Source organism: Rhodosalinus sp. K401, from assembly GCF_041365735.1.
In the GTDB taxonomy this organism is placed as follows: domain Bacteria; phylum Pseudomonadota; class Alphaproteobacteria; order Rhodobacterales; family Rhodobacteraceae; genus Rhodosalinus.
Map to the genome: position 1 here is coordinate 1 of NZ_JBGFSI010000010.1, position 108308 is coordinate 108308.

Below are 108308 nucleotides of genomic sequence, written 5' to 3' on the forward strand. Positions count from 1 at the left end.
GAGACTCGAACTCGCACGGCCTTTCAGCCTGGGGATTTTAAGTCCCCTGTGTCTACCATTCCACCACGCGGGCATGCCCGCGTGACCCTAACGGGCCGGTCCGGGGAACGGAAGGCGGCGTCAGAGTTCCTCGCCTTTCAGAAGCGACCGTTCCGGCAGCCACGGGTTGATCGCGAGCGCCGCGCGCAGCACGGCCTGCGCCTCGGCCTCGCGTCCCAGCGCGGTGAGGGTCAGCGCCTTGCCCGAAAGCGCGCCGAGATGGGTCGGCGCCCGTTCGAGGGCGGCGTCGAGGTCGGCAAGCGCCGCGGCGAAATCCTGGTCGAGATAATGGACGAAGGCGCGCTGGTTCCAGCCCTCGGCGTAATGCGGGCAGTACTCGATCAGCCGGTCGAACTCCGCCCGCGCGCCGAGAAGGTTCCACGACGCGCGCATCCCCATGCCGCGGTCCAGCACCGCCTGTGCCGCCTCGTCTGGCGCGTCGGTGTAAAGCTCCCAGGCCCGGTCGTTGAGCGGCTGCGCGGTCGCCGGGTCGGGCGCCTCCTGCATCCGCTCGTAGAGCGCGGCGAGTTCCCTCTCGTGGTCCGGGACCGGCGGGCACGCGGCGCGCGCGGGCGCCGCGGCGACGACCGCGGCCAGAAGAAGAGACAGGGTCAGAATACGCATCCCCGAAAGCATCGCCCGGACCGGCGGCCGCGATCAAGTCACATCCGCGACATATCCCTCCTTCACCGCCTGCATCGCCATGTAGGTCGAGGTGCTCGCGACATGCGGCAGGGTCGAGATGCGCTCTGCCAGGACTTCGCGATAGGCGCGCATGTCGGGCGTGCGCACCTTCAGCAGGTAGTCGAAATTTCCCGCGATCAGGTGCGCCTGCTCGATTTCGGGCGTGGCCGCCACCGCAGCGTTGAAGGCGGCGAGCGCGGCCTCGCGCGTGTCGTCGAGGCGGACCTCCACGAAGGCGACATGCTCGAGCCCCAGCCGGATCGGATCGAGGATCGCGCGGTAGCCGCGTATCACGCCGCTGTCCTCCAGCCTGCGCAGCCGGGCCTGGGTGGGCGATTTCGACAGCCCGATTCGGCGGGCGAGCTCGGTGACGCTCACACGGCCGTCGCGCGCGAGCTCGTCGAGAATCGCGCGATCGAAACGATCGAGGCCCAGTTGATCGGGTGACTTCATTCAGACCTCGAGTTTGGTCGCTCCGCCTGCCAAATCCCAACTTATCAGGAAATCCGCCCGCCGCCACGCTGATATGCTGCACGGCGACAAGGAGGATCTCAAGCCATGCCCCGTGACGCCGCAGACCTGCGCGCCGCCATCGACGCGGCGACCTATGCCGACGAAGGCGAGACGATCGCCCGCCTCGCCGAAGAGGCGCGACTGACCAAGGACGACCGCGCGCGGATCAGCGACCGCGCCGCGGGTCTGGTGCGCGAGATCCGGTCCTCCACGCATCCGGGCCTGATGGAGGTGTTCCTCGCCGAATACGGGCTTTCGACGGAAGAGGGCATCGCGCTCATGTGCCTTGCCGAGGCGCTTCTGCGTGTGCCCGACGCCGAAACCATCGACGCGCTGATCGAGGACAAGATCGCGCCCTCGGACTGGGGCCGGCACATGGGCCGCTCCACCTCCACGCTGGTCAACGCCTCGACCTGGGCGCTGCTGCTCACGGGGCGTGTGCTCCGGGAAGACGCGCAGCCTGGGCCCGTCGCGGCGCTGCGCGGCGCGGTGCGGCGACTGGGCGAGCCGGTGATCCGCACCGCCGTCGGCCGCGCCATGCGAGAGATGGGCCGGCAATTCGTCCTGGGCGAGACGATCGAGAGCGCGATGCGCCGTGCCGCAGAGCAGGAAGCGAAGGGATATACCTACTCCTACGACATGCTTGGCGAGGCCGCGCGCACGGACGCCGACGCGCTGCGCTATCACCGCGCCTACTCGGATGCCATCGCCGCGATCGGCGGCGCGGCGAAGGGTGACGTCCGGGACAACCCGGGCATCTCGGTCAAGCTCTCCGCGCTTTCGCCGCGCTACGAGGTGGCGCAGCAGGCGCGCGTCATGGAGGAGCTCGCCCCGCGCTTTCTCGACCTCGCGCAGCAGGCGAAGGCCGCGGGCATCGGGCTCAACATCGACGCCGAGGAGGCGGATCGCCTCTCGCTTTCGCTCGACGTGATCGAGGCGGTGCTGGCCGAGCCCTCGCTCGCCGGCTGGGACGGCTTCGGCGTGGTGGTGCAGGCCTACGGGCAGCGTGCGGCGCCCCTGCTCGACTGGCTGCACGATCTCGCGGAACGGCACGACCGCCGCCTGATGGTCCGGCTGGTGAAGGGCGCCTACTGGGACACCGAGATCAAGGCGGCACAGGTGGACGGCATCGACGCCTTCCCCGTCTTCACGTCGAAGGCCGCGACCGACATTTCCTATCTCGCGAACGCGCGGAAGCTGCTCGGGATGACCGACCGGATCTACCCGCAATTCGCCACCCACAACGCCCACACGGTCGAGGCGATCCTCGACATGGGCAACGACCGCGACGCCTTCGAGTTCCAGCGCCTGCACGGCATGGGCGAGACGCTCCACGGGATCGTCAAGGCGAAGTCGGGTGCGCGCTGCCGCATCTATGCGCCGGTGGGCGCGCATCGCGACCTGCTGGCCTACCTCGTCCGCCGCCTGCTCGAGAACGGGGCGAATTCGAGTTTCGTGAACCAGATCGTGGACGAGAGCGTGCCGCCGGAAGACGTCGCGCGCGATCCCTTCGACGTGCTGGCCGAAGGCGGTCGCCGCATCCCGACGGGCGCGGAGATCTTCCTGCCGGAGCGGCGGAACTCCCGGGGCTTCGACCTCGCCCACCGGCCGACGCTCGACGCGATCGAGGCCGCGCGCGGCCCCTTCGCGGACCATGTCTGGGACGCCGCGCCGCTCTTGGCGGGCGCGGCCGCGCCGCAGGCGCCGGAAGAGACGCGCAACCCGGCCCGGCCCGCGGATGTCGTGGGCCGCGTCAGCTGGGCGAGCCCGGCGGACGCGGACACCGCGCTTGCCGCCGCGCGCGCCTGGGACGCGCCCGCCGCCGAGCGCCGTTTGGTGCTGGAACGTGCGGCGGACCTGTACGAGGCGCATTACGGAGAGCTTTTCGCGCTCTGCGCGCGGGAGGCCGGCAAGTCCCTCAAGGACAGCGTGGCGGAGCTGCGCGAAGCGGTGGACTTCCTGCGCTACTATGCGGCGAACGCGCCCGAGGCCGATCCCGTGGGCCGCTTCGTCTGCATCTCGCCCTGGAACTTTCCGCTCGCGATCTTCACCGGCCAGGTCTCGGCCGCGCTCGCCGCTGGCAACGCCGTGCTGGCAAAGCCGGCCGAACAGTCGCCCCTCATCGCCCATCGCGCGGTTCAGCTGCTGCACGAGGCGGGCGTCCCCCGCGCCGCGCTTCAGCTTCTGCCGGGGGCGGGCGACATCGGCGCGGCGCTGACCTCGGACGCGCGCACCGACGGCGTGGCCTTCACCGGGGGGACCGACACGGCGCGGCTGATCCGCAGCGCCATGGCGGAACACCTCGCGCCGGGCGCGCCGCTCGTCGCCGAGACGGGCGGGCTCAACGCGATGATCGTGGACTCCACCGCGCTGCCGGAACAGGCGGTGGCCGACATCGTGGAAAGCGCGTTCCAGTCCGCGGGCCAGCGCTGTTCGGCGCTTCGGTGCCTCTACGTGCAGGAGGACATCGCCGAGGAGTTCACCACGATGCTCACCGGCGCGATGGACGCGCTCGCCATGGGGGATCCCTGGGCGCTGTCCACCGACGTGGGGCCGGTGATCGACGAGGATGCCCACAAGAGCATCTCGGACTATGTGGCCGCCGCGAAAGGGGAAGGGCGACTTGTCCACAGCATCGCGGCGCCGTCGGGCGGCCATTTCGTGGCCCCGGCGCTTATCCGGGTGACGGGCATCGCGGATCTCGAGCGCGAGGTCTTCGGGCCGGTGCTGCACATCGCCACCTTCCGCGCCGAGGAGATCGACGCCGTGATCGCGGCGATCAACGCCACGGGCTACGGGCTCACCTTCGGCCTCCAGACCCGGATCGACGACCGCGTGCAGCATGTCTGCGACCGGGTCCATGCCGGCAACATCTACGTGAACCGCAACCAGATCGGCGCCATCGTCGGCAGCCAGCCCTTCGGCGGCGAGGGGCTTTCGGGCACCGGGCCGAAAGCGGGCGGGCCGCACTACCTCGCGCGCTTCTGCCGGCATCCCGCGCCCGACACGGCCGGCGACTGGGAGGCCGCGATGGAGGTCGCGGACATCGAGGCGGCGGTCGCCTCCGCGACGCCGGGTGCCGCGGAACGGAGGCTCTCCCTCCCCGGCCCCACCGGCGAGTCGAACCGGCTTTCGATCCTGCCCGGGGCGCCCGCGCTTTGCGCCGGCCCCGGAGCCGAGGCCGTCCGGGCACAGGCCGAGGCCGTGCAAGCGCTTGGTGGCCTTCCGGTCGAGGCCGCGGGCCATCTCGATCCCGCCGCGCTGACGACGCTGCACGAGGTCTCCTGCGTTCTGTGGTGGGGCGACGCCGAGACGGCCCGGGCCATGGACCGCGCGTTGGCCGCGCGGGAGGGGCCGCTCGTGCCGCTGGTGAAAGGGCTGCCTGACACCGGCCATGTCTGCGACGAGCGCCATGTCTGCGTCGACACGACCGCGGCGGGCGGAAACGCCGCGTTGCTCTCGGGCGCGGCTTGACGCGACCGGGGGCAGCGCTCAGCTTAGCGCCATGTTTCCGATCCGCGATCACAACCCGTCGGGGCGCGTGCCCTATGTGACCTTCGCCCTGATGGCGTTGAACATCGTGGTGTTCCTGAGCTACGTCCAACTTTTCGCGGACGGGCGCGCGATCAACCTGTTCTTCTTCGACTGGGCGCTGACACCCGCGCGCCTGGCCCAGGGCGAAGCGTTGCACACGCTCGTGACGTCGATGTTCCTTCACGGCGGGTTCATGCACCTGGCCGGGAACATGCTCTTTCTCTTCATCTTCGGCGACAACCTGGAGGACGAGATGGGCCATGGCGGCTTTCTCGCCTTCTATCTCGCCTCTGGCATCGGCGCGGCGCTCGCGCAGGCGTTCTCGGCACCGTTGTCCGAGGTGCCGATGGTCGGCGCCTCGGGCGCGATCGCCGGCGTGATGGGCGGCTACCTTCTGTTGTTCCCGAAGGCGCGGGTCGATGTCCTCGTGATCCTCGTGGTGATCTTCAAGGTGCTGCCGGTGCCCGCCTGGCTCATGCTGGGCGTATGGTTCGCGCTTCAGCTCTTCAGCGGGATCGGCGCGGACGCGGCGGCGGGCGGGGTGGCCTACTGGGCGCATGCCGGCGGTTTCGTCGCGGGCCTCGCGCTTGCCCTGCCGCTCTGGCTCAAGCTGGGCGGACCGGCCTACTGGACCCGCACCCATGGCGAGCCGCCGCATCCCGCAGCGACCTACCGCACGCGCCGCACCCATATCCCGCGTGCCGGGCGGCGGCGCATGAAGCCATGGATCAATCGCCGCGAATGATCCTGGAGAAACCTTCGAAAAGGTCACCGTTGGCGGCGATGATCTCACCCGTCTCCAGCGGGTCGGCGCCTTCGCGCAGCGGCCCGACGAGCCCCCCCGCCTCGGTCACGATAAGGCTTCCCGCGGCGACATCCCAGATCTGCAACTCGCGTTCCCAGAACCCCTCGTACCGGCCCGAGGCGACGTAGGCCAGATCGAGCGCGGCCGCGCCCCAGCGCCGAACGCCCGCGCATTCCGGCATCAGCCGGGCGAGATCCTGCAAGGTGGCCGGCAAGGTGCGCTTCGCGCCGAACGGCACCCCCGTGGCGAAAAGCGCCTCCGACATCCGCGCCCGCCCCGACACGCGGAGGCGGCGGCTGTCGTTCATCCAGGCGCCCTGCCCCTTCTCGGCATAGTAAAGCTCGTCCTTGGCGGCGTCGAAGACGACCGCCGCCACGATCTGCTTCTTGTGCTCGAGCGCGATGGAGATCGCCCAGTGCGGCAGGCCGTGCAGGAAGTTCGTCGTGCCGTCGAGCGGATCGACGATCCAGCGCCGGGTCGGATCTGCACCCGGCGTCTCGCCACCCTCCTCGGCAAGCCAGCCGTAGTTCGGCCGCGCGCCCAGCAGTTCCTCCTTCAGGATAGCCTCGGCCGCGAGGTCGGCGCGCGTGACGAAATCGCCCGCGCCCTTGCGCGACACCTGAAGGTTCTCGACCTCGCGGAAATCCTTGACCAGGGACCGGCCCGCCTTGCGCGCCGCCTTGATCATGATGTTGAGGTTGGCGCTGCCCTGCATGCTCCCGGCTCCTCTGGATCAGGCCGGGCGTATACGCGCAGGCGCGGGGAATGCCAAGGCCGGCCGGCGCCTCAGGAAGGGCGTTTTACGCGACCGTCAGGCCGGGTCACCCGCGCGGTCGAGACGCGCCACCCGCACCGACCTTCCGGCCGGGTGGCACCTGATCTTCCCGTGGCGCGCGAGGTGCGGCCCCGCGATGCGGGGCACGGGCACCGCGTCGTCAGCCGAAGGCGCGCAGAACCGCCACCCCGGCCCAGGCGGAGACCGCCGTGAGCGCCGTGCCCCATGTCAGGTCCACCGCGACGAGGGTCCAGTGCCAGTCGCGCAGCACGGCGTAGTTGGTGAATTCGTAAGTGCCATAGGCCACGAAGCCCAGCACCGCCCCGCCCACGAGCGCCTGCATCGGGTCGCCCGCGCGCAGGGCCGGCACCGAGACCAGGTAAAGAAGCCCCGCGACATAGGCGAGGTAGAACACCGCGGCCGGCCCCATCCGCAGCGGCTCGGCCATGATCGCACCGATCCGTCCCTCGAAGAGCGGGCGCAGCACCATGTTGAGCATGAGCGCGTCGAGAACGAGGAAGACCCCCGCCGTGGCAAGGTAGAGAAGTGCGATCTGCATGGGCGCCGGTCCTTCAATCATTTCAGGAGAATACGGGAGCCGGCGCCCGCCGGATCGTTATCGCTTGTCCGCCAGTTTCCCGAACTCGTGATCGAGGCGCGCGCGCATCTTCTTGGCGGCGCCGCGCACCGCGGATTCGATGTCGGTATCGTCGTGATTGGCGCCGAAGGGGCGCAGGCCCTCGGGCCGCGCCTCCAGCGTGGCGCGGATGTCCACGCCGCCCTTGTCGGCGTTGAGATCCTTGATGTGCACCTCGACGCGGCTCAGGCGCGACGCCACCGGGCCCAGGGCCTGCGTCACCAGACGCTCCACGACTTCCTTGACGCGGTCGTCGCCCTGAAGATGGTTGTCGGTGTTGAGCTGGATCTGCATCGGGTTCTCCTGGCTTGCGGGCGGCTCAGCCGCGGTTGATCTGCATTTGCCGGTTTCGGCCATCCGTGTCGATCCCTCCGAAAATGATCGCGCTCGGCATCTCGGAAAAGACCGCGCGCGCGGGGACGTCGCCGTCGATCCCGCCCTCGATCGTCAGGAAGCTCCAGCCCCCGTCGGACGACAGCGCCGCGGGCGCTTCAGGCAGGCCGGGCGTGCCGTCCGCACCGGGACCGAAACCCGCCACCCGGTCGGCTTCGTCCACCGGCACGCCGATGGCCGCGCGGTCGAGACGCCCTTCCTTCGGCCAGAAGGTGAGGGACAGATCGCCGTCGCGCGGCGGTGTGAATTCGAAGGGCTGGTCGTCGCTCATGGGGAAGCCTCCTGTTGTCAGGGCAAAGGCTAGCAGGGCGATGCGGCGGGGTTAAGCCGGTTTCGGCGCGGGCGGGTCGCTAGCCCGTCACCTCCCGGAACTCCCGCCACTCCCCTTTCGACATGCCGGAGGTCTCCTGCGTGACCTCCTCCCCCTTCAGCATCCGCCGGATGCAATCAAGGGCCGTGGCCGAGAGGGTGGCGCCCCCCACACGGTAGTCCTGGAACGCCTTCCAGGAGAGAGGCACCCACTCGGCGACGAGATCCCCGATGGTCTCGGCATAGACGCGGATCTCGTATTGCGCGTGGGCATCGGCGCGCAGGCGCAGGAAATGCAGAAGGTTGTGCAGATCGGTCTTCCAGTACCACTGGGTGTAGACGTTGGCGGGCAGGTTCATCCGCGCGAGTTCGCGGGCGAGGCCCTGCTGACCCTCGTCCGAGATCATCTCCTCGTAGTGGTCGTAGCAGCGCGCGGCGTCGGCCTTCAGGATTTCGAGCACGCGCGCGGCCTCCTGCCCTTCCAGCGTGGCGCCGCGGCCCTGGTTGTTCACGGTCGACTGGGCCGCCAGCATTTCAGGCGCGGGGATGTAGAACTCCCGGTCGAGGATCGAGTAGCGCGCCGAGTACTCGTTGACGTTGGCGGTGCGGTGCCGGATCCACTGCCGGGCGACGAAGACCGGCAGTTTCACGTGCAGCTTGAGTTCGCACATCTCGAACGGTGTCGAGTGCCAGTGGCGCATGAGGTAGCGGATGAGGCCCTCGTCGTTCGAGACGTGCTTCGTGCCCGCGCCGTAGCTCACGCGCGCGGCCTGCACCACGGCGGCGTCGTCGCCCATGTAGTCGATCACCCGGACGAAGCCGTGATCGAGCACCGGCTGCGCGGTGTAGAGATGGGCCTCCATCCCGGGGCTTACCGCGCGCAGGGTGGGTTGAGGGCTGGCGCGCTGCGCCTCGATTTCCGCCTGCTGCTCTCGGGTCAGGGTCATCCCGGAATCCTCCACCGCTACATGAGTCGCGCTTCCACCATATATTGAGGCGACCACCGGTGAAAACGCCAGATGCTGCGTAGGCAAATCCGCCTCAGTTCAAAAGATTTCCACAGGCCGCGCGGAACAGGCCGTTGACTTCCTGGGGATGACTCCGAAAATGTTACGAAAAACAAGACGAAAACGCACGAAATTGAGGCGGCAGTCCAATGGCACGACTTCTGATGCTTTTTCTCGTCCTGACGCTGGCCGCGGGCTGCGACAGCGACGGCACGAACCCCTTCGACAGGGACGACCCGGCCGATCCCGGCGATCCGGACGGCGAAACGCCCTCGGGCGACATCCCGGAAACCCTCGCGGGCGACGTGACGCGGGTGCGCTACGACCCTGCGGACAACACGATCGTCGTCGAAGGGCTTACCCTTGACGCCACGCCGTTCGAGGCCGTCTACAGCCGTGCGCCCGCGCTCGAGGCCAACGTACCGGGCTATCAGGTCTACACCGCGCAGGACGATGCGCTCGACCGCCACTCCACCGCCTTCGCGGCCCAGTCCAACAACAGCGGCGCGGTTCGCGCCGGGGTCACGGTGACGGGAGGGCCGCGCAACCGGTTCTTCGGCGGGACCTACTATGAACGCGACGGTGGCTTCAGGCCGCCGGCGGGCGGTCTCGTGACCTATACGGGGCGTTACGCGGGGCTCACCAATGTCGGCGGCAGTGGCGAGGATCTCATTCCCGTGCCGGGGAGCACGAACCCGGAACTCATCCCCGACCAGGCCGCCGAGGTGACGGGCGACGTGTTCATGAACGCCGACTTCTCGGACAACTCCATCGAGGGCAGCATCGTCAACCGCAGCCTCGAGGGCACCACCCTTCCGAGCCTCGTTCTGATCAGTACCGACATCGCATCGAACGGCACCTTCTTCGGCGATGTCGAGTTCGAAGCGTCAGATCCGCTCTCCGGGGACAACCCCGTCGGCAACGATATCGGCGATTACGGCGGCATCATCGGCGGGCCGGACGGCGACGGGCTGGCCGGCAGCATCACCCTCAGCGAGTTCGACGGGCTTGGCGATCAGCTTAATATCGAGAACGAAGAGGAGTACGGCATCTTCGTGCTCGACCGCTGCGGAACGCCCGGCGCGGCCGACCCGCTGGGCATCTGCGGAAGCGTGAACTAGACCGTGATCCGGCGCGCCGCGACGCGCTGGCGGGGGACCGGGCGGGCGCTTCTGGCCGGAGCGCTCGCCGCCCTGCTGTGGTCCCCCGGCCCGGCGCGGGCGGAGGCGGCGGAGCTGTCCATCCCCCTCGCGCGGGGCCTTGCGGAGGCGGCGGTGCGCGCCGGCGACGCCGCGTTTGCCACGCAGATGGCCCGCGCGCTTCTGGACGCCGATCCCGAGGACGATTTCGCGCATTACGTGCTCGCGCACGCCGCGCGGGCGGAGGACCGGCCGCGCGCCGCGCGGCGCGCCGCCGTGCGCGCCTTCCGGTACGCCCAAAGCGACGGGCGCCGCTTCGAGGCCGCGCAGATGGCCGCGCGAGGGGCGCTGGACGCCCGGCAGTTCACCGTGGCGCAGTACTGGCTGCGGCGCGCGACCGACGTGGCGCCGACCGACCAGGCCCGCGATGTCGCCACGCGCGACTTCCGGGCCGTGCGCCGGATGAACCCCTTCAACTTCCAGCTCCGCTTTTCGGTCTCTCCGTCCTCGAACGTCAACAACGGGGCCGAGGACGCGCTCAACGTGATCGACGGCGTGCCGGTGGTGGGACTTCTCAGCCCCGACGCGCTGGCGCTCTCGGGCGTGGAAACCACGGTGGATCTGCGCACGCGCTTCCGCCTGCATGAAACGGCCCGGCAGCGCACGGAACTGACGGGCCGCGCCTATCTCCGCCGCGTCGCGCTTTCGGACGAGGCAAAGCGGAAGGCGCCCATGGCCAGCAACGGCGACTATGCCCTGAACGTGCTGGAGGCGGGCCTGCGGCACGACATGGCGCTCGGTCCCGCGGCGGGGATGCTTCGTCTTTCGGGCGCGCTGGGCGACATGGCCTATGCGGGCGATCCCTACCTCGATTTCGCGCGACTGACCCTGGCGCATGTGAAGCCCGTGGCGGACAGGGGGCGGCTGCACTACGGGCTCGGACTGGAAGCGCGGCGCTACGACCGGGCGGCCGACCGGCCGGAGCGGATCGCGGACCTCTTCATGGGGTATCGCCACGCCCTGCCTTCGGGCGACAGCCTCGATTTCGGCGTGTCGCTGCGCGCCAACGACGTTGACAGCACCACGCTGCTGTCGCGCGGGATCACCGCGCGGCTCGGCTACGATTTCGGGCACGCCTTCGGGCCGGTGACGCTCTCGGCGGCGATCGCGGCCAGCTACACCGACTATCCCGACTATCGCGTGGCCACGATCCGCGTGCCCGGAGGGCGGCAGGACGAGAGCCTCGCGGCCACCTTCGACATCGCGTTCCAGGACATCCAGCATGCGGGCTTCCTGCCGGTCGTGAGCCTCAAGGCCGAACGCACGCTATCCAACGTGAGCCGCTTCGAGACCGATTCCGTCTCGGTGAGCTTCGGGATCCGCTCGGCCTTCTGATCTCGACATCGCGGCGCGCGGGCCTAGAGTGCCGATGGAATCAGGCGACAGGAGGCACCCCATGACCATCCGCTATCTTCACACCATGGTCCGTGTGAAGGACCTCGAGAAATCCATGGCGTTCTACGCGCTTCTGGGCCTGAAGGAGACGCGGCGCTGGGACAACGACCAGGGGCGCTTCACCCTCGTCTTCATGGCGCCGCCCGGGCAGGAGGAGTGCCCGGTGGAGCTGACCTACAACTGGGACGGGGACGAGGGGCTGCCCTCGGACAGCCGGCATTTCGGCCATCTCGCCTACCAGGTGGACGACATCTACGAGATGTGCCGGCACCTGATGGACAACGGCGTGACCATAAACCGCCCGCCGCGGGACGGGCGCATGGCCTTTGTCCGCTCGCCCGACAACATCTCGGTCGAGCTTCTGCAGAAGGGCGACGCGAAGGAGCCGGCGGAGCCCTGGGCCAGCATGGAGAACACGGGGCATTGGTGAGGGCCCTCGCCCTCGCCCTCGCCATTGGGGTCTGGACCGGCGCGGCGGCGGCAGAGTGCCGCCTCGCGCTGGCGCTCGCGCTCGACACCTCCTCGTCGGTGGACGCTCGGGAACACCGCCTTCAGCGCGAGGGCCTGGCCGCCGCACTACGTCATCCCGATATCCGCTCGGCCATCCTGTCGGGCGCGCCGGGGCATGTCGCCCTCGCCGTGTACGAGTGGTCGGGGCGCTACCAGCAGGCGCTCATCCAGGGCTGGATACCGCTCGACAGCGACGCAGCCATCGATGCGGCCGCGGACCGGCTTCTCGGCGCGCCGCGCAGTTACAGCGAGTTTCCCACCGCCATCGGTTACGCCCTGGGCTACGCCGCCGGGCTTTTCGAAAACGGGCCGGACTGCGCGCGCCGGGTGCTGGACGTGTCCGGCGACGGGATCGGCAATGACGGGTTCGGGCCGCGTCACGCCTACCGGCATTTTCCCTTCGCGGGCATCACCGTGAACGGCCTCGCGGTCGGGGGGCACGACCCGCATGTGCTGGACTACTACCTCGACGAGCTGCGCCTCGGCCCCGAGGCCTTCGTGGAACACGCCGAGGATTACAGCGACTTCCAGGTGACGATGACACGGAAGCTGCTGCGGGAAATCGGCACTCTGGCCGTCGGCGCGGCGCGTTGAGACGTGCCGCCTGCGCGATGTTGCTGCTGGCCGGGCTTGCCGTTGCCGCGCGGGCGGAGGCCGCGTGCCGGCAGGCGCTGGCCCTGGGCCTCGACGTCTCGGGATCTGTGGACGCGCGGGAATACCGGCTGCAACTCGACGGTCTGGCCGACGCGCTCGAGGCGCCCGAGATACGCGAAGCGCTTTTCGCGATCCCGGCCGCGCCGGTGGCCGTTGCCGTCTACGAATGGAGCGGCCCCGCCCCGGCGCGGGACATTCTGGGCTGGACCGAGATCGCCGACGAAGCCGCGCTTCTAGCGGTGACGGCCCGGCTGCGCGCCGCCCGGCGCGCCCCGGGCGACGACAGCACCGCACTCGGCCATGCGATGCGCCACGGGGCCGCGCTTCTTGCCGCGCGGCCGGACTGCTGGCGCCATGTGCTCGACATCTCGGGCGACGGAAAGGCCAACGCGGGGCCCGCGCCACGCTCCGTCCGCAGCAGTCTTCGGGGGATCACGGTCAACGCGCTGGTCGTGGGGGCGGACGCCCGCGACTCCCTCGACCGCAGACAGGTCCAGATCGGGGAATTGTCGAGCTACTTCAACGCGCATGTGATCCACGGGCCCGACGCCTTCGTCGAGACAGCGCTCGGCTACGAGGATTTCGCCCGCGCCATGCGCCGAAAGCTTCTGCGCGAACTGTCGGCCCCGTCGCTGGCCACGCTCGATCCGGCAGGGCCCGGGCACCCCGCGCATCGGTCTCAGTAGATGTAGCGGATCTGGTCCGTCCAGAAACGTTCCAACCGACGCAGCGCGGCGGTGCTTTCCACGAGGCGCGCAGGGTCGACGCCCGTCTCGACCTCCAGCCCCTCGGCATGGCGCGCGAAGAGCGTGGCGACGATCTCGCGGATCTCGCGCCCTTTCGCGGTAAGACGCACACGCACGGCGCGGCGATCGATCTCGCAGCGCTGATGGTGCATGTAACCGCCATCGACGAGCTTCTTCAGGTTGTAGCTGACATTCGACCCCTGGTAATAGCCCCGGGTCTTCAGCTCGCCCGCCGTGACCTCGTTGTCGCCGATGTTGAAGATCAAAAGCGCCTGCACGGCGTTGACCTCCAGCACGCCCAGGCGCTCGAATTCGTCCTTTATGACGTCGAGCAGCAGGCGGTGCAGCCGTTCCACCAGCGACAGCGTTTCGAGATACGGGGTGATGAGGCTCTGCCCGCTGGCGGGCAGCATCGCGGTCTGCATGCTCATGTCGCGCCGGTCTCCGCTTGACTTGCGGGCCGGAGATTGGCGCGGAATACCGAAGAAGAGGTTAAATCCTTGGAATAAATTCTAAAATTCTAGCTAACTCGCCATCCCGAGGCGCGCGCGGATCTCGCCGATCAGGGGCGCGTGCCGCGCCGGAGGCTCCGACTGCCCGGCCACCCAGGCATAGAGGTCCTGGTCGTTCTCCTCGAGCAGCGCCTCGTAGGCATCGAGCGCCGCGTCGTCCATGCCCGCGAGCCGCGCCTCGGCGAAGCCCTGCAGGATCAGGTCCATCTCCTTCGTGCCGCGGCGCATCGAGCGCATCGAAAGCCGGCGCCGCCGGGTCTCGGCGGTTTCGGTCATGCGGAGGCCTCTTCCTTGAGGCGCTGGCGAAGCCGCTTCTCAAGCTTGCCGAGGCGCTCGGAGGTGGTGCGCAAGGAGGTCTTGAGCGTGCGAAGCTCGGTAAGAATCTCGGTGATGTCGGGCGAAAGCGCCTCTTCCTCCGCCGGGCTTTCGACGCCCTCCCCCTCACCGGTGAGAAGCCACATGATCGAGACGTTCAGGATGCCCGCCATCATCGACAGCCGGTTGGCGCGGGGTTCTGACAGGTCCTCTTCCCAGCCGCGCAGCGTTCCGAGCTTCACGCCGAGCCGCTTGGCAAGCTGCGCCTGCGTCATGCCGGCGTTTTCGCGCGCCGCCGCCACGCGGTCGCCGAAGGTGGCCTGATCGGGGCCGTACCAGTCGCCGGAGGCGTCGCTCAAATCGTCCATCGCTCTCTCCCATCCGCTGTGCGATCGCCGCTTGATCGCTTTCGAACCCCAGCCTAAGACATGGGGCACCCCAGTTCAAACCGGTGTGACCATGATCCCGATTTCCGCGACCCTCGAGCGCGTGCAGCCTTCGCCCACCATCGCGGTGACGCAGCGGGCGCGGGATCTCAGGGCCGAGGGGCGCGACGTGATCGGGCTTGGCGCCGGCGAGCCGGACTTTGACACGCCACGGCACATAAAGGATGCCGCAATCGCGGCACTCGAGGCGGGAAAAACGAAATACACCGCGCCGGACGGTATCCCCGAGCTCAAGGAGGCGATCGCGGCCAAGTTCCTGAGCGACAACGGCCTTCGCTACACGCCGGCCGAGATCGGCGTCTCCTCCGGCGGCAAGCAGGTGCTCTTCAACGCGCTGATGGCCACGCTCAATCCCGGCGACGAGGTCATCGTGCCCGCGCCCTACTGGGTGAGCTACCCCGACATGGTCCGCATGGCGGGCGCGGAGCCGGTGATCGTGCCCTGCGGTCTCGATACGGGCTTCAAGCTCTCGCCCGAGGCGCTCGAGGCCGCGATCACGCCCCGGACGCGCTGGGTCATCCTCAATTCGCCCTCGAACCCGACGGGTGCGGGCTACGGCCGCGACGAGCTGCGCGCGCTGAGCGAGGTTCTGATGCGCCACCCCCATGTCTGGGTGATGTCGGACGACATCTACGAACACATCGCCCATGACGGGTTCACCTTCTGCACGCCGGCCGAGGTCGAGCCCGGTCTTCGCGACCGGACGCTCACGGTGAACGGCGTCTCGAAAGCCTACGCCATGACCGGCTGGCGCATCGGCTACGCTGGCGGGCCAGAGCCGCTGATCACCGCGATGCGCAAGGTGCAGTCGCAGTCCACATCCTGCCCCTGCTCGATCAGCCAGTGGGCGGCGGTGGCCGCGCTGACCGGACCGCAGGACTACATCGCCGAAAGCTGCGCGGCCTTCCGCCGCCGCCGCGACCTCGTGGTGGAGCGGCTGAACGCGATCCCCGGTATCGACTGCCCCGTGCCCCAAGGCGCCTTCTACGTCTTCCCCTCGATCGCCGGGCTCATCGGGCGGACCTCGGCGGGCGGGCAGCGGATCGACGACGACGAGACCTTCGCCGCCGCTCTGCTCGAGGAGGAGGGCGTGGCGGTCGTGTTCGGCGCGGCCTTCGGCCTCTCGCCCCATTTCCGTGTGAGCTACGCCACATCGGACGACGTGCTGGAGGATGCCTGCGACCGCATCGCGCGCTTCTGCGGCGGCCTGGGCTGAGGCGGCCGTGGCGGACCTGCCCGACTACTACTTCCGGGTGCGCGACAACGGCGCGCTGGTCTTCCGCGTGGACACCGAGAACCGCCACCGCCGCATAGAGATGGACCCGATCGCCGCCGTGAACATCCGCAACGGCGAGATCAGGCCCCAAGGCGACCGCGTCCTTTCGGAGACCGATGTCGAGGTCATCCGCGACTGGATGGCCGAACGCCGCGAGGTCGTCGCCGCGCGCGAGATGGACGACATTTTCCGCGCGGTGGATCACCTCAACCTCACCGCGCACTGGGCGCAGACCAGGGCGACCGACGCCGAACTGGACGAGGTGACGGAGTCGCTTCTCCTGGCGATGCACGACCTGCGCAGCGTGCTGGTGCGGCGCAAGTCCGAGCAGCTGGCACGCGACGACGATTAGGCCGCGCGCCGGCCCGCCCTTCCCTGCCCCGCGCGAAGCCGCGGCACGGAGCCCCACCAGAAGCGCGTCATCAGCAGCACCCCCGCGCAGGCAAGGCCGAGGGTCAGCCCGAGCCAGACTCCCGGGCCGCCCCAGCCCAGCACGAAGCCCATCACCCAGGCGCCGGGAATGCCCACGCCCCAATAGCTGACCGCCGCCATGACCATCGGCACGGCGGTGTCCCGCACCCCGCGCAAAAGCCCGAGCGCCATCACCTGCGCGGCGTCCACGAGCTGAAAGAGCGCCGCGATGGCGAGCAGCGTCGCGCCCAGCGCCATGATCTCGCCGCGGGCGGATTCCGCGGGATCGAGGAAAAGCGCGTAGAGCGGCCCCGGCACCGCCAGGAACAGCACGATCGTCAGGAGCGCCGCCACGAGGCTGAGGCCGAGCACGGCGCGCGCGCCCCGGGCCAGATGCTCCGCGTCGCCGCGCCCGAAGGCGTTGCCGGCACGGATCGTCGCCGCGTTGGACAGCCCCATGTGGATCATGAAGGTGGCGGAGGCGATCTGCAGCGCGATGCCGTGCGCCGCGAGCGGCACCGTCCCGAGCCAGCCCATCATCACCGAGGACACCGAGAAAAGACCGATCTCGGCGAGGTTGGTCACCCCGATCGCTGCACCCATGCGCGCCACCTGCCGGAACACGTCCCAGTCGGGGCGCCAGAGCCGGACGAAAAGACTGTGCTGGGGTAGCGCCGCCGCGGCGTAGGCGGCCGAGAACAGCAGCGCCACCGCGTTCGTCGCCACCGAGGCGATGGCCGCCCCGCGCAGACCCAGCTCCGGCGCGCCCCAGTTGCCGAAGATGAGCGCATAGTTGAACAGGGCGTTCGCCACGGCGGCCGCGACGGTGATCCAGAGCACCACCTGCGTGCGCCCGAGCGCGGCGAGATAGGATTTCAGCACCATCACCAGAAGCGCGGGCAGGATGCCGGGCCCGGCGATGCGCAGGTAGTCCTGCGCCGCCGCCGACAGCTCGGGCGTCTGCCCGAGCAGGCGCAGCAGCGGGGCGGAGAACCAGAATATCGGCAGGCAGGCCAGCGCGAAGAGGACGGACAGCCACAGCCCCATGCGCGTGACCCGCCGCACGGCCGTCTCGTCCGCCTCGGCCTCGGCCGAGGCCACGAGCGGCATGACCGCCCAGGCGATCCCCGCCCCCATGATCCAGAGCGTGAACCAGAGCGCGGTGGCGAGCACCAGCGCCGCCAGCCCCTCGACCGAGTGCCAGCCCATCATGACCGTGTCGGTCAGGTGGATCGCGAACTGCGCGAGATGCCCGCCGATCAGCGGGAACCCGAGCAGCAGGATGGCGCGGAGGTGCCGGGGATATGACATGGCGGCAGCGGGCATGGCCGCGCTCTAGCGCCGGTCCGCGCCTCCGGCAAGACGGGATCAGATCGCGGCGATAAGAAGCTGCCACGAGATCAGCGCCACCACGGCGCCGGCCCCGATCTCGATGAGCGGAAGCGCGCGCGCCGCGCCGCTGCCGCCGGCGAACTGGGCGAGCGTCCCCTCGCGCATCGTCACCGCCGCGACGGCGACCGCCACCGTCACGCTCGCCGTGCCGAGCGCCATCGCCACCGCCCCGGCGATGCCCTGCCAGACGAGATCCATGCGCCAGGTGAGGATCAGCAGGAAAAGCGCGCCGGTGCAGGGCCGGATCGCCACCGCGGCCACAAGAAGCGCGGCATCGCGGAGGTTCGACACCTCGCCCGCCTCTTCCATGCTGGGGCCGTGGCGGTGCCCGCAGGAGCTGCAGGCGCCCTCCGGCCCGTGGCCCTGGCGATGGTGGCCGTGATCGTCGCCCGGTTGGGCCTGCGGCCGGCGCCAGAGCTTGCGCGCCCCGCGCGCCACCAGCCAGAGGCCGATCAGCCCGATCGCGGCGTAGGACAGCGGCGCCATCCACGCCTCGGCCGCGCCCACCATCTGCTGGCGCGTCCAGCCGAGCGCCCAGACACCCGCATAGACCAGCGCGATCGCCGTGCCCGCCTGCGCTAGGCTCGAGGCCAGCGCGAGGCCCGAAAGGCGCAGGACCGGCACCCGCCGCGCGACCCCGTAGCCGCCGATCAGCAGCTTGCCGTGGCCCGGCCCGGCGGCGTGGAAGAACCCGTAGGCGAAGCAGAGCCCCCAGAGCGTGGCGAGCGCCCCGGGCTCGCCCGCGCGGAGCGCCCGAAGCGCCCCCGCCATGGCGCGCTGCGCCTCCTGCTGGCCCGCGGCGGCCCAACGCGCGACGTCGTCCGCCCCGCCCCAGAGCCAGAGCCACGCGGCCAGCGCGGCGATGGCGGCCATGGCCGTCAGGAGGACGAGGCGCATGTGATCCGGGCCTTGTCGGCGTAGAGATGCCCGATCTCGAGCGTCTCGAAGGTAAGCTCGTCGACCTCTCCGACGATCTCGGCGACCCGCGCATCGGCCTCTTCCGGGTCGGCCTCCGTGATGGGCGCCGCGCAGCGTTCCGGCAGGCGCACGCCGACGAGTTCGTAGGCGACGTAGAAGGTCGGGTCGTAGGCTTCGATCACGGTGCCCTCCGCCGGGAAGGGCGTCACGTCACGCCGGTGGGAGGCCACGATCCGGCCTTCCTCCACCGCGATCCCGGTGGCGGTGGGCAAGCCGATCTCCGCCGTCTTGTCACCGTTGACGAGGTAGAGGTCGCCCTCGAACCAGTCGGGCCATTCCACGAGGTCGAAGCCGCGAAGCTCGGCAAGCTCGGCCTCGGTGAGCACACCGTCGGCCTCGGGGTCGAGCCCCATGTCCTCGAGGATGAGAAGGGTGAAGAAATCGTCGTAGACCCAGGTGACCTCCACCCCGGTGATCATGCCGGCATCGCCCAGCTCGACCTTCACGGTCGCGTCGACGAAGATGTGGGGATGAGCCCCGAGCGCCCCGGGCAGGCTGGTCACGAGGGCAAGGATGGCTGTGCGGAACATGGGCGAAACCTACGCTGCACGGGCGAGACCGGCAACCGGCGACCAGCCTGCGCCGCGCGGAATTCCGCCAGCGTGCCGGTCCCGGCCGCGCTGCGGTCCGAAGGTCTGCATCGCCCGGCCCCTGCCCCGTGCCGCCGCAGAGCGCCGCGCGACCGGCACGGCGCGCGCGGGCACACCCGGGCCGGAAACCCTTGGACCTGTCCGAAAAGGATCGAGTCTCCGGAAAGCGGGGACATTCCCGGCCGTCACCGCCGGCGAGGTAGACGATACCTGCCGGCACCGCGATGCGCGCGTAGCCCCGACAGGACGGCCCCGCCCCCGACGGCGCCCGGAAAGCCGCTTTTCCCGATGCGCCCGGACTGACATACTGTGCGCCAGGCAAGACAAGAGAGCAGCGAGCATGGCAGACGATCTCCTCGACAGCGTGGAGCCCGGCGACTACGACGCTTCCTCTATCGAGGTGCTCGAGGGGTTGGAGCCGGTGCGCAAGCGCCCCGGCATGTATATCGGCGGCACCGACGAGCGGGCGCTGCACCACATGGTGGCCGAGGTCCTCGACAACGCCATGGACGAGGCGGTGGCGGGCCACGCCAACCGCATCGAGATGGAGCTGGCCGAGGACTACACGCTTACCGTGCGCGACAACGGCCGCGGCATCCCGGTTGACCCGCATCCGAAGTTTCCGGGCAAGTCCGCGCTCGAGGTGATCCTGTGCACGCTGCACTCGGGCGGCAAGTTCTCGGGCAAGGCGTATCAGACCTCGGGCGGGCTGCACGGCGTGGGCGCCTCGGTGGTCAATGCGCTGTCGGAGTCCATGGTGGTGCAGGTGGCGCGCAACCGCACGCTGCACGAGCAGCGGTTTTCCCGTGGCGTGCCCCTCGGCCCGGTGGAAGAGGTGGGCGCCGCGCCCAACCGCCGCGGCACCACCGTGAGCTTCCGTGCCGACCCCGAGATCTTCGGCGCGCATCGGTTCAGGCCGGCGCGGCTTTTCGCCATGGCGCGCTCCAAGGCGTATCTCTTCTCGGGCGTCGAGATCCGTTGGAAATCCGCGGTGGACGACGGCGAGACCCCCGCCGAGGCGACGTTCCACTTTCCCGGCGGGCTTTCCGACTATCTGAAGGAGCGCCTGGCCGGCGCGACCACCTACGCCGAGCGACCTTTCGCGGGGGCTGTCGATTTCGAGGGTCGCTTCGGCACCCCCGGCAAGGTGGAATGGGCGATCAACTGGACGCCCGCGAAGGACGGCTTCGTGCAGAGCTACTGCAACACGGTGCCCACGCCCGAGGGCGGCACGCACGAGCAGGGCTTCTGGGCGGCGATCCTGAAGGGCATCCGCGCCTATGGCGAGCTGGCCAACAACCGCAAGGCCGCGCAGATCACCCGTGAGGATCTGATGGCGGGCGGCTGCGCGCTCGTCTCCTGTTTCATCCGCGAGCCCGAATTCGTGGGCCAGACGAAGGACCGCCTCGCCACGGCCGAGGCCGCGAAGCTGGTGGAAGGCGCGGTCCGCGACCATTTCGACAACTGGCTCGCCGCCGACACCAAAAGCGCGGGCGCGATCCTCGACTTCCTCGTCCTGCGGGCCGAGGAACGGCTGAGGCGCAAGCAGGAGAAGGAGACCGCGCGCAAGACCGCCACGCGCAAGCTGCGCCTGCCCGGCAAGCTGGTGGACTGCACCGCGACGGCGCGCGACGGCACGGAGATCTTCATCGTGGAGGGCGACAGCGCGGGCGGCTCGGCCAAGGCCGCGCGCAACCGCGAGACGCAGGCACTCCTTCCGCTCCGGGGCAAGATCCTGAACGTGCTGGGCGCGGCGTCCTCGAAGCTCGGCTCGAACGCCGAGATCTCGGACCTCTCGCAGGCGCTCGGCGTGGGACTCGGCACGAAATTCCGGCTCGACGATTTGCGCTACGACAGGGTCATCATCATGACCGACGCCGACGTGGACGGGGCGCATATCGCCGCGCTTCTGATGACCTTTTTCTTCACCCAGATGCGGCCGATGATCGACGCGGGCCACCTCTATCTCGCCTGCCCGCCGCTCTATCGCCTGACCCAGGGCGCCAAGCGCGTCTACGCCCTCGACGAGGCGGAGCGCGAGGCGTGGTTGCGGCGCGGGCTCGGCGGCAAGGGAAAGATAGAGGTCGCGCGCTTCAAGGGTCTGGGCGAGATGGACGCCAAGGACCTGAAGGAAACGACGATGGACCCGGCCTCGCGCCGGCTCATCCGCGTGACCATCGACGAGGACGAGCCCGGCGAGACGGGCGACCTCGTGGAGCGGCTGATGGGCAAGAAACCGGAACTGCGCTTCCAGTATATCAGCGAGAACGCGAGGTTCGTGGAGGAGTTGGACGTGTGATCGGCGCTTGGCGCGGACCGGAGAAGAAACCCGCAGCCCGGCAGTGGGGAAAGGGTTCACGCCATCATCGGTAGCGCTGCAGCGTCGATGGCGCCGCTGACCTCGAATGACGCGCGTCGGCCCGGCGACGGGGTATCCGGCGCGATCCATGGGTCACGGCCCGGCGGCAGCGCGATGCAGCCTCATGGGCAATTCGAGCATCCCGAATGGCCCGGGCGAGACCGCCACGAGGAGCAAAAAGCGGTCGGCTCGGCAGGTCGCCGCAACCCTCACGGAGTTTTCCGGCCGGCGGACCCTACTTGGTCCTTGAGCCGGAGCGCAAAAGCTCCCACCAGCGGTATTTGAGAAGGCGCCTCCAGAAAACCCATCTTGGCATCAAATCCCTGTATTTCAGGATAAATGCTCGCTTGCTTCTGATATTCTTGCTGAGGCGAAATCCGTCGTGCTGCCTGGCGAAAACCACAGCTTCCGGCGCAATCGCAATTTTCTCACCCGCACGCAGCATCTCTATCGCCAGCGCGCGATCTTCCGAGATCGCCAGCTCCTCGTCAAAGCCTCCGACAGCAAGAAACAGGTCCTTTTCAATAAGCAGATTGATGCCGCCCGTCCCGGGATTTCGCCAAAGTAGCGCATCGACGGATATCTCGCCTTCCGTCAAATTATGATGTTCGTATACCTGCCCATTTCTGGAGCGCAGAATTCTCCCGTAAACGCAACGCGCCGAGTCCCGCCTGCAGGCATTGAAGGCTTCGAACAGGAAGTTCTCGTCCCACCAGTCATCGTCATCTAGGAAGGCCAGATGCGTACCGGTGGAGAGAGACGCGCCGAGGTTTCGCGCCCTCGAGGGCCCTATACGGGGCTGTTCTCGAAAGAGCTTGATGCCGGACGGAAGGTCGGACCGCGCGACTTCGCGGGTTCCGTTGTCGATGACAAGCACCTCGAGGGGCGGCAAGCTCTGCTTCAGAACCGACGCAATGGCCTCCCGCAGCCAGTCAATCCTCCGGTCGCAGGTCGGTATGACGACCGAAACGCAAGGGTCCGGCGTGGCGCTTTCTTCCGGCTTCGACATCATGTTGCGGCATCACTCTCCATAGCGCCGAGACGGGGCCGTGCTAGCTGCGCATGGAGTCGAAGCTTACCGGAAGCGGCGGCTTGGTTCGACACCGTGGGCACGCCCCCGCGAAACTCCTCCTCGGGCCCTGCGTCCTGCCACACCTTGAGTGATGCTGTCCGCGTCCCTTCGACGATCGCCGGCGCAACGCCCGAACCGTGGGCGCTGCCCCCCAGGGACGCATGTCGGCGCAAGACCACGTCTCCCGATCCCCGTGGCTTCTCGGAACGGTCGACTGAAACCTAGCGATACGGCATTTGTCGGACGTAGGACTCGCGAAGCTTCTCGATACGTTGTTGAAGCTGCTGGCGACGGTCGTCTTTCAACCCCGGCGTTGTCGCCCAGTCCATGTAGGTCACGATCGCCATCCTCACATCATAGTCCCTCGGAATACCATCGTCGAGGCCCGGTATTTCCTGCGAGTCGCATTCGAAAAGGCCGATATCGGGAATGCCCGCGCAGTGAAGCATGTCCCGCGTGCGAACACATTTGAAACACTTTCCGCAATTCCCGCCGGTCGAGGTGTCCCTCCAGCAGACGGAGAGCTGGCGCACCAGCTCGGGATCCGCGTCATGGATCGCCCGCACCCGCTCGCCCCGGCGGAGCGTGTGTCCGAAAGCCACCAAGGGCAGATCGCCCCGACCGAAGATATCCATCAGGATACTACCGTTGCCCCACGGGTGTTGAAAAACGTCATGGATTGGAGGAGCGTCCAGCGCATATGAAGCCTCGCAAAACTCTTTCCCAATATAATTCAGGCACATCGCCAGCATGAAGGAGTGCTGAAGCTCCCAATGCATCGGCATGTTGCGAAAGTCCGTTTCTGCAACGATCAGATCAAGTCCGATAATGTCCGAAATTCGCTCGACACGCAACCGAAGGTCGATGAAACCCGGATGATCGGCCGTCGGGTAATCCGCGCCCGCGACAAGAAGACTATGGCTATATTCTGCCTGTGCCTTCGCGGCGATCGCAGAGGATGTACTATCGACGCCACCGGAGAGGCAAATAACCTTATGATCTTTCCGTCTTGATACCGACCCGGCATCAACGATATTCTCCAAAATCAGTCGCGGCGGCGAAAGCGAAGGAATGCTCCACAGTGTGTAGGCATAGTTCAACGTCTCGACCATTCGCGCGGCTGCCGCGCTCACCGGGGCAGTGACCCGAATGGTGCGATTGGTCCGGGAGGAAATCGCGGCAAGCCCGAAGAGAGCGAAATCCCAGATCTCCGGTGCCTTGCACACCGCCTCCGATCTGATGAAGAAGGACCGGTTGCCAACCTTTACCACGACGCGATCCTTATCCCACGCACAGGTGGCATCGTCTGTTCCATCGGAGGTCTGTCGGGTACGGAACTCCGCCATCTTCGCCCAGCCGGGTGCGGCAGACCGCAGCTTGCGAATCTGTGTCAAACGCCTGCTGAAACCCTTCGTCGACACCGGCAACTCCCATCGGTTTCCGCAAGATGCCTGACGCAGTAGAACAGGGTTTGGAAGAAGGCAACGCCTCCATGGTCTGGCCGATAGTCGTGCTTTCGCTTCCTGGCGAAGAGGTGCGGCGACGCGGGCTGTTGACCGCGCTGGCGCGGTTCGCCCTCGATTATGAGGTCTTTATCGGGGTCGATGGCCGAAATGGTCTGCCGGCATGCTGGGAACGCGACATCGATCGATCCGCCGCAAGGTTTAATATCGGACGCGACCTGACCGATGGTGAATTCGCCTGTGCCCTGTCCCACCGCGAAATCTATCGCAAAATCGAGCGCAAAGGCTGGCAGGGCGCCGTGGTTCTCGAAGACGATGCCATTATCGACCGTCGTTTCGCGGATTTCGTGCGCGGGGAACTGTTCCGGCGAGCGGACTTGATAATGCTCGACCATTCGAGAGCATATGTGCGCGGTAAGGGATTGGACATCATGAAGGGCGTGACGATGCGCCGGCTGGCGCTCCCCTCCTACCTGACGACGGGGTATTCGATTTCCGCAGCCGGCGCACGATCTCTGCTGGCGTCCTCCCGACCGGTGTCTGCCACGGCCGATTGGCCTGGCGATATCGTGTCGCTGGGCGCAATGGCGCTGGAGCCCAGAATTGTCGATCATCCCGACAAGTTTACCGGCACTTCGCACCTGCGCGACGCGCGCGTCAAAATCGTTTCGGACCACGGCGGCAAGCGCGGGTCAGCGAAGAGGCGGCGCGCCACGACCTATTGGAAGCGCTGGCTGATCAAAAGACTTTCATCCAAGATCAGTTGAACTCTTGAACTGCCCTCAATGCCTCGGTGAAGCTCTTTGCCATGAAGGGTGGATGATCGCCGGCCCAGGTGTTGATGTAATTGAAGACCTTCCCGTAATGGTTGTCCAGAACGACGTGTGTTTTTCCCATCAAGCTACACAGGATATGACCATGCAAGCGGTCAGTGACGACGCGATGGCCTTGGGCGAGAAGATCGATCCCACGCCGCAGTTCTTTTTCGGCCTTCAATCGATAGGCTCTCTCCAGCCAGGCCATAAGCGTCCTGCTTGGAAGGGGCGCAGATCGCGCTAACCGCTCGGCAATTTTCCCGGCCCATGGAAGATTGTAGGGTTCTATCCAATCCGTCACGCGAACGCTGTCCCGCGCTGTGGTCTCCTGGCTGCGGCTCGCGTGTCTTTCCTGATCGTCGCGCATCAGGGCCAGAACGGGGACTTCCGGCCTGGTGTCCGTGTGCAATGGCCCGAGGGCAAATGCCATGTCCGGACAAAGATAAACCGGACAGTCGAAATTCTCGCGCGCAAAGTCCAGGCTCGCGGTGTCGCGCACCATCATGGTGAAATCGGAATGCCGTGCGATCGCGCGCCTCGTTTCCTTCAAGGGGAGCGACTCAGAACACGAAAAGTGTATGGACTGAGGCAATTGCACGATCTTGCGATGCGGAAATCTGTCCAGTATGGCAACGCGGTTCTCCCAGAAGCCTGGCCACAGATCGCCGAAGTTGCCCCCGCCGAGCAGCAGGAGAGGGCCCTCAGGCATCACCTGGTCGAGGTGAGTGGGAAAAGCCTTGTTTCGCGAAACATATGCCGGGAACGATCCGAGTCGTTTCCGAAGCTTCGCGAGCGTTCCAAGCCATATGGCACTGTCACCGATATTCGAGTGCGCAGGAAAATCCAGCAGGGCGTAGGGGTGCGGCGCGCACCGACCGAGCGCCTCGTCCAGGGTATCGTCGATTCTTGCAGTAATGGAATGAGTATCCATGTTCACCCCGCTCCAGACGCGCCAGGAAACGGCCGGCGGCGCCGGGCGTGCGGTCGTCTCGTAGCTCGGGGCCTTCGATGCACCCTTATCCCGACCCTTTGGTTGAGAGGCGGCCACATGCGACGACGCTCGTGCAGGTGACCGAACATCCCGGAAAGCGACCCTCACGACGTATCACGGATGCATCGCGGCAGAAGTCGGATCGTCATGGAGTCATTCCGAGACTGCGCGCCGTTGCACGGGCACCACGCGCCCGCGAAAGCCAACCTTGCCCCGCACCGCCGATCGGTGAAGCCGCGCCGCGTCGCCGTGCCAGACCCGGTCGCGCCTTGAGCGAATCCTTGCCGCCCCCTCCCTCTCGGCTAACCTCGCGGCCATGCGCGCCGCCTTCCTTCTCACCCTCCTGCTTCTGACCGCCTGCGGGCGGCCGCTGACGGAGGGCGAGCGGGCGCTGGCGCGGGTCACCCATGGCGACGCGGTCGATCTCGAGCGCATCCGCTTCCATGACGGAGCGCTCGTGGGCTCCTATGTCTGGGAGCGGCCGGCGCGGCCGCGCACCTCCTGCCGGGAGCGGATCTGGCCGCCGGGCCGACCGGGAGAGCGCGTCGAGGTCTCTCCCGGCGCCATCGCGCTTTTCAACCGCGTCTTCTACCGGACGGATCTTTACCGGCCCGACTACGCGCCCGGCTTCCCAGACCGCATCTTCCTTGCCGAGGCGATGCTCTTCGCCCACGAGCTCACCCATGTCTGGCAGTGGCAGAACCGCGCGCGGACGGGCTATCACCCGTTCCTCGCCGCGCGGGAGCACACGCGCTCTCCCGATCCCTACCTCTTCGAGCTGGAGACGGCCGACTTCCTCTCCTACGGCTACGAGCAGCAGGGCGCGATCATGGAGGAATACGTCTGCTGCACGGTGCTCGACCCGGCCGCGCCACGCACCGGGCGGCTGCGCAGGATGCTCGCGCGCGAGATCCCGATCGGCGATCTGGACGCGGCACTCGGCGAGGCGCAGGTGATCGTCCCGTGGGACGGCGTGACGGCTCGCGGGATCTGCTCGGACTAGCCGTCCGCCTGAACGCTCCGAAGCCAGGCCACGAGATCGGCCACCGCCTCGGAGGTCATGATCGGCTGGCCGGAGGGCGCCTTGAGTCCGACCGACGCACCGCCCTCGAAGAAGTTGCCGTAAACCGGCATCGGGCTGCCATGTGCCACCAGCGGGTCGCGCCCGTCGATGCGCTTGACCACACGCTCCAGCGGGAAAACGCCGCCATTGCCGGCCGAAAGCGCGGTGAGGTCCGTCGGCTTGATCGTGAGAACCCCGCGCATCGGCCCTTCGCCCATCGCGTCGATGCCGTGGCAGCTTGCGCAATGCGTCCGATAGAGGGCCTGCCCCGCCTCGGGGTCCTCGGCCGCGAGGGGCGCGGCCGCGAGGCCAAGCGCGGTGCAAAGGGCGATGCGGGCTTTGCGGTGCATGAATGTCTCCTTGGGACGTGGGATCATTTCTGGATGCTTTCGAGATGGAACAGGATCGCGGCCAGCGGTCGCGGTACCGGCGACATGATCCCGTCCCCCGTGTCCACCGGCACGGTTTCGCCGCGCAACAGCAACCCGAACTCGGGCATGTCGGGTCCCTGCGCCTTGTTCCCTCGCGTGTAGCCGTCGATGGTGGACAGCACTTCGGCGCGCGGGAAGGTTCCGCCGGACCGCGCCGAGATCGTGGTCAGGTCCGGCGGCGGCGGGGTCAGATCGCCGGCGAGCGGGCCGTCGCCGCGCCCGCCGCTTCCGTGGCAGACCGCGCAATTCTCCACGAAGAGCGCGGCGCCTTCGGAGGGTTCCGGCATGGCGGTCATCGCCGCGCAGGCGACGAGCCCGGCCGGGGCGAGGACAAGGGCGGCGAGGCGAAGATCACGGAGTGCGGGCATCTGCTTTCCTGGAGGATTTCGAGAGGGACGGTGGACGGGCGTGGCGCGCCGGGGCCTGCGGCGCGGGAGGCGAGATGGCGGGCGCCGCCGGCAGGACGCCGGCCGGATGCGCGCGGCGCGGTCCGGCAAAACGCGGGCCGGGCTGGATCATGCCTGCTCCTCCTCTTGGTCTTTGGCCGCGCGCGTCGGACGCGACGCCCGGCCCATCATTGAGCCACAGCATAGCGCCGTGACAAGCCCCGTGCGAGAGGCGATGCTCGCACCGTCAGTGAAATGGAGACGGTGGGCAATGCTGAGCGTGACCGAGGCAGAGGAAATCCTTGCGGAGAATTTCGCGCCGTGGGTGCGGGCGCTCGCGCCCGTGGTGGAAGAGACCGCGCCCGATGGAATTCGGATGCGGATGCCCGTCACGCCCGAGATCGCCCGCGTGGGCGGCATCGTGTCGGGTCAGGCGCTGGCCGCCCTCGCCGACACGGCCATGGTGCTCGCGGCCTGCGCGCAGGCGGGCCGCTTCGTGCCGGTGGCCACGACGAACCTCGACCTGCAGTTCCTGCGGCCGGGCGGAGGCGAGGCGATCCTGTGCGACGCCGAGATCGTGCGCGCGGGCCGGGCGCTCGTCTTCGCGCGCGCCACGCTCACCGCGATGCCCGCCGGCAAGGCGGTGGCGGTCGCCACGGCCACGTTCTACGCGCCGTGACGGCCCGCCGCCCGGTCGCCGCGAGATGGGGGCGGGCGCTCAGCTTATCCGGCCGGCGTCCAGATGAAGCTGGCGGTCCATGCGGGCGGCAAGGGCCAGGTTGTGGGTGGCGATGAGCGCGGCAAGGCCGGTCTCGCGCACAAGGTCCATGAGCGCCGCGAACACCCGGTCCGAGGTTTCGGGGTCGAGGTTGCCGGTGGGCTCGTCCGCGAGCAGAAGCCGCGGCGCGTTCGCGAGCGCCCGGCAGAAGGCCACGCGCTGCTGTTCGCCGCCCGAAAGCGCGGCGGGACGGTGATCGGCGCGGGGCGCGACACCCACGCTGTCGAGAAGCCTGTGCGCCCGCGCCTCCGCCGCGCCGCGCGCGATCCCGTCGGCCAGCTGGGGCAGGACCACGTTCTCGAGCGCGGTGAACTCGGGCAGCAGGTGGTGGAACTGGTAGACGAAGCCGACCTCGCGGCGGCGCACGCGCGTGCGGGCCCGGTCGCCCTGCCCGCCCATGTCCTTGCCCCCGATCTCCACCCGGCCGGCGTCGGCCACGTCGAGAAGCCCCGCGATGTGCAGCAGCGTGGACTTTCCCGCCCCCGAGGGCGCGACGAGCGCCACCACCTCGCCGGGCGCGAGCGTGAGCGACGCGCCGCGCAGCACCGCCACCTCGCTTTCGAGGCCCTTGTTGTAGGTCTTCTCGACGCCCTCGAGGCGCAGCGCCGCCTCACTCATAGCGCAGCGCCTCGACCGGGTTCATCCGCGCCGCCCGGCGGGCGGGGAAGATCGTCACGACGAAGCTGAGGCCAAGCGAGAGGGCCACCGCGGACAGCACGTCCGCCGCCTCGAGCCTCGCGGGAAGCTGGTAGATGCCGCGCACCGCCGGGTCCCAGACACCGCCGCCCATCGCGTAGTTCACGAAGGAGAAGATCGGGTCGATGTAGATGGCGAAGAGACAGCCCAGGATCACCCCCGCCACGGTGCCGATGAGCCCGGTGAAGGCGCCGCAGATGAAGAAGACGCGCAGCACCGAGCCTTCGGTCAGGCCCATGGTGCGCAGGATGCCGATGTCGCGACCCTTGTTCTTCACCAGCATGATCAGCCCCGAGACGATATTCATGGCCGCGATCAGCACGAGGATCGACAGGATCACGAACATCACGTTGTCCTCGACCTCGAGCGCGCGGAGGAAGGAGCCAGAGGCATCCTGCCACGTCCAGACCTGCCCGCTCTCTCCGGCCGCGCGGAGGATGGGCAGCGCGTAGTCGTCCACGCGCTCCGGGTCCGTGACCATCACCTCGATCTCGTCGGCCGCGCCCTCGCGGTTGAAGAAGCTCTGCGCCTCGGCGAAGGGCATGTAGAGGCGCGTGCGGTCGATGTCGTAGCGCCCGGCGGTGAAGATGTAGGTGACCTCGTAGGCCTTGACGCGGGGGCTCGTGCCGAAGGCCGTCTTCACCCCGTCGGGCGAGATGAGCGTGATCCGGTTGCCCGGGCCGAGGCCGAGCTCGCGCGCCACGCCCGAGCCGATGGCCACCCCCTCCCCGAAGCGGCCGATATCGCCGAACGCGGCTTCGGGATCGGCGATCCGCGGCAGCGTGGCGAGGTCCCTCGCGGCGATGCCGTAGACCTCGACGCCGGTGTTGCGCCCCGCTGCGCTGGCCATCACCTGCCCCTTCACCAGCGGCGCGGCACGCGTGACGCCGGCAACCTCGGCGATACGCGCCGCCATCGCCTCGTAGTCCGCGATCTCTCTGGTGACGCGACCCGAGGCGTCCACCTGCCCGGCCGAATAGACGGTCACATGCGCGTTGGCGCCGAGGATCGTGTCCACGAACTCCGCCCGGAAGCCCGAGCGCACGGCAAGCGTGGCAATGAGCGCGAAGACGGCGAGCGTGATCCCGACGAGGCTGATCCAGGTCATCACGCTCACGCCGCCTTCGGCGCGCCTCGCGCGCAGGTAGCGCCAGGCGATCATCCATTCGAACGGCGCGAAGGGGGCTGGGGTACGGGCCATGAACTCTCCGGGGGAACGGCTCGCGCGGACACTGGTCCGGGCGGCCGGCAGGGTCAAGCCGGCGCTAGCGCAGCCCGGTCTCTTCCAGCAGCCCGAGGCGCTTGGCCTCGTAGTAGTAGCCCCGCGCGTACCACATCACCGCGCGGTCGATGTCCCCGCCCGAGACGAGCCAGGCGCCGCGCAGGTAGCGGCCGGCATATTCGAGATTGGTCTCGGCGTCGAAGAGCCGCTCCGCGGGGCCGGAAAAGCCCATGCTCCGCGCGGTGGCGGGCAGGATCTGCATCAGCCCGTAATAGGGACCTGCCCCGTTGAAGGCGCGCGGGTTGTAGTCGCTTTCGCGCTGGATCACCCGGTGAAGAAGCGCCGGCGGGATGTCGTGGACCTCGGCATAGGTTTCGACCAGCCGGCGCATCTGCGGCGTCTCGCCGGGATAGAGCGACGGCATGGACTGCGCGCTTCGTGTGGCGAGTTCGGCCGTCCTGTCGTCGCCGCCCGCGCCGCAGGCCGCAAGCGGCACGGCAAGCATCAGGGCGAGCGCGGCGCGGCGCGAATGGATGGTCATGGGGTCGTGCCTCCGATCCTGTCCCGACACCGCCCATACCCCGGTTCGCGGCCTGGGCAAAGCCGGGTGCGGACGCATGGGCGGGCCTCCGCCCATCCTGCGGCCCGTGCGAGCCGCGCGGCGCGCCGCGGACCGGCGGGCACCGGGGCCGAACGCCGACGGCCGGCGCGCACGGCTCCGGGGCACCTTCGCGGGGCGCTTCCCGCAAGATTGCGCCCGCACCGGCCCGTTCGCCATGAGCCCGTGGCGTGCCGGCTTGCCCGGCGGCGCGCGGCGCGTCTATGGTCGCGGCCATGACCACGCCCCGCCTGACCCCGCTCGCCGCGTCGCTGCCCTCCACCGTGCCCTTCGTGGGCCCCGAAACCCAGGAGCGCGAGCGCGGCGCCCCGTTCCGCGCCCGGCTCGGCGCGAACGAAAGCGTCTTCGGCCCCTCGCCCGAGGCGGTGGCGGCCATGCGCGCCGCGGCGGCCGAGATCTGGAAATACGGCGACAGCGCAAGCCACGATCTGCGCCACGCGCTTGCTGACCACCACGGCGTGGCCACGGACAACGTGATCGTGGGCGAGGGGATCGACGGGCTTCTGGGCTATCTCGTCCGGCTGACAGTCGCGCAGGGCGACGCTGTGGTCACCTCGGACGGCGCCTACCCCACCTTCAACTACCACGTCGCGGGGCATGGCGGGACGCTTCACAAGGTGCCCTTCCGCGACGACCGGGAAGACCCCGGGGCGCTTCTGGCCCGCGCGGCGGAGGTGGACGCCAAGCTCGTCTACCTGTCCAACCCCGACAATCCGATGGGCAGCTGGCATGGCGCCGACGCGGTGGAGGCGATGATCGAGGCGCTGCCCGAGGGCACGCTCATGGTGCTCGACGAGGCCTATATCGACTACGCGCCCCAGGGCACCGCGGCGCGGGTGGCCGCGGACGATCCGCGGGTGATCCGGATGCGCACCTTTTCCAAGGCCTACGGCATGGCCGGCGCGCGCGTGGGCTACGCGCTGGCCGCCGCCCCGCTCATCTCGGCCTTCGACAAGATCCGGAACCATTTCGGCATGAACCGTGCCGCGCAGGCCGGGGCGCTCGCGGCGCTCCGCGACCAGGGCTGGCTCGCCCATGTCGTCGCAGAGGCCGCGAAGAGCCGCGAGGAGATCGCCCGGATCGCGCAGGCGAACGGCCTCGCGGCCCTGCCCTCGGCCACGAACTTCGTCGCGGTGGACTGCGGCGGCGACGGCGCGCGGGCGCGCGCGGTTCTCGACGGGCTGATCGCGCGGGGCATCTTCGTGCGGATGCCGGGGGTCGCGCCGCTCGACCGCTGCATCCGCATCGGCACCGGCACCGAGGCCGAGATGGCCGCCCTCGCGGAGGCGTTGCCCGGCACCCTGGCCGAGGCGCGTGAACGCGCATGACCGAAAGGGCCGGGCTTCAGGCGCCCTCGTCGTCGAACTGCATCCGGTAAAGCTCGGAATAGACGCCGCCGCGCGCGATCAGCGCCTCGTGGCTACCCGCGTCGAGCACCCGGCCCTGGTCCATCACCACGATCTTGTCCGCGCTCCGCACCGTGGACAGCCTGTGCGCGATCACGAGGGTGGTGCGCCCGGCGCTCAGGCTCTCGAGCGCGCCCTGGACCGCCTGCTCGGACGCGGTGTCGAGCGCCGAGGTGGCCTCGTCGAGCAGGAGCACCGGCGTGTCGCGCAAAAGCGCCCGCGCGATCGCGACCCGCTGGCGCTGCCCGCCCGACAGGTTGGAGCCGCGCGGCCCGACCTGCGTGTCCAGACCGGCCGCGAGCCGGGGCAGGAAGCCGCTGACATGCGCGGCGTCGAGCACCGCGGCCAGGCGTTCGTCGGACACGTCCTCGCGCCCCAGCAGGATGTTCTCGCGCAGCGTGTCGTCGAAGAGAAGCGCTTCCTGGCTCACCACCGAAAAGAGGGCGCGCAGCTCCGGCAGCGCCATCCGGTCCACCGGCACCCCGCCGACCGTCACCTCCCCCGACTNTGGAGCCGCGCGGCCCGACCTGCGTGTCCAGACCGGCCGCGAGCCGGGGCAGGAAGCCGCTGACATGCGCGGCGTCGAGCACCGCGGCCAGGCGTTCGTCGGACACGTCCTCGCGCCCCAGCAGGATGTTCTCGCGCAGCGTGTCGTCGAAGAGAAGCGCTTCCTGGCTCACCACCGAAAAGAGGGCGCGCAGCTCCGGCAGCGCCATCCGGTCCACCGGCACCCCGCCGACCGTCACCTCCCCCGACTGCGGATCGACGAGCCGCGTGATGAGGTTGAAGACCGAGGACTTGCCCGCGCCCGACGGGCCCACCAGCGCCGTCGTCTTTCCCGCTTCGGCGGTGAAGGAGCAGCCGCGCAGCGCGGCCGCGTCGCCGAAACTCAGATGCACGTCGCGCAATGCGATCTCGGGCACGCCCTCCGGGGCCGGGACGGGGGTCGCGGGCGCACGCAGCGTCGGTTCCTCGCTCAGCAGCTCGCGGATGCGCTCGATGCTCGCGGCGGCGATCTGCCAGACGCCGCTCAGCTCGCCGAGGCGCCGCACCGGCTCGAAGGCGAGGCCGATCGCGGTGAAGAACGCCATAAAATCGCCCACCGTCTTCTCCCCGGCGACGATCTCGCGCCCGCCGAAGAATAGCACGCCCATGAAACCCACCCCCGCCATCAGGTCGATGAGCCCCGGGATCATGGCCTGGCCCGCCGCCGCACGCGTCTGCAGCCGCACGCGCTCTCGGGTGAGCCGGCCGTAGCTGCCGGACTGGTAATCCTCGAGGCGGTTGAGCTTGATCGGCTGGATGCCGTGGAAGATCTCGTTGAGCCGCGTGGAAAGCCGTGCCGCCACGTCGCGCGCCAGCCGCGCGTTCCGGCGCACGAAGCGCTGCAGCGAGACGGACGGTGCCAGCACCACCGGCGCGCCCAGAAGCGCGACCAGCGTCCAGCGCCAATCCACCGAAAACGCCACGGCCATGAGCGAGATCACCGCCATGGCATCCCGCCCGACGCCGGTGAGGATGGTGCGCCACACACGGCTGATCGCCGCCACGTCGCCCTCCACCCGCTGCATCAGGTAACCGGGCGAATGCACCTGGTGGAACGCGCTGTCGAGGCGCATCAGGTGTCCGACGAGGTCCTTGCGGATTTCCGCCGCCGTCACTTCCGACAGGCGGGTCAGAAGCACCTTCTGGATCACGCTGGCCGAGGCGCGCGTCACGAAAATGCCCAGGAAGGCCAGCGCGACCCAGCCTATGGCCTGCGTCTCGCCGCCCACGAAGACCCGGTCGAACATCGGGCGCATCATCCAGCTCAGCAGGCCGAGCATGCCGCCCTCAAGCGCCATGAACAGCATCGCCACCCCCAGAAGCGGCGCGTGCCGCCTCAGGTAGCTGCGCCAGAGCCAGCGGAAGAGGCCCGGCGCGTGCTCGGCCGCGGTGTCGCTCATGCCAGCTCGGCGGCGGGCCGGCGGGCCGCGAAGGCCGCCCGGATCGCCCTGTCGTCGTATTCGGTGGCGATCCATTCCTCGAACCCGATCGTGCCGCGCGCCAGCCGCGCCTCGTAGATGTCGAGGATGTAGTCCTGCACCCCCGTCTCCGTCGATTTCAGATGCCAGTAGCGCCAGGAAAGCTGCGCCTTCGCCTCGGCCACGGGCACGCCCCGGAACACCATGAGATAGGTCGCCGCGGCGAAGCCCGCCCGGTCCGCGCCGGACTTGCAGTGGAACAGGAACGGCCCCTCGACCGTGCGCATCGCCTCGATCATGGCCAGAAGGTTCTCGCGCGGGGCGGGCTTGCGCGCCCAGATGCGGTTGCTCACGAGAGCCAGGCCCAGCGCCTCGCAGCTTTCGCGCTCGAACCGGTAGGACGGCTGATCGCTCGGTCCGCGCAGGTTGATGATCGTGCGGATGCCCATGTCGCGGTAGCGGCGCAGGCGGGCGTGATCGGGCTGGTTGGAGCGGTAGACCCCCGGGGCGATCTCGTAGAGGTTGGTCCAGAACACGCGCAGGAAGGCGTGGTCGAAAAGGTGGTAGTGCAGCAGCGCCGCGCGCCGGCCCGCGGGCGTGGACAGGTCGCGCCCGAAGGAGCGGCGCCATTGCCGCTCGCGCTCGTCCACCCATGTCCGGAACCTGTCGATCATGCCGCGCCCTTCGCCGTCCGCCGCGACTTAGTGGCTGCGACGGAGCGAAGCAAGCACGGCCTCCGCGCGCCGCGCGGCGTTGACGCCGCAGCGCACGCGGCTAATCTCGCGTCGCCGCCATCCGCGGACGATCCCGGAGATGCCCATGACGCTTGCCAACGGCCGCCCCTACCTCGCCATTCCCGGCCCCTCCGTGATGCCCGAGGAGGTGCTGCGCGCCATGCACCGCGGCGCGCCCAACATCTACGAGGGCGCGCTTCCCGACATGGTGGCGGGGCTCGTTCCGGACCTGCGCGCCGTGGCGCGAACCTCCGGGCACGTCGCCATCTACATCGCGAACGGCCACGGCGCCTGGGAGGCGGCGCTCGCCAACACCGTGGCGCCGGGCGCGCGGGTTCTGGTGCCCGCCACGGGCCGCTTCGGCCATGGCTGGGCGGAGATCGCCCAGGGGCTCGGCATCGAGGCCGAGGTGATCGACCATGGCAAGCGTGCGCCGGTGGACGTGTCCCGGCTGGCCGAGACGCTCGCCGCCGACCGCGCGCACACCATCAAGGCCGTGCTCGCCACCCATGTGGACACCTCCACCTCGATCCGGAACGACATCGCGGCCCTGCGCGCGGCGATCGACGAGGCCGGGCATCCCGCGCTTCTCATGGCCGACTGCATCGCCTCGCTCGCCTGCGACCGGTTCGAGATGGACACGTGGGGCGTGGACGTGATGGTGGCGGCAAGCCAGAAGGGGCTGATGGTGCCGCCGGGCCTCGGCTTCGTGTTCTTCTCCGACAAGGCCGCCGCGGCCCGCGCCGCGCTGCCACGCGTGAGCCGCTACTGGGACTGGGCGCCGCGTGCGGACCCGCAGATGTTCTACCAGTATTTCGGCGGCACCGCGCCCACGCATCACCTTTACGGGCTGCGCGCGGCGCTCGACATGATCGGCGCGGAGGGGATGGAGGCGATCTGGTCGCGCCACGCGACGCTCGCCCGCGCCGTCTGGGCCGCCTGCGAGCGTTGGGGCGCGGACGGCCCGCTGGAGCTCAACGTGGCGGATCCGGCGCTGCGCAGTCACGCCGTCACCGCGCTGCGGATCGGCGCGCCGCACGGCACGCGGCTGCGCGACTGGGTGGCGCGCGAGGCGGGCGTGACGCTCGGCATCGGCCTCAGCATGGCCGAGCCGGGCAGCGCGGAGTGGCACGGCTTCTTCCGCTTCGGCCACATGGGACACGTCAACGCGCACATGATCCTCGGTCTTCTGGGCAGCGTGGAGGCGGGAATGCGTGCGCTCGACATCCCGTTCGGCCGGGGCGCGCTGGACGCGGCGGCCGAGGTCGTGGCCGGGGGCTGCCCCGCCCCTTCGGTTCAGCCGGCGAAGACGGCCTCGACCGGACGGCGCGGGGCCTCTGCCGCGTCGCTCGACGGGTAGCCGATGCGCAGCACGGTCTGCGGCGACCCCTCGGGGCGGAGGAGCGCGCGCAGCTTGGTGCGAAGCTCCGGCACCTGCACCGGCTGGTTGAGATAGGACGCCTGCAGGCCGGCCTCGGCGGCGGCGAGCAGCACCCGCTCGAGCGCCTGGCCGGCCGCGAGCCAGTCGGCCTCCTCGTCGCCCCCCGTGCCGAGCACCACGAGCATCGGCGCCGCCTTCGCAAGATCGCCGTCATGCGCACCGACACGTTCGCCGAGATCGACCCTGCGCACCGCGAAGCGCGCGAGCGGCACGGCGATCCCGGGCAGGGACAGCCCGTCGCCCTGCCGGCGGGGATGCATCCAGGCCGCAAGCTCGCGGCGCCAGCGCGGATCGGCCCATTGCGCCGCGTCGCCCTCCTCCACGAGATCGGCCAGCGCAGCGCGCCGCTCCGGCTGCTCCACGGGATCGAGCCAGGCGCCCTCCGCCTCGGCGGCGGCGGCGAGCGCGGCGTGCACTTCCTCGGCCGGGGGGCGCGCGGCGAACGCCTTCCGGAAAGTGCGGCGGCCCTCGATCTGGCGCGCGAGCGCGGCCAGCCTGCCGTCCGCCGCGCCCTCGAGGGACACCACCGCCAGAAGGTCGGGATCGTCGTCCTCGGGCAAAAGGGTCACCCTTGCGCCCAGGCCCTCGGCCGCCGCGGCGGCGCGCAGGTTGAAAAGCGCACAGCCGCAGCTGATCGTCAGTTCGCGGTCCTCGGGATCGTTCACCGGCAAGGCCCGGGTGCGGTCGGCGAGCAACCGAAGGGCCCCGCCTTCGGCCTCGAAGATCCAGGGCTGGGTGTTGTGGCTCGACGGCGCGCGCACGGCGGCGGCGACAAGACGCTCGAGACGGCTGTTGTCGGACATGTCGAAACGCTCCCCTTCCGCTGACCCGGTCGCGGCGAATGGTGCCGAAGGTGCGCGGCGCGCGCATTGACCTTGCGCAAACCGCGCACCGGCCAGCATCAGAGCGGCGGGATGTCGCCCTCGGCCCGGGCGGCGTGAAACCGCGCCTCCCACGCAGCGAAGGCGCCATCGGCGATGGCGTCGCGCATGCCCTGCATGAGGTCCTGGTAGTAGCGCAGGTTGTGCCAGGTCAGCAGCATCGCCGAGAGGATCTCGCCCGCGCGGAAGAGGTGGTGGAGGTAGGCGCGGGAGTAGTCCCGGCAGGCGGGACAGCCGCAGTCCTCGTCGATCGGGCGCGGATCGTCCTGGTGGCGGGCGTTCTTGATGTTCACCACGCCGCGGCGCGTGAACACCTGCCCGGTCCGCCCGGACCGCGTGGGCAGCACGCAGTCCATCATGTCGATCCCGCGCTTCACCGCGCCGACGATGTCGTCGGGCTTGCCCACGCCCATGAGATAGCGCGGCCTGTTCCCGGGCAGCATGGCGGGCGCGTGATCGAGCACGCCGAACATCGCCTCCTGCCCTTCGCCCACGGCGAGGCCGCCCACGGCATAGCCGTCGAAACCTATGGCCCGGAGTGCCTCCGCGCTTTCCTCGCGCAGGTCACGCTCCAGCCCGCCCTGCTGGATACCGAAGAGCGCGTGGCCGGGCCGGTCGCCGAACGCCTCTTTCGACCGCGCCGCCCAGCGCATCGACAGCCGCATCGACTCCGCGATCCGTTCGCGCGAGGCCGGCAGCGCCGGGCATTCGTCGAAGGCCATCACGATGTCGGAGCCCAGAAGCCTCTGGATCTCCATCGACCGCTCGGGGGTGAGTTCGTGGCGCGCACCGTCGATGTGGCTGCGGAAGGTCACGCCGGTCTCGGTCAGCTTGCGCAGCTCCGCGAGGCTCATCACCTGGAAGCCGCCCGAGTCGGTCAGGATCGGGCGATCCCAGTTCATGAAGCGGTGCAGCCCGCCGAGCGCCGCGACGCGCTCCGCCGTGGGCCGCAGCATCAGGTGGTAGGTGTTGCCCAGCAGGATGTCCGCGCCGGTGGCCGCCACGCTTTCGGGCATCATCGCCTTCACGGTGCCCGCGGTTCCCACCGGCATGAAGGCGGGCGTGCGGATGCGCCCGCGCGGCGTCTCGATCTCGCCGAGGCGCGCCGCGCCGTCCGTCGCCTTGAGTCGGAACGCGAAAGCTGTTGTCATCCTGACCTCCCGTCGGCAAAGCGTCCCCGTATCCGACACTTCCGGCCAGATGCCAAGGAGACCCGAATGAACGAGCCGTCCGATCCCGCCACCAACCTGATCCGCTTCGGTTGGGAGGAATGGGTGTCCCTGCCGGACCTCGGCCTGCCGGCGCTGCGCGCCAAGGTCGATACGGGCGCGCGCACCTCGGCGCTCCATGCCTTCGACATCGAGACCTTCGGCCCCGTGTCGAAGCCGCGCGTGCGTTTCACCGTGCACCCGATCCCGGGGCGCGAGGACCTCGTGATCCCCTGTTCGGCCGAGATCGTGGACCGCAGGACGGTGACGTCCTCGAACGGCGAAAGCGAAAGCCGCTTCGTGATCTCCTCCACCCTGCGCGTCGCCGACCAGAGCTGGCGCATCGAGCTGACCCTGACCAACCGCGCGACCATGGCCAGCCGGATGCTTCTCGGGCGCGAGGCGCTCAAGGATCATATCGCCATCGTGGCCACGGACCGCTTCCTTCAGCCCGAACTGAGCTACGACGTCTACCACACGAGCCGGATGCGCGAGCAGGCGCCGAACCGGGCGCTGCGCGTGGCCGTTCTGTCGCGGGAGGACAACTATTCCACCCGCCGCCTCGTGGAGGAGGGCGAGTCGCGCGGCCACACGGTCGAGGTCATCAACACCACGCGGTGCTACATGGCGATCAACGCGCTGTCGCCCGAGGTGCATTACGACGGGCAGCGCCTGCCGCGCTACGACGTTGTGATCCCCCGTATCGGCGCCTCGATCACGCCCTACGGCACCGCGGTCGTGCGCCAGTTCGAGACGCTCGGCACCTTCTGCATCAACGGCTCGGAAGGGATCGCGGCGAGCCGCGACAAGCTTTACGCGCACCAGCTCATGGCGCGGCACCGCATCGGGATGCCCAACACCGCCTTCGCGGCCAGCCCCAAGGATACCGACAGCCTGATCCGGCTCGTGGGCACGGCGCCCCTCATCGTGAAGCTTCTGGAATCGACGCAAGGAAAGGGCGTGGTGCTGGCCGAGACGCGCAAGGCCGCGCAATCGGTGATCGACGCCTTCCGGGGGCTCAAGGCCAATTTCCTCGTGCAGGCCTTCGTGAAGGAGGCCGCGGGCGAGGACATCCGCTGCCTCGTCGTGGGTCACAAGGTGGTGGCCTCGATGAAGCGGACGGGCGCGGAGGGGGATTTCCGATCGAACCTGCACCGCGGCGGCTCGGCGATGCGCGTGCGGATCACCAAGACGGAGCGCGAGGCGGCGCTCCGGGCGGCGCGTGCGTTCAACCTCAACCTCGCGGGCGTCGACCTGCTGCGTTCGGAGGATGGGCCCAAGGTGCTCGAGGTGAACTCCTCGCCCGGGCTCGAGGGAATCGAGACCGTGTCCGGCAAGAACGTGGCCGGCCTTCTCTACGACGAGATAGAGCGGCGCGTGCGGCCGACCCCCGTGCGCAAGCGCCGCGCGAGCGCGCGCGACGGCGGCGCCGGCTGAGGCACGGGGCGGGCCGCTGCGCCGCCGCCGCGGCGTGCCGGTCAGGGGCGTCCGGGAGGCGACGCGCGCCGTGCCTTCCGCCGCGCGTCGCCGCGCGGAGACCGGGGTGACGGGCCGCCGGCGCCTCGCGGTGCGTGAAGGTCGAGATAGGGATGCGACGGGCCCCAGACCCGCCGCACGTCCTGGGCGAGGCGTTCGGCCTCGATACGGCTCATCTCGCGCCGGGCCATGACCTCGTCGCCGCCGCAACGCCGCAGCACCCGGCGCCAGATCCGCAGCGCCGAGCGCGGCGACCACGGCATTGCCGCCTCGGCCAGCCACTGGCGCAGCGGCGCGGGCAGGCGGTCGAATTCGGCAAGCGGATCGCGCCCCGAGGGTCCGAGCAGGGACGAGCCCGCGGCGTTCGGGCCGGCACGGCGTCGCACGGGCCGAACGAGCGTCCGGGCCAACCGGGTGAGGGCGCGGGCGATACGGCGGCGCATTGGCGGCATCCCTCGTGATGCCGCAAGGATAACTCGGCGCGAACGCCCGGCAAGCCGGACCGCCGCCGCTCCCTTTACGACGGGCCGGCAATTTCCTATATCTTTGGTCGGAATTCATGCCGCGAGGCCAACCATGAACGATGCAGCTCAACCGCTCGAGGGAACGCCCCTCATCCAGCCCTCCTCCACGGATCATCCGCTCTACGATCAGGTGGTCGAGGCATGCCGGGGCGTTTACGACCCCGAGATCCCGGTCAACATCTTCGATCTCGGGCTGATCTACACGATCGACATCGACGAAGAGAGCGCGGTCCGGATCATCATGACGCTCACCGCGCCGGGCTGCCCGGTGGCGGGCGAGATGCCGGGCTGGGTGGCCGATGCGATCGAACCGGTTCCCGGCGTCAAGCAGGTGGATGTCGAGCTGACCTGGGAGCCGCCCTGGGGCATGGACATGATGAGCGACGAAGCGCGGCTCGAACTCGGCTTCATGTAGGCTTTCCGGGACCGGCCATTGAGCGCGGGGCGGTGAAAGCTTAGGTTCAGCGCATAGGCAATGGAGTTCCCATGTTCGGCATTCCCGGAAAATCCCCGGTCACCCTCACACCAGCCGCGGTGTCGCAAATCGTGCGGCTGATGACACGCGACGGGCGGCACGGCTTGCGTATCGGCGTCAAGAAGGGCGGCTGCGCGGGGATGGAATACACGATGGAGTACGTCGACGAGCCCGATCCCCATGACGAGGTGGTCGAGCAGGACGGCGCCCGCGTGCTCATCGCGCCCATGGCGCAGATGTTCCTCTTCGGCACGGAGATCGACTACGAGACGTCGCTTCTGGAGGCCGGCTTCCGCTTCAACAATCCCAACGTGACGGATGCCTGCGGTTGCGGCGAATCGATCAAGTTCAAGGACGCCGAGGAACTCCGCGCCGAGCAGGAACGGTGAACGCACCCGCGACGGCGGCGCATCCCGCCGCGCACCGTGTCATGACGACCCCGGACATGACGCGCCGCGCCGGCACCGGAATGGGTCCCGCGCCTCTGATCCGCTGACGGTTGCCGCCTTCGTAGGACCGTCGCGCATCCGCGACGCGGGTATCGCCCGCGAGCGTCTGCCCCCCGTCCGGCGCGGCACGTCGGCCGCGCGACGCAAGCGGGGTTGACCTCTCCTTATGCGGGCGAAACATACGATGGGTCAGGAAAAACGAGGGCGGGACATGCGGCGCGGACTGGCGGCGGGGAACTGGAAGATGCACGGAACCGGCGCGGACCTGGCGGAGATCACCGCGCTCGCCGAGGCGTGTCCGTCGCCGGGCTGCGACATCGTGCTCTGCCCGCCCGCCACGCTGCTGGCCCGCGCGGCGGCGCGGGCGGGCAATTCCCTCACGCTTGGCGGGCAGGACTGCCACATCGCGGCCGAGGGGGCGCACACCGGCGACATCTCCGCCGCGATGCTGCGCGACGCCGGCGCGGGCTACGTCATCCTCGGCCACTCCGAACGCCGGTCTGACCACGGCGAAAGCGACGAGACGGTGCGCGCCAAGGCCCGCGCGGCGCATGCGGCCGGGCTCGCCGTGATCCTCTGCGTGGGCGAGCATCTCTCCGAGCGCGAGGCCGCCAACACGCTCGACATCATCGGCGGGCAGCTCGCCGGGTCGATCCCCGACGGCGCCACCGGGCACAATCTCGTCGTGGCCTACGAGCCGGTCTGGGCCATCGGGTCCGGGCGCACACCCTCGCCCGACGAGATCGGCGAGGTGCACGACTTCATCCGCGCCCGCCTCGAGCGCCGCTTCGGCGCGGGCGTCGGCCGCTCGGTGCGGCTGATCTACGGCGGCTCGGTGAAACCCGGGAACGCGGCCCGCATCTTCGGGGTGTCCAACGTCGACGGCGCGCTGGTCGGCGGGGCAAGCCTGCGGGCCGAGAGTTTCCGGCCCATCATCGCGGCGCTGGAGGCCGCGGGATGAAACGCGCGCGGCCTCTCGGCTCCTTCGAGCCCGTGCTTTCGGGCGCGGCGCTCGCGGTGGCTGCGCTCTGCGTGCTGCCGATGCTCGCCGTGGCGCTGGCCGCGGTCATGGGCTCCACCGAGACGCTGGCCCATCTCGCCGACACGGTACTGTGGCGCTACACCGCCACCACGCTCCAGCTCGTCGCGGTCGTGAGCGTAGGCACCGCGGCGATCGGCACAGGGGCCGCGTGGCTCGTGACGATGACGCGCTTTCCCGGCGTCCGGCTGCTGGAGGTCATGCTGGCCCTGCCGCTGGCCTTCCCCGCCTACGTGATGGGCTACGCCTACACCGATTTCCTCGACCACCCCGGCGCGTTGCAGACGCTCCTGCGCGAGGTCACCGGCTGGGGCCCGCGCGACTACTGGTTCCCCGAGGTCCGTTCCACCACGGGCGCGGCGATCATGCTGATCCTCGTGCTCTACCCTTATGTCTACCTGCTCGCGCGGGCGGCCTTCCTGCAGCAATCGGCGACCGCGAACCTGGCCGCGCGCGCGCTCGGGCAGGGCCCCTGGGGCGCCTTCTTCAGGGTATCCCTGCCCATGGCGCGGCCGGCCATCGCGGGCGGCGTGCTGCTCGCCGTCATGGAGACCATCGCGGATTTCGGCACCGTCAGCTATTTCGGCGTCCAGACCTTCGCGGTGGGGATCTACCAGAGCTGGTTCTCCATGGCCGACCGCGCGGCGGCGGCGCAGCTCGCGCTTTGCCTTCTGGTCTTCGCGCTCTTCCTCGCCACGCTCGAGCGGGTCAGCCGGGGGGACGCGCGCCACCATGCCGCCGGGCGGCGCTTCGAGCGGCCGCCGCCGGCCGAGCTTCGGGGCGCGGCGCGCTGGGGCGCCCTGGTGTTCTGCACGCTGCCGGTGCTCTTCGGGTTCCTGCTGCCGGTCACGCTGCTCCTCGAGATGGCGGTCGGCTCGGGGCAGGACCTGCTGTCGGGGCGCTATCTGGCCTTCCTTCGCAATTCCGTGACCCTCGCCGGCATCGCGGCGGTGCTGACCGTGGCGGCCGCGGTCCTTCTGGGGCTCTTCAACCGCCTTCGCCCCGGAAAGATCTCGGCCGGCGCGTCCAACGTCGCCCGGATCGGCTACGCGGTGCCGGGCGGGGTGATCGCGGTGGGCCTGCTCGTGCCCTTCGCGGCTTTCGACAATGCCATCGACGCCTTCATGGAGGCGCGCTTCGGGATCGACACGGGCCTTCTTTTCACCGGCTCCATCTGGCTGCTCGTGGCCGCCTACATGATCCGGTTCATGGCCGCGGCGCTCAACGCCTATGATGGCGGGCAGGCCACGATCCACCCGCACATGGATGCCGTGGCACGGACGCTGGGCGCGACGCCCGCGGGGCTCGTCCGCCGGGTGCACCTGCCGCTTCTGCGCCCCTCGGTGATGACCGCCCTGCTGATCGTCTTCGTGGACGTGATGAAGGAGCTTCCGGCCACGCTCATCATGCGGCCCTTCAACTTCGACACCCTCGCGGTGCAGGCGCACCGGCTGGCCGCGGACGAACGCCTCTCCGGGGCGGCGGTGCCGTCGCTGGTGATCGTGGCGGTCGGGCTGCTGCCCGTCCTCCTCGTCTGCCGGGCCCTGGGGCGGCGCCGCGAAGACGTGCCGCGCGCGACGCCCGCCCCCGTCGCCGAGGCGGCGGAATGATCCGTCCGGGCGGCGCACGCTCCCCCGCGCACGAGAGAAGGCCCCGGCGTTTCCACCGGGGCCTTCCGCCGCATCGTCGCGGGCCGGGAGTTACTTCCAGCCCACCTCGTTGAAGATTTGCTGCGCGGTCGGCACGTTCTTGGCCACCTCGGAGAGGTCCACGTCGTCGGGCTTGAAGAAGCCCAGCTCGGCCACCGAAGGGCTCAGCGCCACGCCCGGCACGGCCGGGTATTCGTCATTGCCCGCCGAGAAGTATTCCTGCGCCTGGTCGCTCGCCAGGTATTCGAGGAAGGCGATGGCGTTCTCGCGGTTCGGCGCGTTCGCGGCCACGCCGCCGCCCGACAGGTTCATGTGCGCGCCGATGTCATTCTGGTTGGGAAAGACCCAGCCGATCATGTCGAGGCTGTCCGAAAGGCCGTCAACGTCCTTCCGGATGGCCCGGGCGAAGTAGTAGGTGTTGGACATCGCGATGTCGCACTCGCCCGAGACGATGCCGCGCAGCTGATCGGTGTCGCCCCCCTGCGGATCACGGGCGAAGTTGCCGACCACGGCCCCGGCCCAGTCTTTCGCGGCGTCCTCGCCAAGGTGCTCGATCAGCGCGGCGAGGATCGTCTGCGAGTAGACGTTGGTGCCCGAACGGATGCACACCATGCCCTCGTATTCGGGGTTGGCTAGATCCTGGTAGGTGCGCGGGGGGTTCTCGACCTCGTTCTTGTCGTAGAAGAGGATGCGCGCCCGCTGGCTGAAACCGAACCATTCGTTCCCCGCATCCTGGAGGTATTCCGGGATCCGCGCCTCGAGCACGTCGGACTCGACCGGTTGAAGAAGGCCCATCTCCTTCGCGCGTTCCAGCCGCGAGGTGTCCACCGTCAGCAGCACGTCGGCCGGCGAGTTTTCGCTCTCGGCCTCCATCCGGGCGAGCAACTCGTCGGCATTGCCCTCGATCCGGTTCACGGTGATGCCCGTCATCTCCTCGAACTCGGAATAGAGCCGCTCGTCGGTGTCGTAATGGCGCGAGGAGTAGAGGTTGACTTCACCGTTGGCGAAAAGCGCGGGCGCCGAGGTGGCGGCGATCAGCGCGGCAAGCGCGCCGGTCAGGGCGGGCTTCGGAAACTTGGTCATGGGATGCTCCCTTCTTGGCGTTCGCGTCGTGATATCCGACACAAATACTCGGATACCGGATGACGCGAACAGGTCAACAGTTTTCCGATCCTTTCTGTCGACTTTCTTGATCCCCTTGCGCTTTGTCTGTCCCATCCGCGATGCAGGGTCATGGACCGTTTCCGCCAATCCCCCACCGATCCCGCCTTCGTTCAGGACCCCTACCCGGCCTATGCCGCCGCGCGCAGGCGCGGGCCGGTCCACTGGTGGGACGCGTACGCGATGCCGGCCGCCTTCGATTTCGCGACGGTGGACGCGGTGCTCCGCGACCGGCGATTCGGCCGCGAGACACCGCGGGAACTGGCGGAGGCGCCGCCCGCGCATCTCGTGCCGTTTTACGCGATCGAGGACCACTCCATGCTGGAGCTCGAGCCGCCCCGGCACACGCGGCTGCGAAAACTCGTGCTGCGCGCCTTCACCACCCGGCGGATCGCCGCGCTCGCGCCCGAGATCGAGGCGCTCTGCCATGACCTGATCGACGGTTTCCCCGAGGGCGCGTTCGACCTGCTGCCTGCCTACTGCGAAAGGCTTCCGGTGATCGTCATCGCGCGGCTTCTCGGTGTGCCCGAAGCGATGGCACCCCAGCTTCTCGCCTGGTCGCACGCCATGGTGGCGATGTATCAGGCCCGCCGCGACCGCGCCGCGGAGGAGTCTGCGGCGCAAGCCGCGGGCGAGTTCGCCGATTTCCTGCGCCGCCATGCCGAAGCGCGCCGCGCGCGTCCGGCCGACGACCTCATCTCCCATCTCGTCGCCGCCGAGGACGCGGGCGACACGCTTTCCACCGAAGAGCTGATCGCCACCTGCGTGCTGCTGCTGAACGCCGGGCACGAGGCCACCGTCCACACGCTGGGCAACGGCGTGAAGGCGATCCTCGAGCACGCGGCACAGGACGCGCTCGCGCCCGACCGGGTCGAGGGAACCGTCGAGGAAATCCTGCGATTCGACCCGCCGCTGCACATGTTCACGCGCTGGGCCTACGAGGATGCGGAGATCGCCGGCCACCGTTTCGCCCGGGGCGACCGGATCGCGCTCCTGCTCGGCGCGGCCAACCGCGACCCCGCCCGCTGGCACGCGCCGGAGCGCTTCGACCCCGCGCGCCCCGTCCGGCCCAACGCCGCCTTCGGCGCGGGGCTTCATTTCTGCGTGGGCGCGCCGCTTGCGCGGCTCGAGCTTCGGATCGGGCTGGCCACGCTCTTCGCGCGCTGTCCGAAGCTTCGGCTCGCCGCGCCGCCGCGCTACGCGGATCTCTACCACTTCCACGGGCTGGAGCGGCTTACGGTCCGGCGATGACCGGCCGCGCCGTCAGATCGGCAGCGCGGTCGTGGCCTTGATCTCTTCCATGGACAGCAGCGCGGTGACGTTGTGCACCTTCACCCGGGCGATGAGCGACTGGTAGAACGCGTCGTAGGCGCGCGCATTCCTCACCCTGACCTTCAGGATGTAATCCACGTCGCCCGCAAGGCGGTGCGCCTCCTGCACCTCGGGCCGCTCGCGCAGCGCCTGAAGGAACTCCGCCTGCCACTCCGCCTCGTGCTCGGAGGTGCGGATCAGAACGAAGAAACAGGCCTCGAACCCCAGCGCCTCGGCGTCCAGGACGACGGTCTGCCGGCCCACGACCCCGGCCTCGCGCATCTTGCGGATGCGGTTCCAGACCGGCGTCTTGGACGAGCCGACGGCGCGCGCGATCTCCTCCAGAGACTGCCCGGCATCCTCTTGAAGTTGCCGCAGGATCCTCATGTCAAGCTCGTCGAGCCGTGACGCCATCCCTGATCTCCCCACCGCTCTGGAAATTTTCCCAGTGTTCAACATAGCGGACATCGCCCCGGCCTCCAGCGACGCGTGCGAAAAACTCCGAAGCTGCCGCGACCGGCCGCCGCCATCCCCTTTTCCTGACATGAATCAATGTCTAGACAGGGGTGCAGGTTTAAGCCCTTGGACATGACAGTGACCGACCCCAGCCCCGCGACCCCGGCCCAGACGGGCCCAGCCCCCGCCCTGCCAGATGCGGCCACAGTGACCGACGTGACCCACTGGACGGACCGGTTGTTCTCGTTCCGGGTGGAGCGGCCGAAAAGCCTGCGCTTCCGGTCGGGGGAATTCGTGATGATCGGCCTGCTGAAGGACGACGGCAAGCCGCTCCTGCGCGCCTATTCCATCGCGAGCCCGGCCTGGGCCGACGAGCTCGAGTTCTACTCGATCAAGGTGCAGGACGGGCCGCTCACCTCGCGACTGCAGCACATCCAGCCGGGCGACCAGATCATCCTGCGTCCGAAACCCGTGGGCACGCTCGTGCACGACGCGCTGCTGCCCGGCAAGCGGATCTGGTTCTTTTCCACCGGCACCGGGCTCGCGCCCTTCGCCTCGCTCATCCGCGACCCGCAGACCTACGAGGATTACGACCAGGTCATCCTGACCCATACCTGCCGCGAGGTGGCGGAGCTGGAATACGGGCGCCGGCTGGTCGAGAGCCTCTCGGAGGATCCGCTCATCGGCGAGATGGTGGGCGGGAAGCTCGCCTACTACCCCACGACCACGCGCGAGGAGAGCGCGAAGATGGGCCGAATCACCACACTGATGGAAGACGGCACGCTGTTTTCGGATCTTGGCGTGGCGGATTTCGGCCCCGAAACGGATCGCGCGATGGTCTGCGGATCGTTGGGCTTCAACAGCGACATGAAGGCGCTGCTGGAACGGGCGGGCCTGCGCGAAGGCGCGAATTCCGAGCCCGCGGAGTATGTCGTCGAGAAAGCCTTCGTCGGCTGAGGCGGCAGGCCCGCACGGCGGCGGGCCCGGCCTTCGCCCGGCTCAGAGGCCGAGCGCTTCGCGCACGCGCTCGAGCGCGGATTGCAGCAGCTCCGGATCGCCCTGCGCCTCGCGGACCACCAGTTTCAGCGTGGTCTTTTCCATCTCGCCCAGCGACGAATTGTCGATGATCTCTTCCACACGGTCGTAGTCGAAATCCTCGGCGGTCAGCGCGTCCGGCACCTCGCCCGCCTCCGTCGCGGCCTCGGACGCGGTGTCGGCGGCGTCCTCGGCCGCCGTGCCCTCCGGCGTCGTCTCTTCCGTGGCGGTGTCGGCTGCGTCCTCGGCGGCCGCGCTTTCAGCGGTGTCCGCGGCGGTATCTGCGGCTTCCCCGTCCGCTCCGACGGCCTCTTCGACCGCGCCTTCCACGGTTTCCGCGGCATCCTCGGCCGTCTCGGTCGCGGTCTCCACGGCGTCCTCGGCCGCTTCGGTGGCGGTCTGCGCCGTATCCTCGGCGGTCTCGGTCGTGGTCTCCATCGCCTCTCCGGCCGTGTCGGCCGCGCTCTCCGCGGCGTCCTGTACGGCCTCGACGGCAGCGCCCGCGGCCTGCTCGGCCTGCTCGAGAACGGTCCCGGCCTCTTCCGCGGCCTCGGAGGTTGCATCCTCCACGGCCTCGGCCACATCGGACGGCTCCTCGGCCGTCAGGAAGAAGTATCCGCCGATGGCGACGGCCGCGGCGATCAGTATCAGGATCAGGTTTCGCATTGGGGCATCCTCCTTGCGCGACCGCCGCGAACCGGCCGGTCACATCGCATGACATCGTGCGCCGGGACGTCCGGCGCAAGTAAAAGCCTTCCCGAACGGCGTTTTGCAGCCGACTCCACGCTTGAATCGGACCGGAGCCGCGTTTAACTTGCCGCTTCGCAATCCTGTCACCGCCGAAGGAACAAAACCATAGCCCGAAGACCTCATAACGCGCCGCCGACGCGCGACACCGGACCCCGCGTGAACGACCGTATCCGTGCGCCCGAAATCCGCCTGATCGGCGCCGATGGCGAGAATGTCGGCGTGGTGACGCCCAGCCGGGGGCTTGAACTGGCCGAACAGGTCGGTCTCGACCTGGTCGAGATCTCGCCGAACGCCAATCCCCCGGTCTGCAAGATTATGGATTTCGGCAAGTTCAAGTACGAGCAGCAGAAGCGCGAGGCCGAAGCCAAGAAGAAGCAGAAGGTCATCGAGGTCAAGGAAGTCAAGTTCCGGCCCAACACCGACATTCACGACTACGCCGTCAAGATGCGCAACGTGGTCAAGTTCCTGGAAAAAGGGGACAAGGTGAAGGTGACGCTGCGCTTCCGCGGCCGTGAAATGGCGCACCAGAACCTCGGGCGGGAACTCCTCGAACGCGTCGCGGAGGACGTCAAGGAGATCGGCAAGGTCGAGAACATGCCGAAGATGGAGGGCCGGCAGATGATCATGATGATCGGCCCCGTGAGCCGGTGAACGATGGCGCCTCCTCGCGGTGGGAGGCGCGTTTCAGCACGCCCGATTACCTTTTCGGAACCGATCCCGCGGCCTTCCTCCTCGATCATGCCCATCTGCTGACACCGGGCGCCAGCGCGCTTTCCGTCGCCGACGGCGAGGGGCGCAACTCGGTGTTCATGGCCGGCCGCGGGCTGCACGTGACAGCGATGGAATACGCGCCGTCGGCCATCGCCAAGGCGCGCCGCCTGGCCCGGGACCGGGGCGTGACGGTCGATTTCGTGGAGGCCGACGTGCTTTCCGAAGATTGGGGCGGCCCCTACGACATCGTCGTGGCGATCTTCGTCCAGTTCGCGGGTCCGGAGGATCGCGCGCGGCTCTTCGCGAAGATGCGGGAGGCCACGCGCGCCGACGGCCTGCTGCTGCTGCACGGTTACACGCCCGATCAGATCGGGCGCGGCACGGGCGGCCCGCCCGACCCCGAGAACATGTACACCGAGGACATGCTCGCACGGGCGTTCGTGGGGTGGGAGATCCTGGAGAACCGCGCCCATGAAAGGGACATCCGCGAGGGCGCGGGCCACGCCGGCCTCTCCGCCCTGATCGATTTCGTCGCCCGGAAACCGCGCTGACGGCCCGCCTTTCCGGGCCGGCTTTTCGCAAGCAATGGGCGTGAAGGCCGCCTTCGCGGCGGACAGCCTTCGACCCTGTTCAGAACCGCGCGTCCAGGAACGCGCCCAGCGCCTCCCAGCTGCCCCGGTCGGCCTCCATGTCGTAGTCGTTCGAGCCCCAGACCGTGAACGAATGCCGCGCGCCGCCGAAGACGCGTGCCTCGTGCGGCACGCCGGCCTCCTGAAGCTCGTCGAGCAGTGCGGCGAGGTCGGTCATGCCCGACACCGGGTCGGCGGAGCCATGCAGGATCAGGACCGGCGCGTCCTGCCCCGCGTAGCCCTGGCCCTCGGGCGTGCCGAGCCCGCCGTGGAAGCTGACGAAGCCCACCGCGTCGGTCCCCGCCCGCGCCATCTCGAGCGTTCCGGCGCCGCCGAAGCAGTAGCCCATCACGACCACCGCCTCGCTGGCCCCGGGCTGCGCGCGCGCGGCCTCGAGCCCTGCGGCGAGNGTCGAGCAGTGCGGCGAGGTCGGTCATGCCCGACACCGGGTCGGCGGAGCCATGCAGGATCAGGACCGGCGCGTCCTGCCCCGCGTAGCCCTGGCCCTCGGGCGTGCCGAGCCCGCCGTGGAAGCTGACGAAGCCCACCGCGTCGGTCCCCGCCCGCGCCATCTCGAGCGTTCCGGCGCCGCCGAAGCAGTAGCCCATCACGACCACCGCCTCGCTGGCCCCGGGCTGCGCGCGCGCGGCCTCGAGCCCTGCGGCGAGACGTTCGCGGAAAGTCTCCCGGTCGCCGTACATCGCCCCCGAGAGGGCGCGGTATTCGTCGACGGACTGCGGGTCCGTGTCCTTGCCGTAGACATCGAGCGCAAAGGCGGCGTAGCCCTCTGCGGCCAGCATCTCGGCGCGGCGCTCCTCGTAGTCGGTCATGCCGTTCCAGTCGTGGATGATGAGAACCGTGCCGCGGGCCTCCTCGAGATCGGTGTTGCGCGCGTAGTAGCCCTCCAGAGTGGTGTCGCCGGCGGTGTACTCCACGTATTGGCCCTCGATCCCGGCATCCGCGGTCCCCGCAGCGGCGCAAAGCGCCGCGGCGGTCAGCAGGCCCGTCATCTTCGTCGCTGTCATGGCATGTCTCCCTGTCATGGTGATGAGTGCGTCGGTTGCCGCGCACCCTCCTTTTCCCTGCGCGCCCGGGCCGCACGCGGCTGCGGACGGGTGGGAATTTCCTTCAGCAGCCCGCCGACGCCCATCCGGGCGATGTCGTCGGCCGTGACCTCGATTCCGCAGGCCACCCGCGCCAGCACCCAGTCCGCGCCATTGAGCGCGGGGCTGCGCGCGCAGCCCGGCAGGCCGATCACCGGACGCCCGCCCTGGCGGCCGAGAAAGAGCAGGTTGCCGGGGTCGACGGGCATGCCGAAGCGGTCCACCCGGCCCCCGGCGGCGCGCACGGCCTCGGGGGCCACGTCCCGCGGATCCGAGGTGGCGGATCCGGTCAGGATCAGCACCAGATCGCCCGGCGCCTCCGCCACCGCGCGGGCGATGGCGCCCGTTTCGTGCGGCACCAGGACCGGCGCCTCCATGGCGATCCCCAGCGCGTCGAGACGTCCCTGCACCGCGGGCACGCCCTTCTCGCCCGCGCCTCCGGCGATCTCGCTCACCACCAGCGCGGCGCGCGAGATCGCGGGCCGCGCGAGCCGGATCGCGCCCTGCGCGGCCTCGCAGGCTTCCGCCACGCGCGCACCATCCACGCCGTAGGAAATGATCTTCACCGTCCCGACCATGCCACCCGGCGCCATCTGCTGGAAAGGCGGCACGGTGGCGAGCGTGATCATCGGGTCCACGCGGTTGACGGCCGTGAGCCGCGCCTCGTCCATGGCCACGACCCCCGGGTGATCGGCGATCAGGTTGACCCGTCCGGTGAACGGATCGGTCAGGCGCAGGCCCGCGGCCCCGGGATCGGGCACCAGCGCGCGGGCAAGCGCCAGCGCCGCCTCGTTCTCGGCCATGTCGCCGGGATCGAGCCGCGCCACCGTCACCCGCTCCGCGCCTTCGGCGCGGAGCGCGGCCAGATCCTCTGCGGACAGGACGCGGCCCTTCGCGAGCTTGCCGGACGAAAGGCGCACCGAATGGGCCAGCATGGCCCCCTCGGCCTCGTCGAGCGGCACCGCCCCGAACCTCATGCCCCCTGCCTCAGGACGCGCGTCATCTCGGCCAGGATCGCGACGGCGATCTCGGCCGGGCCCGCGGCGCCGATGTCGAGGCCGACCGGCGCGTGGATGCGCGCGATCTCATCTTGCGAAAAACCGGCCTCGGCCAGCCGCGCCACGCGCTTGGCATGCGTCCGGGTCGAGCCCAGGGCACCGATGTAGAACACGTCCGAGCGCAGCGCGCGTGCCAGTGCCGGGTCGTCGAGCTTCGGGTCGTGGGTCAGCAGAACGAGCGCGGTGCGCTGGTCGAGGCCGATCGCGTCCACGGCGTCGTCGGGCCAGTCGTGCAGGAGGCGTTCGCCGGGAAAACGCGCCTCCGAGGCGAACGCCTCGCGCGGGTCCACGAGGACGGGATCGTATCCGGCGATACGGGCCATGGGCACTAGGGCCTGCGCGATGTGCACAGCGCCCACCACGACGAGGCGCAGGGGCGGGTTGTGAATGGCAACGAAGGTGCGCGCGTCCTCGACACCGGAGCGATCCATGCGGAAGCGTTCGGCGAAGCCCTCGGTGGTCAGGCGGCGCGTCCCGCCCTCCAGATCGACGACATAGGCGACGGGGCGCCGCGCCGCGCGGTGATCCACGAGTTCGGTGAGCATCGCCTCGGGCAGCACGCGGCCCACGGGCTCGACCAGGACGCGGATCGTCCCGCCGCAGGCGAGGCCGNGGAAGCGTTCGGCGAAGCCCTCGGTGGTCAGGCGGCGCGTCCCGCCCTCCAGATCGACGACATAGGCGACGGGGCGCCGCGCCGCGCGGTGATCCACGAGTTCGGTGAGCATCGCCTCGGGCAGCACGCGGCCCACGGGCTCGACCAGGACGCGGATCGTCCCGCCGCAGGCGAGGCCGACGGCGAAGGCATCCGCGTCCGAGACGCCGAACTCGAGAAGGCGGGCCTGGCCTTCCTCGATCGCCTCGAGCGCCTCGGCGACCACCGCGCCCTCGACGCAGCCGCCCGAGACCGAGCCCTCGATCGCGCCCTCGCCCGAGACGGCGAGCTGCGCGCCGACGCGCCGGGGCGCGCTGCCCCAGGTCTCGACCACGGTCGCGAGCGCCGCGCCGCGCCCCTCGCGATGCCAGGCGAGCGCGGTCTCCGGGATGTGGTCGAAACGGTCCATCGGCATCTCTCGTCACGGATCCTGTCGTGAAGGTAAGGCCGCAGAGCGCAAACGCAAAGGGGCCGCGCCCTGCACGGGCGCGGCCCCTGTCGGTCAGGCCGGTGCCTGCGCGGCGCCGGTCACTCCGCCGGCACGCTCTCTCCGGCCTGCCGGCCCTCGCCCAGAGGGCGGTCGGGCAGCACGAAGGCCACCGCGACGAAGGCGAGGCCGAGCACGATGCCGAGCACGTCGCCCGGCAAGCCGGTCACGCCCGCGTAGCCCGAGCCCGGAACGGTCCCGAGGGTCACCTTGCCCCCGAAGATGTCGTCCAGAAGCCCGTTGGCCTGCCACCACGGGTAGCTCACCATGTAGGCGGCGGCGCCGAGCAGGCCGCCGGCGATGAAGAAGAGCGCGTCCTTGCGCCCTGTCGCCGCGGCGGCGACGCCCGTGCCCGGGCAGAAGCCCGAGGCGGCCCAGCCCGCGCCGAGCAGCACCCCGCCGATGAAGACACCGGCATAGGCGGCCTTCACCGACATGTGGCCGACATCGACGAGGCCCAGCATCTGCCCGCCGAACATCAGCACCGAGCCTGTGCCGATGGCGAGCAGGATGGTCTTCATCAGGTGCAGGTGCTTCAGGCTCAGCATGCGCCAGATCCAGTCGGGGTTGGTGGCCCCGATCCGGTCGAGGGTGAAGCCGAACGCGGCTCCGATCGCGATCGCGAGAATGATGCTTGTCATGGGTCAGGCCTCCCGCTTGTACATCATGAGTGCCACCGGGACGGCGGCGGCGAAGGCGCCGAGGGCGAAGATGTAGCCCGACAAGGCGGTCTGCATCATCCCCGACATCATGTGCCCCGACGTGCAGCCCCCCGCGAGGCGCGCGCCGTAGAGCACGACGAACCCGCCCGCGAAGGCCACGGCATAGCGCTTCCACGCGCCGTCGCCGAAATTCGCGCGCCAGAGCGCGGGCGCGCTGCGCTCTTCGCGCGGGACCCAGCCCCGCGCCATGGCCGACAGGAAGGCGCCGAGCGCCATGGCAAGGACGAACACGAAGCTGTAGTTCAGCGGGTTGGCCGCGTTCGCCGCGTATTTCCCGCCCGACTTGGCGAGATAGGCGTTGGACGAGGTGTAGCCCTCCGCCGTCTGTTCGATGAGCGACGGGTTGAAGGCGCTGCCGACGATGCCGTCGAGAATCACGAACTGCGTCGAGACCCCGATGGGCTTCACCAGAAGCACCGCGAGGAAGAACACGAAGCCCAGCAGGACCCCGCCCGTTTTCCAGTTGAGTGGCATGACATTTCCCTTTCGCCGGTTGCGAAACACATTCCTTATTTGGAATACGGCTTCGCGCCCGCAAGAGCCTTGATGCAGATCAAGCCGCTCCTGGGACGAGAGCAGACATGAGCCGCGCCCGCTCTCCGGCATCCTCGGGGGCGCAAAGCGCGGCGGCGAGCTCCTCGAGGGTGGCGATGGAATGGCCCGCGCGCATGCTGTCCACATGGGGCAGCATGGCGCGGATCCCCTGCGCCTTCGGCGCGAACTCTCCGAAGCGCAGGAGAGGGTTCACCCAGACGAGCCGGCGCGCCGTGAGCCTGAGCCGCTCCATCTCGCGCTCGAGCCGCTCCGGGTCGCCGCGCTCCAGCCCGTCGGTGATCAGCAGCACCACCGCGCCCTGGCCCATCACGCGCCGCGACCAGTCGCGGTTGAAGGCGTGCAGGCAGTCGCCGATGCGCGTGCCGCCCTCCCAGTCCTGCGCCTCCGCCCCCGCGGCGGCGAGCGCGGCGTCCACGTCCCGCGCGCGCAGGTGCCGGGTGATGTTGGTGAGCCGCGTGCCGAAGGTGAAGGCGTGCACCTCCGACCAGCCCGCGCCCTTGCGGTTGGAGACCGCGTGGAGGAAGTGGAGGATCACCCGGCTGTACTGGCTCATGGAACCCGAGATGTCGCAGAGCGCCACGAGGTTCGGCCAGCGGGGCCTCGGCCTTGCGTGGTGAAGGCGCTGCATCTCGCCGCCGGTGCGGATCGCCGCGCGCAGCGTCCTGCGCCGGTCGATGGCGCGGCCGGACGGCGCGCCCACGGCGCGGCGCGAGGGGATCGGGCGGACGGGCAGCGTCAAGCCCGCGAGGATCCGCCGCGCCCTGGCGATCTCGTCGGCGCTCATCTGCTCGAAATCCAGCGTGCGCAGCCGTTCCTCGGCGGACATGGTGAGCGAGGCGTCGATCTCGATCTCGGTCTCGCCCTCCTCCTTTTCCTCGCGCTGCGGCGTCGCCGGCGGCTCGGCGCCGTGAAGGAGCGCCTCGGCGGCGCGCTTCTCGGCGGCCTCGGCCTGCCGCTCCTCGGCGACACCGCGCAAAGCGGGAAGCATCATCGCCATCATGTGCTCCATGAAGCGCGGATCGCGCCAGAACAGCCGGAAGACCTGCGCAAAGACACGCCGCTCCTCTGGACGGGAGACGAAGCACGCCTCGAGCACGTGATAGAAGTCGCGCCGGTCGGTGAAGCCCGCCGCCTCCACCGCGCGGGTCGCATCGGCCACGCGGCCCGTACCCACCCGCAGTCCCGCCTTGCGGAGCGCGCGGGCGAAATGCACGAGGTTCGCCACCAGCCGGGGATGCTCGGGCAGTTCGAGAGGCGCGTGTTCGGGCATCGGCGACCTAGAGGACCGTCCGACGGACCGGGGGCGCTGCCCCCGGACCCCCGGAGTATTTTCCGCCAAGAAGAAGACGGGGGCGGGGCGATCCGGGGCGGCGCCCCCGCGGGCGTGTGCGCCGAGCCGCGGGCGCGCTCATGCCGGCGCCAGTTCCGCGCGGGCTTCGTCGAGGATGCGCCTGGCCTCCGAGCCCTGCAGTTTCGCGATGTCGTCCTGGTATTTCAGGATCGCGCCGAGCGTGTCCGCGATCACCTGCGGCGAGAGCTCGATCATGTCGAGCGCGAGCAGGCATTTCGCCCAGTCGATGGTCTCGGCCACCCCCGGTTTCTTGAAGAGATCCTCGGTCCGCAGGCGCTGGACGAAAGCCACGACCTCGCGCGAGAGCGCCTCGGACGCCTCGGGCACGCGCTCGCCCAGGATCGCCAGCTCGCGGTCGAAATCCGGGTAATCCACCCAGTGGTAGAGGCAGCGGCGCTTGAGCGCGTCGTGCACCTCTCGCGTGCGGTTGGAGGTGATGACCGTGATCGGCGGCGCGGGCGCGCGCACAGTGCCGAGCTCGGGGATGGTGACCTGGAGATCGGAAAGCGCCTCGAGCAGGAAGGCCTCGAAGGGCGCGTCGGTGCGGTCGAGCTCGTCGATGAGCAGGACCGGCGGCCCGCCATCCTGCGGCGACATCGCCTCGAGAAGCGGGCGGCGGATCAGGAACCGTTCGGAGAAGAGCTCGTCGGTGAGCGTCTCGCGGTCGGTTCCCTCCACCGCCTCGGCGGTACGGATCGCGACCATCTGGGCGGGAAAGTTCCATTCGTAGACGGCCGAGGCCGCGTCGAGCCCCTCGTAGCACTGGAGCCGGATTAGCCTGCGGCCCAGCGCGGCGGAGAGCGCCTTGGCGATCTCGGTCTTGCCGACGCCGGCCTCGCCCTCGAGAAAGAGCGGCCGGCCGAGGCGCAGGGACAGGAACACCACCGTCGCCAGCGCGCGCCCGCAGACATAGCCTTCGCCCGCGAGCAGCCGCTCCACGTCGTCGATCGAACCCGGCATCGCCATGGCATGTCCTCCTCGTTGCCCAAGAGGGCACGGGGCGCGGCGCGGGTCAAGCGGCCGGCCTAGTTCGCCTTCGCGAAGGCGCCGGCGATGACGGAGAAGCCCTCGCGCGGCAGCGCACGGGGCTCGACCTCGAAGCGGGCCATGCGGCCCCGCGTCTCCGCGACGTCGAGGAAGCGCTCGATGGCGTGATAGGCGCGCCGGTTCACGTAGTCGTCGAAGAGCAGCGTAAGCGGCCTTGTCGTCAGCAGCATCGTCGTCAGCGCGCAGGCGAGACGGAACCGCCCGTCGATCAGCACGAGATCGGGCTGCACGAAATCCGGGCGTTCCCAGACCGAGACCGGGTAGCGATGGTAGCGGCGAAAGCCCGCGCCGTCGGCGGGCCGGCCCCACTTGCCTGTCGGGCCGATATCCACGTGGTGCAGGCGGACCGTCGCGGGGTATTCACCCGCCTCGAGCACCGCCTGCATGCTCTCTGCCCAGGCCTTGTCGCTTTCGACGGAAAACACGGTCTTGCCCGGCATCCCGGCGGCGAGGATCGTGGAGCCGCCGCTGCCGTATTCGAGGATCACCCGTGCCGCGGCATAGCGTTCGCGCACCCAGTCGGCCACCCGCGGCGGAAAGGTGAGAACCGGCGGCGCGATCATCCCGGCGGACCGTCGCGCCTCAGGCGGCGCGGCGGCGGCGCGCGCCCAGCGCCGAGGTCAGCACGTCGAGTTCCGGATCCATCCGCATCGAGGCGGCCTTGCGCCGGTGCCAGTCGAGTGCGCGGGCGTGGAGTTCGGCGAGGACCGGATCGGCGTGCAGTTCCGTGCGGATCGCTTCCGTCGCGGCGTCGTAGCGCGCGATGCTGGTGTCGGGCGCCTCGTTCAGATCGAAACGGTCCCAGTACTCGACACCGAGCACGTGGTGGGAGTGGTTGGCACGACCGCGCGCCCGCTTGACGAGGAAGCTGTCCATGGAGCGCAGCGCGTAGTGGTTGACCTGGGCGAGATCGAAGACGGGCGGGTTGCCGGTGCGGGTGCCGCCGACATGGTAGCGCGCGCCGCCCGGGAGCACCGCGATCTCCTCTCCGCGGCGATCCTTCGGCATCACCGGCGCGTGAAGGCCCATGCGGCCGAACTTTTCCTGGTTGGTGAAGATCGACTTCACGAACTTGCCGGTGTCGGGCCGCGAAACCGGGTCGTGGGGCAGTTCGGCCATGCGGAACTGGCCCGTCACCGGCGCGTCGGCGATCCGCTCGATCCCGGCGGAGCCGAAAATGCGCCACGGCACAGAGATCACGTCGGCCCCACCGCCCGAGCCCTCGACCAGCGCCCGCACCGACCCGTCGCCCATGTGGATGTTCAGAAACTCGTCCACGTCGCAGACGAAGACCCAGCGCGCTTCCTGCACCTCCTTGTAGCGGCGCGCCTGACGCAGCGCGCTGCGGTGGATGCCGCCGGTGCGGATCGCGGTCGGATGGTGGCGCACCAGCCCCATCGCCTCGAGCCGTTGCAGGATCTCGACGGTGGTATCGGCGCAGTCGTTGGTGCAGACGACGATCCGGTCGAAGCCCAGCGCACGGTAATGGGCCATCCATTCGAGGATGTAGGGGCCCTCGTTCTTCATGGTCGAGACGACCGTGTAGAGGTCTCTGCTCATGCCATCTGCCCGGGCGGCCCTTCTGTTTTCCGTTCGGCCTGCCGTTAACCAGATTAGCACCCCATAGCTTGCGGAACAACGCCGGAGCGACGCTTCATGTAGAAGTATGGCGTTTCGGCACGGTGAAGAAGAAATCTTCCGGCATCGTCCCGTTCAGCACGGCGTCGGGGATCGCGTCGGGCCCGGCGAGGAAGACGCCCGCGCCGAAATGGCGGTGCAGGCGCGAAAGCCTGCGCAGGCGCGCCCCGGTGAGGGCGGCATAAAGCGCGGCGTAGTCCTCGTGCGTCTTCAGCTCCGCGATCTTGCGGCGATGGCGCGCCACCGAACGGGAATGGGCGTCGCGGATCTCCGGGTCTTCCATCAGGCGCGCGAATTCCGCCTCGGCCATGGGAAGCCGCGCCTGGATCGAGCGATCCTCCTCGGCGTTGTTGTTCATGCGGAACCAGTAGGCGAGGCCCTGGTCGCGATCGACGTGGTTCACCCGGCCCCGCTCGCGCTTGACGAGGAAGCTCTCCGCCGAGCGCACCGCGTAGTGGTTGAGCGTCACGAGATCGTAGCCCACGGTCTCGGCGGTGGAACGCCAGGCGTTGCGCCACTCCGTCTCGGGCATGGGACGCCCCGAGCCGTTCACCCAGTCGATCTGGTCAACCAGCTGCGGGCGCAGTCCCTTCGGCCGGTGGACGCCGAGCTTCTTGAAGATGCCGAGATTGCGGAAAAGCGTCTTGAACCCCCAGGCCTGGTGCGGCTTGCGCGTCATCACGGGGGCGCAGCGGGTGAAGCGGCGGGTGATGAACTCGTCGCGGAACCCGGTCACGTCGGCGTTGCCGAAAAGCCGCCAGGTCATGGAGATCAGGTTGGCCCGGGGAACCGCGGCGAAGAGATCCTCGAGACGGCCCCCGCCCACATGGACGTTGATGAACTCGTCGACGTCCATGCAGACGATCCAGCCCGCGCCCCGGACCACGGGCTCGGCCTCCGCGGCGGCCAGGGCGGCGTGCTGGGGCTTCAGCCCGGTGCCACGGAACGGGTTCTCGCGGTGCTGGACGAGGCCCTTGTGCTGGAGAAGCTCGAGCAGGGTGTCGGTGCCGTCGGTGCAGTCGTTGGTGTAGACGAGGAAATCGTCCACCCCGATGGCGCGGTGATAGGCCAGCCATTCGAGGATGAAGGGCCCCTCGTTCTTCATCGTCGTCACGGCGACCACCCGGTCGCCTTGCGCCTCGGGCGGCGTCGGGTCGATGGCCGGCATCCGCAGGGGGCGGGCGCCGAGCTCCTCCGCGATGCCGAGCAACGCGGGCGCCTCCACGAGGCTGGATTTCGGCACCAGGCGCGAGACCTTGGCCGCCTCCTTGCCCGTCTCTCCGTATCGCACGGCCATGCACCGGTAGAAACCGAGATAGGTCATCGGCACGGCCGCGCCCACGACCCGGATCATGCGCCACACCGCGTCCCGTGGCGCGACGTCCGGCGCGATGCACCAGCGCCGGTGGCGGCTGGTGTCGTCGAAGCGCAGGCAGGTATGATCGCCATGCCCTGCACTGGCGCCCTTGCGCAGGCCCCAAGGATAGGCGCGCCGGCCGAGCAGAAGCACCGTCCCCTGCGGCGCCGCCACGGCCTGGTCGAAAAGCGTGGCCTCCGCCGGGACCGCCGGCGCCCCCTTCAGACGGCCGAGCGCCCCCGGCATCGCCGGCACGAGATCGGTGACGTCGAGCGCGGCCACCGCCCGCGCCCGCGCGAGAAAGCGCCAGCGGACCAGTTCGTGGAAGGATTGCAGGCCGAGCGCGGAACGCCACGGATCGGGCGCGGGCGGCGTCATGCGATCCTTGCCCGGCGCGTCGGGCGCGTGGAAGGGATGCGCCTCGGCGCCGAGCCCCGGCTTGCCGAGCGGGATCGGCGCGCGCAGGAGGACGACCACGAGATCGTCGCACCCGGCCTCCGCCAGCCTTTCGCGCAAGGCTCCGGCGAAGACGGCCGCCTCTTCGGGCGGCGCGCGGTCGAGGATCACCGCGCCGCCGGCCCCGTGCACCCGGCGGTGCCATCCCAGCCAGTCGCCGACGGCGGCGGGCGATTCCCCGTTGCGCTCTCCGAGCAGGCAGTTGCGGCCGGAGAAGAGCGCGGTTTCCGGCGCGACCGGGGACAGCGCGCCCGGGTCCGGGGCGAGGCGGGGAACCGGACCGGGGGCCAGCGTCACGACCTCCGCGCCGCCCAGTGTCCCACGCTCCAGGATCCGCGCGGTGTCCGGCCCGGCAAATTCCAGCGGCGCGGTGCCAAGCGCGGAGAACATGCGGAAGACGTCGCCGCCGGGGCTTTCGGGATCGGGCGCGATGCAATCGAGCAGGTATCCGCCCGGCACGCGCCGCGCGCCCAGTTCGCGTTCCAGGACCGTCATCGCGCTTGCCGTCCTGCCGCCCGCCTCATGCGCTCAGCACCTTCACGCCCGGCATCCGGCGCAGGGCGGCGAGGTCGCGCTCGTAGCTGTCGGCGAGCCTGCGCACGAAAGCCTCGTCCCATCCGGGCACCGAGATCACCTGGTAAAGCTGCTCGGGCGGCACGAACTTGTCGACATAGGCCTCGAACACGCCGGCGAGGAAGGCGGGATCGAGATTGTCCTTTGCCGCGAGGAACGTCTCGAGGCTTTGCAACGCCTCCGCGGGCAGCAGGTCGGCCAGGCCGTCGCAGAGCCCATCCGTCACGACCATCTCGGGAAGGCCCGCGGCGACATGCATCAGCACCGGCCAGGTGTAGGGCTGCTCTTCGCGGGACCAGACGACGACCGGCACGCCCGGGTTGGCCTCCACGAGGCGGCCGATCACCTCCGCCCAGCTCAGCGCCCGCGGGTCGGCCGAAGCGATCTCGGCGCGCAGCCGGGCCGTGGCGTCGGCCTGCGGGTCGCGGGCGAGCGCCGCGCTCACGAGGGCGAGCGGCTGCGCGACCGCGACCATCAGGGTGCATGGGATCTCGCCGAACATCGCCCGCCACCAGGTCGGCCTCAGATGCGCGTCGGGCAGAAGCCGCCCATCCCCTAGCAGCCGGTCCGCCCCCCCGAGAAGGGTCGCGTCCGAGAAGAAGCCGTGGCGCGGCTCGTCCGGCAGCCGCAGCCGCTTCCAGATGTCGGACAGTTCCTCGCAGGGCGCCGCCGCGCCCTCCAGCCTTTCGGCGAGCGCCCGGAACTGGCGCCGGTAGTACCGCGGCAGCGGCACGTCGATCCCGAGCGCCTGCAGGAGGGCCGTGTTCCGGCGCAGCGCCGAGAGAAGCGGCCCCTCCACCCCGTCGGCGGCGCCCACGAAAAGCGTCGCGCTGAAGCGCGCCGTCACCTCGCCATCCCCGCTTGCCGCCACCGGCCGTGCCGCGCCGTCCATGCCGCATGTCCCCTCAAAGCCGTTCGCCGTCCGCCCGGGCGGCGGCGAGCATGTCGTCGAGAGCCGGACGCGTGCGCCGGATCTCGTTGTCGATCCTGCGCGTATAGGGCACATCGCGCAACTCGGGCATCGTGCGCTCCAGCATGAGGTCGTTGACGTGGAACGCGTCGCGGATCGGCGGGGGCAGCGAGATGAAGGCCTCGAGTATCGCCCTGTCCGCGCTCGGCGTGCCGTAGAAGTTCCGGTTCGTGGCGTAGAAAAGCGCGCCCTGCCCGTGGGTCCGGAAATGTTCCAGGCTCGCGAAATCGAGCGCGCGCCGCCGCGCGGGCTCCGGCAGTGTCCCGAGCCAGCCTGCATAGGCGTTCCTGAACCAGGGGTCGGTTTCCGCCCAGTCATGGCCGATCATCAGCATCCGGACGCCGATCGTGGTGCTGTGCGCCCGCCCGCGCGAGCGGTTGAATTCCGCGATGCCCTTTCGACGCCAGAGAACGGCCTTGGACAGGTCCGTGACGTTGCCGCGCAGCACCGTGCCGCCCGGGGGCAGCGCCTGGCGCACCTCGATCTCGGGCTTCTTCTCGCCCGGCCCGCCCGGCAGCAGCCCGAGCGCGATGCGCTGGCGCGCGTTCATCCGCGCGGCGAAACGCTTCGATGTGCGAAGGCCCGTCTCCTCCACAACATCGATCCGGCGCAGCGCGATGCCGGCGCGCGTCGCAAGCTCGCCCGCGATGCGCATGTCCATCATGGTGTTGAAGTTGGTCCGATGCACGAAGGCAAGGTCGATCCGGTCGAGGAACGGGGCGCAGAACGCCAGCAGCAGCCGCGCGTCGGCGCCGCCCGTCAGCGGAAGCATGGCCGGCGTGATCGCCTCCGTCAGGGCGCCCAGAACCTGCCGGTGGCGCAGGACGGCGCGGTCGATCCGCTCTTCCACCGCATCGCGGTCGAGCGGACAGGTGAAATCGGCATCCGGCGCGGGCCAGTGCCGGTGCGCGACGAAACGGCCAAGATCCAGGAAGTGGTTGCACATCAGGCGCTTCGCGTGCCGATCGGGGGTATGCCCGAAGGCGAAGCGCCCGCCCGCGCCGGGCCCGGCGATGTCGAGCGCGGGATAGTCCGTGTTCGGCTCGACGGGCCTGTCGAGCGCCATATAGAGCGTCGCGCCGACGAGGCGCGCGCGCGGCTCGTAGACCGCGCCCAGACAGCCGCTCGGATCGAGATAGAGCCGCGCGAGCGCCGGCGCGACGATGACGAAAGCGTAGCGCCCCCCGCAGGCCGAAAGCGCCTCGGCCAGTCGCGACGGGTCGCGCGCCTGCGCGAGGTGATCCGCGAGAACCGCATCGGTCACGAACCGCCCCGCCCCGTCCACCGCCTGCCCCATGAGCGCGACGTGCAGCCCGGCCTCCGGCAGCGCGGCGCGCGCCACCGGCAAGGCGGGCCCGTGGTGGAGGTGCCAGCGGCCGAGCGGAACATGGGAAAAACCGGGCAGATCGGCGTGGGACGTTTCGGCCAGCACCCATTGCTGGCTGAAGCCGTCGCGGAAATTGTGGCTTTCCGCCTCGCAAAGCGCGACGGCCTGAAGGCGCAGGATGCGCGTGGCGGGGGCCGCGCCCTCCCTCGCCATGCGCTACCCCCCGCGCCGGCGAAGCTCGGCCTGCGCTGCGCGCATAGCCTTGCGGAAATGCGGCGCCCGGCGGCGCGCCAGGATCGCCTCGCAGTAGCGGATCACCAGGCAGGGGCGGTTGCGCGCCTCGATCCGGCGCAGCAGTTCCTTTTCGTAGCGCGGGTTGCCCCGCCGCGCGCGCATGTGGCGGTAGAACCGCAGGGGCGTCAGGCGGTTCTCGACGCAGTCCAGGACGACCGGCTTCAGGATGCCGAGCCTCAGCCAGAGCGAAGCGATCCTGTGGCCCATGTGCCGGCAGTAGAATTTCCTGACATTGCCGCCCTGGAAAAGCGCCGCGTGCATCGCGTCGAGCTGAGACGACGGGTCGAAGAAGAGATGCACCCGGCGCGCCGCCGCCGTCATCTCCGGCGCGAAGCCGTAGCGGCCGGTGAAATCGCGCCGCCAGACCCGGTGATAGCGCGTTTCCCAGCTTGCGACCTCCCGCGAAAGCGTGGCCTGCGGCGAGATCGCGATCACCGTGGCGCCGGGCGCTGCGGCCGAGAAGACGCAGGCCGCGTAGCCGCCCATCGATGCGCCGTAGAAGACCACGCGCTCGAAGCGGTCGAAGAACCCCGCGTCGCGGAGCCGGTCGAAGAAATCGAACACCGCCGCGTCGCGGTACCAGGTCCAGCCATGCGCCATGAGGCCCAGCATCGACCAGCCCTGGCCCGAGACGAAGCCGTAACCCCAGGGCATCCGGTCGGCGGCGTTGTCGCGCACGTGGTCGAGGTTCTCGAAGGTGACGATGAGCGTCGGGCCCGCCTCCACGAAAAGCGCCGAGTGCTCCGACCCGATCTCCTCGTAGAAGCCGCGCTCCGCGCCGATCCGCGCCAGCGCCGCCCGCATCTCCGCGCGTGCCGCGGCCGGGGTGTCCGCCGGGGTCTCGAGCGCCTCGGACACGGGCTCAGCCGGCCTTCTCTATGAGCACGCGGCGGCGGTTGCCGCGTCGGTCGATCTCGCGCAGCGCGCCGAGATGGGCGAGCTCCGCGCACTGGGGCGCGAACCGGCCCTCGCGCAGGTCGAGAACGATGCGCCCGCCCGGTGCCACGTTGCGCTCGAAAAAGCGCATGTAGGCAGCGACCGGAAAGTGGAACCCGCAGGCCAGAAGGCTCACCGCGAGATCCACCTCGCCAAGGGCGTGCACGTCCTCCCGCTCCGGGTTGAGCGTGCGCACCCGCTCCGCCGGCACGCCGTTGCGGGTGAGGAACGCCCTTGCCCGGGCCAGGTCGGAGTAGGCCGCGCCCTCTTCGGCGAAACCGAAATGCCGGCGATCGTTCTCCTCGATGTCGATCAGGATCACCTCCGCGCCCGACTCGCGCGCTGCGAAAAGGTCGAAGACGCCGTAGCCGCACCCGATATCGGCGACCCGGCGGGGCGCCGGGGCGCCGAGCGCGGCCATGAGCGCGCGGTATTCCGCGCCGATGTCCGCCACGACGCGGGCGGGGATGTCCGCGCCCTTCTCGGCCACCGCCGCCTCCAGCGGGGCGGCGTCGCCGTGCGTCCACGCCTTGACGAGGCGTCCGACGCGCTTCACGTCCCACAGCACCTCGGATCGCTGAAGCACGAATTTCAGGTGATCGTCGGGACCGAACATCGCGTAGTCGAGCGCATCGGGCGCGATCGCGTCCGGGCCGGCAAGGGCGTCTGGCGTCATGTTCCGGACCCTCCCGCGGCCGCGTCGCGAAAGAGCTCGGTCGCGCCCTGCTCGATCCGCTCGCGGCACGCCTTCACGAAACGCTCGTCGACCGCGTGGCGGCGGCAGAGTTGACCGACGCTTTCCTCGCCCCGCAGCGCCGCAAGCCCGATCTCGGCGCGGAACGCGGGGTCGTCGCGCCGCGCGGCGGCGGGCCGCGCCTTGGGCGGGATGGGCGCCGCGCCCGGGTCGATCCCGTGCTTCGCGATGAGGCCCTCCATGTAGCTGCCCCGGCGCGGGCGGTTGCCCTCCTTCTCCTCGAGGCGCGGCTTCATGCGCCGGGCCCAGAAATGCACCCCCCGCGTCTCGGGGCCGAGGCGGGAGGGGATGTCGAACCGGCTCTGGATCATGTGGTTCCGGTGCTTGAAGGAGACCGGGTAGAAGACGTTCTGCGGCCGGGCGTGGCCGATCTCCCCGGTCTCGCGCAGGAACCACGTGACGGCGGCCGGGCCGGTGAACCCCCAGTCCTGCTCGGTCATGTGCACCGGCGTCCCGGCATCGCGCGCCGCCTCCAGCTCCTGCCGCTGCGAGGGCTTGAGCCAGGGCGCGATGGCGTATTCGTCGCGGAAGAAGTCCAGCAGACCGTTGAGCGTGGGCGAGTCCGGCGGCAGCCCCAGCACCGCGTTGCACACGAGCCCCTCCTTCTCCCATCCGAAGACGTGCGGCGTCTCGAAATCGAAGGGCCTGTGGCAGTACATGTCCGCGTCCACCCAGATCTTGCGCGTGTTGCGCAGGAGGTGGAGGCGCCAGAGATCGGCGTGGATCGCCGGGCTTCCGGTCCGGGCGTGGCGCAGCATCGGCTCGCCCGGAAAGATCTCGGCGGCGTTGCCGGGATGGACGCCGGGGGGCAGGTTGCCGACGGGCGCGTAGCTGTAAAGCGTCACGTGGTGGCCCGCGTCGGCAAAGGACTTCAGGCAGAGCTGCTCGAGCCAGGAGAGCCGCCCGCCGATCCAGAGGCTCGCAATTTCCGGGAGTGCCGCCATCCGCGCCCGTATACCGCCCTCTTCGCGCCTGCCATCGTGTCGCACCGCCGCCGACCCGCGTGGCCTGCGCCGATCTGTCGGGCGCTTCCCCGCCTCTTGGCGTATAGTGCCGGAAGCGGCAGTCTGCGGCAACCGTCCGATTCGCGGCCGGTCACGGCGCGGCGCGGATCGGCCCGCAATTTCGCCGCAAAACGGCACTACCCCCTCGGCCAGAGGCCGGCGACAGACCGACGAACGAGTGATCCGATGCCCGACGCCCCCCTGCGCGACACCGAGCTCCTGAGCGGCCTCGACAGGCCGGAATGGCTCAGGCAGTTCGCCGCTATCACCCGCGCGAACGGGCATTTCCAGGTGCTCGATACGCGCCACCTGGCCGCCTACGTCGATCATGGCGCGACGCTTCTCGTCACCTTCGAGACGCTCGAGGGCATCCGCGCGCTCTCCGAACGCCACGAGCCGCTTGGCTGGGATTTCGTGCGCGCGGATGGCTGGTCGCATCTCGCGATCATCAGCGACGGCGATACATGGTTCCGGTCCCAGGGCGTCTACGATTACGTCGACACGCTGATCGACGAGGCATTCTTCGACGATTTCGAGCGCGTTGTCGTCTACGGGGCCGGCCCATGCGGTTACGCCGCGGCGGCCTTCTCGGTCGCGGCGCCCGGTTCGGTGATCCTCGCCGTCCAGCCCCAGGCGACGCTCGACCCCGAGATCGCGGGCTGGGACGACCGCTTCGTCGAGATGCGACGGACCGATTTCACCGACCGCTTCGGCTTCGCGCCCCGGATGGCCGAGGGTGCCGAGGAGGTGTTCCTGATCTACGACCCCTTCGAGCGGCTCGACGCGATGCACGCGGCGCTTTTCCAGTCGGACCAGGTCGCGCGCCTCAAGTTGCGCCACATGGGCGATGCATTGCAGACCGATCTCATGGAGATGCGGCTTCTGACCCCGCTGCTGCGGGCCGCCGCCGACGGCGCGCTCGACGCGAGCCTTTTCCACGAATTGCTGCGCGCGCGGCGCGAGCATCTGCCCTACCTGCGCCGACTTCTCGCCAAGCTCACCCAGGACCGCCGCGACGGCCTCGCGCGGCGGCTTTGCGCCAACGTGACCGCGCGGCTGAACGCGCCGCGTTTCGCCCGGCGCCTCGAAGCGCTGGAGGCGGCCGCCACGGCGGAGAAGGTGGGCGCCGACTGAGCCGCGGGCCACGGGCTCTGGCGCGCCGCGGCGGGATTGTGTAAGCGCCGCACCCATGACCGAGACGCTGACGCTTCGCCGGCCCGACGACTGGCATCTTCACCTGCGCGACGGCGCGGTGCTGCGCGCCGTGCTGCCGGAAACCGCGCGCCACTTCGCCCGGGCGATCGTGATGCCGAACCTCGTGCCGCCGGTGGTCACCGCGGCCGACGCGCGGGCCTACCGGGACCGCATCCTCGCCGCGCTGCCGGCGGGCATGTCGTTCGAGCCGCTGATGACGCTCTACCTGACAGAGGACACAGATCCCGACGACGTGGTGAGCGCCCATGCCGAGGGCCTCGTGACCGCGGTGAAGCTCTACCCGGCCGGCGCCACCACGAACTCCGCCTCCGGGGTGCGCGATTTCGGGCGCGTGCGCGGGGTGCTCGAGCGCATGGCCGAGGCGGGCGTGCCGCTCTGCGTGCATGGCGAGGTGACCGATCCCGACATCGACATCTTCGACCGCGAGGCGGTCTTCATCGACCGCGTGCTCGACCCGATCCGCCGCGCGACGCCGGGCCTGCGGGTGATCATGGAGCACGTGACTACCGCCGACGCGGTGGATTACGTGACATCGGCCGCGCGCGACCTCGGCGCCACGATCACCACGCATCACCTCGTGATCAACCGCAACCACATCCTCGCCGGGGGCATCCGTCCCCATTACTACTGCCTGCCCGTGGCCAAGCGCGAGGCGCATCGCCGGGCGCTGCGTGCCGCGGCCACCTCCGGCGATCCCCGCTTCTTCCTGGGCACCGACAGCGCGCCCCACGTCGACGCGGCGAAGGAAACCGCCTGCGGCTGTGCCGGGATCTTCACCGCGACCAACACGCTTTCGATCCTCGCCCATGTCTTCGAGGAGGACGGGGCGCTGGACCGGCTGGAAGGGTTCGCCTCCCTGCACGGCCCGGCCTTCTACGGGCTCGCGCCGAACGCGGACACGATAACGCTGAAGAAGGGCGCGCCCACCGCCTGTCCGGAAAGGATCGAGACGGCCGACGGCCCGGTGACGGTGTTCGACCCCGGTTTCGACCTGCACTGGCGGGTGGCATGAGCGCGCACACGTCTTTCAAGACGTGTGGCAAGGGGCTTCGAAGCCCCTTGCACGCCCGGCCCAGGCGCCGCCCCCGGACCGAAACGATGCGAGGAAACAGCCGATGATCCCCACCGCCGCCCCGCCCCGCGAAGAGATCGCGCGCCTCGCGGCGCGCATGCTGCTCGAGGTCCGGGCCGTCCATTTCAACGCGGAGGAGCCCTTCATCCTGGCCTCGGGCCTGCCTTCGCCCACCTACATCGACTGCCGCAAGCTGATCTCCTTTCCGCGGGTGCGCGCGGCGCTCATGGACTACCTCGCCGCGACCGTGCTGCGCGAGGCGGGCTTCGAGGCCTTCGACGTGGTCGCGGGCGGCGAGACGGCGGGCATTCCCTTCGCCGCGCTCATCGCCGAACGGCTGGCGCTGCCCATGGCCTATGTCCGCAAGAAGCCCAAGGGGTATGGCCGCAACGCCCGCATCGAGGGGGTCGTGGCAGAGGGCGACCGGGTTCTGCTGGTCGAGGACCTGACCACCGACGGCGGCTCCAAGCTTTCCTTCATCGACGCGATCCGCGAGACGGGGGCATCCTGCGCGCACACGGCCGTGATCTTCTCCTACGGGATCTTCCCGGAGACCGAGACGCAGCTGGCCGGGCACGGCGTACGGCTTCACGAGCTCACCACATGGCCCGACGTTCTGGCCGAGGCGCGCGCGCAGGGCGCCTTCGATCGCGCGACGCTCGACGAGGTCGAGTCGTTCCTGGCCGACCCCCGGGCGTGGCAGGCGGCACGGGCCGGCACCCCTCCGCCGCCCGAGAAGACATCCTGAACTTGCGATATCTTGTTGCGACTTCCTGCCGATACGCAGGATGTTGAGAAATTTATTTCACAGGAAATCCACAGAAACATACAATTTGCCCGCGCGACGACGGCTCGCCTAGACAGGCCGGACACAAGAACAAGAGGGCAGTCATGACCGAACTCGCGGCGATCAATCCGACCGGGGCCGAGATCGAGGCCCCGGAAACCATGCCGCACTCGATCGAGGCCGAGCAGCAGCTTCTGGGCGCGATCCTGACCAACAACGACGTCTACGACCGCGTGGCCAACCTGATCGGCCCGCAGCACTTCTACGAACCCGTGCACGCGCGGATCTTCGAGCTCGCTGCGGCGCGCATCGCCAAGAACAACCTCGCCTCGCCGGTCACGCTCAAGGCCTTCATGGAAGACGACGAGGGGCTGAAGGAGTTGGGCGGGCCGGCCTACCTCGCACGTCTCGCAGGCGCCGCCATCGCGGCCTTCGCGGTGCGCGACTACGCGCAGCTCATCTACGACCTGGCGGTGCGGCGCGAGCTCATCGCGCTTGGCCGCGACATCGCCGCGCGCGCCGCGCGGGTCGACGTGGCCGAGGAGCCGCGCGAGCAGATCGTGGTCGCGGAACAGGCGCTTTACAACCTCGCCGAGCAGGGACAGGCGCAGTCGGGCTTCCAGTCCTTCCTGAGCGCGGTCACCGACGCGGTGAAGGTCGCCAACGCCGCCTACCAGCGCGAGGGAGGGCTGGCGGGGGTGTCCACCGGGCTTGCGGATCTCGACGCGAAGCTGGGCGGGCTGCACAAGTCGGACCTGCTGATCCTCGCGGGCCGGCCCTCCATGGGCAAGACCTCTCTCGCGACCAACATCGCCTTCAACATCGCCAGGGCCTACCGGCGCGGTGCGCTGTCGGACGGGACAGAGGGCGCGGTCGACGGCGGCGTGGTCGGCTTCTATAGCCTCGAGATGAGCGCCGAACAGCTCGCCGCGCGGGTGCTCTCGGAGGCGGCCGAGGTGCCCTCCGAGCAGATTCGCAAGGGCGACATGACCGAGGAGGAGTTCCGCCGCTTCGTCGAGGCGGCCAAGGCGCTCGAGGCCTGTCCGCTCTACATCGACGACACCCCGGCCCTGCCCATCGCGCAGCTCGCCGCGCGGGCGCGCAGGCTCAAGCGGACTCACGGGCTCGACGTTCTGATCGTGGACTATCTTCAGCTCGTGCGCGGCACCGGCCGCTCGGAGAACCGGGTGAACGAGATTTCCGAGATCACCCAGGGCCTCAAGGCCATCGCCAAGGAGCTCGACATCCCGGTGATCGCGCTCTCGCAGCTCTCGCGCCAGGTGGAGTCCCGGGAGGACAAGCGCCCGCAGCTGTCCGATCTGCGCGAATCGGGCTCGATCGAGCAGGACGCCGACGTGGTGATGTTCGTCTTCCGCGAGGAATACTACAAGGAGCGCGAGAAGCCGGGCGACCACGACCTCGAGGCGATGGCCCGCTGGCAGGAAGAGATGGAACGGCTGCACGGCCGCGCCGAGGTGGTCATCGGCAAGCAGCGCCACGGCCCCATCGGCACGGTGGAACTCGCCTTCGACGGCCGCTTCACCCGCTTCAGCAACCTCGCGAAGCCCTGGCAGCGCCCCGCCGGGGAGAATTTCTGAGCAAGGCCCGCGGGGCCGCGCGGCCGCACGGCGATGTGACTGGACAGACGCGCCACCCCTTGCGCCAATGGGCCATGCGGTTCGCAGCCCTCATCGCGCTTGCCCTCTGGCCCGCAGCCGCCGCGGCGTGGGAGCCCGACGGCGTGGAGGTGGACCTCGAACTCGTGCTCGCGGTGGACGTCTCGCGCTCGATGTCCGCCGAAGAGCTGGAAATCCAGCGCCGGGGCTATGCCGAGGCGCTGCGCTCGCCCGAGGTGATCGCCGCGATCGAGGGCGGGCTGATCGGGCGGATCGCGCTCACCTACGTCGAGTGGGCCGGGCAGTACGCCCAGCGCGGCGCCGTCGACTGGGCCCTGATCGACGGGGCGGCGGCCGCGGACGCCTTCGCGGACCGGATCGGCGCGCATCTCGAGCCCGCGATGCGGCGCACCTCGATCTCGGGGGCGCTGCTCTACTCCGCCACGCTTTTCGAGCGGAACGGCTTCGACGGGTTGCGGCGCGTGATCGACATCTCGGGCGACGGCCCCAACAACGAGGGCCGGCCCGTGCCCGCCGCGCGCGACTCCGTGCTCTCGCGCGGGATCACGATCAACGGGTTGCCGCTGATGACGCCGGAAGACCGGCTTCAGGTCTGGGACATCGCCGATCTCGACGCCTATTACGAGGCATGCGTGATCGGCGGGCCCGGTGCCTTCGTCATTCCCGTGGTGGGCTGGGACCAGTTCGCCGACGCGGTGCGCCGCAAGATGGTGCTGGAGATCGCGGGGACCGGGCCCGCGCGGTTGTGGCAGGCACAAGGCCGCGCAGACTACGACTGCCTCGTGGGCGAGAAGATCTGGGAACGCTACCGGCGTTACTGGGGCGAGCCCTGAAGAGCCACGAGCCCGCCGAAGGCCGGGCTTTCCTCCCACGCGCCGGGGATGCCATGCAGATGCCGCGCCGCCTTGATCGTCCCGGCATGGGTCACGACGAGCGTGCCGTCCCCGGGCGCCGCGGCCAGCGCCGCCGCCACCCGGTTGCGCAGCTCGGCCACGCTTTCCCCGCCATGGGGGCGCGCGTGCAGGAAATCCGCCGCCCAGGCATCGAGTTCGGCGCGCGGGATCGCGTCCCACGCCATCCCCTCCCAGCGGCCGAAATCCATCTCCGTCCAGAGCGCCGCGACCTCGACATCAAGGCCGCGCGCGGCGCCGATGCGCTCCGCGAGGCGGCGGCAGCGCGAAAGCGGGCTGGTGACGAGGTGGCGGATCGCGGGCAACGCGGACAGCACCGCCTCTGCCTCCGCCTCGAAGCTTTCGGCCAGCGCGAGGTCGGTCCGCCCGTAGCAGGTGCCCGGCGCGACGGCCGGCGTCGTGTGGCGAAGCAGCGTCAGGCCCATGCCACGACCCCGAGAAGAAGCCCGAGCTCCGCCATCTGCTGCGTCGCGCCCAGACAGTCGCCGGTGTAGCCGCCAAGCTTGCGCAGGTAGAGCCGCGCGATCCCGCCCGCGAGAACGGCGCCCCCGAGAAGCCCCGCCGCCGCCGCACCCGGACCGAGCACGAGCGCCAGCGCGAGCGCCCAGGCCGCCGCCGTGGCCAGCGCCACCCGGTGGCCCGCCGCGCTCACCGAAGGCGCGACGAACTTCGCGCCGTCGTCGCGGGCATAGTCGAACCGCGCCACCACCGCGACGGGCGCGTAGCGGCTGATCCCGTGGCCCAGAAGCAGCGCGCAGGCGGCCTCCGCCGGGGCGAGCTCCATCAGCGCCGCCGCCTTGAGGGCAAGCGTCAGCCCGAGCGCCAGCGCGCCGTAGCTGCCCAGCCGGCTGTCGCGCATGATCTCGAGCGCGCGCCCGGGCGTGACCCCGCCGCCCAGCCCGTCGGCCGCGTCGGCGAGCCCGTCCTCGTGAAAGCCGCCCGTGGCGAGGACGGTGGCCGTCATGGACAGAAACACGGCGACGGGCCAGGGCAGCGCCGCGGCCGCCGCCAGCAGGACGGCGGCCCCGATCGCGCCCACCAGAAGCCCCACCGCGGGGTAGTAGCGCGTCGCACGCAGAAGCCGCGCGTCGGAAAACGGCAGGTCGCGCGGCACCGGAAGGCGGGTCAGGAACTGCACCGCCAGCGCGAACACGGCCAGCTCGTCCCGCCAGCCGCCGAAAGGGGATTCCCGCGTCATTGCGACGCTTTAGCCGCCCCTCGAGGGGTGGGCAAGCACCGCCGCGCGCGGCCACGGGGCCTTTTGCCTTGACCTCGCTCGCGGGCATGCCAAACACGCTGACATGGCGCAGGCAAAGCTGACGATCGACCTCGACGCGCTGGTGGCGAACTGGCGCGCACTCGACGCCCTGACGCAGGGCGAAACCGCCGCCGTGGTGAAGGCCGACGGCTACGGGCTCGGTCTTGCGCAGGTCGCCCGCGCGCTGGCGCGGGCGGGGGCCCGCAGCTTCTTCGTCGCCATCGCCGAGGAGGGCGCGGCGCTCCGCCGCATCCTGGGCGAGGGGCCGGAGATCTTCGTCTTCGCCGGGCACATGGAGGGCGACACGGCGCTTCTGGCGGAGTTCTCGCTGGTGCCGATGCTGAACTCCATCGACCAGATGGTGCGCCATGTCGAGGGCCTGCCGGGCGCGCCCTTCGGCATTCAGCTCGACAGCGGAATGAACCGCCTCGGGATGGAGCCGGCCGAGTGGCAATCCCTGCGAGACGTGGCGCTGGAACTCGGCCCGCGCCTCGTGATGAGCCATCTCGCCTGCGCGGACGAGCCCGACCACCCGATGAACCGCGCGCAACTCGCCACCTTCCGCGAGATGACCGACGGCCTTACCGCGCCACGCTCGCTCGCGGCGACGGGCGGTGTTCTGCTGGGACCGGACTACCATTTCGAGATGACGCGCCCCGGTATCGGCCTTTACGGCGGCGCGCCCTTCGACGATGCGCAGCACGTCGTCACGCTGGACGTGCCGGTGATCCAGACGCGCGAGATCGCGGCCGGGGAGACGGTCGGCTACGGCAACAGCTGGACGGCCGAGGCGCCCGCGCGCATCGCCACCATCTCGGCGGGCTACGCCGACGGTCTGCACCGCATCATGGGGCCGAAGATCAGCGTTCACGCCGACGGCGTGCCCTGCCCGGTGCGCGGGCGCATCTCGATGGACCTGATCGGGGTCGAGATCACCCACCTGAAGGAGGCGCCGTCGCAGCTCCAGGTGCTGGGCGCGCATCAGGGGGTGGACGACCTGGCAGAGGCGGCGGGAACGATCGGATACGAGATCCTGACCGCGCTCGGCCCGCGCTACGTCCGGAGATATTCGCGCACATGAGCCCCACGGCACCCCTCGCCGCCATCGGGCGCACGGTGCTGTCCATGCTCGCCGCGGCCGGCGCGGTGACCTTCTACGCGGGCCGGGTCGTGGGACACCTCTTCCGCCCGCCCTTCTACGCGCGCGAATTCCTGCATGCGGTCGTCCAGATCGGCTGGCTGTCGCTGCCCGTGGTCGGGCTGACCGCCGTCTTCACCGGCGGCGCGCTCGCGCTTCAGATCTACGCCGGCGGCTCGCGCTTCAACGCCGAGGCGGTGGTGCCGCAGATCGTGGCCATCGGCATCGTGCGCGAACTCGGCCCGGTGCTGGGCGGGCTGATGGTGGCCGCGCGTGTGGCATCCTCCATCGCGGCCGAGATCGGCACCATGAAGGTGACCGAGCAGATCGACGCGCTGGTGACGCTGTCGACCCACCCGTTGAAGTATCTCGCCGTGCCGCGCGTCCTGGCCGCAACGCTCTGCGTGCCCGTGCTGGTGGCGGTGGGCGATTCCATCGGGATCCTGGGCGGCTACCTCGTGGGCATCACGCGGCTGGAGTTCAACGCCGCGGTCTACCTGGAGAACACCGCGGACTTCCTCGAACGCTGGGACATCGTCTCGGGCCTCATCAAGGGCGCGGTGTTCGGGTTCATCGTCGCGCTCATGGGCTGCTATCACGGCATGACATCGGCGCGGGGCGCGCAGGGCGTGGGCCGGGCGACCAAGACGGCGGTCGTGTCCTCGAGCGTGCTGATCTTCGCCGCCAACTACATCCTGACCGAGCTTTTCTTCGCCGCATGATCGAGCTTACGGGCATCCACAAGGCCTTCGGCGAGAACCGCGTCCTGCGCGGCGTGGACCTGAGGGTGGAGACCGGGACCTCGATGGTCATCATCGGCGGCTCGGGTACCGGAAAATCCGTGCTGCTGAAGTGCATCCTCGGCCTCGTCGCGCCCGATGCCGGCGTCATCCGGCTCGACGGGAAGGACACGCGCGAAGGCGACCGCGACGCCTTTCTCGCGCGGTTCGGGATGCTCTTCCAGGGCGGCGCGCTCTTCGACTCGCTGCCCGTGTGGCAGAACGTGGCGTTCCGGCTGCTGCGCGGCTCGCTCCGGCGCCCACGCGACGAGGCGCGCCAGATCGCACTGGAAAAGCTGCGGCGCGTCGGGCTCGGCGAGACCGTGCTCGACAAGTACCCGGCCGAGCTTTCGGGTGGGATGCAGAAGCGCGTGGGACTGGCGCGCGCCATCGCGGCCGAGCCCGAGATCATCTTCTTCGACGAGCCCACGACAGGTCTCGATCCGATCATGGCCGGCGTCATCAACGATCTCGTCCGCGAGATCGTGACCGAGATGGGCGCCACCGCCATGACCATCACCCACGACATGACGAGCGTCCGGGCCATCGCGGACAACGTGGCGATGCTGCATGACGGGGTGATACAGTGGACGGGCCCGGCCACGGACATGGACGCATCGGGCGATCCCTACCTCGACCAGTTCATCAATGGCCGCGCCGAGGGCCCGATCGCCGCGGTGCGCTGAGGCGCTGGCGCGCCGGGACGCGCGCCTCTATCTTCACGGGCAACGGGGAAAGCGAGCGGGCATCGCATGACGGGCTTCGAGCCGAATTACACCGTGCTGAGCTTTCTCGCGCTCAAGCAGTTCGCCTACCTTCCGGCGATCCTCGCGCTCGCCGTGCTTCGCGCCATCGCGGCCGAGGGGCCCAGCCGCGCCTGGGCGGCGGCGGCGGGCCTTTTGTCCTGCGCGGGGATCTTCGCCCTCTTCGGCCCCGCGGTGCTGGGCCTCTGGTCGGGGCCGGTGCACGCGGCCTCCAGCAAGCTCGCGCGGGCGGGCGGCGGCATGGTGGTGCTTCTTGCCGCGACGGCGCCGCTGGGCCTCTCGGGCCTGGCCCGCGGCATGCGCTGGCGCTGGATCGACTGGGCGCACGGCCTTCTGGTCCTGGCCCTTCTGCTCCTCTGGCTTCTGACCCGGTAGCGGGATGCACGCGGGCCACCGGATCGGGGCGTCGCGCGCCCGGCACATGACCGCCCTTCGCGTCGCGAATCTCGCGCTTCTGGTGCTTTACCCGGTGGCGTGGTTCGCGCCCCTGATGCGGGCGGGGCTGCTGCCGCTCTTCGGCATGTCGGAGATCAGCGTGATCTCGGGGCTGCAAAGCCTTTGGGGGAGCGACGTGGCGCTCGCGCTTCTCGTGACCTTCTTCGCGCTGCTCGCCCCCTACCTGAAGACCGCGGGCCTCGCGCTGGTGCAGTTCGGGCTGCTGGACATGCGCACCCTTCCGGCGCTTCAGATGCTGGGCAAGCTCGCCATGGCCGATGTCTTCCTGATCGCGATCTACGTCACGGTGGCCAAGGGCATCGGCGTCGGCCGGATCGAGACGGCCTGGGGCCTCTGGCTCTTCACCGGATGCATCCTCGCCTCGATCGTGATCGGGCACCTGACACCGCGGTCGCTGGCCCGCGCGGCGTGAGCGCACCCCGCTTGCGGCCGGGCGCGGGCTCGGGCAGGAAGAGCGCCATGGCCAAGCGCTCCGCCTCGTTCACCTGCACCGCCTGCGGCAACGTCACCTCGAAATGGGCCGGCCGCTGCGAGGCCTGCGGGGCGTGGAACACCATCGTGGAGGAGCGCCCGCGCGCCCCCGCGCCGGGCGGCGCCACGCCGCGAGGCCGGGCGCTGCCGCTCACCGACCTGTCCCATGCCGAACCGCCGCCGCCCCGCGCCGCAAGCCGGATCGGAGAGTTCGACAGGGTGCTGGGCGGCGGCCTCGTGCCCGGCTCGGCGGTGCTGGTGGGCGGCGATCCGGGCATCGGCAAGTCCACGCTGCTGTTGCAGGCCGCGGCGCGCTTCGCGCAGGAGGGGCTGTCCACCATCTACGTCTCTGGCGAGGAGGCGAGCGCGCAGGTGCGGCTGCGCGCCCGGCGCCTCGGGCTGGCCGACGCGCCGGTGCGGCTCGCGACCGAGACGCGCCTGGCCGACATCCTCGCAACGCTGGAGGCCGAGCGCCCCGGCCTTGCCGTGATCGACTCGATCCAGACCATGTGGTCCGACACCGTGGACAGCGCCCCCGGCTCGGTCACGCAGCTGCGCGCCGCGGCGCACGAGCTCGTCACCCTGGCCAAGCGCAGCGGCATCGCGGTGATCCTCGTGGGGCATGTCACCAAGGAGGGCCAGATCGCCGGGCCGCGCGTGCTCGAGCACATGGTCGACACGGTGCTCTATTTCGAGGGCGAGCGCGGACACCAGTTCCGCATCCTGCGCGCGGTGAAGAACCGCTTCGGCCCGGCCGACGAGATCGGCGTCTTCGAGATGACGGGCGGCGGGCTTGCCGAGGTCGCGAACCCGTCTGCACTCTTCCTGTCCGAGCGCGGGCAGCCCGCGCCGGGGTCCGCGGTCTTCGCCGGGATCGAGGGCACCCGCCCGCTGCTGGTGGAACTGCAGGCGCTGGTCGCGCCCACGCCGCACGCCCAGCCCCGGCGCACCGTGGTGGGCTGGGATGCGGGCCGCCTCGCCATGATCCTCGCCGTGCTGGAGGCACGCTGCGGCATTCCGTTCACCGGCCTCGACGTCTATCTCAACGTGGCCGGCGGCATGAAGATCGGCGAACCCGCCGCCGACCTCGCGGTCGCCGCGGCGCTTCTGTCGGCGCGGGAGGACGCGGCGCTGCCCGCCGACACGGTCGTTTTCGGCGAAATCAGCCTCTCCGGCGCGCTGCGCCCGGTGGGACAGACCGAAAACAGGTTGAAAGAGGCGCGGAAACTTGGTTTCACCGCGGCCATCGCGCCCGCGGGCGGCGCGCCCGCCGCGGCGGGCGGGCTGAAGCTCACGCAGATGGAGGGCCTCGCGGCCTTCGTGGGCGAGGTGTTCGGCGCCGGGTGAGGCGCGGCAGGAGCAGGACGGGCAGCGACATGGAAGGCTTCACGATCATCGACGGGGCGGTGGCGATCGTCATCGTGCTTTCTGCGCTTCTGGCCTATGCGCGCGGCTTCGTCCGCGAGACGCTGGCCATCGCGGGATGGGTCGCCGCGGCGTTCGTCGCCTTCATCTTCGCGCCGCAGGCGCAGCCGCTGGTCAAGGAGGTTCCGGTCCTCGGCTCCATGATCGCCGACAGCTGCGAGCTTTCGGTCATCGCGGCCTTCGCGGCCGTCTTCGCCGTAGTGCTCGTGATCGTGTCGCTTTTCACGCCGGTCTTCTCGTCGCTGGTGCAGCGTTCCGCGCTCGGCGGGCTGGATCAGGGGCTGGGCTTCCTGTTCGGGGTGGTGCGCGGCATCTTGCTCGTGGCCATCGCCTATTTCGTCTACGAGACGGTGGCCGCCGCGCAGGACATCGCGATGATCGACGACAGCCGCTCCGCGCGGGTCTTCGCGCAGATGACCGACGCCATCGAGCAGCGCAATCCGGAACAGGCGCTGGGCTGGGTCACCCGCCAGTACGAGCAACTTGTCGGGATCTGCGACGCCCCGGCCTGAGGCCGCGCCGCGAGCGACGGGGCGAGAGCCCGGCCCGCCCTGACATGGCGAACCGCGGTCCTGCCGGGGAAACGGGCCGACCCCGCGCACCCGGCCCTTTTGCATCCGGTCGAACATGATCGTTTCGTGACACGCGCGTCACGATGCCTTAAGCAGACGCCAGAGCGTGCCCGGATTCGGAGCCTCCCTTCCTTGCCCCATCCCAGCGACAGATCAGACGCAACCCTGCCCCGACACCCGTTCGACGACGACAAGCTGCGCGAGGAGTGCGGCGTCTTCGGCGTTCTCGGCGTGACGGACGCGGCGAATTTCGTGGCCCTCGGCCTGCACGCGCTTCAGCACCGCGGGCAGGAGGCGGGCGGCATCGTCTCCCACGACCCGGAGACCGGGTTCAACTCGGCCCGCCGCTTCGGCTACGTCCGCGACAACTTCACCTCCGCGAGCCTGATGGAAACGCTGCCCGGCAGCCTTGCGATCGGGCATGTGCGCTACTCCACCACGGGGTCCAAGGGCCAGACCGCGATGCGGGACGTGCAGCCCTTCTTCGGCGAATTCTCGATGGGCGGCGCGGCGATCGCCCATAACGGCAACATCACGAACGCGATGGCGCTGCGGCGCGAACTGATCGACCGTGGCTCGATCTTCCAGTCCTCCTCGGACAGCGAATGCATCATCCACCTGATGGCGCGGTCGCTTCAGCGCGACATCCCCGAGCGGATGGAGGACGCGCTGCGCCGCGTCGAGGGCGCGTTCTCGGTGGTCGCCATGACGCGCACGAAGCTCATCGGCGTGCGCGATCCGCTGGGCGTGCGCCCGCTCGTGCTGGGCCGCGTGGGCACCGAGGCAAAACCGGGCTGGGTGCTGTCGTCGGAGACCTGCGCGCTTGACATCATCGGCGCGGAGTTCATCCGCGAGATCGCCCCGGGCGAGATGGTGGTCATCACCGATGCGGGCGTGGAAAGCCACTTCCCGTTCCGGCCGCAGCGGCCGCGCTTCTGCATCTTCGAGCATGTCTATTTCTCGCGCCCGGACTCGATCCAGGGCGGGCGCTCCGTCTACGAGACGCGGCGCCAGATCGGCGTGGAACTGGCCCGCGAGGCGCCGGTGGAGGCGGATCTCGTCTGCCCGGTGCCCGACAGCGGGACGCCGGCGGCGATCGGCTACAGCCAGGAATCGGGCATCCCCTACGCGATCGGGATCGTGCGCAACCAGTACATGGGCCGCACCTTCATCGAGCCCACCGAGCAGATCCGCAACATGGGCGTGCGGCTGAAGCTCAACGTCAACCGCGCGCTCATCCGCGGCAAGCGGGTGATCCTGGTGGACGATTCGGTGGTGCGCGGCACCACCTCGCGCAAGATCAAGGAGATGATCCTGGATGCCGGCGCGAAGGAGGTCCATTTCCGTATCGCCAGCCCGCCGACGGCCTGGCCCTGCTTCTACGGGGTGGACACCCCGCAGCGCGAGAAGCTCCTCGCCGCGACGATGTCGGAGGAGGAGATGCGGGAACATCTGCAGGTGGATTCGCTGCGCTTCATCTCCCTCGACGGCCTCTATCGCGCGGTGGGCGAGGCGAACGGCCGCGATCCCGCGCAGCCGCAATACTGCGACGCCTGCTTCTCCGGCGACTACCCGGTCGAGCCGTCGGACATGGTCGAGCAGGGCTTCCGCCTCAAGGCGGCCGAATAGCGCGACGCGCCTGCTGCGTGACATGCAAAGAAAGGGCCGCCCTCGGGCGGCCCTTCGCGTCGCGTATGCGGCCGCCTCAGCGGCGCAGGCGGGACAGGGCGGCCCAGCCGCCCGCGATCGAAAGCGCGGCGATCGCCGATTTCACCAGGTCGCCCGGCACGAAGGGCAGCATCCCCGCCGAAAGCGCAGTGGACAGCTCCAGTCCGATCCCGAAATGCAGCCACGCCACGCCCGGCAGGTAGATGGCCATCGCCGGAACCACGGCCGCCGCGAATAGCCGGAGAAGGCCGCGGTCGAGCCCGAGTTCCACCAGCCGGCCGGTGAGCCACGCCATCGCGACGAAGCCCCAGAGATAGCCTGCGGTGGGGCCGACGAGGTGATGGGCGCCCGCGTCCCCGCCCGAGAAGACCGGCAGCCCGGCCGCGCCCTGCGCGAGGTAGGCAAGCACCGCGAGCGCGCCCATCCGCGCGCCGAAGGTGAGGCCGATCAGCGTGACGCCCAGCGTCTGAAGCGACATCGGCACCGGGAACATCGGCACCTCGACCTGGCTGATCAGCCCGAGGAAGACCGAACCGGCCAGCACGAGCAGACCCTGCGAGGTCAGGGAGCGGGGGGCGAGAGCGGCTTGGGTCAGGGTCACGGCGAAGTCCTTTCCAATTCCTTGTCCGCGGCAAATTCGACGATTTCGCGCCGGAAGGGAAGCCCCGATCTGCACGGGGCTTGCGCATGGCCGCGAAGGGTGGAAAGAGCGCGCACATGACGGAGACGGACCCATCCTCCCCCCCTGTCGCGCTCGTCACCGGCGCCTCGCGCGGGCTGGGCGCCGCGCTGGCCGAGGCGCTCGCCCCCCGGTTCCATGTCGTGGCGGTCGCGCGGACCGTGGGCGCGCTCGAGGAACTCGACGACCGCGTCAAGGCGCGCGGCGGCGCGGCCACGCTGGCGCCGATGGACATCACGATCCCCGACGCGATGGCCCAGCTCTGCCGGTCTATCCACGACCGCTGGGGTGGGCTCGCGCTCTGGGCGCATACGGCGATCCACGCGCCGCCGCTTTCGCCCGCGCCCTCGATCGACGAACGGGACATGGCCAAGGCGCTCGACGTCAACGTGACCGCCACGGCGCGTCTGATCGCGTATCTGGCGCCGCTTCTGGGCCAGACGGGACAGGCGCTCTTCTTCGACGATCCGCGCGGGGGCGAGAAGTTCTTCGGCGCCTACGGCGCGACCAAGGCCGCGCAGATCGCGCTGGCGCGGTCTTGGGCGGCGGAAAGCGCGCGCACCGGCCCGCGGGTGCACGTGCTGGAACCGCGCCCCATGGCCACGGCGACACGCGCGCGATTTCATCCCGGCGAGCCGCGCGAAGACCTCGCTCCGCGCGAGGAAGAGGCGCGGCGCCTTCTCGCGGGGATCGTCTGAGACGGCCACCGCTTGCCCCCCTTTTTCGCCTCCACTATGGAGGGTGAAACGGGCGGGCAGGGCAGCCGATGCGTATTCTCGTGACAAATGACGACGGCATCAACGCGCCGGGGCTGAAGGTGCTTCAGGCCATCGCGGGCGAGCTTGCGGGCGATGACGGCGAGGTCTGGACGGTCGCGCCCGCGTTCGAGCAGTCGGGCGTCGCGCACAAGATCAGCTATACCCATCCCATGATGATCGCGCGGCTCGGCCCACGCACCTATGCCGCCGAAGGCAGCCCGGCCGACTGCGTGCTCGCGGGGCTTTACGACGTGCTGGAGGGCGAGCGGCCCGACCTCGTGCTCTCCGGCGTCAATCGCGGCAACAATTCTGCCGAGAACGCGCTTTATTCCGGCACGCTCGGCGGCGCGTTAGAGGGCGCGTTGCACGGGCTGCCCGCGATCGCGCTTTCGCAGTACATGGGGCCCGGCAACAACACGCTCGGCAACCCGTTCGAGGCGGCCGCGCGCCACGGCGCGCAAACGGTGCGGCGGATTCTCGCCGCCACGCCCGAGGAAAGCTCCGACTACCGGCTTTTCTACAACGTGAACTTCCCGCCGGTGCCGGCGGCGGAGGTGAAGGGCCTGCGCGTCGCGCCGCTGGGATTCCGGCAGGGCACCGGATTTTCCACCGAACCCCACCATTCGCCGGCGGGACGGCGGTTCTTGTGGATCAAGGGCGGCGACCAGCGCGCCGAAAGCGCCCCGGGCAGCGACGCGGCGGTCAACCTCGAGGGCTATGTCTCGGTCACGCCCATGCGCGCGGATCTCACGGCGCATGACGTGCTCGACGCGGTGGCCCGCGCCTTATGACAGACACCGCCGAACGCAAGATGCAGTTCCTTTTCGCCTTGCGTTCCAAAGGGGTGACGGACAAGCGCGTGCTTTCGGCGATGGAGCGGATCGACCGGGGCGCCTTCGTGCGCCACTACTTCCTCGACCGCGCCTACGAGGACACGCCGCTGCCCATCGCCTGCGGACAGACGATCAGCCAGCCTTCGGTCGTCGGGCTGATGACCCAGGCGCTCAAAGTGCAGCCGCGCGACACGGTGCTCGAGGTGGGGACCGGCTCCGGCTACCAGGCCGCGATCCTGAGCCAGCTCGCCCGCCGGGTCTACACCGTGGACCGGCACGCCCGGCTGGTACGCGAGGCGCAGGCGCTCTTTTCGGAGCTCGACATGGCCAACATCACGGTCTTCGCTGCCGATGGCAGCCACGGCCTGCCCGACCAGGCGCCCTTCGACCGTATCCTCGTGACCGCCGCCGCGGAGGACCCTCCAGGCCCGCTCTTGGCGCAATTGAAGATCGGCGGTATCATGGTGTTGCCCGTCGGCCAGTCGGACGCCGTGCAGCACCTGATCCGCGTCACGCGGACGGATAACGGGTTCGACTACGACGAGTTGCGACCTGTGCGGTTCGTTCCCCTGGTAGAGGGGCTCGGCCGTGACGGATGAGCATCGGACCGGCCCCGCGCGGGGTCGCGCAAACCGGACCGACGCCCCGGCCACAAGGGGCGCGAGATTGAGGACATCGAGATGACCCGCCCCGACATGCCCAGCCTTCTGCGCGCCATTCTCGCCGGCACGGCGCTCGCCGCGCTCGCCGCCTGCGACGAGACGATGGACCTCGACCTCGACCTTCGCGGCGGCAGCTTCGACACCTCCGACGCCGTCCGCAACGGCACGGGCCAAAGGCCCGCGCCCGATCAGCGGGGTATCATCTCCTACCCGAACTACCAGGTCGCGGTGGCGCGGCGCGGCGACACTGTGGCCGACGTGGCCGCGCGGGCCGGCCTGGGCGCGACCGAACTGGCCCGCTACAACGGCGTGACGCCGCAGACACGGCTGCGCGCGGGCGAGGTGATGGCCCTGCCCGGCCGCGTGGCCGCGACCGGCCCGCAGGACGGTCCGATCATCCGCTCCGGCCAGGTGGACGTGGCAAGCGTCGCGGGCGAGGCGATCGACAGCGCGGGTCCGAACACGGTGCGGACCACGCCCCTCGCCCCCGCGGCCGGCCCGGAACCGGTCCGCCACCGGGTCGAGCGCGGCGAAACCGCCTACACCATCGCCCGGCTCTACGGCGTCTCGGTGCGCGCGCTTGCGGAATGGAACGGGCTCGGCCCCGACTTCTCCGTGCGGCAGGGCCAGTATCTGCTGATCCCGGTGGCGCGCGAGGCCGCGCAGGGGACCTCGCGCACCGCTGCGGCGACCCCGCCGCCCGGCAGCGGCTCGCCCACGCCGACGCCGCCCAGCGCGACCCGCCCGCTGCCCGAGGAAGACGCCGCGCCGGCCGCCCGCCCTCAGACCGCGGCGCAACGGGAGCCGGTGCAGGATCTCGGGCGGGAAACGCAATCCACTGACACGGCGCGCATGGTGTTCCCCGTGGACGGCCCGATCATCCGCGAGTACGCGCGCGGGCGGAACAACGGGATCGCCATCGGCGCGGACCCCGGCACGCCGGTGCGCGCGGCCGCCGCAGGCGAGGTGGCGGCCGTCACCTCGAACACTGACGAGGTGTCCATCGTGGTGGTCAAGCACCCCGACAACCTGCTCACCGTCTACGTCAACCTTGACGACATCAGCGTGACGAAGGGCGCCCGGGTAAGCCGCGGCCAGACCATCGCGCGCGTCGCGGGCGGCGATCCGTCCTTCCTGCATTTCGAGGTGACCCGCGGGACCGAACGCGTGGACCCGATGCCCTACCTGACGCCGTGACGGCGGCGCTCCGCCCGATTTATCAGGAAGTTGAGCGCCACCGCGGTGAGCAGCGCCGCGGGAAGCCCGAAGACGGCCCACAGGATCGCGAGCAGCAGAAGCAGATTGACGAAAAAAAGGACCAGGCAGGTGCCCGTGTAGTCCTCCACCCGGCCGACAGGCTTTCCTCGCATCGCGTTTCTCCGCGCTCTCCCGGATCCGACCATAGCATAGCGCGCAAGCGTCAAGAGTCCGTAACCTGTTGGACGCAAGGCGGCTGGCCGGGTTTCGCCAAGGGCGCGTGCGCCTATATTGGTACATAGGATTCGAGGAGATGCCGCGATGACCGATGCATCCAGACGCCGCGTGCTTCGCGTCTCGGGCCCGGGGGCACGCGACTTCCTGCAAGGGCTCGTGACGAACGACGTGGAAAAGCTCGACGCGGGGGCGGTCTATGCCGCCATGCTCACGCCGCAAGGCAAGTACATCGCCGACTTCTTCCTGGTGGCGGACGGCGATGCGGTTCTGGTCGACGTCGCGGACTTCCAGGCCGACGATCTCGTGAAGCGCCTGAGGCTTTACAAGCTGCGCGCCCCGGTCGAGATCGAGGCGACGGAACTTCGGATCCGGCGCGGCACGGGCGACCCGGCGCCAGACGGCGCGGTCGCGGACCCGCGTCATCCCGCGCTCGGCTGGCGGCTCTACGGCGCGGAAGAGGGCGACGACGGCACCGACTGGGATGCGGTCCGGGTCGCGCATTGCATCCCGGAAGCAGGCAGCGAACTAACGCCGGACAGCTTCATCCTTGAGGCCGGATTCGAGCGCCTGAACGGCGTGGATTTCCGCAAGGGGTGCTATGTCGGGCAGGAGGTCACGGCGCGCATGCACCACAAGACCGAGCTTCGAAAGGGGCTGGCGACTGTCGAGCTGGAAGGTCCGGCCGAGCCTGGCGCCCGGATCGAAAGCGACGGCAAGGCCGCGGGCACGATCCACACGCGCGCGGGCGACCGGGCCATCGCCTATCTGCGCCTCGACCGCGTCGGCCCCGAGATGTCCGCAGGTCAGGCACGAGTGCGCCTCGCAGGCGAGGCGGCGCGCCCGGCCTAGAGACTCTTGAGGAAGATCGGCGTCGCCTTGTCGGGCCGCGCTGTCACGCGCGCTCGGAGTATTCCATCGTCTCGGTGTTCACGACGATCTTCTCGTCCGGGCCCACGAAGGGAGGCACGCTGATGCGCACGCCATTGTCGAGCAGCGCCGGCTTGAAGGAGTTCGCCGCGGTCTGACCCTTCACCACCGGCTCCGTCTCGGCGACGGTGCAGGTCACCTTCTGCGGCAGAGTCGCGTTCAGCGCCTCGTTCTCGTAATACTCGATCTGGATCGTCATGCCGTCCTGAAGAAACGGCCGCCGGTCGCCGAGGATCTCGGCGGGCAGCTCGATCTGCTCGAAGCTGTCGGTGTCCATGAACACCAGCATCCCGTCCGTTTCGTAGAGGAACTGCTGGTCGCGCTGCTCCAGCCGCACGCGCTCGACCTTGTCGGCGGAGCGGAAGCGTTCGTTGAGCTTCGAGCCGTTGCGCAGGTTGCGCATCTCGACCTGGGCGAAGGCACCGCCCTTGCCGGGCTTCACATGATCGACCTTGACCGCGACCCACAGGCCGCCGTTGTGTTCCAGGACGTTGCCGGGGCGGATCTCGTTGCCGTTGATCTTGGGCATTCGAAGCGGCCTTCACGCAGACTTGCAGAAATGACGCCGGCACCTATATCTCGCGCATCGCGCAGTGGCAACCCGGCTCATTTCGTGTGAACCTGGTCATGACTTATGCTCCAAACGCATGATAGACATGCATCTCAGCGGTATCCGAATCGCGTGAATTCCGCCATAAGGGCCCTCACGCCCGAAAATGCAAGAGCAAGAACAAGGACAACGAGATGAAGGATTTCGTTGACGGAACGGCGTTCAACGAGGAGCAGGGCAATCGCGCCCGCAAGCTGTTCGCCGCCGTCGTACTCGCCGCTTTGGATGATGCCATCGCGGACGACAAGAAATATGGAAACGGCCCCGAGCAGATCGCCCGGTGGGCGCGCTCGCGCGACGGTCGCGAAGTGCTGAGCTGTGCCGGCATCGACCCGAATGAACGTGTCGTGAATGGCCTTATGGATTTCGTGGCGCGGGGCGTGCGCACCTCCGTCGCGCTGTCGCGCGAGGAAAGCGAGCGGCGCCACGCGGCCGAGCAGGCGGAGGCCGCCTGACCTCGGCTGCCGCGGGCCAGACTGTCCGAACCGGAAAGCGCGCCCCCTTATCGGGGCGCGCTTTTCCGTTGTGGCCTTGCGAGGGTCAGTCGAGGTCCTGCGCGGTAAGCGCCCTGTGGATTTCGCGGCGCACGAGCTTGCGGACGTTGCGGGTGATGCGCTCACCCAGTGCGCCCTGCAATTCCTCGCGCACGATCTGCGCGACCAGGTCGCGCAACGCGTCCTCGTCGATAGGGCCAAGGCCGTCCGACGCGAAATCATAGCTTTCGGGGGCACGCTCTTCGTCCTCCCCGGCCCGGGGTTGGGCGCCGGTCCCGGTCTCGCGCGCGTCGTCCCGCGTCTCGCCGGCAGGCGCGGCGGCGGGCATTCCGACGACCGGCGTGACCATGTGCCAGGCGCTCTCCCGGGCATCGCTGTCGGCTTCGGCCGCCTCCGGCGCGGGCTCCGCAACGCCGGGCGACGGTTCCACGGCCATCCTGCCGTCATGCGCCGCCGCATCGGCCCGCTCGCGCGCGGGCGCGATCCCTGCGACCGGCGAAACGACCGTCCAGCCGGGGTCCGAGGCCGAGTGCCCCGACGGGCCGGCATCCTCGGCGGCCGCGGCCGCCGGCACGGGCCCGGCCGGGCCGTCTTCCCCGGATCGCGCGGAAGATCCTGCCCCGCCTTGCGACGCCGCCTCGCTGTCGTCCCGGCCCCCGGGGCCGCGGCTCAGCAATGCCTCGAGCTCGGCGATCTTCTGCTCCAGCGTGGCGGTGCGCAGCGCGTCTGCCGGCACGGTCTCGCTTCGGCCTTTCGGCGTCTCCTCCCGGGCGGCCGTCTCGCTGTCCTGCCATGCCTCGGCCTCGTCCACGCCACCGGCATCCCGGGCCGGGTCGACGGGACGTTCCGCGGACGGTTCCAACCTCGGTCGGCCCGCGTCGTCCGCGGCGTCTCCGGCCGGGTCGCGCGCCCCCGCCGGCGCCATCGCGGACGTGGGCGTGGGCATGGGCGTGGGCGTGGGCGTGTTGAAAATGATCTCGTCCACGCGGTCGCTCCAGCCCCGCATCACGGTCCAGCCATCGTCCTGCGCCGCCTCGACTTCGCCTGACCGGGGTGCGGCCCCCTCGTCGAAGCTTTCGCCGCCCGCATCTGGGGCGTGGCCCGCGGCGGGCGCGGCGTCGGATGGCGTCGCGTGATCCCGCGGCCCGTCCTCGGCGTCGGGCTCCGGCATGTCCTGCGCCGCGTCCCCGTTCCCCGGCAAGGCGTCCTCGGCCCGTGCGGCCGGTTCGTTGCGCGTGTCCTCGGGCGGCACGCGGGGCGCCGGCGCATCATCGGCCCCTGTGACGGCGCTGGAGGCCTGCCCCGGCTCGTCCGGCGCGTCCTCAGGCGACGACTCGTCGATGCGCAAGGCCGGGGTCAGCACCAGTCTGCCCCCGCCGGCCGGCGGCCGGCGCCGTTCCGCGCGGCCGTCCTCGGACACGAGCCGACGGATGGAGGCGAGCACGTCGTCGATATCGGGCTTGGAAACCGGGTCTGACATTCGGGATGGGTTACCGATCTGCTCTTTGGTGAAAGATTATCCGCCGTGGCGGACCCGCACAACGCATCGCGCGTGGCCTACTCCTTGCCGATGGCCCTGAGAACGCGGTCAAGCTCCCGGCCCTGGCGCGAGACGGCCGCCGGCGCGTCCTTCACGAGGTTGTAGTACTGCGCGGGATCGTAACGTTTTACCGGCAGGTTCAGATCCTCCGCCGTCAGGACGCCGATCGCCGCCAGAAGCTGGTAGGCGGCGGTGTAGAGCTGCGCGTTGGCGGCGATGATGTTGGCCCGCGCGTCCAGCAGATCCTGTTCGGCGTCCAGCACGTCGAGCGTCGTCCGGGCGCCGAGCGTGGCCTCCTCGCGCACGCCCTCGAAGGCGAGCTGGGCGGCGCGGACCTCGCGCTGGCTTGCCTCCAGCGCCGCGCGACGGGACTGGACGCGCGCGAACGCGGTCGCCGCGGTCTGGGCCAGCTGGTCGGAGACCTGAAGCAGAACGGCGCGAGACTCGTCCCGGCGCGCCATGGCCGCCCGGATCTGCGACGTCAGCCGGCCGCCCTGGTAGATCGGCCCCTGGGCGCCGATCGAGACCGACCCGGTGCGGCCATAGGCCTCGCTGTCGACGGTTTCCCGCGCCTGAAGGCCGGCGGTCAGCGAAATGTCGGGATAAAGGCCCGCATCCGCCAGCGCGACGCCAAGCTCGGCCACCGTCACGTTGCGCTGCGCCCGCTTGATGTCGGGGTGGTTGCGCACGGCAAGCCCGCGCGCCTCCTCAAGGCTGGCGGGAAGCCGCGGAAGCGAGTTGGGCGGCGACAGCGCGCCCGGCGGGCGGCGCACGGCGGCGCGGAATTCCTCGATCGCCTCAGTGCGGTTGCCCTCTGCCACGGCGAGGTTCGCCCGCGCCCGGGCCAGACGCGCCTCGGCGAGCGAGACATCGGTCCGCGTGACCTCGCCCACCTCGAACCGATCCTGCGCCGCGCGCAATTCGCGCGAGATCAGGCGCACGTTGTTTTCGCGAAGCGCGATGGTCTCGTTCGCCTCCCGCAGGCCGAAATACGCCTGAACGGCGCGCAGGAGCACGTCCTGTTCCACGCCCAGAAGCGACTGGCGCGTGGCCAGCACCGTCTCTTTCGCGATGTCGACCCGCAGGCGGGATTCGCCGAAATCGTAAAGCAGAAGCTGAAGGTTGACGCCAAGGTCGACCTGCGTGTCGGAGATGCCGGACTCCGAGAACACGCCGCCGATTTCGGATCCCTGCGTGCCGAAGTTGCGACGGAAGTTGGCCTCCCAGTTGATTACCGGGCGCAGCGCCGCGATCGCCGAGGCCACATCCTCGTCCGCGGCGCGCAGAAGCGCGCGGTTCTGGTCGAGCAACCCGCTGTTCTCGTAGGCGCTGGTCAGCGTCGATCCAAGCGTTTCGGCCGCCCCCATGCGGGGCACGATCGCCATGGCCAGCGCCAGCGCGCCGACCGCAGCGCTATGGCGCGCTGTCCTCCACCATCTCTTCATGCCTGCCGTTCCTCATGCTTTTATTGTCTGCGCTCGAGTTCGAATGTCGCGTCAAAGGGTAAAGGCGGCGTGACGCTCGAACCCCGGGATCACGGGGGCGCCCGCGTTGAAGCCGAAGCGCCAGCTCATGGCCCCGTCGAGCCTGTAGCCGATGCGCACCACACCAAGCGCGCCTTCCTGGAAAAGGCAGGCGATCCGGCCGCCGTCCTTCAGCTGGGCGGTGATCGCGTCGGGCAGCGTCTCGACCGCGCCCTCGACCACGATGACGTCGTAGGGGCCGTGTTCCGGCGCGCCTTCGGTGAGCGGTCCGTGATGCACGGCGACGTTGTCGGCGTTCTGGTCCGACAGCAGCGCCTGCGCGTCCTTAGCGCGCGCCGCGTCATCCTCCACGGCGACCACGGCCTCGGCCAGCCGCGCCATGACCGCCGCCGCGTAGCCAAGACCCGCGCCGATGTCGAGGACCAGCTCATCGGGTTGAATATCAAGCAAATCCAGCATCTTGGCGAGCGTCCGCGGCTCCAGCACTACGCGCCCGTCACCCAGATCCACATTCTCGCTGACATAGGCCACCTCGCGCTTCTCACGCGGCACGAAAACTTCGCGCGGGACCTGCTGCATCGCGGCGATGATCGGGAACTTGGTCACGTCCGCGACCCTGATCTGCGTGTCCACCATGTTCGTGCGGCGGGTGGCGAAATCGGTCATTCTGCGCCCTTGGCCTGGGGATCGTTCCAGTCTCTTGCCAGAATCACGGAGGCCGGGCAACGGCCGCCGCAACTATTCCGCGCCAGCTGCGCTCTTGCGGCCGCAGGTGCGATGGGCTATCCGTGCACCGCCACGGCGGCGAGTTGGCGGAGTGGTGACGCAGCGGATTGCAAATCCGTGTACACCGGTTCGATTCCGGTACTCGCCTCCAAATTCCCCCCGGGACCTAGCCCCCATTTCAGATCTCTCCCGCGGCGGCGTCCAGGGTCCGGGCAGCCGTCTCGATATCGGGGCCGAGCGGCCGGTCCGCGCCAAGCGGCGGGATGCGGTCGCGCAGCGCCGCGTGCAGCCGGGCCACGGGCGCGCCGAGGCCGCCGCCGCGCAGGTCGATGGCCTGCGCCGCGACGAGCGCCTCCGCCCCGGCGAGAAGCCGGAACGCGCGCATCTGGTCGCAGAGCTTGCGCGCCGCGAGCGGGGTGAGGCAGGCCATGTCCTCCACGCCCTCCGAAACCGGCGCGGGATCGAGGATCGCGGGCTGGGCGTGGCGCCGGATCTCTGCAAGGAGCGCCGCGGCGGTCTTCTGAAGCGGCACCATCCCCGCCGCGGCCCCGCCTTCCGGCGAGAGATCCCGCGGCAGGCCCGACAGGGCGGGCGACATCATCCGCTGCATGCGCTGCACCGCCCCCTGCCCCGCCATGGACATGGCGAGCGCCACCCCTTCCAGCGCGAGCGCGAGCGCCGGGGCGTGGAAGTTGGGCGTCGAGGCCATGGCGCCGTCGGACAGGACGACGGGGCTGTCGGGGGTGCCGGTGGCCTCGTCCTCCCAGACGGCCACGGCGCGGGCGAGCGCGTCTTCGGCCGCGCCGGTCACCGGCGCCGCCTGGCGGAAGCTCAGCGCCTCCTGGATGCGCCGCGGCGCGTGGGCCGTGCCCGCGAGCCGCTCGCTGAGCCAGGCCGCCGCCTCGGCCTGGCCCGGCGCGGGACGCCGCGCGTTCACCTCCGGGGCGAGGATGGCGCGGTTGGCGTCATGGCCCGCGTAAGACAGCAGAAGCGCGGCCTTCGCCGCGTCGAGCGCCGTGCGCGCCCGCCCGAGGGCATCGGCGGCAAGCGCGACCGAAAGCCCCGCATGGCTTGCGAGCGCGAGCCCGTCCCTGGGCCCGAGCTGCGGGGCGGCGAGCCCGGCCTCGGCGAAGGCGCGCGCCGCGGGCAGGATCTCGCCTGCGCGCCAGACCTCCCCCTCGCCGAGCACGCCCAGCGCCCAGACCGCGAGCTGCGTGAGGTCCGCCGCGCCGATCGAGCCGAACTCGGGCACGACAGGCGAAAGCCCGGCCTCGAGGAGGGCGCAAAGATGATCCGCCATCGGCGGCGACAGCGCCGCCGGCCCGTTCGCCGCCGAGACGAGCCGCGCGATCGCCACGGCCCGGCCGGTCGCCTCGGGCAGGGGCGCGCCCGCGGCCACGGCGCGGCCCAGGACGAAGCGGCGCTGGAAGGCAGGGATGTCCTCGGCCGGGATGCGCTCGGCGAGCTTGGCGCCGAGGCCGGTGTTCATGCCGTAGACGGGATCGGGGCCAGCCGCGCGGGCCTCCACGATGGCGAGCGCGGCCGACATCCTTTCCCGCGCCGCCGGAGACAGCCGGACGGGCCCGCCGCCCGCGACCAGGCCCGCGAAGGCGGCGAGCGTGACGCGCCCCTCTCCGATCGGCGCCGCCGTCATGCGAAGCGCAGCCGCTGGCCCACACCCATGGCGCGCGCCTTTTCCAGCATGGCGTGGCCCAGCGCGATGTCGGAGAGCGAGAGGCCCCGATGCCAGAAGAGGATCGTCTCGTCCGGCCTCTCCCGCCCGGGCTTCCGCCCGGCGACGATCTCGCCCAGTTCGGCGTGGAGGGTCTCCGCCGTGAGCTTGCCCTGGTCCACATGATCGCGGAGCGCGCCGAAGATGCCGTGGGCCTGCCCCCAGTCGTCCATCACCACCTTGTCCATGATGTCGGTGAGCGTGATCTCCACCGCCGACATGGTGCCGTAAGGCACGACGAGCGCGCCCTTTTTCACCCATTCGGTACGGAAAAGCGGCGTGGGCTCGGAGAGCCGGGAGGCCTCCACCACGATGTCGGCGCCCTCGAGGCAGCTCCGCCAGTCCTCGGTGACGGTGATCTTCCGTCCCAGATCGACCTCGAGCCGCGCCGCGAAGGCCTCGCGGCTTTCGGGGCGGCGGGAGTGGACGCGCACCTCCTCGAAATCGAAGAGATGGCAGAGAAGCCGGACGTTCCAGTAGGCGGTGCCCCGCGCGCCGACATGGCCGAGCACCCTGGGCTTCTCGGGCCCGAGATACTTCGCGCCGAGCGCGGTGACGGCCCCCGTGCGCATCTCGGTGATCCCGGTCGCGTCCACCAGCGCCTTGGGCGCGCCCATCCGCGGGTCGTAGAGCGTGAGAAGGCCGTATTCGCTGGGCCGGCCCGCCTTGTAGTTGTCGACGAAATCGCCCACCACCTTGACGCCCGCGCTGTCCACCTGCCCGCCGATCCAGCCGCGCAGCACGTTGAAATGCCCCTCGGCGCCCGCGCGCGGCCGGATATGGGTGCGGGGCTCGATCTCGGTGGCGCCTTCCCCCTGCATCCGCAGCCCCATCTCCACCGCCGCGAGGATCTCCTCGTCGGCGAGGCCGAGCGCCTCCACGTCGAAGCGGTTGAGATAGTCCATGTAGACGGGCGGGCTCATCGAGCGTCTCCTTTCAGCATGTCGCGGGTCGCGGGACAGTCCTCGCCCGCGTGGAAGGTCTCGAGCAGGGCGCGGAACGGCGCGGGATCCTCCGCCGCCATGGCGAAGAGCGTGGCCGAGGAGCGGAGCTTCAGCGCGTCCACCGCGCCCAGCACCTCTTCCGGCGCGCGGCCGGCGTTCGCCTGCATCGCCGCGGCCGCCTCCAGAAGCCGCGGGCCGAGCACGGGGTCGGCGAGATAGGCGCGCGCCTCGTCCAGGCCGGCGATCCCGAAGCGACGCGCGGTCTCCGACCGGCCGAGCCCGCGGAGTTGCGGGAAGACGAACCACATCCAGTGCGTCGCCTTGCGGCCCGCACGGAGCTCTTCCAGCGGCGCGGGCCAGATCCTGTCCTGCGCCTCGCGGAACCGCGCGAGGCTCATTTCAGGATGCCGGGCAGGTCGAGGCCGTGCTCCCGCGCGCAGTCCAGCGCCTCCTCGTAGCCCGCGTCCGCGTGGCGCATCACGCCCGTCGCCGGGTCGTTCCAGAGCACGCGCCCGATCCGGCGCGCGGCCTCTTCCGTGCCGTCGCAGCAGATCACCATGCCGGAATGCTGGGAAAAGCCCATGCCCACGCCGCCGCCGTGATGGAGGCTGACCCAGGTGGCGCCGCTCGCCGTGTTGAGAAGCGCGTTGAGAAGCGGCCAGTCAGACACGGCGTCCGAGCCGTCCCGCATCGCCTCGGTCTCGCGGTTGGGGCTCGCCACCGAGCCGCTGTCGAGATGATCGCGCCCGATCACGATGGGCGCCTTCAGCTCGCCGCGCGCGACCATCTCGTTGAAGGCGAGGCCGAGCTTGTGGCGCTGGCCGAGGCCCACCCAGCAGATCCGCGCGGGCAGGCCCTGGAAGGAGATGCGCTCCCGCGCCATGTCGAGCCAGTTGTGCAGGTGCGGGTCGTCGATCAGCTCCTTCACCTTGGCGTCGGTGCGGTAGATGTCCTCCGGGTCGCCCGAGAGAGCGCACCAGCGGAACGGCCCGACGCCCCGGCAGAAGAGCGGGCGGATGTAGGCCGGCACGAAGCCCGGGAAGGCGAAGGCGTTCTCCAGCCCCTCCTCCCGCGCCACCTGGCGGATGTTGTTGCCGTAATCCAGCGTCGGCACGCCGCGGTTCCAGAACGCCACCATGGCGGCGACGTGGTTGCGCATGGAGGCGCGCGCCGCGGCCTCCACCGCGGCAGGATCGGTCTCCTGTTTCGCGCGCCATTCCGCCACGCTCCATCCCTGGGGCAGGTAACCGTGCAGCGGGTCGTGCGCCGAGGTCTGGTCGGTCACGATGTCGGGGCGCACGTCCCGGCGCGCGAGCTCGGTGAAGACGTCGGCCGCATTGCCGATGAGCGCGACGGACTTCGCCTCCCCGGCCGCGGTCCAGCGCGCGATCATCGCGAGCGCCTCGTCCAGATCATGCGTCTTTTCGTCGACGTAGCGGGTGCGGAGCCGGAAATCGGCGCGGGCCTCGTCGCATTCCACTGCGAGGCAGCAGGCCCCGGCCATCACCGCGGCGAGCGGCTGCGCGCCGCCCATGCCCCCGAGCCCGCCGGTGAGGATCCAGCGGCCCGTCAGGTCGCCGCCGTAATGCTGGCGCCCGGCCTCGGCGAAGGTCTCGTAGGTGCCCTGCACGATGCCCTGCGTGCCGATGTAGATCCAGGAGCCCGCGGTCATCTGGCCATACATGGCGAGCCCCTTGCGATCGAGCTCGTTGAAATGCGCCCATGTCGCCCAGTGGGGCACGAGGTTCGAGTTGGCGATGAGCACGCGGGGCGCGTCCCGGTGCGTCGGGAAGACGCCCACCGGCTTGCCCGACTGCACCAGCAGCGTCTCGTCCTCGCCGAGCCGCTTCAGCGTGGCCACGATCGCGTCGAAATCCTCCCAGGTGCGGGCCGCACGGCCGATGCCGCCATAGACGACGAGCTCGTGCGGGTTCTCGGCCACGTCCGGGTGCAGGTTGTTCATCAGCATCCTGAGCGGCGCCTCGGTCTGCCAGCTCCTCGCGCGGATCTCGGGTCCGGTGTCGGGATAGATGTCGCGGATGTTGTGGCGGGGATCGGTCATCGGCAGTCTCCTGATCGGGCGTCGCCGCCCGGAAGGTTATCCACAGCTGTTCCAGCTTGAGGCGATTTCGCAGCCGAGGGCGGCAATTCGCTGGAAAAGGGAGAAAAAGATCGGAGCGATCGGCGCTTCCGTCCGGACCTGTCCACAGCGCCCCGCCTCATCTCAGCGCGGCTCCCGCCGCCAGCCGCTCGAGCGCCTCGAGCACGCGCGCCAGATGGCCGCGCAGCCGCCCCGCGCGATCGGCCCGCCAGGTCCAGGGCGGCGCCTCCTCCATGTAGGTGGACTGCGCGAGCTCCATCTGGATGGCGTGAACACCCGTCTCCGGGCGGCCGTAATGCCGGGTGGTCCAGCCGCCCTTGAAACGCCCGTTGACCACCGTGCTGTAGCCCGGCGCCGCGTCGCAGACCTCGCGCACGATCTCCTCCACCACCGTCGCGCAGCTCCGCCCGTCATCGGTGCCGATGTTGAAATCCGGCAGCACGCCCGCGAAGAGGAAGGGCGCCGTCGAACGGATGGAGTGGCAGTCGTAGAGAATCGCCACGCCGTGGCGCTCCCGCACCCGCGCGATCTCGGCCGCGAGCGCCTCGTGATAGGGCGCGTGGTAGGCGTCGCGCAGGCGCGCCACCTCCTCCGCGTCGGGCTCCGCGCCGTCCTGCCAGATCGGCGCCCCGTCGAAATCGGTGAGCGGGACGAGCCCGGTGGTGTTCTGCCCCGGGTAGAGGCTCGCCCCGTCGGGGGCGCGGTTCACGTCGATGGCGTAGCGGTGGATCGTGGTGCGCACCTTGCTCGCCATGGGCGCGAGCCCCGAGTAGAGCCGGTGCACGTGCCAGTCCGTATCGGCGAGCGCCCGGCCCCGGTCGTTGAGCCGCGCGGCCACCTCCGCGGGCAGGTCCGTTCCGGTGTGGGGCAGCCCCAGCACCAGCGGCCCGTCCCCTTGCACGACCTCGATCATCGGAAACCCTCCAGCCCCGCCGCCGCCACCAGCGCGCCCTCACGGACGAGCGCGGCGGCGGTCTCGATGTCGGGGGCCATGTAACGATCCTCGGCGAGCGGGGGCACGTCCTGCCGGAGCCGCGCGAGCACCTCGCGAAGCCGCGCCGAGCTGCGGAGCGGTGCGCGCGCCTCGATCCCCTGCGCGGCGCAGAGCGCCTCGACGCCTTGGATGACGGAGAGGTTCTGCACCATGCGAAAGAGCCGCCACGCGCCGTGGGCGGCCATGCTCACGTGATCCTCCTGGTTGGCGGAGGTGGGCGTCGAATCCGTCACGCAGGGGGTGGCGAGGTGCTTGTTCTCGCTCATCAGCGCGGCGGTGGTGACCTCCGCGATCATGAACCCCGAGTTCAGCCCCGGATCGGGCGTGAGGAAGGGCGGCAGGTCGAAGGACAGCGCCGGGTCCACCATGAGCGCCACGCGGCGCTGCGAGATGCTGCCGAGTTCGGCGAGGGCGAGCGCGATCTGGTCGGCGGCGAAGCCCACGGGTTCCGCGTGGAAGTTCCCGCCAGAGACGATGCGGCCCTCTTCCACCAGCACGAGCGGGTTGTCGGTGACCGCGTTGGCCTCGATCTCGAGCGTGCGCGCGGCCGTGTGCAGCACGTCGAGCGCCGCGCCCGCCACCTGCGGCTGGCAGCGGATGCAGTAGGGATCCTGCACGCGCGGGTCGCCCTCGCGGTGGCTCTCGCGGATCTCGCTGCCCTCCATCAGGCGGCGCATGGCGCAGGCCACGTCGATCTGGCCGACGTGCCCGCGCAGCCTGTGGATCTCCGCCACCAGCGGCGCCGTGGAGCCCATGATCGCATCGGTGGAAAGCGCCGCGATTACGGCGGAGTTTTCCACCGCGCGGAACGCGTCGAAGAGCGCGGCGAGGGCGCAGGCCGTGGAAAACTGCGTGCCGTTGATGAGGGCGAGCCCCTCCTTCGGGCCGAGCGCCACCGGCGCGAGACCCGCCGCCGCCAGCGCGTCCGCGCCCGCCATCTCGCGGCCCTGGTGCCAGGCGCGGCCCTCGCCGATCATCACGGCGGTCATGTGCGCAAGCGGCGCGAGATCGCCCGACGCGCCGACGGAGCCCTGGTGCGGCACCACCGGCGTGACGCCCCGCGCGAGCATCCCTTCAAGAAGCGCGCAGATCTCCCAGCGCACGCCCGATGCGCCCCGGCCGAGCGACATGAGCTTGAGCGCCATCATCAGACGCGCCAGCGCCTCGGGCATCGGCGCCCCCACGCCGGCGCAATGCGACAGGATCAGGTTGCGCTGAAGCTGCGCGGTGTCCCCGGCCGCGATCTTCCGGCTGGCGAGCTTGCCGAAGCCGGTGTTCACGCCGTAGACCGGCGCCTCTCCCGACGTGGCCCGGGCCACGAGCTCTGCCGCCGCCTCCACCGGCCCGCGCGCCGCCGGGTCGAGCCGCGGCGCCTCGCCCTCGCGCCAGAGCCGCTCCAGATCGGCCAGGGGCACGGCGCCGGGCGAAAGGATCATGTGCGCCCCCCCACGATCCGGCGGTGGAGCGGGTTGAACCCGATGCGATAGGCGAGTTCGGCCGGGCGCGCCACGTCCCAGACGCAGAGATCGGCCCGGAGGCCCGCCGCGATGCGCCCCCGATCGGCAAGGCCGAGCGCGCGGGCCGCGTGAACGGTGACGCCGCGCAACGCCTCCTCCGGCGTCATCCGGAAGAGCGTGCACCCCATGTTGAGCGCCAGAAGCAGCGAGGTGAGCGGCGAGGAGCCGGGATTGCAATCGGTGGCGAGCGCCATCGGCACGCGGTGGGAGCGGAAGGCGCCCAGAGGCGGAAGCCGGGTTTCGCCCAGCGTGTAGAAGGCCCCCGGCAGCAGCACCGCGACCGTGCCGGCGCGCGCCATCTCGGCGGCGTCCTCCCAGGTCGCGTATTCCAGGTGGTCGGCCGAAAGCGCGCCCCGCGACGCGGCGAGCCGCACCCCGCCCATCCAGGACAGCTGCTCGGCATGGAGCTTCACCGGCAGTCCCAGCTCGGCGGCGAGATCGAAGACGCGCGCGATCTGCGCCGTGTCAAAGGCGATGCTTTCGCAGAACCCGTCCACCGCGTCGGCGAGCCCCTCCTCCGCCGCCCGGCGCAGCGCGGGCAGGCAGACCTCGTCGATGTAGCTGTCGGCGCGGCCCGCCTGCTCGGGCGGGACGGCGTGCGCACCCAGAAAGCTCGTGCGCACGGTGACGTTTCGCGCCTCGCCCAGCCGGCGGGCCGCGCGCAGCATGCGCAGCTCGGTCTCCGCGTCGAGGCCATAGCCCGATTTCACCTCCACCGTGGTGACGCCCTCGGCGATGAGCGCGTCGAGACGGCGAAGCGCACCGGATACCAGCGCCTCCTCGTCCGCCTTGCGGGTCTCGGTGACGGTCGAGACGATGCCGCCACCGGCGCGGGCGATCTCCTCGTAGCTCGCGCCTTCGAGGCGCATCTCGAACTCCCCCGCGCGGTCGCCGCCGTGGACGAGATGCGTGTGGCAATCGATCAGGCCCGGCGTCACGAGACGCCCTTCCAGCCGCTCCGCCGGCCAGCCGTCGAAGGGCGAGGGCAACGCGTCGGCCGGCCCCGCCCAGGCGATGCGATCGCCTTCGACAGCCACCGCGGCCTTCGGCACCAGGCCGTAGGGCGCGGACGCGTTCATCGTCGCGAGGACGGCATCGGTGAGGACGTAGGCGGACATTGAACCCTCGTGAAATCGGGTTTATCGATTTTATGTCTGCACATATTAACCCCGTCAAGAGGCCCCGATGACGATCATCCACGCAGCGCAGGCGCTCCTGCCCGAGGGCTGGGCCAGCGAGATCCGCGTCGCCATCGCACCCGACGGGCGGCTCGCCGAAGCGCCGGCCGGCGCCGCGCCCGATCACCGCACGGGGCTCTTGCTGCCCGCGCCGGGCAACCTGCATTCCCACGCCTTCCAGCGCGCGATGGCCGGCCTGGCCGAGCGGCGCGGCGGCTCGGGGCAGGACAGTTTCTGGACCTGGCGGCAGCTGATGTACCGCTTTCTCGAAGCGCTCGGCCCCGACGAGGTGGAAGCCATCGCTGCGCAGGTGCAGATGGAGATGCTGGAGGCGGGTTTCGCCGCCGTGGGCGAGTTTCATTACCTGCACCATCAGCCGGGAGGCGCCCCCTACCCCCGACTCTCGGAACTCTCCGACCGGATCGTCGCCGCGGCTGCGGAAACCGGGATCGGCCTCACACTTCTGCCGGTGCTCTACAGCCAGGGCGGCTGCGACGGGCGTCCCCTAGGGGACGGGCAGCGCCGCTTCGGCAACGACACCGACCGCTTCTCCCGGCTGGTGGAGGGCGCGGCCGGGGCCATGACGACGCTGGGGCCGGATGCCGTGCTTGGCCTTGCCCCGCATTCGCTCCGCGCCGTCTCTCAGGACGCGCTGGCGCAGATCGCCGAAGTGGGGCTGGGGCCCCTGCACATGCACCTCGCCGAGCAGGAGGGCGAGGTGAGCGAGGCCATGTCGGCGCTCGGGGCGCGGCCCGTCGAGTGGCTTCTGGACAACGCGGAGGTGGATGCGCGGTGGTGCCTGATCCACTGCACCCAGATGCGCCCGCACGAAACCGCCAGGTTGGCGCGCACCGGCGCCGTCGCGGGGCTCTGTCCCGTGACGGAGGCCAATCTCGGCGACGGCATCTTCGACGGGGCGGGCTGGCGCGCCGCGGGGGGCCGGTTTGGCGTCGGCTCCGATTCCAACCTGCGGATCTCGCTCTCGGGAGAGCTTTCGGCGCTCGAATATTCCCAGCGGTTGCGGGATCGCGCCCGCGCCGTGCTGGCCGATCCCGGCCAGTCCACGGGTCGCCAGCTTCTGGAGGCCGCCGCGACCGGCGCCGCGCAGGCGCTCGGGCGGGGGCGCGGCGCGATCGCGCCCGGCGAATGGGCCGACCTCGTGGCGCTCGACACCGAGGCCACCGCCCTCGTTGGACGGAACGGCGACACCGCGCTCGACACATGGATCTTCGCCGCCGGCGACGGGCTGGTGCGCGACGTCTGGTCGGCAGGCCGCCACGTGGTCCGCGACGGCGCCCACGTGGCGCGGAGCCGGATCGAGGCGCGGTTCCGCGAGGCGATGGTCCGGCTCGGGGATGCGCTATGACGACCGGGCGGCGCCCGGCATGGCGCGCGGTGCACGACGAGGCCCTGCGCCGCATCCAGACCCGGGAGTGGCAGCCCGGAGAGCTGATCCCGAGCGAGGTGGCGCTCGCGCGCGAGTTGGGCCATGCCCGCGCCACGGTGAACCGCGCACTCCGCGCGCTGGCCGAGCAGGGGCTGCTGGAGCGGCGCCGCCGCGCCGGCACACGCGTTGCCGAGGCGCCGCAGCGCCGGGCCCTTCTGTCGGTTCCGATCGTCCGCGAGGAGGTCGAGGAACGCGGCGCGCGCTACGCCCACGCGCTGATCGCGCGCGGGGCCGCGCCCGTGCCCGAGGCTCCACGCCTCGCGCTGGGGCTCGCCCCCGGCGCCCGCGCCGAGCGGGTTCGCGCGCTCCACCTCGCCGACGGGCGGCCCTACGCCTGGGAGGACCGCTGGGTGAACCTCGCCGCCGCGCCGGACTTCGCCGCCGCGCCGCTCGACGAGATCAGCGCGAACGAGTGGCTGGTGCGCCACGCGCCGTTCGATCGCGGCACGCTCGACTACGCCGCCGAGCCCGCCAGCGCCGATGCCGCCGCTCATCTGGGCTGCGCGCCCGGAACGCCCGTGATGGTGCTGGAGCGCGCCACCCAGGGTCCGGACGCGCCAGTCACCTGGGTGCGGCTGGCCTACGCGCCAGGCTACCGGCTGCGCATGAAGATCTGAGCCGGGCGCCTCAAAACGGGTGCTCGCGCCCGTCCCAGGTCAGGAAACGTCCGGTCGTGGCGACGCTCAATTCGCCGAATCTCTCGATCAGGCCGCGGGCGGCGTCCTCGACACCGATCTCGGCCCTCGCGCCGCCCATGTCGGTGCGCACCCAGCCGGGGTGGTAGATGCCCACCGCGATCCCGAGCGGCGCGAGATCCGTGGCCAGGTTGCGCCCCAGGTTCACCGCCGCGGCCTTCGAGGCGCGGTAGATGTAGCTGCCGCCCGGCGCGCGCGTGGAACTGCCCATCTGGCTGGAGATCACGGCGATCCGCGGCGCGTCAGAGATCTGGAGATTGGGCAGGAGCGCCTGGGCGGTGAGGAACACGCCCGTCACGTTCACCGCGAAGGTCTCGGCCCACATCTCGGCCGGGTAGCCGTCGGCGAGGCTCTCGCCCTTGTCGGGGTAGATGCCCGCGTTGCAGACCAGAAGGTCCACCGGCACCGAGTCCAGCCGTGCCGCGAGGGCGCCGACACTCTCGGGATCGCGCACGTCGAGAGGCAGGAACCCGTCGCCCGCGCGCGCGGTGCCAGAGACGGTCCAGCCCGCCGCCCGGAGCCCCGCGTCGAGGGCCGCGCCGATGCCGCGGTTGGCCCCGGTGATCACGGCGTGAGGCGGGCGAGCCATCTCAGTTCGACTTGCGCGTGGGCAGGAAGGGGAGCGGCGCCACGGGCACCCCGTCCTCGACGAGCTTGCGCGCCTCGGCGGGCCGCGCCTGCCCCCGGATCGCGCGTTCCGGCGCATCGCCCGCGTGAATCGCGCGCGCCTCCCGCACGAAGTTCTCTCCCACGTCCTCCGAGTTCGCCTCGACGAAGGCGCGGAGGCGGCGCAGCGCGGGCTCGGCCGGGTGCGCGGGCGCACTCAGCGCGGGCGCAGGGCGCGCGCGTCGCGTCGTTTTGCCGACGCGGGGCGACATCACGTCCTTCTGCACCTTCGTCGATCCGCAGACCGAGCAGCAGACCATGCCCGCGGCCTCGAGCTTGTCGAAGGCGACGGCGGACTGGAACCAGCTGTCGAAGCTGTGATCGTTCGCGCATTTCAGAGTGTAATGGATCATCGCTGCAACTCGCGGAACAGGTCCGGGCAGTAGATAAGGACGCCGTCGCGGCGATCAACTCTCCTTGTCCGCCGGGGGCAGCATGTGCTGCACCGCGGCCACCACCGCCTCGGCGTCCGCGCCGTGCCCCAGCGCCTGCGCCCCCGCCTGCCCGAGCGCCGTCTGCGCGTCCGGCGCGGCAAGGTCCGAAAGCGCCCCGGCCAGCTCCCCGGCGCCGGAGACCCGCCGGCTCGCCCCCGCCTCCGCGATGCGGCCATAGGCGGGCGCGAAATTCTCCAGGTGCGGTCCGTGAAGCAGGGCGCAGCCGAAGGCCGCGGGTTCGTAGGGCGTGTGCCCGCCTTTCGGCACGAGCGATCCGCCGACGAAAACGGTCCCGGCCAGTGCGTACCACAGGTGCATCTCGCCCATCGTGTCGGCAAGCAGCACCTCGGCGCCCGTGACCTCGCCGCGACTGCGCCGGTCGAAGTCGATCCCGGCTTGCGCAAGCAGGGCCGCCACCGCGTCGCCGCGCGCGGGATGGCGGGGCGCGAGGATCAGCCGCAGACCGGGGCGCGCCGCGCGGGCCGCGAGATGGGCGGCGATCACGATGTCCTCCTCGCCTTCGTGGGTGGAGGCCGCAAGCCACGTCCCGGCGCGCGGAAAGGCGGCTTGCAACGCCCCGTCCGCTTCGCCCGGCGGCGGGGTGTAGAGCGCCTTGAGATCCAGCACGGGCCCGGCGGCCGCCTCCGGCAGGCCGAGCGCGCGCAGCCGCTCGAGCGAGCGGGCGTCCTGCGCCGACAGGAAGGAGATATGCCCCAGGACGCGGGGCGCGAGACCCGGAAGGCGCGCCCAGCCCCGCGCCGTCCGCGCGCTCATCCGCGCGCCGAGCACCGCCACGGGCACGCCCGCCGCGCCGCAGGCCGCAAGGCGGTTCGGCCAGAACTCGGACTCCACGACGATGTGCAGCCGCACGTCCCACCGCCGCAGCAGGCGCCGCGCCGCCCCGCGCAGATCGAGGGGCGCGCACTCCGCGGCCACGCCCCAGCCCCGTGCGAGATCGCGGCCCGTCACGCTGTTGGCCGTCACGAACCAGCGAAGATCGGGCCGCGCCCTCCGCAGCCGCGCGACGAGCGGCGCGACCGACGCAAGTTCCCCGTTCGACGCGGCGTGCAGCCAGACCGTGGGCCGCCGGTCGCCGGCCGCGGGCGCGACCCCGAGCCGCGCGCGGAGCGCGGCCAGGTCCTCGCGCCCGCGCAGCGTCCGCACTGCGAAAAGCGCGGCGAGCGGGAACGCCGCGACGGCGAAGATCACGCGGTAGAGCCACATGGCCACGTCCCGTAGTCCCCCGCCCCGGGCCACACAAGCCCGGAGGGTTTCGCTTGCGCCCGCCCGCGCGACTGCCTACACCGCCCGGCGACCTCGACACCGGGTGATGGCCCCATGTCCGTTCTGGTGATGAAATTCGGCGGCACCTCCGTCGCCACGCTCGACCGTATCCGCCGCGCGGCCAAGCGCGTGGGCGTCGAGGTGGCCAAGGGGCACGACGTCATCGTGATCGTCTCGGCCATGGCCGGACGCACCAACGAGCTTGTCGGCTGGGTGAACGAGACCTCGCCGCTCTACGACGCGCGCGAATACGACGCGGTGGTGAGTTCCGGCGAGAACGTGACCGCGGGGCTGATGGCGCTCACGCTCCAGGAGATGGAGATCCCGGCGCGCAGCTGGCAGGGCTGGCAGGTGCCGGTTCTGACCACCTCCGCCCACGGCGCCGCGCGGATCGAGGATATCCCGAGCGGGAACATCTCGCGCCGGTTCGCGCAGGGCATGAAGGTGGCCGTCGTCGCCGGCTTCCAGGGCGTCAGCCCCGAGGGACGCATCACGACGCTGGGCCGGGGCGGAAGCGACACGACCGCGGTGGCCTTCGCCGCCGCCTTCGACGCGGTGCGCTGCGACATCTACACCGACGTGGACGGGGTCTATACCACCGACCCCCGGATCTCGGAGAAGGCGCGCAAGCTCGACCGCATCGCCTTCGAGGAGATGCTGGAACTCGCCTCGCTCGGCGCGAAGGTGCTCCAGACCCGCTCGGTCGAGCTCGCGATGCGCTACAAGGTGAAGCTGCGCGTGCTCTCGAGCTTCGGCGAGCAGTCGGACGAGGCGGGCACGCTGGTGTGCGACGAGGAGGACATCATGGAACAGAACGTGGTCTCGGGCGTCGCCTATTCCCGCGACGAGGCGCAGTTGACGCTGGTCTCGGTCGCCGACCGCCCCGGCATCGCGGCGGCGATCTTCGGCCCGCTTTCCGAGGCGGGCGTGAACGTGGACATGATCGTGCAGAACATCTCCGAGGAGGGGCGCACCGACATGACCTTCTCGCTGCCCACCGAGCAGGTGCTGCGCGCGGAACAGGCGATGATGGCCGCGAAGGAGCGGGGCGAGATCAACTTCCACGACCTCATCGCGAACCAGGCGGTCGCGAAGATCTCCGTCGTCGGGATCGGGATGCGCAGCCAGTCCGGCGTGGCGGCGAAGATGTTCAAGGTGCTGGCCGACGAGGGGATCAACATAAAGGTCATCACCACCTCCGAGATCAAGATCTCCGTGCTGATCGACCGGAAATACACCGAACTCGCCGTGCAGGCGCTGCATGACGCCTTCGAACTCGGGCAGCCGCGCTGATCCCGGGGTCGTCCGGCCGTTCCGCCGCGCCGCGGCACGCGAAGGAAGACGTTTCTTTCCGACCGCGGGTTGTGCTCTAAAGGCGTCCGGACGATGACCGACCGGGGCGAGGAGCGACAGCCAGGCATGCCCGATCGAGGCGAGAGCGAAAGCCGGAAGCTTCTGCGCCGGTTGCGCGAGGCGATGGCCGGCGAGAGCGCGGGCCAGGAACGGCTCGACAGGATCACCACGCTGATCGCCGAATCGATGGGCACCGAGGTCTGCTCCATCTACCTCTTCCGCGACCGCGAGACGCTGGAGCTTTGCGCGACCGAGGGGCTGAAGCCCGAGGCGGTGCACCAGACCCGGCTGCGGCTCGGCGAGGGCCTCGTGGGCCGGGTCGGCCGCTCGGGCCGGATCATCAACACGGAGAACGCCCCCGCCCTGCCGGGCTTCCGCTACATGCCGGAAACGGGCGAAGAGGCCTACACCTCCTTCCTCGGCGTGCCGATCCAGCGGCTGGGCGAGACGCTGGGCGTGCTGGTCGTTCAGTCGCGCGAGCCGCGCGGCTTCACCGCCGACGAGGTCTACGCGCTCGAGGTCGTGGCCATGGTCCTGGCCGAGATGGCGGAGCTCGGCGCCTTCGTGGGCGAAGGCGCGGCGATGACCGCGCGCCACCAGCAGCCGGTCACGCTGCGGGGCACGATCGGACAGGAAGGCGTCGCGATGGGTCACGTGTGGCTGCACGAACCGCGCGTGGTCGTCGCCAACCCCATCGCCGACGATCCCGACCGGGAGGCGGAGCGCCTGCGCGAGGCGGTGGACCGCCTGCGCGTGGGGGTGGACCGGATGCTGGACGGCGCGGCGGGCGGTGACGCCGAGCAGCTTCAGGTGCTCGAGGCCTACCGCATGTTCGCCAACTCGCCCGGCTGGTTGCGGCGGATGGAAGAAAGCGTGGCCAGCGGCCTGTCCGCCGAGGCCGCGGTCGAGAAGGAACAGTCCTCCGCACGGGCGCGCCTCACGCAGGTGAGCGACCATTATCTCCGCGACCGGCTGCACGATCTCGACGACCTGTCGAACCGCCTGCTGCGGCTGCTCACCGGCCAGGGCAAGGAGACCGGGGCGCAGATGCCGGCCGACCCGATCCTGATCGCGCGCAATATCGGGCCCGCGGAGCTTCTGGACTACGGCCGCGCGCTCAGGGGCGTGGTGCTGGAGGAAGGCTCGGTGGGCAGCCACGCCGCCATCGTCGCGCGCGCGCTCGCCATCCCGCTGGTGATCCACGCCGAGCGGATCACCACGGAGGCGCTCAACGGCGATCCGATCGCCGTGGACGGCGAGCAGGGCATCGTGCACCTGCGCCCCGACGACAGCATCGCCGCCGCCTTCCGCGACAAGATCGCGATGCAGGCGGAGGCGCAGGAACGCTACGCCTCGATCCGCGACAAGCCCGCCGAGACGCTTTGCGGCACCACGATCGGGATGCACATGAACGCGGGGCTCATGGCCGACCTGCCCTCGCTCGCGGGGTCGGGCGCCGAGGGCGTGGGGCTTTTCCGGACCGAGCTGCAGTTCCTTCTGCGCAACAAGATGCCGCGCCGGTCGGAGCTCTCGGCGCTTTACGCCCGGATCATGCAGGCGGCGCATGGCAAGCGCGTGGTGTTCCGCACGCTCGACATCGGCTCGGACAAGGTCCTGCCCTACATGACGGCCGTGGACGAACCGAACCCGGCGCTCGGCTGGCGCGCGATCCGCGTGGGCCTCGACAAGCCGGGCGTGCTGCGGATGCAGCTTCAGGCGCTGGTGCGGGCCGCCAATGGCGGGCCGCTTTCGGTGATGTTCCCCTTCATCGCGCAATACGAGGAATATGTCGCGGCGCGCGCCGAGATGGACAAGGCGCTGGAGCGCGAGCGCATCCTGGGGCACCCCCTGCCCTCCTCGCTGGACGTGGGGGCGATGCTCGAGACCCCGAGCCTCGCCTTCGCGCCGCGGCGTTTCTTCGAGGAGGTGGAGTTCCTCTCGATCGGCGGCAACGACCTCAAGCAGTTCTTCTTCGCCGCCGACCGTGAGAACGAGCTGGTGCGGCGGCGCTACGACACGCTGAACGTGAGCTTCCTGACCTTCATCGAGCAGATCGTGCGGCGCTGCGAGGAGACGGGCACGCCGCTTTCCTTCTGCGGCGAGGACGCGGGCCGCCCGGTGGAGGCGCTTTGCCTCGCGGCGATGGGCATCCGGCTCCTGTCCATGCGCCCGGCCTCCATCGGGCCGGTCAAGCACCTCTTGCGCCGCGCGCACCTGGGAGAGGTGCGCACGGTGATCGAGGGGGCACGCGCGCGCGGCGAGCAGTCGGTCCGCGCGGCCGTCATGGAGTATCTGAAACGCTGACGGGAACCCGGGATCAGCGGCGCGCGGCGAAGAAATCGCGCAGGAGCGCCGCGGCCTCCTCCTCGGCGATGCCGGGATAGATCTCCGGCACGTGATGCGCCTGCGGGTGGGTGAAGACGCGCGCCCCATGCGCCACGCCCCCGGACTTCGGGTCAGACGCGCCGTAATAGAGCCGCGCGATACGCGAGAAGGCGATGGCCTGCGCGCACATCGCGCAGGGCTCCAGCGTGACGTAGAGCGCATGGCCCGGCAGCCGTTCGGATTCCGCCGCCGCGCAGGCCGCGCGGAGCGCGAGGATCTCGGCATGGGCGGTCGGATCGCTGAGTTCGCGGGTCCGGTTGCCGGCACGCGCCACCTCCCGGCCCGCCGGGTCCACGACGACGGCGCCCACCGGCACCTCGCCCCGGGCCGCCGCCGCGCGCGCCTCGGCCAGCGCGGTCTCCATGTGCGAACGGAAGGTCATGGCGCCTGATGCCGCCCGCGCGACGCTTGCGCAAGGGTCGCGCGGGGCCTATGCGCGGGGCATGAGCGAGAAGACCCCCGAGGGCGAGCGCATCGCCAAGGTTCTGGCGCGGGCCGGCGTGGCGAGCCGGCGCGAGGCCGAGCGCATGATCGAGGCGGGCCGCGTGGCGGTGAACGGCCGCCGCGTGGAGCGCGCGGCGCTCAACGTCACGCCCGCCGACCGGATCACCGTGGACGGCCGGCCCGTCGGGGCGCCCGAGCCGCCGAGGCTATGGCTTTACCACAAGCCCACCGGTCTG

110 protein-coding genes, 1 tRNA gene and 2 pseudogenes (1 of these 113 running past the window's edge) are annotated in these 108308 nt (G+C 70.2%); 49 read left to right on the forward strand and 64 right to left on the reverse strand.

Features of this window, described 5'->3' with window-relative positions; translation table 11 throughout:
* Nucleotides 1-120: 120 nt before the first annotated feature.
* Together AB6A66_RS11785 and AB6A66_RS11790 are read right to left on the reverse strand one after the other, a co-directional pair.
* Nucleotides 121-663, reverse strand: a complete 543-nt coding sequence (locus tag AB6A66_RS11785) for a tetratricopeptide repeat protein (RefSeq protein WP_371056052.1) — start codon at nt 661-663, stop codon at nt 121-123.
* 33 nt (nt 664-696) lie between these two features.
* Complete coding sequence (locus AB6A66_RS11790) at nt 697-1176, reverse strand: Lrp/AsnC family transcriptional regulator (protein ID WP_371056053.1); 480 nt, start codon at nt 1174-1176, stop codon at nt 697-699.
* Between the two features lie 105 nt (nt 1177-1281).
* On the opposite strand from AB6A66_RS11790, the gene putA reads away from it, so the two are divergent.
* Together putA and AB6A66_RS11800 are read left to right on the forward strand one after the other, a co-directional pair.
* Entirely contained in the window at nt 1282-4710 is a 3429-nt protein-coding gene (putA, locus tag AB6A66_RS11795) for a bifunctional proline dehydrogenase/L-glutamate gamma-semialdehyde dehydrogenase PutA (protein WP_371056054.1), read from the forward strand.
* A 31-nt stretch (nt 4711-4741) separates the two neighbouring features.
* Nucleotides 4742-5515: a rhomboid family intramembrane serine protease gene (locus tag AB6A66_RS11800; RefSeq protein ID WP_371036857.1), complete on the forward strand. Its 774-nt coding sequence runs from the start codon at nt 4742-4744 to the stop codon at nt 5513-5515.
* On the opposite strand, the gene AB6A66_RS11805 is transcribed toward AB6A66_RS11800, so the two are convergent.
* From AB6A66_RS11805 to thyX, 5 genes are all read right to left on the reverse strand, one after another.
* Complete coding sequence (locus AB6A66_RS11805) at nt 5499-6290, reverse strand: inositol monophosphatase family protein (RefSeq protein WP_371056055.1); 792 nt, start codon at nt 6288-6290, stop codon at nt 5499-5501. The genes AB6A66_RS11800 and AB6A66_RS11805 overlap by 17 nt on opposite strands.
* A gap of 220 nt (nt 6291-6510) precedes the next feature.
* Nucleotides 6511-6909, reverse strand: a complete 399-nt coding sequence (locus AB6A66_RS11810; RefSeq protein WP_371036859.1) for a DUF2177 family protein — start codon at nt 6907-6909, stop codon at nt 6511-6513.
* Between the two features lie 57 nt (nt 6910-6966).
* Nucleotides 6967-7281, reverse strand: coding sequence for an HPF/RaiA family ribosome-associated protein (locus tag AB6A66_RS11815; RefSeq protein ID WP_371036860.1), 315 nt, complete (start codon nt 7279-7281; stop codon nt 6967-6969).
* A gap of 25 nt (nt 7282-7306) precedes the next feature.
* On the reverse strand, nt 7307-7651 hold the full coding sequence (locus AB6A66_RS11820; RefSeq protein ID WP_371036861.1) for a hypothetical protein: 345 nt from the start codon (nt 7649-7651) through the stop codon (nt 7307-7309).
* A gap of 79 nt (nt 7652-7730) precedes the next feature.
* Nucleotides 7731-8636 carry an FAD-dependent thymidylate synthase gene (gene thyX / locus AB6A66_RS11825; RefSeq protein ID WP_371056056.1) on the reverse strand — a complete coding sequence of 302 codons (906 nt, stop codon included), beginning with the start codon at nt 8634-8636 and terminating at the stop codon, nt 7731-7733.
* A 209-nt stretch (nt 8637-8845) separates the two neighbouring features.
* Here thyX and AB6A66_RS11830 point away from each other — a divergent pair, with 209 nt between their 5' ends.
* The 5 genes from AB6A66_RS11830 to AB6A66_RS11850 all read left to right on the forward strand — a co-directional run bounded on the left by AB6A66_RS11830 (nt 8846) and on the right by AB6A66_RS11850 (nt 13140).
* Complete coding sequence (locus AB6A66_RS11830; protein WP_371056057.1) at nt 8846-9817, forward strand: thymidylate synthase; 972 nt, start codon at nt 8846-8848, stop codon at nt 9815-9817.
* A gap of 3 nt (nt 9818-9820) precedes the next feature.
* On the forward strand, nt 9821-11230 hold the full coding sequence (locus AB6A66_RS11835; RefSeq protein ID WP_371056058.1) for a hypothetical protein: 1410 nt from the start codon (nt 9821-9823) through the stop codon (nt 11228-11230).
* Between the two features lie 61 nt (nt 11231-11291).
* The gene (locus AB6A66_RS11840; protein ID WP_371036865.1) at nt 11292-11720 is read left to right on the forward strand and encodes a VOC family protein; all 429 of its coding nucleotides are present in this window, start codon (nt 11292-11294) and stop codon (nt 11718-11720) included.
* Nucleotides 11717-12394, forward strand: a complete 678-nt coding sequence (locus AB6A66_RS11845; protein ID WP_371056059.1) for a DUF1194 domain-containing protein — start codon at nt 11717-11719, stop codon at nt 12392-12394. The genes AB6A66_RS11840 and AB6A66_RS11845 overlap by 4 nt, the downstream gene beginning before the upstream one ends.
* Nucleotides 12391-13140: a DUF1194 domain-containing protein gene (locus AB6A66_RS11850; protein WP_371056060.1), complete on the forward strand. Its 750-nt coding sequence runs from the start codon at nt 12391-12393 to the stop codon at nt 13138-13140. The genes AB6A66_RS11845 and AB6A66_RS11850 overlap by 4 nt, the downstream gene beginning before the upstream one ends.
* On the opposite strand, the gene AB6A66_RS11855 is transcribed toward AB6A66_RS11850, so the two are convergent.
* The 3 genes from AB6A66_RS11855 to AB6A66_RS11865 form a co-directional block, all read right to left on the reverse strand.
* On the reverse strand, nt 13134-13631 hold the full coding sequence (locus AB6A66_RS11855) for a MarR family winged helix-turn-helix transcriptional regulator (protein ID WP_371036868.1): 498 nt from the start codon (nt 13629-13631) through the stop codon (nt 13134-13136). The two genes, AB6A66_RS11850 and AB6A66_RS11855, sit on opposite strands and share 7 nt — an antisense overlap.
* A gap of 93 nt (nt 13632-13724) precedes the next feature.
* Nucleotides 13725-13988 carry a succinate dehydrogenase assembly factor 2 gene (locus AB6A66_RS11860; RefSeq protein ID WP_371056061.1) on the reverse strand — a complete coding sequence of 88 codons (264 nt, stop codon included), beginning with the start codon at nt 13986-13988 and terminating at the stop codon, nt 13725-13727.
* A complete protein-coding gene (locus AB6A66_RS11865) occupies nt 13985-14395 on the reverse strand; it encodes a multiprotein-bridging factor 1 family protein (protein WP_371036870.1) in 411 nt (136 codons plus the stop codon). The genes AB6A66_RS11860 and AB6A66_RS11865 overlap by 4 nt, the downstream gene beginning before the upstream one ends.
* Before the next feature lie 91 nt (nt 14396-14486).
* Between AB6A66_RS11865 and AB6A66_RS11870 the strand changes: the two genes are divergently transcribed.
* Nucleotides 14487-15689 (forward strand): pyridoxal phosphate-dependent aminotransferase, encoded by a 1203-nt coding sequence (locus tag AB6A66_RS11870; protein ID WP_371056062.1) that lies wholly within the window; start codon nt 14487-14489, stop codon nt 15687-15689.
* Between the two features lie 7 nt (nt 15690-15696).
* Nucleotides 15697-16101, forward strand: coding sequence for a hypothetical protein (locus AB6A66_RS11875; RefSeq protein WP_371036872.1), 405 nt, complete (start codon nt 15697-15699; stop codon nt 16099-16101).
* On the opposite strand, the gene AB6A66_RS11880 is transcribed toward AB6A66_RS11875, so the two are convergent.
* The 3 genes from AB6A66_RS11880 to AB6A66_RS11890 are packed head-to-tail and all read right to left on the reverse strand — an operon-like array spanning nt 16098 to nt 19060.
* Nucleotides 16098-17486, reverse strand: a complete 1389-nt coding sequence (locus AB6A66_RS11880) for an MATE family efflux transporter (protein WP_371056063.1) — start codon at nt 17484-17486, stop codon at nt 16098-16100. The two genes, AB6A66_RS11875 and AB6A66_RS11880, sit on opposite strands and share 4 nt — an antisense overlap.
* 42 nt (nt 17487-17528) lie before the next feature.
* Nucleotides 17529-18449, reverse strand: a complete 921-nt coding sequence (locus AB6A66_RS11885; protein WP_371056064.1) for a nickel/cobalt transporter — start codon at nt 18447-18449, stop codon at nt 17529-17531.
* Complete coding sequence (locus tag AB6A66_RS11890) at nt 18431-19060, reverse strand: DUF1007 family protein (RefSeq protein WP_371056065.1); 630 nt, start codon at nt 19058-19060, stop codon at nt 18431-18433. The genes AB6A66_RS11885 and AB6A66_RS11890 overlap by 19 nt, the downstream gene beginning before the upstream one ends.
* Nucleotides 19061-19460: 400 nt before the next feature.
* Here AB6A66_RS11890 and parE point away from each other — a divergent pair, with 400 nt between their 5' ends.
* Nucleotides 19461-21419: a DNA topoisomerase IV subunit B gene (gene parE, locus AB6A66_RS11895; protein ID WP_371056066.1), complete on the forward strand. Its 1959-nt coding sequence runs from the start codon at nt 19461-19463 to the stop codon at nt 21417-21419.
* A gap of 295 nt (nt 21420-21714) precedes the next feature.
* Here parE and AB6A66_RS11900 read toward each other — a convergent pair whose 3' ends face one another.
* Both AB6A66_RS11900 and AB6A66_RS11905 read right to left on the reverse strand, forming a co-directional pair.
* The gene (locus AB6A66_RS11900; protein WP_371056067.1) at nt 21715-22491 is read right to left on the reverse strand and encodes a glycosyltransferase family 2 protein; all 777 of its coding nucleotides are present in this window, start codon (nt 22489-22491) and stop codon (nt 21715-21717) included.
* 281 nt (nt 22492-22772) lie between these two features.
* Complete coding sequence (locus AB6A66_RS11905; protein WP_371056068.1) at nt 22773-23972, reverse strand: hypothetical protein; 1200 nt, start codon at nt 23970-23972, stop codon at nt 22773-22775.
* Nucleotides 23973-23998: 26 nt separating this feature from the next.
* Between AB6A66_RS11905 and AB6A66_RS11910 the strand changes: the two genes are divergently transcribed.
* Entirely contained in the window at nt 23999-24781 is a 783-nt protein-coding gene (locus AB6A66_RS11910; RefSeq protein WP_371056069.1) for a glycosyltransferase family 25 protein, read from the forward strand.
* On the opposite strand, the gene AB6A66_RS11915 is transcribed toward AB6A66_RS11910, so the two are convergent.
* On the reverse strand, nt 24774-25760 hold the full coding sequence (locus AB6A66_RS11915) for a polysaccharide pyruvyl transferase family protein (protein WP_371056070.1): 987 nt from the start codon (nt 25758-25760) through the stop codon (nt 24774-24776). The genes AB6A66_RS11910 and AB6A66_RS11915 overlap by 8 nt on opposite strands.
* A 376-nt stretch (nt 25761-26136) precedes the next feature.
* Between AB6A66_RS11915 and AB6A66_RS11920 the strand changes: the two genes are divergently transcribed.
* Nucleotides 26137-26823 (forward strand): hypothetical protein, encoded by a 687-nt coding sequence (locus AB6A66_RS11920; protein WP_371056071.1) that lies wholly within the window; start codon nt 26137-26139, stop codon nt 26821-26823.
* On the opposite strand, the gene AB6A66_RS11925 is transcribed toward AB6A66_RS11920, so the two are convergent.
* Nucleotides 26820-27233: a cytochrome c gene (locus tag AB6A66_RS11925; protein ID WP_371056072.1), complete on the reverse strand. Its 414-nt coding sequence runs from the start codon at nt 27231-27233 to the stop codon at nt 26820-26822. The genes AB6A66_RS11920 and AB6A66_RS11925 overlap by 4 nt on opposite strands.
* Nucleotides 27234-27256: 23 nt before the next feature.
* Nucleotides 27257-27682: a c-type cytochrome gene (locus tag AB6A66_RS11930; protein WP_371056073.1), complete on the reverse strand. Its 426-nt coding sequence runs from the start codon at nt 27680-27682 to the stop codon at nt 27257-27259.
* Nucleotides 27683-27971: 289 nt separating this feature from the next.
* Between AB6A66_RS11930 and AB6A66_RS11935 the strand changes: the two genes are divergently transcribed.
* Nucleotides 27972-28379: a PaaI family thioesterase gene (locus AB6A66_RS11935; protein ID WP_371036884.1), complete on the forward strand. Its 408-nt coding sequence runs from the start codon at nt 27972-27974 to the stop codon at nt 28377-28379.
* A 39-nt stretch (nt 28380-28418) separates the two neighbouring features.
* Here AB6A66_RS11935 and AB6A66_RS11940 read toward each other — a convergent pair whose 3' ends face one another.
* From AB6A66_RS11940 to AB6A66_RS11950, 3 genes are all read right to left on the reverse strand, one after another.
* Entirely contained in the window at nt 28419-29096 is a 678-nt protein-coding gene (locus AB6A66_RS11940; RefSeq protein WP_371056074.1) for an ABC transporter ATP-binding protein, read from the reverse strand.
* Entirely contained in the window at nt 29089-30375 is a 1287-nt protein-coding gene (locus AB6A66_RS11945) for a lipoprotein-releasing ABC transporter permease subunit (RefSeq protein WP_371056075.1), read from the reverse strand. The genes AB6A66_RS11940 and AB6A66_RS11945 overlap by 8 nt, the downstream gene beginning before the upstream one ends.
* A 64-nt stretch (nt 30376-30439) precedes the next feature.
* The gene (locus tag AB6A66_RS11950) at nt 30440-30937 is read right to left on the reverse strand and encodes a lytic transglycosylase domain-containing protein (RefSeq protein ID WP_371056076.1); all 498 of its coding nucleotides are present in this window, start codon (nt 30935-30937) and stop codon (nt 30440-30442) included.
* 293 nt (nt 30938-31230) lie between these two features.
* Here AB6A66_RS11950 and AB6A66_RS11955 point away from each other — a divergent pair, with 293 nt between their 5' ends.
* Entirely contained in the window at nt 31231-32343 is a 1113-nt protein-coding gene (locus AB6A66_RS11955; RefSeq protein ID WP_371056077.1) for a pyridoxal phosphate-dependent aminotransferase, read from the forward strand.
* Between the two features lie 16 nt (nt 32344-32359).
* On the opposite strand, the pseudogene AB6A66_RS11960 reads toward AB6A66_RS11955, so the two are convergent.
* Nucleotides 32360-34367: pseudogene (locus AB6A66_RS11960) on the reverse strand (ABC transporter ATP-binding protein).
* Nucleotides 34364-35059, reverse strand: coding sequence for a tyrosine-protein phosphatase (locus tag AB6A66_RS11965; RefSeq protein WP_371036890.1), 696 nt, complete (start codon nt 35057-35059; stop codon nt 34364-34366). The pseudogene AB6A66_RS11960 and the gene AB6A66_RS11965 overlap by 4 nt, the downstream one beginning before the upstream one ends.
* 145 nt (nt 35060-35204) lie before the next feature.
* On the opposite strand from AB6A66_RS11965, the gene AB6A66_RS11970 reads away from it, so the two are divergent.
* Nucleotides 35205-36479, forward strand: a complete 1275-nt coding sequence (locus AB6A66_RS11970; RefSeq protein WP_371056078.1) for an alanine--glyoxylate aminotransferase family protein — start codon at nt 35205-35207, stop codon at nt 36477-36479.
* Here the strand turns inward: AB6A66_RS11970 and AB6A66_RS11975 are convergent.
* Nucleotides 36416-37363: a hypothetical protein gene (locus AB6A66_RS11975; protein WP_371036892.1), complete on the reverse strand. Its 948-nt coding sequence runs from the start codon at nt 37361-37363 to the stop codon at nt 36416-36418. The two genes, AB6A66_RS11970 and AB6A66_RS11975, sit on opposite strands and share 64 nt — an antisense overlap.
* Before the next feature lie 98 nt (nt 37364-37461).
* Nucleotides 37462-38592, reverse strand: a complete 1131-nt coding sequence (gene tgt / locus AB6A66_RS11980; protein ID WP_371056079.1) for a tRNA guanosine(34) transglycosylase Tgt — start codon at nt 38590-38592, stop codon at nt 37462-37464.
* A gap of 66 nt (nt 38593-38658) precedes the next feature.
* Here tgt and rimK point away from each other — a divergent pair, with 66 nt between their 5' ends.
* Nucleotides 38659-40086, forward strand: a complete 1428-nt coding sequence (gene rimK / locus AB6A66_RS11985) for a 30S ribosomal protein S6--L-glutamate ligase (protein ID WP_371056080.1) — start codon at nt 38659-38661, stop codon at nt 40084-40086.
* Nucleotides 40087-40127: 41 nt separating this feature from the next.
* On the opposite strand, the gene AB6A66_RS11990 is transcribed toward rimK, so the two are convergent.
* Nucleotides 40128-40568 carry a DUF6525 family protein gene (locus AB6A66_RS11990; protein WP_371036895.1) on the reverse strand — a complete coding sequence of 147 codons (441 nt, stop codon included), beginning with the start codon at nt 40566-40568 and terminating at the stop codon, nt 40128-40130.
* Nucleotides 40569-40701: 133 nt separating this feature from the next.
* Between AB6A66_RS11990 and AB6A66_RS11995 the strand changes: the two genes are divergently transcribed.
* The 4 genes from AB6A66_RS11995 (at nt 40702) to AB6A66_RS12010 (ending at nt 44222) form a co-directional block, all read left to right on the forward strand.
* Nucleotides 40702-41064 (forward strand): SUF system Fe-S cluster assembly protein, encoded by a 363-nt coding sequence (locus AB6A66_RS11995; RefSeq protein ID WP_371036896.1) that lies wholly within the window; start codon nt 40702-40704, stop codon nt 41062-41064.
* A gap of 71 nt (nt 41065-41135) precedes the next feature.
* The gene (locus AB6A66_RS12000) at nt 41136-41513 is read left to right on the forward strand and encodes a HesB/IscA family protein (protein WP_371036897.1); all 378 of its coding nucleotides are present in this window, start codon (nt 41136-41138) and stop codon (nt 41511-41513) included.
* A 271-nt stretch (nt 41514-41784) separates the two neighbouring features.
* Nucleotides 41785-42534, forward strand: a complete 750-nt coding sequence (tpiA, locus tag AB6A66_RS12005) for a triose-phosphate isomerase (protein WP_371056081.1) — start codon at nt 41785-41787, stop codon at nt 42532-42534.
* Complete coding sequence (locus AB6A66_RS12010) at nt 42531-44222, forward strand: ABC transporter permease (protein WP_371056082.1); 1692 nt, start codon at nt 42531-42533, stop codon at nt 44220-44222. Before tpiA ends, AB6A66_RS12010 begins: the two co-directional genes overlap by 4 nt.
* A gap of 90 nt (nt 44223-44312) precedes the next feature.
* Here the strand turns inward: AB6A66_RS12010 and AB6A66_RS12015 are convergent, their stop codons facing one another.
* A complete protein-coding gene (locus tag AB6A66_RS12015; RefSeq protein WP_371056083.1) occupies nt 44313-45344 on the reverse strand; it encodes an extracellular solute-binding protein in 1032 nt (343 codons plus the stop codon).
* A gap of 150 nt (nt 45345-45494) precedes the next feature.
* Here AB6A66_RS12015 and AB6A66_RS12020 point away from each other — a divergent pair, with 150 nt between their 5' ends.
* Nucleotides 45495-46673, forward strand: a complete 1179-nt coding sequence (locus AB6A66_RS12020; RefSeq protein ID WP_371056084.1) for a cytochrome P450 — start codon at nt 45495-45497, stop codon at nt 46671-46673.
* A 12-nt stretch (nt 46674-46685) separates the two neighbouring features.
* On the opposite strand, the gene AB6A66_RS12025 is transcribed toward AB6A66_RS12020, so the two are convergent.
* The gene (locus AB6A66_RS12025; RefSeq protein WP_371036902.1) at nt 46686-47147 is read right to left on the reverse strand and encodes an Lrp/AsnC family transcriptional regulator; all 462 of its coding nucleotides are present in this window, start codon (nt 47145-47147) and stop codon (nt 46686-46688) included.
* A gap of 174 nt (nt 47148-47321) precedes the next feature.
* Between AB6A66_RS12025 and AB6A66_RS12030 the strand changes: the two genes are divergently transcribed.
* Complete coding sequence (locus AB6A66_RS12030) at nt 47322-48146, forward strand: ferredoxin--NADP reductase (RefSeq protein WP_371056085.1); 825 nt, start codon at nt 47322-47324, stop codon at nt 48144-48146.
* A gap of 42 nt (nt 48147-48188) precedes the next feature.
* Here AB6A66_RS12030 and AB6A66_RS12035 read toward each other — a convergent pair whose 3' ends face one another.
* The gene (locus AB6A66_RS12035; protein WP_371056086.1) at nt 48189-48890 is read right to left on the reverse strand and encodes a translation initiation factor 3; all 702 of its coding nucleotides are present in this window, start codon (nt 48888-48890) and stop codon (nt 48189-48191) included.
* Between the two features lie 189 nt (nt 48891-49079).
* Here AB6A66_RS12035 and infC point away from each other — a divergent pair, with 189 nt between their 5' ends.
* Both infC and AB6A66_RS12045 read left to right on the forward strand, forming a co-directional pair.
* Nucleotides 49080-49625, forward strand: coding sequence for a translation initiation factor IF-3 (gene infC / locus AB6A66_RS12040; RefSeq protein WP_371056141.1), 546 nt, complete (start codon nt 49080-49082; stop codon nt 49623-49625).
* On the forward strand, nt 49622-50236 hold the full coding sequence (locus tag AB6A66_RS12045; RefSeq protein ID WP_371056087.1) for a cyclopropane-fatty-acyl-phospholipid synthase family protein: 615 nt from the start codon (nt 49622-49624) through the stop codon (nt 50234-50236). The genes infC and AB6A66_RS12045 overlap by 4 nt, the downstream gene beginning before the upstream one ends.
* Nucleotides 50237-50315: 79 nt before the next feature.
* On the opposite strand, the gene AB6A66_RS12050 is transcribed toward AB6A66_RS12045, so the two are convergent.
* From AB6A66_RS12050 to AB6A66_RS12125, 16 genes and pseudogenes are all read right to left on the reverse strand, one after another.
* Complete coding sequence (locus AB6A66_RS12050) at nt 50316-50663, reverse strand: dienelactone hydrolase family protein (protein WP_371056088.1); 348 nt, start codon at nt 50661-50663, stop codon at nt 50316-50318.
* Nucleotides 50664-50751: 88 nt separating this feature from the next.
* Nucleotides 50752-51357 (reverse strand): annotated as a pseudogene (locus tag AB6A66_RS12055) (dienelactone hydrolase family protein); the annotation flags it as partial.
* Nucleotides 51354-52394 (reverse strand): molybdopterin-binding protein, encoded by a 1041-nt coding sequence (locus tag AB6A66_RS12060; RefSeq protein WP_371056089.1) that lies wholly within the window; start codon nt 52392-52394, stop codon nt 51354-51356. The pseudogene AB6A66_RS12055 and the gene AB6A66_RS12060, both read right to left, overlap by 4 nt.
* Nucleotides 52391-53536: an XdhC family protein gene (locus AB6A66_RS12065; protein WP_371056091.1), complete on the reverse strand. Its 1146-nt coding sequence runs from the start codon at nt 53534-53536 to the stop codon at nt 52391-52393. Before AB6A66_RS12065 ends, AB6A66_RS12060 begins: the two co-directional genes overlap by 4 nt.
* A gap of 119 nt (nt 53537-53655) precedes the next feature.
* A complete protein-coding gene (locus AB6A66_RS12070) occupies nt 53656-54255 on the reverse strand; it encodes a YeeE/YedE thiosulfate transporter family protein (RefSeq protein ID WP_371036908.1) in 600 nt (199 codons plus the stop codon).
* A 3-nt stretch (nt 54256-54258) separates the two neighbouring features.
* On the reverse strand, nt 54259-54810 hold the full coding sequence (locus AB6A66_RS12075; RefSeq protein ID WP_371056092.1) for a YeeE/YedE thiosulfate transporter family protein: 552 nt from the start codon (nt 54808-54810) through the stop codon (nt 54259-54261).
* A gap of 79 nt (nt 54811-54889) precedes the next feature.
* Nucleotides 54890-56161 carry a VWA domain-containing protein gene (locus AB6A66_RS12080; protein WP_371056093.1) on the reverse strand — a complete coding sequence of 424 codons (1272 nt, stop codon included), beginning with the start codon at nt 56159-56161 and terminating at the stop codon, nt 54890-54892.
* A gap of 138 nt (nt 56162-56299) precedes the next feature.
* Nucleotides 56300-57208, reverse strand: coding sequence for an AAA family ATPase (locus tag AB6A66_RS12085; protein WP_371056094.1), 909 nt, complete (start codon nt 57206-57208; stop codon nt 56300-56302).
* Between the two features lie 59 nt (nt 57209-57267).
* Nucleotides 57268-57852, reverse strand: a complete 585-nt coding sequence (locus AB6A66_RS12090; protein WP_371036912.1) for a hypothetical protein — start codon at nt 57850-57852, stop codon at nt 57268-57270.
* A 19-nt stretch (nt 57853-57871) separates the two neighbouring features.
* Nucleotides 57872-58849 carry a glycosyltransferase family 2 protein gene (locus tag AB6A66_RS12095; protein WP_371036913.1) on the reverse strand — a complete coding sequence of 326 codons (978 nt, stop codon included), beginning with the start codon at nt 58847-58849 and terminating at the stop codon, nt 57872-57874.
* A gap of 94 nt (nt 58850-58943) precedes the next feature.
* Entirely contained in the window at nt 58944-61235 is a 2292-nt protein-coding gene (locus tag AB6A66_RS12100) for a glycosyltransferase family 2 protein (RefSeq protein WP_371056095.1), read from the reverse strand.
* Between the two features lie 25 nt (nt 61236-61260).
* The gene (locus AB6A66_RS12105; protein WP_371056096.1) at nt 61261-62205 is read right to left on the reverse strand and encodes a hypothetical protein; all 945 of its coding nucleotides are present in this window, start codon (nt 62203-62205) and stop codon (nt 61261-61263) included.
* A gap of 13 nt (nt 62206-62218) precedes the next feature.
* Entirely contained in the window at nt 62219-63823 is a 1605-nt protein-coding gene (locus tag AB6A66_RS12110; protein ID WP_371056097.1) for a hypothetical protein, read from the reverse strand.
* A 3-nt stretch (nt 63824-63826) separates the two neighbouring features.
* On the reverse strand, nt 63827-64762 hold the full coding sequence (locus AB6A66_RS12115; RefSeq protein WP_371056098.1) for a phosphoadenosine phosphosulfate reductase: 936 nt from the start codon (nt 64760-64762) through the stop codon (nt 63827-63829).
* A 4-nt stretch (nt 64763-64766) separates the two neighbouring features.
* On the reverse strand, nt 64767-65516 hold the full coding sequence (locus tag AB6A66_RS12120) for a cyclopropane-fatty-acyl-phospholipid synthase family protein (protein ID WP_371056099.1): 750 nt from the start codon (nt 65514-65516) through the stop codon (nt 64767-64769).
* Nucleotides 65513-66538 carry a hypothetical protein gene (locus tag AB6A66_RS12125; RefSeq protein WP_371056100.1) on the reverse strand — a complete coding sequence of 342 codons (1026 nt, stop codon included), beginning with the start codon at nt 66536-66538 and terminating at the stop codon, nt 65513-65515. The genes AB6A66_RS12120 and AB6A66_RS12125 overlap by 4 nt, the downstream gene beginning before the upstream one ends.
* Nucleotides 66539-66784: 246 nt before the next feature.
* On the opposite strand from AB6A66_RS12125, the gene AB6A66_RS12130 reads away from it, so the two are divergent.
* The 5 genes from AB6A66_RS12130 (at nt 66785) to AB6A66_RS12150 (ending at nt 72142) form a co-directional block, all read left to right on the forward strand.
* Nucleotides 66785-67732, forward strand: coding sequence for a phosphoadenosine phosphosulfate reductase (locus AB6A66_RS12130; protein ID WP_371056101.1), 948 nt, complete (start codon nt 66785-66787; stop codon nt 67730-67732).
* Between the two features lie 55 nt (nt 67733-67787).
* Entirely contained in the window at nt 67788-68825 is a 1038-nt protein-coding gene (pyrC, locus tag AB6A66_RS12135; RefSeq protein WP_371056102.1) for a dihydroorotase, read from the forward strand.
* Between the two features lie 103 nt (nt 68826-68928).
* Nucleotides 68929-69633, forward strand: a complete 705-nt coding sequence (locus AB6A66_RS12140; protein ID WP_371056103.1) for an orotate phosphoribosyltransferase — start codon at nt 68929-68931, stop codon at nt 69631-69633.
* 143 nt (nt 69634-69776) lie between these two features.
* A complete protein-coding gene (locus AB6A66_RS12145; protein WP_371056104.1) occupies nt 69777-71270 on the forward strand; it encodes a replicative DNA helicase in 1494 nt (497 codons plus the stop codon).
* A 74-nt stretch (nt 71271-71344) separates the two neighbouring features.
* On the forward strand, nt 71345-72142 hold the full coding sequence (locus AB6A66_RS12150) for a DUF1194 domain-containing protein (protein WP_371056105.1): 798 nt from the start codon (nt 71345-71347) through the stop codon (nt 72140-72142).
* Here AB6A66_RS12150 and AB6A66_RS12155 read toward each other — a convergent pair.
* Together AB6A66_RS12155 and AB6A66_RS12160 are read right to left on the reverse strand one after the other, a co-directional pair.
* Nucleotides 72124-72645 carry a histidine phosphatase family protein gene (locus tag AB6A66_RS12155; RefSeq protein WP_371056106.1) on the reverse strand — a complete coding sequence of 174 codons (522 nt, stop codon included), beginning with the start codon at nt 72643-72645 and terminating at the stop codon, nt 72124-72126. The two genes, AB6A66_RS12150 and AB6A66_RS12155, sit on opposite strands and share 19 nt — an antisense overlap.
* Nucleotides 72636-73418 (reverse strand): adenosylcobinamide-GDP ribazoletransferase, encoded by a 783-nt coding sequence (locus AB6A66_RS12160; RefSeq protein ID WP_371056107.1) that lies wholly within the window; start codon nt 73416-73418, stop codon nt 72636-72638. Before AB6A66_RS12160 ends, AB6A66_RS12155 begins: the two co-directional genes overlap by 10 nt.
* Nucleotides 73419-73521: 103 nt before the next feature.
* Between AB6A66_RS12160 and alr the strand changes: the two genes are divergently transcribed.
* The 8 genes from alr (at nt 73522) to purF (ending at nt 80712) form a co-directional block, all read left to right on the forward strand.
* Nucleotides 73522-74559: an alanine racemase gene (gene alr / locus AB6A66_RS12165; RefSeq protein ID WP_371056108.1), complete on the forward strand. Its 1038-nt coding sequence runs from the start codon at nt 73522-73524 to the stop codon at nt 74557-74559.
* Nucleotides 74556-75338 carry an MlaE family ABC transporter permease gene (locus tag AB6A66_RS12170; RefSeq protein WP_371036927.1) on the forward strand — a complete coding sequence of 261 codons (783 nt, stop codon included), beginning with the start codon at nt 74556-74558 and terminating at the stop codon, nt 75336-75338. Before alr ends, AB6A66_RS12170 begins: the two co-directional genes overlap by 4 nt.
* Complete coding sequence (locus tag AB6A66_RS12175; RefSeq protein WP_371056109.1) at nt 75335-76081, forward strand: ABC transporter ATP-binding protein; 747 nt, start codon at nt 75335-75337, stop codon at nt 76079-76081. The genes AB6A66_RS12170 and AB6A66_RS12175 overlap by 4 nt, the downstream gene beginning before the upstream one ends.
* Nucleotides 76082-76147: 66 nt before the next feature.
* Entirely contained in the window at nt 76148-76534 is a 387-nt protein-coding gene (locus AB6A66_RS12180; protein ID WP_371056110.1) for a hypothetical protein, read from the forward strand.
* A 46-nt stretch (nt 76535-76580) separates the two neighbouring features.
* On the forward strand, nt 76581-77027 hold the full coding sequence (locus AB6A66_RS12185; RefSeq protein ID WP_371056111.1) for a paraquat-inducible protein A: 447 nt from the start codon (nt 76581-76583) through the stop codon (nt 77025-77027).
* A gap of 47 nt (nt 77028-77074) precedes the next feature.
* On the forward strand, nt 77075-78433 hold the full coding sequence (gene radA / locus AB6A66_RS12190; protein WP_371056112.1) for a DNA repair protein RadA: 1359 nt from the start codon (nt 77075-77077) through the stop codon (nt 78431-78433).
* Nucleotides 78434-78462: 29 nt separating this feature from the next.
* The gene (locus AB6A66_RS12195) at nt 78463-79023 is read left to right on the forward strand and encodes a CvpA family protein (RefSeq protein WP_371036932.1); all 561 of its coding nucleotides are present in this window, start codon (nt 78463-78465) and stop codon (nt 79021-79023) included.
* Between the two features lie 192 nt (nt 79024-79215).
* Nucleotides 79216-80712 carry an amidophosphoribosyltransferase gene (gene purF / locus AB6A66_RS12200; RefSeq protein WP_371056113.1) on the forward strand — a complete coding sequence of 499 codons (1497 nt, stop codon included), beginning with the start codon at nt 79216-79218 and terminating at the stop codon, nt 80710-80712.
* A 76-nt stretch (nt 80713-80788) separates the two neighbouring features.
* Here purF and AB6A66_RS12205 read toward each other — a convergent pair whose 3' ends face one another.
* Nucleotides 80789-81352, reverse strand: a complete 564-nt coding sequence (locus AB6A66_RS12205) for a biotin transporter BioY (RefSeq protein ID WP_371056114.1) — start codon at nt 81350-81352, stop codon at nt 80789-80791.
* Nucleotides 81353-81468: 116 nt separating this feature from the next.
* Between AB6A66_RS12205 and AB6A66_RS12210 the strand changes: the two genes are divergently transcribed.
* The 4 genes from AB6A66_RS12210 (at nt 81469) to AB6A66_RS12225 (ending at nt 84880) form a co-directional block, all read left to right on the forward strand.
* Nucleotides 81469-82128: an SDR family NAD(P)-dependent oxidoreductase gene (locus tag AB6A66_RS12210; protein ID WP_371036935.1), complete on the forward strand. Its 660-nt coding sequence runs from the start codon at nt 81469-81471 to the stop codon at nt 82126-82128.
* Between the two features lie 68 nt (nt 82129-82196).
* Nucleotides 82197-82979 (forward strand): 5'/3'-nucleotidase SurE, encoded by a 783-nt coding sequence (surE, locus tag AB6A66_RS12215; RefSeq protein ID WP_371056115.1) that lies wholly within the window; start codon nt 82197-82199, stop codon nt 82977-82979.
* Nucleotides 82976-83620, forward strand: a complete 645-nt coding sequence (locus tag AB6A66_RS12220; RefSeq protein WP_371036937.1) for a protein-L-isoaspartate(D-aspartate) O-methyltransferase — start codon at nt 82976-82978, stop codon at nt 83618-83620. Before surE ends, AB6A66_RS12220 begins: the two co-directional genes overlap by 4 nt.
* An 81-nt stretch (nt 83621-83701) precedes the next feature.
* Complete coding sequence (locus AB6A66_RS12225; protein ID WP_371056116.1) at nt 83702-84880, forward strand: peptidoglycan DD-metalloendopeptidase family protein; 1179 nt, start codon at nt 83702-83704, stop codon at nt 84878-84880.
* Here the strand turns inward: AB6A66_RS12225 and AB6A66_RS12230 are convergent.
* Nucleotides 84865-85053, reverse strand: a complete 189-nt coding sequence (locus tag AB6A66_RS12230) for a histidinol phosphate aminotransferase (protein WP_371036939.1) — start codon at nt 85051-85053, stop codon at nt 84865-84867. The genes AB6A66_RS12225 and AB6A66_RS12230 overlap by 16 nt on opposite strands.
* Before the next feature lie 130 nt (nt 85054-85183).
* Between AB6A66_RS12230 and AB6A66_RS12235 the strand changes: the two genes are divergently transcribed.
* Complete coding sequence (locus AB6A66_RS12235) at nt 85184-85966, forward strand: folate-binding protein YgfZ (RefSeq protein WP_371056142.1); 783 nt, start codon at nt 85184-85186, stop codon at nt 85964-85966.
* Nucleotides 85967-86009: 43 nt separating this feature from the next.
* Here the strand turns inward: AB6A66_RS12235 and efp are convergent, their stop codons facing one another.
* A complete protein-coding gene (gene efp, locus AB6A66_RS12240; RefSeq protein ID WP_371036940.1) occupies nt 86010-86573 on the reverse strand; it encodes an elongation factor P in 564 nt (187 codons plus the stop codon).
* Nucleotides 86574-86788: 215 nt separating this feature from the next.
* Here efp and AB6A66_RS12245 point away from each other — a divergent pair, with 215 nt between their 5' ends.
* On the forward strand, nt 86789-87109 hold the full coding sequence (locus AB6A66_RS12245; RefSeq protein ID WP_371036941.1) for a DUF6280 family protein: 321 nt from the start codon (nt 86789-86791) through the stop codon (nt 87107-87109).
* 85 nt (nt 87110-87194) lie between these two features.
* Here the strand turns inward: AB6A66_RS12245 and AB6A66_RS12250 are convergent, their stop codons facing one another.
* The 3 genes from AB6A66_RS12250 to AB6A66_RS12260 all read right to left on the reverse strand — a co-directional run bounded on the left by AB6A66_RS12250 (nt 87195) and on the right by AB6A66_RS12260 (nt 90838).
* Entirely contained in the window at nt 87195-88628 is a 1434-nt protein-coding gene (locus AB6A66_RS12250; RefSeq protein ID WP_371056117.1) for a hypothetical protein, read from the reverse strand.
* A gap of 77 nt (nt 88629-88705) precedes the next feature.
* Nucleotides 88706-90133 (reverse strand): TolC family outer membrane protein, encoded by a 1428-nt coding sequence (locus AB6A66_RS12255; protein WP_371056118.1) that lies wholly within the window; start codon nt 90131-90133, stop codon nt 88706-88708.
* A 51-nt stretch (nt 90134-90184) separates the two neighbouring features.
* The gene (locus tag AB6A66_RS12260) at nt 90185-90838 is read right to left on the reverse strand and encodes a protein-L-isoaspartate O-methyltransferase (protein WP_371056119.1); all 654 of its coding nucleotides are present in this window, start codon (nt 90836-90838) and stop codon (nt 90185-90187) included.
* 137 nt (nt 90839-90975) lie between these two features.
* Here AB6A66_RS12260 and AB6A66_RS12265 point away from each other — a divergent pair.
* Nucleotides 90976-91049 (forward strand) — tRNA-Cys (locus AB6A66_RS12265).
* Nucleotides 91050-91076: 27 nt separating this feature from the next.
* Here AB6A66_RS12265 and AB6A66_RS12270 read toward each other — a convergent pair.
* The 7 genes from AB6A66_RS12270 to hutI form a co-directional block, all read right to left on the reverse strand.
* The gene (locus tag AB6A66_RS12270) at nt 91077-92552 is read right to left on the reverse strand and encodes an aromatic amino acid lyase (RefSeq protein WP_371056120.1); all 1476 of its coding nucleotides are present in this window, start codon (nt 92550-92552) and stop codon (nt 91077-91079) included.
* Nucleotides 92549-93553, reverse strand: a complete 1005-nt coding sequence (locus tag AB6A66_RS12275; protein ID WP_371056121.1) for an ornithine cyclodeaminase family protein — start codon at nt 93551-93553, stop codon at nt 92549-92551. Before AB6A66_RS12275 ends, AB6A66_RS12270 begins: the two co-directional genes overlap by 4 nt.
* The gene (locus tag AB6A66_RS12280) at nt 93550-93972 is read right to left on the reverse strand and encodes a DUF1810 domain-containing protein (RefSeq protein ID WP_371056122.1); all 423 of its coding nucleotides are present in this window, start codon (nt 93970-93972) and stop codon (nt 93550-93552) included. The genes AB6A66_RS12275 and AB6A66_RS12280 overlap by 4 nt, the downstream gene beginning before the upstream one ends.
* Entirely contained in the window at nt 93969-95636 is a 1668-nt protein-coding gene (gene hutU, locus AB6A66_RS12285; protein ID WP_371056123.1) for a urocanate hydratase, read from the reverse strand. The genes AB6A66_RS12280 and hutU overlap by 4 nt, the downstream gene beginning before the upstream one ends.
* Before the next feature lie 157 nt (nt 95637-95793).
* Nucleotides 95794-96588: an N-formylglutamate deformylase gene (hutG, locus tag AB6A66_RS12290; RefSeq protein ID WP_371056124.1), complete on the reverse strand. Its 795-nt coding sequence runs from the start codon at nt 96586-96588 to the stop codon at nt 95794-95796.
* Nucleotides 96585-98105, reverse strand: a complete 1521-nt coding sequence (hutH, locus tag AB6A66_RS12295) for a histidine ammonia-lyase (protein ID WP_371056125.1) — start codon at nt 98103-98105, stop codon at nt 96585-96587. Before hutH ends, hutG begins: the two co-directional genes overlap by 4 nt.
* A complete protein-coding gene (hutI, locus tag AB6A66_RS12300; RefSeq protein WP_371056126.1) occupies nt 98102-99304 on the reverse strand; it encodes an imidazolonepropionase in 1203 nt (400 codons plus the stop codon). Before hutI ends, hutH begins: the two co-directional genes overlap by 4 nt.
* 67 nt (nt 99305-99371) lie before the next feature.
* On the opposite strand from hutI, the gene AB6A66_RS12305 reads away from it, so the two are divergent.
* Nucleotides 99372-100730, forward strand: coding sequence for a formimidoylglutamate deiminase (locus AB6A66_RS12305; protein ID WP_371056127.1), 1359 nt, complete (start codon nt 99372-99374; stop codon nt 100728-100730).
* Nucleotides 100727-101428 carry a GntR family transcriptional regulator gene (locus tag AB6A66_RS12310; protein ID WP_371056128.1) on the forward strand — a complete coding sequence of 234 codons (702 nt, stop codon included), beginning with the start codon at nt 100727-100729 and terminating at the stop codon, nt 101426-101428. Before AB6A66_RS12305 ends, AB6A66_RS12310 begins: the two co-directional genes overlap by 4 nt.
* A 10-nt stretch (nt 101429-101438) precedes the next feature.
* On the opposite strand, the gene AB6A66_RS12315 is transcribed toward AB6A66_RS12310, so the two are convergent.
* From AB6A66_RS12315 to AB6A66_RS12325, 3 genes are read right to left on the reverse strand one after another with little or no spacing between them, the layout of a single operon-like run.
* Nucleotides 101439-102095, reverse strand: a complete 657-nt coding sequence (locus AB6A66_RS12315; RefSeq protein ID WP_371056129.1) for an SDR family NAD(P)-dependent oxidoreductase — start codon at nt 102093-102095, stop codon at nt 101439-101441.
* Between the two features lies 1 nt (nt 102096).
* Nucleotides 102097-102525: a DUF1178 family protein gene (locus AB6A66_RS12320; protein WP_371056130.1), complete on the reverse strand. Its 429-nt coding sequence runs from the start codon at nt 102523-102525 to the stop codon at nt 102097-102099.
* A gap of 54 nt (nt 102526-102579) precedes the next feature.
* On the reverse strand, nt 102580-103830 hold the full coding sequence (locus AB6A66_RS12325) for a 3-deoxy-D-manno-octulosonic acid transferase (protein WP_371056131.1): 1251 nt from the start codon (nt 103828-103830) through the stop codon (nt 102580-102582).
* Nucleotides 103831-103944: 114 nt separating this feature from the next.
* Between AB6A66_RS12325 and AB6A66_RS12330 the strand changes: the two genes are divergently transcribed.
* Both AB6A66_RS12330 and ptsP read left to right on the forward strand, forming a co-directional pair.
* Nucleotides 103945-105183, forward strand: coding sequence for an aspartate kinase (locus AB6A66_RS12330; RefSeq protein ID WP_371036957.1), 1239 nt, complete (start codon nt 103945-103947; stop codon nt 105181-105183).
* A gap of 126 nt (nt 105184-105309) precedes the next feature.
* Nucleotides 105310-107547 carry a phosphoenolpyruvate--protein phosphotransferase gene (gene ptsP / locus AB6A66_RS12335; RefSeq protein ID WP_371056132.1) on the forward strand — a complete coding sequence of 746 codons (2238 nt, stop codon included), beginning with the start codon at nt 105310-105312 and terminating at the stop codon, nt 107545-107547.
* Nucleotides 107548-107560: 13 nt separating this feature from the next.
* Here ptsP and AB6A66_RS12340 read toward each other — a convergent pair whose 3' ends face one another.
* The gene (locus tag AB6A66_RS12340; RefSeq protein WP_371056133.1) at nt 107561-108010 is read right to left on the reverse strand and encodes a nucleoside deaminase; all 450 of its coding nucleotides are present in this window, start codon (nt 108008-108010) and stop codon (nt 107561-107563) included.
* A 61-nt stretch (nt 108011-108071) separates the two neighbouring features.
* Between AB6A66_RS12340 and AB6A66_RS12345 the strand changes: the two genes are divergently transcribed.
* Nucleotides 108072-108308: the 5' portion of a pseudouridine synthase gene (locus tag AB6A66_RS12345; protein WP_371036960.1), read on the forward strand. 549 nt of this gene lie beyond the right edge of the window; the window shows 237 of its 786 coding nt (coding positions 1-237); the start codon lies at nt 108072-108074; its stop codon lies beyond the right edge, outside the window.

Bases quoted from the DNA above. Each gene is read 5' to 3' on its own strand.
- ptsP (WP_371056132.1), top strand. From the start codon at position 105,310: ATGCCCGATCGAGGCGAGAGCGAAAGCCGGAAGCTTCTGCGCCGGTTG.
- AB6A66_RS12310 (WP_371056128.1), top strand. From the start codon at position 100,727: ATGACGACCGGGCGGCGCCCGGCATGGCGCGCGGTGCACGACGAGGCC.
- alr (WP_371056108.1), top strand. From the start codon at position 73,522: ATGGCGCAGGCAAAGCTGACGATCGACCTCGACGCGCTGGTGGCGAAC.
- AB6A66_RS11890 (WP_371056065.1), bottom strand. From the start codon at position 19,060: ATGTTCCGCACAGCCATCCTTGCCCTCGTGACCAGCCTGCCCGGGGCG.
- AB6A66_RS12315 (WP_371056129.1), bottom strand. From the start codon at position 102,095: ATGGCTCGCCCGCCTCACGCCGTGATCACCGGGGCCAACCGCGGCATC.
- AB6A66_RS12075 (WP_371056092.1), bottom strand. From the start codon at position 54,810: ATGCCACTCAACTGGAAAACGGGCGGGGTCCTGCTGGGCTTCGTGTTC.
- AB6A66_RS12010 (WP_371056082.1), top strand. From the start codon at position 42,531: ATGAAACGCGCGCGGCCTCTCGGCTCCTTCGAGCCCGTGCTTTCGGGC.
- AB6A66_RS12140 (WP_371056103.1), top strand. From the start codon at position 68,929: ATGATCCCCACCGCCGCCCCGCCCCGCGAAGAGATCGCGCGCCTCGCG.
- AB6A66_RS11785 (WP_371056052.1), bottom strand. From the start codon at position 663: ATGCGTATTCTGACCCTGTCTCTTCTTCTGGCCGCGGTCGTCGCCGCG.
- AB6A66_RS12155 (WP_371056106.1), bottom strand. From the start codon at position 72,645: ATGGGCCTGACGCTGCTTCGCCACACGACGCCGGCCGTCGCGCCGGGC.
- AB6A66_RS11885 (WP_371056064.1), bottom strand. From the start codon at position 18,449: ATGCGCCTCGTCCTCCTGACGGCCATGGCCGCCATCGCCGCGCTGGCC.
- AB6A66_RS12060 (WP_371056089.1), bottom strand. From the start codon at position 52,394: ATGAGGTTCGGGGCGGTGCCGCTCGACGAGGCCGAGGGGGCCATGCTG.
- AB6A66_RS11945 (WP_371056075.1), bottom strand. From the start codon at position 30,375: ATGGCCCGTACCCCAGCCCCCTTCGCGCCGTTCGAATGGATGATCGCC.
- hutU (WP_371056123.1), bottom strand. From the start codon at position 95,636: ATGACCGATCCCCGCCACAACATCCGCGACATCTATCCCGACACCGGA.
- AB6A66_RS12195 (WP_371036932.1), top strand. From the start codon at position 78,463: ATGGAAGGCTTCACGATCATCGACGGGGCGGTGGCGATCGTCATCGTG.
- AB6A66_RS11955 (WP_371056077.1), top strand. From the start codon at position 31,231: ATGACCACGCCCCGCCTGACCCCGCTCGCCGCGTCGCTGCCCTCCACC.
- AB6A66_RS12255 (WP_371056118.1), bottom strand. From the start codon at position 90,133: ATGAAGAGATGGTGGAGGACAGCGCGCCATAGCGCTGCGGTCGGCGCG.
- radA (WP_371056112.1), top strand. From the start codon at position 77,075: ATGGCCAAGCGCTCCGCCTCGTTCACCTGCACCGCCTGCGGCAACGTC.
- AB6A66_RS11855 (WP_371036868.1), bottom strand. From the start codon at position 13,631: ATGAGCATGCAGACCGCGATGCTGCCCGCCAGCGGGCAGAGCCTCATC.
- thyX (WP_371056056.1), bottom strand. From the start codon at position 8,636: ATGACCCTGACCCGAGAGCAGCAGGCGGAAATCGAGGCGCAGCGCGCC.
- AB6A66_RS12250 (WP_371056117.1), bottom strand. From the start codon at position 88,628: ATGTCAGACCCGGTTTCCAAGCCCGATATCGACGACGTGCTCGCCTCC.
- AB6A66_RS12070 (WP_371036908.1), bottom strand. From the start codon at position 54,255: ATGACAAGCATCATTCTCGCGATCGCGATCGGAGCCGCGTTCGGCTTC.
- hutI (WP_371056126.1), bottom strand. From the start codon at position 99,304: ATGTCCGCCTACGTCCTCACCGATGCCGTCCTCGCGACGATGAACGCG.
- AB6A66_RS12320 (WP_371056130.1), bottom strand. From the start codon at position 102,525: ATGATCCATTACACTCTGAAATGCGCGAACGATCACAGCTTCGACAGC.
- AB6A66_RS11970 (WP_371056078.1), top strand. From the start codon at position 35,205: ATGACGCTTGCCAACGGCCGCCCCTACCTCGCCATTCCCGGCCCCTCC.
- AB6A66_RS12160 (WP_371056107.1), bottom strand. From the start codon at position 73,418: ATGACGCGGGAATCCCCTTTCGGCGGCTGGCGGGACGAGCTGGCCGTG.
- AB6A66_RS12230 (WP_371036939.1), bottom strand. From the start codon at position 85,053: ATGCGAGGAAAGCCTGTCGGCCGGGTGGAGGACTACACGGGCACCTGC.
- AB6A66_RS12035 (WP_371056086.1), bottom strand. From the start codon at position 48,890: ATGCGAAACCTGATCCTGATACTGATCGCCGCGGCCGTCGCCATCGGC.
- hutH (WP_371056125.1), bottom strand. From the start codon at position 98,105: ATGATCCTTTCGCCCGGCGCCGTGCCCCTGGCCGATCTGGAGCGGCTC.
- AB6A66_RS12020 (WP_371056084.1), top strand. From the start codon at position 45,495: ATGGACCGTTTCCGCCAATCCCCCACCGATCCCGCCTTCGTTCAGGAC.
- efp (WP_371036940.1), bottom strand. From the start codon at position 86,573: ATGCCCAAGATCAACGGCAACGAGATCCGCCCCGGCAACGTCCTGGAA.
- AB6A66_RS12000 (WP_371036897.1), top strand. From the start codon at position 41,136: ATGTTCGGCATTCCCGGAAAATCCCCGGTCACCCTCACACCAGCCGCG.
- AB6A66_RS12090 (WP_371036912.1), bottom strand. From the start codon at position 57,852: ATGATCGCGCCGCCGGTTCTCACCTTTCCGCCGCGGGTGGCCGACTGG.
- AB6A66_RS11920 (WP_371056071.1), top strand. From the start codon at position 26,137: ATGCGCGCCGCCTTCCTTCTCACCCTCCTGCTTCTGACCGCCTGCGGG.
- AB6A66_RS11805 (WP_371056055.1), bottom strand. From the start codon at position 6,290: ATGCAGGGCAGCGCCAACCTCAACATCATGATCAAGGCGGCGCGCAAG.
- AB6A66_RS11965 (WP_371036890.1), bottom strand. From the start codon at position 35,059: ATGATCGACAGGTTCCGGACATGGGTGGACGAGCGCGAGCGGCAATGG.
- AB6A66_RS11940 (WP_371056074.1), bottom strand. From the start codon at position 29,096: ATGAGTGAGGCGGCGCTGCGCCTCGAGGGCGTCGAGAAGACCTACAAC.
- hutG (WP_371056124.1), bottom strand. From the start codon at position 96,588: ATGATCGAGGTCGTGCAAGGGGACGGGCCGCTGGTGCTGGGGCTGCCC.
- AB6A66_RS11915 (WP_371056070.1), bottom strand. From the start codon at position 25,760: ATGGATACTCATTCCATTACTGCAAGAATCGACGATACCCTGGACGAG.
- AB6A66_RS12025 (WP_371036902.1), bottom strand. From the start codon at position 47,147: ATGGCGTCACGGCTCGACGAGCTTGACATGAGGATCCTGCGGCAACTT.
- AB6A66_RS11815 (WP_371036860.1), bottom strand. From the start codon at position 7,281: ATGCAGATCCAGCTCAACACCGACAACCATCTTCAGGGCGACGACCGC.
- AB6A66_RS12120 (WP_371056099.1), bottom strand. From the start codon at position 65,516: ATGACGCCAGACGCCCTTGCCGGCCCGGACGCGATCGCGCCCGATGCG.
- AB6A66_RS12185 (WP_371056111.1), top strand. From the start codon at position 76,581: ATGACCGCCCTTCGCGTCGCGAATCTCGCGCTTCTGGTGCTTTACCCG.
- AB6A66_RS11900 (WP_371056067.1), bottom strand. From the start codon at position 22,491: ATGATGTCGAAGCCGGAAGAAAGCGCCACGCCGGACCCTTGCGTTTCG.
- AB6A66_RS12080 (WP_371056093.1), bottom strand. From the start codon at position 56,161: ATGCCCGAACACGCGCCTCTCGAACTGCCCGAGCATCCCCGGCTGGTG.
- AB6A66_RS11925 (WP_371056072.1), bottom strand. From the start codon at position 27,233: ATGCACCGCAAAGCCCGCATCGCCCTTTGCACCGCGCTTGGCCTCGCG.
- AB6A66_RS11860 (WP_371056061.1), bottom strand. From the start codon at position 13,988: ATGACCGAAACCGCCGAGACCCGGCGGCGCCGGCTTTCGATGCGCTCG.
- AB6A66_RS12245 (WP_371036941.1), top strand. From the start codon at position 86,789: ATGAAGGATTTCGTTGACGGAACGGCGTTCAACGAGGAGCAGGGCAAT.
- AB6A66_RS12145 (WP_371056104.1), top strand. From the start codon at position 69,777: ATGACCGAACTCGCGGCGATCAATCCGACCGGGGCCGAGATCGAGGCC.
- AB6A66_RS12170 (WP_371036927.1), top strand. From the start codon at position 74,556: ATGAGCCCCACGGCACCCCTCGCCGCCATCGGGCGCACGGTGCTGTCC.
- AB6A66_RS11930 (WP_371056073.1), bottom strand. From the start codon at position 27,682: ATGCCCGCACTCCGTGATCTTCGCCTCGCCGCCCTTGTCCTCGCCCCG.
- AB6A66_RS11995 (WP_371036896.1), top strand. From the start codon at position 40,702: ATGAACGATGCAGCTCAACCGCTCGAGGGAACGCCCCTCATCCAGCCC.
- AB6A66_RS11880 (WP_371056063.1), bottom strand. From the start codon at position 17,486: ATGCCCGCTGCCGCCATGTCATATCCCCGGCACCTCCGCGCCATCCTG.
- AB6A66_RS12125 (WP_371056100.1), bottom strand. From the start codon at position 66,538: ATGGCGGCACTCCCGGAAATTGCGAGCCTCTGGATCGGCGGGCGGCTC.
- AB6A66_RS12180 (WP_371056110.1), top strand. From the start codon at position 76,148: ATGACGGGCTTCGAGCCGAATTACACCGTGCTGAGCTTTCTCGCGCTC.
- rimK (WP_371056080.1), top strand. From the start codon at position 38,659: ATGAACGAGCCGTCCGATCCCGCCACCAACCTGATCCGCTTCGGTTGG.
- AB6A66_RS12260 (WP_371056119.1), bottom strand. From the start codon at position 90,838: ATGACCGATTTCGCCACCCGCCGCACGAACATGGTGGACACGCAGATC.
- tpiA (WP_371056081.1), top strand. From the start codon at position 41,785: ATGCGGCGCGGACTGGCGGCGGGGAACTGGAAGATGCACGGAACCGGC.
- AB6A66_RS12050 (WP_371056088.1), bottom strand. From the start codon at position 50,663: ATGGGCTACTGCTTCGGCGGCGCCGGAACGCTCGAGATGGCGCGGGCG.
- AB6A66_RS11830 (WP_371056057.1), top strand. From the start codon at position 8,846: ATGGCACGACTTCTGATGCTTTTTCTCGTCCTGACGCTGGCCGCGGGC.
- AB6A66_RS12095 (WP_371036913.1), bottom strand. From the start codon at position 58,849: ATGAGCAGAGACCTCTACACGGTCGTCTCGACCATGAAGAACGAGGGC.
- AB6A66_RS12210 (WP_371036935.1), top strand. From the start codon at position 81,469: ATGACGGAGACGGACCCATCCTCCCCCCCTGTCGCGCTCGTCACCGGC.
- AB6A66_RS11865 (WP_371036870.1), bottom strand. From the start codon at position 14,395: ATGGACGATTTGAGCGACGCCTCCGGCGACTGGTACGGCCCCGATCAG.
- AB6A66_RS11870 (WP_371056062.1), top strand. From the start codon at position 14,487: ATGATCCCGATTTCCGCGACCCTCGAGCGCGTGCAGCCTTCGCCCACC.
- putA (WP_371056054.1), top strand. From the start codon at position 1,282: ATGCCCCGTGACGCCGCAGACCTGCGCGCCGCCATCGACGCGGCGACC.
- pyrC (WP_371056102.1), top strand. From the start codon at position 67,788: ATGACCGAGACGCTGACGCTTCGCCGGCCCGACGACTGGCATCTTCAC.
- AB6A66_RS12275 (WP_371056121.1), bottom strand. From the start codon at position 93,553: ATGAGCCCGCCCGTCTACATGGACTATCTCAACCGCTTCGACGTGGAG.
- AB6A66_RS11910 (WP_371056069.1), top strand. From the start codon at position 23,999: ATGCCTGACGCAGTAGAACAGGGTTTGGAAGAAGGCAACGCCTCCATG.
- parE (WP_371056066.1), top strand. From the start codon at position 19,461: ATGGCAGACGATCTCCTCGACAGCGTGGAGCCCGGCGACTACGACGCT.
- AB6A66_RS12340 (WP_371056133.1), bottom strand. From the start codon at position 108,010: ATGACCTTCCGTTCGCACATGGAGACCGCGCTGGCCGAGGCGCGCGCG.
- AB6A66_RS12325 (WP_371056131.1), bottom strand. From the start codon at position 103,830: ATGTGGCTCTACCGCGTGATCTTCGCCGTCGCGGCGTTCCCGCTCGCC.
- AB6A66_RS12015 (WP_371056083.1), bottom strand. From the start codon at position 45,344: ATGACCAAGTTTCCGAAGCCCGCCCTGACCGGCGCGCTTGCCGCGCTG.
- AB6A66_RS12030 (WP_371056085.1), top strand. From the start codon at position 47,322: ATGACAGTGACCGACCCCAGCCCCGCGACCCCGGCCCAGACGGGCCCA.
- AB6A66_RS11800 (WP_371036857.1), top strand. From the start codon at position 4,742: ATGTTTCCGATCCGCGATCACAACCCGTCGGGGCGCGTGCCCTATGTG.
- AB6A66_RS11840 (WP_371036865.1), top strand. From the start codon at position 11,292: ATGACCATCCGCTATCTTCACACCATGGTCCGTGTGAAGGACCTCGAG.
- AB6A66_RS12150 (WP_371056105.1), top strand. From the start codon at position 71,345: ATGCGGTTCGCAGCCCTCATCGCGCTTGCCCTCTGGCCCGCAGCCGCC.
- AB6A66_RS11950 (WP_371056076.1), bottom strand. From the start codon at position 30,937: ATGACCATCCATTCGCGCCGCGCCGCGCTCGCCCTGATGCTTGCCGTG.
- AB6A66_RS12130 (WP_371056101.1), top strand. From the start codon at position 66,785: ATGCCCGACGCCCCCCTGCGCGACACCGAGCTCCTGAGCGGCCTCGAC.
- AB6A66_RS12175 (WP_371056109.1), top strand. From the start codon at position 75,335: ATGATCGAGCTTACGGGCATCCACAAGGCCTTCGGCGAGAACCGCGTC.
- AB6A66_RS11820 (WP_371036861.1), bottom strand. From the start codon at position 7,651: ATGAGCGACGACCAGCCCTTCGAATTCACACCGCCGCGCGACGGCGAT.
- AB6A66_RS12085 (WP_371056094.1), bottom strand. From the start codon at position 57,208: ATGGCGATGCCGGGTTCGATCGACGACGTGGAGCGGCTGCTCGCGGGC.
- AB6A66_RS12220 (WP_371036937.1), top strand. From the start codon at position 82,976: ATGACAGACACCGCCGAACGCAAGATGCAGTTCCTTTTCGCCTTGCGT.
- AB6A66_RS12110 (WP_371056097.1), bottom strand. From the start codon at position 63,823: ATGGCGAGGGAGGGCGCGGCCCCCGCCACGCGCATCCTGCGCCTTCAG.
- AB6A66_RS12305 (WP_371056127.1), top strand. From the start codon at position 99,372: ATGACGATCATCCACGCAGCGCAGGCGCTCCTGCCCGAGGGCTGGGCC.
- AB6A66_RS12105 (WP_371056096.1), bottom strand. From the start codon at position 62,205: ATGGACGGCGCGGCACGGCCGGTGGCGGCAAGCGGGGATGGCGAGGTG.
- AB6A66_RS11790 (WP_371056053.1), bottom strand. From the start codon at position 1,176: ATGAAGTCACCCGATCAACTGGGCCTCGATCGTTTCGATCGCGCGATT.
- AB6A66_RS12280 (WP_371056122.1), bottom strand. From the start codon at position 93,972: ATGAGCCTCGCGCGGTTCCGCGAGGCGCAGGACAGGATCTGGCCCGCG.
- AB6A66_RS12270 (WP_371056120.1), bottom strand. From the start codon at position 92,552: ATGACGGCGGCGCCGATCGGAGAGGGGCGCGTCACGCTCGCCGCCTTC.
- AB6A66_RS11975 (WP_371036892.1), bottom strand. From the start codon at position 37,363: ATGTCCGACAACAGCCGTCTCGAGCGTCTTGTCGCCGCCGCCGTGCGC.
- AB6A66_RS12225 (WP_371056116.1), top strand. From the start codon at position 83,702: ATGACCCGCCCCGACATGCCCAGCCTTCTGCGCGCCATTCTCGCCGGC.
- AB6A66_RS11990 (WP_371036895.1), bottom strand. From the start codon at position 40,568: ATGCGCCGCCGTATCGCCCGCGCCCTCACCCGGTTGGCCCGGACGCTC.
- AB6A66_RS12100 (WP_371056095.1), bottom strand. From the start codon at position 61,235: ATGACGGTCCTGGAACGCGAACTGGGCGCGCGGCGCGTGCCGGGCGGA.
- AB6A66_RS11810 (WP_371036859.1), bottom strand. From the start codon at position 6,909: ATGCAGATCGCACTTCTCTACCTTGCCACGGCGGGGGTCTTCCTCGTT.
- surE (WP_371056115.1), top strand. From the start codon at position 82,197: ATGCGTATTCTCGTGACAAATGACGACGGCATCAACGCGCCGGGGCTG.
- AB6A66_RS12330 (WP_371036957.1), top strand. From the start codon at position 103,945: ATGTCCGTTCTGGTGATGAAATTCGGCGGCACCTCCGTCGCCACGCTC.
- AB6A66_RS11935 (WP_371036884.1), top strand. From the start codon at position 27,972: ATGCTGAGCGTGACCGAGGCAGAGGAAATCCTTGCGGAGAATTTCGCG.
- tgt (WP_371056079.1), bottom strand. From the start codon at position 38,592: ATGACAACAGCTTTCGCGTTCCGACTCAAGGCGACGGACGGCGCGGCG.